At 73.5% G+C, this 91,977-nt stretch carries 89 protein-coding genes, 6 pseudogenes and 1 riboswitch (1 of these 96 only partly in view); of the genes and pseudogenes, 37 read left to right on the top strand and 58 right to left on the bottom strand.

All coding sequences use genetic code 11. The features are described 5' to 3' along the window. Window positions 1-1,426, top strand: a 1,426-nt coding sequence (locus IEZ04_RS25965; protein ID WP_189219368.1) for a tetratricopeptide repeat protein, incomplete at its 5' end; no start/stop codon positions are given. A gap of 233 nt (window positions 1,427-1,659) precedes the next feature. On the opposite strand, the gene IEZ04_RS25960 is transcribed toward IEZ04_RS25965, so the two are convergent. Beyond that, window positions 1,660-2,037: a hypothetical protein gene (locus IEZ04_RS25960; protein ID WP_189219367.1), complete on the bottom strand. Its 378-nt coding sequence runs from the start codon at window positions 2,035-2,037 to the stop codon at window positions 1,660-1,662. A 108-nt stretch (window positions 2,038-2,145) separates the two neighbouring features. Between IEZ04_RS25960 and IEZ04_RS25955 the strand changes: the two genes are divergently transcribed. Then, window positions 2,146-2,310, top strand: a complete 165-nt coding sequence (locus IEZ04_RS25955; protein WP_189219366.1) for a hypothetical protein — start codon at window positions 2,146-2,148, stop codon at window positions 2,308-2,310. Here the strand turns inward: IEZ04_RS25955 and IEZ04_RS25950 are convergent. From IEZ04_RS25950 to IEZ04_RS25935, 4 genes and pseudogenes are all read right to left on the bottom strand, one after another. Continuing rightward, on the bottom strand, window positions 2,307-3,152 hold the full coding sequence (locus IEZ04_RS25950) for a GNAT family N-acetyltransferase (protein ID WP_189219365.1): 846 nt from the start codon (window positions 3,150-3,152) through the stop codon (window positions 2,307-2,309). The two genes, IEZ04_RS25955 and IEZ04_RS25950, sit on opposite strands and share 4 nt — an antisense overlap. A gap of 122 nt (window positions 3,153-3,274) precedes the next feature. After that, window positions 3,275-3,508: a hypothetical protein gene (locus IEZ04_RS25945; protein ID WP_189219386.1), complete on the bottom strand. Its 234-nt coding sequence runs from the start codon at window positions 3,506-3,508 to the stop codon at window positions 3,275-3,277. A 33-nt stretch (window positions 3,509-3,541) separates the two neighbouring features. After that, the gene (locus tag IEZ04_RS25940; protein ID WP_189219385.1) at window positions 3,542-3,727 is read right to left on the bottom strand and encodes a hypothetical protein; all 186 of its coding nucleotides are present in this window, start codon (window positions 3,725-3,727) and stop codon (window positions 3,542-3,544) included. Window positions 3,728-3,824: 97 nt separating this feature from the next. Continuing rightward, window positions 3,825-4,220, bottom strand: a pseudogene (locus tag IEZ04_RS25935) (ABC transporter substrate-binding protein); the annotation flags it as partial. Between the two features lie 304 nt (window positions 4,221-4,524). Between IEZ04_RS25935 and IEZ04_RS25930 the strand changes: the two are divergent. The 4 genes from IEZ04_RS25930 (at window position 4,525) to IEZ04_RS25915 (ending at window position 8,932) form a co-directional block, all read left to right on the top strand. After that, window positions 4,525-5,511, top strand: coding sequence for a 2-hydroxyacid dehydrogenase (locus IEZ04_RS25930; protein WP_189219364.1), 987 nt, complete (start codon window positions 4,525-4,527; stop codon window positions 5,509-5,511). 92 nt (window positions 5,512-5,603) lie between these two features. Further along, on the top strand, window positions 5,604-6,887 hold the full coding sequence (locus tag IEZ04_RS25925) for a glucarate dehydratase family protein (RefSeq protein ID WP_373296360.1): 1,284 nt from the start codon (window positions 5,604-5,606) through the stop codon (window positions 6,885-6,887). A 16-nt stretch (window positions 6,888-6,903) separates the two neighbouring features. Next, entirely contained in the window at window positions 6,904-7,902 is a 999-nt protein-coding gene (locus tag IEZ04_RS25920; protein WP_229821282.1) for a 2-hydroxyacid dehydrogenase, read from the top strand. A 118-nt stretch (window positions 7,903-8,020) separates the two neighbouring features. Further along, the gene (locus IEZ04_RS25915; protein WP_189219361.1) at window positions 8,021-8,932 is read left to right on the top strand and encodes a 5-dehydro-4-deoxyglucarate dehydratase; all 912 of its coding nucleotides are present in this window, start codon (window positions 8,021-8,023) and stop codon (window positions 8,930-8,932) included. Between the two features lie 81 nt (window positions 8,933-9,013). Here the strand turns inward: IEZ04_RS25915 and IEZ04_RS25910 are convergent, their stop codons facing one another. The 5 genes from IEZ04_RS25910 to IEZ04_RS25890 all read right to left on the bottom strand — a co-directional run bounded on the left by IEZ04_RS25910 (window position 9,014) and on the right by IEZ04_RS25890 (window position 14,167). After that, window positions 9,014-9,463 carry a hypothetical protein gene (locus IEZ04_RS25910; protein WP_189219360.1) on the bottom strand — a complete coding sequence of 150 codons (450 nt, stop codon included), beginning with the start codon at window positions 9,461-9,463 and terminating at the stop codon, window positions 9,014-9,016. A 47-nt stretch (window positions 9,464-9,510) separates the two neighbouring features. Beyond that, window positions 9,511-10,152 carry a class F sortase gene (locus tag IEZ04_RS25905; RefSeq protein ID WP_189219359.1) on the bottom strand — a complete coding sequence of 214 codons (642 nt, stop codon included), beginning with the start codon at window positions 10,150-10,152 and terminating at the stop codon, window positions 9,511-9,513. Between the two features lie 4 nt (window positions 10,153-10,156). Continuing rightward, on the bottom strand, window positions 10,157-10,840 hold the full coding sequence (locus IEZ04_RS25900) for a DUF4142 domain-containing protein (RefSeq protein ID WP_189219358.1): 684 nt from the start codon (window positions 10,838-10,840) through the stop codon (window positions 10,157-10,159). Window positions 10,841-10,974: 134 nt separating this feature from the next. Next, window positions 10,975-12,144: a Cmx/CmrA family chloramphenicol efflux MFS transporter gene (locus IEZ04_RS25895; protein WP_189219357.1), complete on the bottom strand. Its 1,170-nt coding sequence runs from the start codon at window positions 12,142-12,144 to the stop codon at window positions 10,975-10,977. Between the two features lie 508 nt (window positions 12,145-12,652). Further along, the gene (locus IEZ04_RS25890) at window positions 12,653-14,167 is read right to left on the bottom strand and encodes an alpha/beta fold hydrolase (RefSeq protein ID WP_189219356.1); all 1,515 of its coding nucleotides are present in this window, start codon (window positions 14,165-14,167) and stop codon (window positions 12,653-12,655) included. 66 nt (window positions 14,168-14,233) lie between these two features. Between IEZ04_RS25890 and IEZ04_RS25885 the strand changes: the two genes are divergently transcribed. Next, window positions 14,234-15,151, top strand: a complete 918-nt coding sequence (locus IEZ04_RS25885) for a helix-turn-helix domain-containing protein (RefSeq protein ID WP_189219355.1) — start codon at window positions 14,234-14,236, stop codon at window positions 15,149-15,151. Between the two features lie 28 nt (window positions 15,152-15,179). Here the strand turns inward: IEZ04_RS25885 and IEZ04_RS25880 are convergent, their stop codons facing one another. From IEZ04_RS25880 to IEZ04_RS25815, 14 genes are all read right to left on the bottom strand, one after another. Then, window positions 15,180-16,643, bottom strand: coding sequence for a Gfo/Idh/MocA family protein (locus IEZ04_RS25880; RefSeq protein WP_229821280.1), 1,464 nt, complete (start codon window positions 16,641-16,643; stop codon window positions 15,180-15,182). A gap of 492 nt (window positions 16,644-17,135) precedes the next feature. Beyond that, window positions 17,136-17,858 carry a hypothetical protein gene (locus IEZ04_RS25875; RefSeq protein WP_189219354.1) on the bottom strand — a complete coding sequence of 241 codons (723 nt, stop codon included), beginning with the start codon at window positions 17,856-17,858 and terminating at the stop codon, window positions 17,136-17,138. A gap of 28 nt (window positions 17,859-17,886) precedes the next feature. Beyond that, complete coding sequence (locus IEZ04_RS25870; protein ID WP_189219353.1) at window positions 17,887-18,408, bottom strand: Rv1363c family protein; 522 nt, start codon at window positions 18,406-18,408, stop codon at window positions 17,887-17,889. 59 nt (window positions 18,409-18,467) lie between these two features. After that, window positions 18,468-19,061, bottom strand: a complete 594-nt coding sequence (locus IEZ04_RS25865; RefSeq protein ID WP_229821279.1) for a hypothetical protein — start codon at window positions 19,059-19,061, stop codon at window positions 18,468-18,470. Continuing rightward, on the bottom strand, window positions 19,058-19,591 hold the full coding sequence (locus tag IEZ04_RS25860) for a hypothetical protein (protein ID WP_189219351.1): 534 nt from the start codon (window positions 19,589-19,591) through the stop codon (window positions 19,058-19,060). Before IEZ04_RS25860 ends, IEZ04_RS25865 begins: the two co-directional genes overlap by 4 nt. Next, window positions 19,588-20,874 (bottom strand): MCE family protein, encoded by a 1,287-nt coding sequence (locus IEZ04_RS25855; RefSeq protein ID WP_189219350.1) that lies wholly within the window; start codon window positions 20,872-20,874, stop codon window positions 19,588-19,590. The genes IEZ04_RS25860 and IEZ04_RS25855 overlap by 4 nt, the downstream gene beginning before the upstream one ends. Beyond that, complete coding sequence (locus IEZ04_RS25850) at window positions 20,871-22,019, bottom strand: MCE family protein (RefSeq protein ID WP_189219349.1); 1,149 nt, start codon at window positions 22,017-22,019, stop codon at window positions 20,871-20,873. Before IEZ04_RS25850 ends, IEZ04_RS25855 begins: the two co-directional genes overlap by 4 nt. Then, entirely contained in the window at window positions 22,016-23,050 is a 1,035-nt protein-coding gene (locus tag IEZ04_RS25845) for an MCE family protein (protein ID WP_189219348.1), read from the bottom strand. The genes IEZ04_RS25850 and IEZ04_RS25845 overlap by 4 nt, the downstream gene beginning before the upstream one ends. Then, window positions 23,047-24,096: an MCE family protein gene (locus tag IEZ04_RS25840; protein WP_189219347.1), complete on the bottom strand. Its 1,050-nt coding sequence runs from the start codon at window positions 24,094-24,096 to the stop codon at window positions 23,047-23,049. Before IEZ04_RS25840 ends, IEZ04_RS25845 begins: the two co-directional genes overlap by 4 nt. Then, complete coding sequence (locus tag IEZ04_RS25835) at window positions 24,093-25,196, bottom strand: MCE family protein (RefSeq protein WP_189219346.1); 1,104 nt, start codon at window positions 25,194-25,196, stop codon at window positions 24,093-24,095. Before IEZ04_RS25835 ends, IEZ04_RS25840 begins: the two co-directional genes overlap by 4 nt. Continuing rightward, window positions 25,193-26,449 (bottom strand): MCE family protein, encoded by a 1,257-nt coding sequence (locus tag IEZ04_RS25830; protein WP_189219345.1) that lies wholly within the window; start codon window positions 26,447-26,449, stop codon window positions 25,193-25,195. The genes IEZ04_RS25835 and IEZ04_RS25830 overlap by 4 nt, the downstream gene beginning before the upstream one ends. A gap of 1 nt (window position 26,450) precedes the next feature. Beyond that, window positions 26,451-27,257, bottom strand: coding sequence for an MlaE family ABC transporter permease (locus IEZ04_RS25825; protein ID WP_189219344.1), 807 nt, complete (start codon window positions 27,255-27,257; stop codon window positions 26,451-26,453). Window positions 27,258-27,263: 6 nt separating this feature from the next. Next, window positions 27,264-28,028 carry an MlaE family ABC transporter permease gene (locus IEZ04_RS25820; RefSeq protein ID WP_189219343.1) on the bottom strand — a complete coding sequence of 255 codons (765 nt, stop codon included), beginning with the start codon at window positions 28,026-28,028 and terminating at the stop codon, window positions 27,264-27,266. Continuing rightward, a complete protein-coding gene (locus IEZ04_RS25815; protein ID WP_189219342.1) occupies window positions 28,022-29,041 on the bottom strand; it encodes an ABC transporter ATP-binding protein in 1,020 nt (339 codons plus the stop codon). Before IEZ04_RS25815 ends, IEZ04_RS25820 begins: the two co-directional genes overlap by 7 nt. A gap of 418 nt (window positions 29,042-29,459) precedes the next feature. Here IEZ04_RS25815 and IEZ04_RS25810 point away from each other — a divergent pair, with 418 nt between their 5' ends. The 4 genes from IEZ04_RS25810 (at window position 29,460) to IEZ04_RS25795 (ending at window position 34,196) form a co-directional block, all read left to right on the top strand. Beyond that, window positions 29,460-30,101, top strand: a complete 642-nt coding sequence (locus IEZ04_RS25810) for a hypothetical protein (protein ID WP_189219341.1) — start codon at window positions 29,460-29,462, stop codon at window positions 30,099-30,101. A gap of 108 nt (window positions 30,102-30,209) precedes the next feature. After that, a complete protein-coding gene (locus IEZ04_RS25805) occupies window positions 30,210-31,841 on the top strand; it encodes a DUF6801 domain-containing protein (protein ID WP_189219340.1) in 1,632 nt (543 codons plus the stop codon). A 74-nt stretch (window positions 31,842-31,915) separates the two neighbouring features. Then, window positions 31,916-32,857 carry a hypothetical protein gene (locus tag IEZ04_RS25800; protein ID WP_189219339.1) on the top strand — a complete coding sequence of 314 codons (942 nt, stop codon included), beginning with the start codon at window positions 31,916-31,918 and terminating at the stop codon, window positions 32,855-32,857. A gap of 124 nt (window positions 32,858-32,981) precedes the next feature. Beyond that, window positions 32,982-34,196 (top strand): PucR family transcriptional regulator, encoded by a 1,215-nt coding sequence (locus IEZ04_RS25795; RefSeq protein WP_189219338.1) that lies wholly within the window; start codon window positions 32,982-32,984, stop codon window positions 34,194-34,196. A 1-nt stretch (window position 34,197) separates the two neighbouring features. Here the strand turns inward: IEZ04_RS25795 and IEZ04_RS25790 are convergent, their stop codons facing one another. The 6 genes and pseudogenes from IEZ04_RS25790 to IEZ04_RS35160 form a co-directional block, all read right to left on the bottom strand. Beyond that, window positions 34,198-35,067, bottom strand: coding sequence for a GvpL/GvpF family gas vesicle protein (locus IEZ04_RS25790; protein WP_189219337.1), 870 nt, complete (start codon window positions 35,065-35,067; stop codon window positions 34,198-34,200). Then, on the bottom strand, window positions 35,064-35,378 hold the full coding sequence (locus IEZ04_RS25785; RefSeq protein WP_189219336.1) for a gas vesicle protein K: 315 nt from the start codon (window positions 35,376-35,378) through the stop codon (window positions 35,064-35,066). Before IEZ04_RS25785 ends, IEZ04_RS25790 begins: the two co-directional genes overlap by 4 nt. A 35-nt stretch (window positions 35,379-35,413) precedes the next feature. Next, window positions 35,414-36,343, bottom strand: a complete 930-nt coding sequence (locus IEZ04_RS25780) for a gas vesicle protein (protein ID WP_229821278.1) — start codon at window positions 36,341-36,343, stop codon at window positions 35,414-35,416. After that, window positions 36,340-36,840, bottom strand: coding sequence for a gas vesicle protein (locus IEZ04_RS35845; protein WP_308429834.1), 501 nt, complete (start codon window positions 36,838-36,840; stop codon window positions 36,340-36,342). Before IEZ04_RS35845 ends, IEZ04_RS25780 begins: the two co-directional genes overlap by 4 nt. A gap of 173 nt (window positions 36,841-37,013) precedes the next feature. Then, window positions 37,014-37,620, bottom strand: a pseudogene (locus IEZ04_RS25770) (glycosyltransferase); the annotation flags it as partial. Between the two features lie 16 nt (window positions 37,621-37,636). Then, window positions 37,637-37,741, bottom strand: a pseudogene (locus tag IEZ04_RS35160) (helix-turn-helix domain-containing protein); the annotation flags it as partial. On the opposite strand from IEZ04_RS35160, the pseudogene IEZ04_RS35155 reads away from it, so the two are divergent. After that, window positions 37,728-38,203 (top strand): annotated as a pseudogene (locus IEZ04_RS35155) (ABC transporter substrate-binding protein); the annotation flags it as partial. The pseudogenes IEZ04_RS35160 and IEZ04_RS35155 sit on opposite strands and share 14 nt — an antisense overlap. Then, window positions 38,189-38,371: pseudogene (locus tag IEZ04_RS36045) on the top strand (ABC transporter ATP-binding protein); the annotation flags it as partial. The pseudogenes IEZ04_RS35155 and IEZ04_RS36045, both read left to right, overlap by 15 nt. A gap of 54 nt (window positions 38,372-38,425) precedes the next feature. Here IEZ04_RS36045 and IEZ04_RS25765 read toward each other — a convergent pair. The 3 genes from IEZ04_RS25765 to IEZ04_RS36040 all read right to left on the bottom strand — a co-directional run bounded on the left by IEZ04_RS25765 (window position 38,426) and on the right by IEZ04_RS36040 (window position 41,344). Then, complete coding sequence (locus IEZ04_RS25765) at window positions 38,426-39,835, bottom strand: NtaA/DmoA family FMN-dependent monooxygenase (protein ID WP_229821277.1); 1,410 nt, start codon at window positions 39,833-39,835, stop codon at window positions 38,426-38,428. Between the two features lie 23 nt (window positions 39,836-39,858). Further along, window positions 39,859-41,097: an LLM class flavin-dependent oxidoreductase gene (locus IEZ04_RS25760; protein WP_189219334.1), complete on the bottom strand. Its 1,239-nt coding sequence runs from the start codon at window positions 41,095-41,097 to the stop codon at window positions 39,859-39,861. Window positions 41,098-41,227: 130 nt separating this feature from the next. After that, the gene (locus IEZ04_RS36040) at window positions 41,228-41,344 is read right to left on the bottom strand and encodes a putative leader peptide (RefSeq protein ID WP_373296359.1); all 117 of its coding nucleotides are present in this window, start codon (window positions 41,342-41,344) and stop codon (window positions 41,228-41,230) included. 273 nt (window positions 41,345-41,617) lie between these two features. Between IEZ04_RS36040 and IEZ04_RS25755 the strand changes: the two genes are divergently transcribed. Continuing rightward, window positions 41,618-43,471, top strand: coding sequence for a thiamine pyrophosphate-requiring protein (locus IEZ04_RS25755; RefSeq protein WP_189219333.1), 1,854 nt, complete (start codon window positions 41,618-41,620; stop codon window positions 43,469-43,471). Here the strand turns inward: IEZ04_RS25755 and IEZ04_RS25750 are convergent. Beyond that, on the bottom strand, window positions 43,377-44,786 hold the full coding sequence (locus IEZ04_RS25750) for an Lrp/AsnC family transcriptional regulator (protein ID WP_189219332.1): 1,410 nt from the start codon (window positions 44,784-44,786) through the stop codon (window positions 43,377-43,379). The two genes, IEZ04_RS25755 and IEZ04_RS25750, sit on opposite strands and share 95 nt — an antisense overlap. 63 nt (window positions 44,787-44,849) lie before the next feature. Between IEZ04_RS25750 and IEZ04_RS25745 the strand changes: the two genes are divergently transcribed. Further along, on the top strand, window positions 44,850-45,122 hold the full coding sequence (locus IEZ04_RS25745) for an AbgT family transporter (protein ID WP_229821276.1): 273 nt from the start codon (window positions 44,850-44,852) through the stop codon (window positions 45,120-45,122). Window positions 45,123-45,460: 338 nt separating this feature from the next. Next, on the top strand, window positions 45,461-47,395 hold the full coding sequence (locus IEZ04_RS25740) for a calcineurin-like phosphoesterase C-terminal domain-containing protein (protein WP_229821275.1): 1,935 nt from the start codon (window positions 45,461-45,463) through the stop codon (window positions 47,393-47,395). 217 nt (window positions 47,396-47,612) lie between these two features. Here IEZ04_RS25740 and IEZ04_RS25735 read toward each other — a convergent pair whose 3' ends face one another. Then, window positions 47,613-48,017, bottom strand: a complete 405-nt coding sequence (locus IEZ04_RS25735) for an AraC family ligand binding domain-containing protein (RefSeq protein ID WP_189219330.1) — start codon at window positions 48,015-48,017, stop codon at window positions 47,613-47,615. A 98-nt stretch (window positions 48,018-48,115) separates the two neighbouring features. Here IEZ04_RS25735 and IEZ04_RS25730 point away from each other — a divergent pair, with 98 nt between their 5' ends. Continuing rightward, window positions 48,116-48,631: a GNAT family N-acetyltransferase gene (locus IEZ04_RS25730; protein ID WP_189219329.1), complete on the top strand. Its 516-nt coding sequence runs from the start codon at window positions 48,116-48,118 to the stop codon at window positions 48,629-48,631. Here the strand turns inward: IEZ04_RS25730 and IEZ04_RS25725 are convergent. After that, window positions 48,601-49,449 carry an alpha/beta fold hydrolase gene (locus IEZ04_RS25725; RefSeq protein WP_189219328.1) on the bottom strand — a complete coding sequence of 283 codons (849 nt, stop codon included), beginning with the start codon at window positions 49,447-49,449 and terminating at the stop codon, window positions 48,601-48,603. The genes IEZ04_RS25730 and IEZ04_RS25725 overlap by 31 nt on opposite strands. Before the next feature lie 191 nt (window positions 49,450-49,640). Between IEZ04_RS25725 and IEZ04_RS25720 the strand changes: the two genes are divergently transcribed. The 4 genes from IEZ04_RS25720 (at window position 49,641) to IEZ04_RS25705 (ending at window position 54,574) form a co-directional block, all read left to right on the top strand. After that, window positions 49,641-50,210 (top strand): TetR/AcrR family transcriptional regulator, encoded by a 570-nt coding sequence (locus IEZ04_RS25720; protein WP_189219327.1) that lies wholly within the window; start codon window positions 49,641-49,643, stop codon window positions 50,208-50,210. Between the two features lie 96 nt (window positions 50,211-50,306). Continuing rightward, window positions 50,307-51,488, top strand: a complete 1,182-nt coding sequence (locus IEZ04_RS25715; RefSeq protein WP_189219326.1) for a GDSL-type esterase/lipase family protein — start codon at window positions 50,307-50,309, stop codon at window positions 51,486-51,488. 143 nt (window positions 51,489-51,631) lie between these two features. After that, window positions 51,632-53,404 carry a glycoside hydrolase family 35 protein gene (locus tag IEZ04_RS25710; protein ID WP_189219325.1) on the top strand — a complete coding sequence of 591 codons (1,773 nt, stop codon included), beginning with the start codon at window positions 51,632-51,634 and terminating at the stop codon, window positions 53,402-53,404. A gap of 30 nt (window positions 53,405-53,434) precedes the next feature. Continuing rightward, complete coding sequence (locus tag IEZ04_RS25705; protein ID WP_189219324.1) at window positions 53,435-54,574, top strand: LacI family DNA-binding transcriptional regulator; 1,140 nt, start codon at window positions 53,435-53,437, stop codon at window positions 54,572-54,574. 98 nt (window positions 54,575-54,672) lie between these two features. Here IEZ04_RS25705 and IEZ04_RS25700 read toward each other — a convergent pair whose 3' ends face one another. Further along, window positions 54,673-55,164, bottom strand: a complete 492-nt coding sequence (locus IEZ04_RS25700) for an ATP-binding protein (RefSeq protein ID WP_189219323.1) — start codon at window positions 55,162-55,164, stop codon at window positions 54,673-54,675. 157 nt (window positions 55,165-55,321) lie between these two features. After that, window positions 55,322-56,845, bottom strand: a complete 1,524-nt coding sequence (locus tag IEZ04_RS25695) for a SulP family inorganic anion transporter (protein ID WP_189219322.1) — start codon at window positions 56,843-56,845, stop codon at window positions 55,322-55,324. Between the two features lie 318 nt (window positions 56,846-57,163). On the opposite strand from IEZ04_RS25695, the gene IEZ04_RS25690 reads away from it, so the two are divergent. Then, complete coding sequence (locus IEZ04_RS25690) at window positions 57,164-57,574, top strand: MerR family transcriptional regulator (protein ID WP_189219321.1); 411 nt, start codon at window positions 57,164-57,166, stop codon at window positions 57,572-57,574. A 15-nt stretch (window positions 57,575-57,589) separates the two neighbouring features. Here IEZ04_RS25690 and IEZ04_RS25685 read toward each other — a convergent pair whose 3' ends face one another. After that, window positions 57,590-58,450 carry a DMT family transporter gene (locus tag IEZ04_RS25685; protein WP_229821274.1) on the bottom strand — a complete coding sequence of 287 codons (861 nt, stop codon included), beginning with the start codon at window positions 58,448-58,450 and terminating at the stop codon, window positions 57,590-57,592. 115 nt (window positions 58,451-58,565) lie between these two features. On the opposite strand from IEZ04_RS25685, the gene IEZ04_RS25680 reads away from it, so the two are divergent. Both IEZ04_RS25680 and IEZ04_RS25675 read left to right on the top strand, forming a co-directional pair. Next, window positions 58,566-59,462 carry an SCO4651 family lipoprotein gene (locus IEZ04_RS25680; RefSeq protein WP_189219320.1) on the top strand — a complete coding sequence of 299 codons (897 nt, stop codon included), beginning with the start codon at window positions 58,566-58,568 and terminating at the stop codon, window positions 59,460-59,462. Window positions 59,463-59,656: 194 nt separating this feature from the next. After that, entirely contained in the window at window positions 59,657-60,718 is a 1,062-nt protein-coding gene (locus IEZ04_RS25675) for an ABC transporter permease (RefSeq protein ID WP_189219319.1), read from the top strand. A gap of 146 nt (window positions 60,719-60,864) precedes the next feature. Here the strand turns inward: IEZ04_RS25675 and katG are convergent, their stop codons facing one another. Next, window positions 60,865-63,102: a catalase/peroxidase HPI gene (katG, locus tag IEZ04_RS25670; RefSeq protein WP_189219318.1), complete on the bottom strand. Its 2,238-nt coding sequence runs from the start codon at window positions 63,100-63,102 to the stop codon at window positions 60,865-60,867. 393 nt (window positions 63,103-63,495) lie between these two features. Here katG and IEZ04_RS25665 point away from each other — a divergent pair, with 393 nt between their 5' ends. Continuing rightward, window positions 63,496-63,933, top strand: a complete 438-nt coding sequence (locus IEZ04_RS25665; RefSeq protein WP_189219317.1) for a Fur family transcriptional regulator — start codon at window positions 63,496-63,498, stop codon at window positions 63,931-63,933. A gap of 60 nt (window positions 63,934-63,993) precedes the next feature. Here the strand turns inward: IEZ04_RS25665 and IEZ04_RS25660 are convergent, their stop codons facing one another. Then, entirely contained in the window at window positions 63,994-65,178 is a 1,185-nt protein-coding gene (locus IEZ04_RS25660) for an N-acetylmuramoyl-L-alanine amidase (RefSeq protein ID WP_229821273.1), read from the bottom strand. Between the two features lie 199 nt (window positions 65,179-65,377). Then, window positions 65,378-65,555: riboswitch (cobalamin riboswitch) on the top strand. 30 nt (window positions 65,556-65,585) lie between these two features. Here IEZ04_RS25660 and IEZ04_RS25655 point away from each other — a divergent pair. From IEZ04_RS25655 to IEZ04_RS25645, 3 genes are read left to right on the top strand one after another with little or no spacing between them, the layout of a single operon-like run. Further along, window positions 65,586-66,632, top strand: a complete 1,047-nt coding sequence (locus tag IEZ04_RS25655; RefSeq protein ID WP_189219315.1) for an ABC transporter substrate-binding protein — start codon at window positions 65,586-65,588, stop codon at window positions 66,630-66,632. Between the two features lie 8 nt (window positions 66,633-66,640). Then, complete coding sequence (locus IEZ04_RS25650) at window positions 66,641-67,705, top strand: FecCD family ABC transporter permease (RefSeq protein ID WP_229821272.1); 1,065 nt, start codon at window positions 66,641-66,643, stop codon at window positions 67,703-67,705. Next, complete coding sequence (locus IEZ04_RS25645) at window positions 67,702-68,481, top strand: ABC transporter ATP-binding protein (protein WP_189219313.1); 780 nt, start codon at window positions 67,702-67,704, stop codon at window positions 68,479-68,481. The genes IEZ04_RS25650 and IEZ04_RS25645 overlap by 4 nt, the downstream gene beginning before the upstream one ends. Before the next feature lie 24 nt (window positions 68,482-68,505). Here IEZ04_RS25645 and IEZ04_RS25640 read toward each other — a convergent pair whose 3' ends face one another. Continuing rightward, the gene (locus IEZ04_RS25640) at window positions 68,506-69,483 is read right to left on the bottom strand and encodes a ferric reductase-like transmembrane domain-containing protein (RefSeq protein ID WP_189219312.1); all 978 of its coding nucleotides are present in this window, start codon (window positions 69,481-69,483) and stop codon (window positions 68,506-68,508) included. A gap of 178 nt (window positions 69,484-69,661) precedes the next feature. On the opposite strand from IEZ04_RS25640, the gene IEZ04_RS25635 reads away from it, so the two are divergent. Further along, a complete protein-coding gene (locus IEZ04_RS25635; protein WP_189219311.1) occupies window positions 69,662-70,189 on the top strand; it encodes a DinB family protein in 528 nt (175 codons plus the stop codon). Window positions 70,190-70,273: 84 nt separating this feature from the next. Here the strand turns inward: IEZ04_RS25635 and IEZ04_RS25630 are convergent, their stop codons facing one another. The 6 genes and pseudogenes from IEZ04_RS25630 to IEZ04_RS25610 all read right to left on the bottom strand — a co-directional run bounded on the left by IEZ04_RS25630 (window position 70,274) and on the right by IEZ04_RS25610 (window position 75,320). Beyond that, a complete protein-coding gene (locus tag IEZ04_RS25630; protein ID WP_189219310.1) occupies window positions 70,274-71,602 on the bottom strand; it encodes a dicarboxylate/amino acid:cation symporter in 1,329 nt (442 codons plus the stop codon). A gap of 109 nt (window positions 71,603-71,711) precedes the next feature. Next, a pseudogene (locus tag IEZ04_RS36035) lies at window positions 71,712-71,774 on the bottom strand (putative leader peptide); the annotation flags it as partial. Window positions 71,775-71,904: 130 nt separating this feature from the next. Then, window positions 71,905-72,918, bottom strand: coding sequence for a DUF2891 domain-containing protein (locus IEZ04_RS25625; protein ID WP_189219309.1), 1,014 nt, complete (start codon window positions 72,916-72,918; stop codon window positions 71,905-71,907). Then, window positions 72,918-73,568 carry a pyroglutamyl-peptidase I gene (pcp, locus tag IEZ04_RS25620; protein WP_189219308.1) on the bottom strand — a complete coding sequence of 217 codons (651 nt, stop codon included), beginning with the start codon at window positions 73,566-73,568 and terminating at the stop codon, window positions 72,918-72,920. Before pcp ends, IEZ04_RS25625 begins: the two co-directional genes overlap by 1 nt. Before the next feature lie 61 nt (window positions 73,569-73,629). Next, window positions 73,630-74,604: a DUF979 domain-containing protein gene (locus IEZ04_RS25615; protein ID WP_189219307.1), complete on the bottom strand. Its 975-nt coding sequence runs from the start codon at window positions 74,602-74,604 to the stop codon at window positions 73,630-73,632. Continuing rightward, the gene (locus IEZ04_RS25610) at window positions 74,601-75,320 is read right to left on the bottom strand and encodes a DUF969 domain-containing protein (protein ID WP_189219306.1); all 720 of its coding nucleotides are present in this window, start codon (window positions 75,318-75,320) and stop codon (window positions 74,601-74,603) included. Before IEZ04_RS25610 ends, IEZ04_RS25615 begins: the two co-directional genes overlap by 4 nt. A gap of 249 nt (window positions 75,321-75,569) precedes the next feature. On the opposite strand from IEZ04_RS25610, the gene IEZ04_RS25605 reads away from it, so the two are divergent. The 4 genes from IEZ04_RS25605 to IEZ04_RS25590 all read left to right on the top strand — a co-directional run bounded on the left by IEZ04_RS25605 (window position 75,570) and on the right by IEZ04_RS25590 (window position 79,588). After that, complete coding sequence (locus IEZ04_RS25605; RefSeq protein ID WP_189219305.1) at window positions 75,570-76,322, top strand: LamB/YcsF family protein; 753 nt, start codon at window positions 75,570-75,572, stop codon at window positions 76,320-76,322. Continuing rightward, complete coding sequence (locus IEZ04_RS25600; protein ID WP_189219304.1) at window positions 76,319-77,038, top strand: 5-oxoprolinase subunit B family protein; 720 nt, start codon at window positions 76,319-76,321, stop codon at window positions 77,036-77,038. The genes IEZ04_RS25605 and IEZ04_RS25600 overlap by 4 nt, the downstream gene beginning before the upstream one ends. After that, window positions 77,035-77,907: a 5-oxoprolinase subunit C family protein gene (locus tag IEZ04_RS25595; protein WP_189219303.1), complete on the top strand. Its 873-nt coding sequence runs from the start codon at window positions 77,035-77,037 to the stop codon at window positions 77,905-77,907. The genes IEZ04_RS25600 and IEZ04_RS25595 overlap by 4 nt, the downstream gene beginning before the upstream one ends. Before the next feature lie 154 nt (window positions 77,908-78,061). Then, the gene (locus IEZ04_RS25590) at window positions 78,062-79,588 is read left to right on the top strand and encodes an AMP-binding protein (protein WP_189219302.1); all 1,527 of its coding nucleotides are present in this window, start codon (window positions 78,062-78,064) and stop codon (window positions 79,586-79,588) included. A 258-nt stretch (window positions 79,589-79,846) separates the two neighbouring features. Here IEZ04_RS25590 and IEZ04_RS25585 read toward each other — a convergent pair whose 3' ends face one another. The 3 genes from IEZ04_RS25585 to IEZ04_RS25575 all read right to left on the bottom strand — a co-directional run bounded on the left by IEZ04_RS25585 (window position 79,847) and on the right by IEZ04_RS25575 (window position 82,213). Further along, the gene (locus tag IEZ04_RS25585; RefSeq protein ID WP_189219301.1) at window positions 79,847-80,119 is read right to left on the bottom strand and encodes a non-oxidative hydroxyarylic acid decarboxylases subunit D; all 273 of its coding nucleotides are present in this window, start codon (window positions 80,117-80,119) and stop codon (window positions 79,847-79,849) included. An 11-nt stretch (window positions 80,120-80,130) separates the two neighbouring features. Then, window positions 80,131-81,555 carry a non-oxidative hydroxyarylic acid decarboxylases subunit C gene (locus IEZ04_RS25580; protein ID WP_189219300.1) on the bottom strand — a complete coding sequence of 475 codons (1,425 nt, stop codon included), beginning with the start codon at window positions 81,553-81,555 and terminating at the stop codon, window positions 80,131-80,133. 61 nt (window positions 81,556-81,616) lie between these two features. Next, entirely contained in the window at window positions 81,617-82,213 is a 597-nt protein-coding gene (locus IEZ04_RS25575) for a non-oxidative hydroxyarylic acid decarboxylases subunit B (protein WP_229821271.1), read from the bottom strand. Between the two features lie 135 nt (window positions 82,214-82,348). Between IEZ04_RS25575 and IEZ04_RS25570 the strand changes: the two genes are divergently transcribed. Further along, entirely contained in the window at window positions 82,349-83,317 is a 969-nt protein-coding gene (locus tag IEZ04_RS25570) for a helix-turn-helix domain-containing protein (protein ID WP_229821270.1), read from the top strand. Here IEZ04_RS25570 and IEZ04_RS25565 read toward each other — a convergent pair. From IEZ04_RS25565 to IEZ04_RS25555, 3 genes are all read right to left on the bottom strand, one after another. Next, entirely contained in the window at window positions 83,314-83,937 is a 624-nt protein-coding gene (locus IEZ04_RS25565) for a DinB family protein (RefSeq protein ID WP_189219299.1), read from the bottom strand. The genes IEZ04_RS25570 and IEZ04_RS25565 overlap by 4 nt on opposite strands. Before the next feature lie 96 nt (window positions 83,938-84,033). Continuing rightward, complete coding sequence (locus IEZ04_RS25560) at window positions 84,034-85,518, bottom strand: helix-turn-helix domain-containing protein (RefSeq protein WP_189219298.1); 1,485 nt, start codon at window positions 85,516-85,518, stop codon at window positions 84,034-84,036. 26 nt (window positions 85,519-85,544) lie between these two features. Next, window positions 85,545-85,784 carry a hypothetical protein gene (locus tag IEZ04_RS25555; protein WP_189219297.1) on the bottom strand — a complete coding sequence of 80 codons (240 nt, stop codon included), beginning with the start codon at window positions 85,782-85,784 and terminating at the stop codon, window positions 85,545-85,547. Window positions 85,785-86,326: 542 nt separating this feature from the next. Here IEZ04_RS25555 and IEZ04_RS25550 point away from each other — a divergent pair. Both IEZ04_RS25550 and IEZ04_RS25545 read left to right on the top strand, forming a co-directional pair. Then, window positions 86,327-86,611 carry a zinc-ribbon domain-containing protein gene (locus IEZ04_RS25550; RefSeq protein ID WP_189219296.1) on the top strand — a complete coding sequence of 95 codons (285 nt, stop codon included), beginning with the start codon at window positions 86,327-86,329 and terminating at the stop codon, window positions 86,609-86,611. Between the two features lie 49 nt (window positions 86,612-86,660). Beyond that, a complete protein-coding gene (locus IEZ04_RS25545; RefSeq protein ID WP_189219295.1) occupies window positions 86,661-87,002 on the top strand; it encodes an antibiotic biosynthesis monooxygenase family protein in 342 nt (113 codons plus the stop codon). A 66-nt stretch (window positions 87,003-87,068) separates the two neighbouring features. On the opposite strand, the gene IEZ04_RS25540 is transcribed toward IEZ04_RS25545, so the two are convergent. Both IEZ04_RS25540 and IEZ04_RS25535 read right to left on the bottom strand, forming a co-directional pair. After that, window positions 87,069-89,171, bottom strand: coding sequence for an MMPL family transporter (locus IEZ04_RS25540; RefSeq protein WP_189219294.1), 2,103 nt, complete (start codon window positions 89,169-89,171; stop codon window positions 87,069-87,071). A 147-nt stretch (window positions 89,172-89,318) separates the two neighbouring features. Further along, window positions 89,319-89,837 carry a MarR family winged helix-turn-helix transcriptional regulator gene (locus tag IEZ04_RS25535; protein WP_373296358.1) on the bottom strand — a complete coding sequence of 173 codons (519 nt, stop codon included), beginning with the start codon at window positions 89,835-89,837 and terminating at the stop codon, window positions 89,319-89,321. A gap of 207 nt (window positions 89,838-90,044) precedes the next feature. Here IEZ04_RS25535 and IEZ04_RS25530 point away from each other — a divergent pair, with 207 nt between their 5' ends. Further along, entirely contained in the window at window positions 90,045-91,238 is a 1,194-nt protein-coding gene (locus tag IEZ04_RS25530; protein WP_189219293.1) for a spore photoproduct lyase family protein, read from the top strand. Window positions 91,239-91,262: 24 nt separating this feature from the next. Here IEZ04_RS25530 and IEZ04_RS25525 read toward each other — a convergent pair whose 3' ends face one another. Then, window positions 91,263-91,571: a GNAT family N-acetyltransferase gene (locus IEZ04_RS25525; protein ID WP_189219292.1), complete on the bottom strand. Its 309-nt coding sequence runs from the start codon at window positions 91,569-91,571 to the stop codon at window positions 91,263-91,265. A 99-nt stretch (window positions 91,572-91,670) separates the two neighbouring features. Next, window positions 91,671-91,977, bottom strand: partial view of a dioxygenase family protein gene (locus IEZ04_RS25520; protein ID WP_189219291.1) — the final stretch only. Its footprint extends 563 nt past the window's final position; only the last 307 of its 870 coding nucleotides appear in the window; the start codon falls outside the window, past its right edge — the gene reads right to left on this strand; it ends in the stop codon at window positions 91,671-91,673.

Here is a 91,977-nt window from a genome sequence, read left to right as displayed (position 1 = left end):
CCTGCTGCGCGCCTACGCCGCCGAACTGACCGCCACCACCGACCCCGAACCCGACCGGCACGCCGCGCTGACCCGCCTGTTCGACCACTACCTGGCCGCCGCCACCGCCGCCACCACCACCCTCGGCCACCACCGGCTGGACCCGCGTCCCCGGTCGCTCCGTCCCGCACCGGTGACGCCCGCCCCGCCGGTCGACGACCCGAAGGCCGCGCGGACCTGGCTGGGCGACGAGCGCGCCAACCTGGTCGCCGTCTGCGCCCACGCCGCCGACCACGGCTGGCACGGCCACGCCTGTGAGCTGGCCGCCGCGCTCTTCCGCTACCTGGACATCGGCGGCCACTATGTCGTCGCGCTGACCATCCACACCCATGCCCTGCACGCCGCCCGCCGTGCGGACGACCCCGACGCCGAAGGCTACGCGCTGACCGGTCTGGGCTTCGTCCACTGGCGGCAGGGTCGCTACCCGCAGGCGGTCGGCCACCACCGCCAAGCCCTCGACATCTTCCGGCAGACCGGTCACCTGGACGGTCAGGCCGCCGCGCTGGCCCACCTGGGCATGGCCCACTGGCGGCAGGGGCGTTACCCGCAGGCCGTCGACGAGCACCTCCGCGCCGTGGAACTCTTCCGCCGGACGGACAACCGGAACGGCCAGGCGTCCGCCCTGTACTACCTCGGTCTGGTGCACTGGCGGCAGGGGTGCTACCCGCAGGCCGCCGACGACCACCGGCGCGCCCTGAACATCTTCCGGCAGACCGGCAACCGGGACGGCCAGGCCTACACGCTGACCTCCCTGGGCACCGTCTTCGGCCTGCAGGGGGACTTCGAGCAGGGGGTACGGCACCTGCACCTCGCCCTGGCCCTCTTCGAGCAGCAGGGCGACCGGGTCGGCCAGGGCTATGTGCTCACCAACCTGGGCGTGTCCTACTGCCGCCGGGGAGAGGTCGAGCGGGCCGTGGAGCACCACCACCGTGCCCTGGGCCTCTTCGAGCGCCTCGGCAGCCGGATCGGCCAGAGCTACGCGCTGACCCATCTGGGAGTGGCCCGCTGCCGGCAGGGCCGGGGCGAACAGGCCGTGGACCATCACCGCCGCGCCCTGGAGCTGTCCCGGGACACCGGCTACCGGCCCGTCGAGGTCCAGGCGCTCAACGGCCTGGGCGAGGCCCTGCGGACGAGCGGCCGGACGGCGGAGGCCCACGCCCGGCACGCCGAGGCGCTGGCCCTGGCGGTGGAGACGGGGGAACGGTACGAGCAGGCCCGCGCCCACGAGGGGATCGCCGCCGCCCACCAGGTCACCGGCGATCTGACCGCCGCCCGGCACCACTGGGCGGACGCCCTGGACCTGTACACCGATCTCGGGGTCCCCGAGGCCGGCGCCGTCCGCGCCCGTCTCGCCGCTCTCGCCGACCAGGACCGCGCGTACCGGTAGCGGCTCCGGTGGAGCCCGCCGCCGAGGGCACCGCGGTGCAGGCCGTCACGCGCTCCGGCCGCCGGGACGGTCTCGCGCGGAGGTTCCTCGGGCTGCCGCGGAGGGTGTTCGGCCGTCCCGCCCGGCGCCGCCGCAGGGAACCGCGTCGGCGGCTGTCTCCTCGTCGCCGTCGGCGCGGGAGCGGCCGCCTCCGGGTGCCTCCCGTCCCGGGGCGGCACACCGCACCGGGACGGTCAGCGCCCGCCGGTCCCGGCGTCGGCCCTGTGCAGCGTCCGGGTCAGCAGCAGAGCGGTTCCGGCCGCCGCCGCCACCGCTCCGGCGGACAGCAGGCCGCGGGAGGAACGCGCGGACAGCACCGACCACCGTGACTGCGCGGAGAACAGCGATCCCGTGCTCAGCCACGACCCGGCCGAGACCAGCGACAGGGCGGAGCCGATCGAACCGGCCGAGAGGGCGCTGCCGATCGAGCCGACCGACAGGGCGGAACCGACGGACCCGATGGACAGCACCGACCCCACGGAGCCGATGGACAGCACGGAGTCCTGTGACCACAGCGACAGCAGGGAACCCGAGAAGGCGTGACGGGCGGACGGTACGGAAGACTTCGTCATGGCACCAGTCTGCCCCGCGAAGCTCTGCACTACCTCAAGTGCCGTGTCCGCACAGTGCCGTCGGGGCATCGTGCCGTCACATCTGCACGACCGTCACGGGGGCACTCCATGGAAACCGTCTGGTACGCGGTGATCATCGTGGTCGTCGCTTTCGCGTTGCTCCGCGCGCTTTCGAGAGGCAGGCCGAGGGGCCGCTGGTCGTTCGACGGCGGAGACGACGGCGGAAGCTCCTGGGGCGACGGCTCCTCCGACGGAGGGGGCGGCGGCGACTAGCCCAGTTCGAGCGTCGTGGTGGCGAAGACGCCGGCGTGGTCGGTGTCCGGGGTCGGGCCGGTGTACATCCGGGCGCACTCGAACGTGGGCTTGAGGCCGAGGCGTTGCATCAGTGCGACGGAGGGTGCGTTGACGTCGGGCACGTCCACCGCGACCGGCTCTTCCGGGGCGTCGCCGACCAGGCCGTGGATCAGGGCGGAGGCGACGTCCTGGGAGGCGGCGTGCAGCGGGCCGATGCGGAAGCCGGTCGCGGCGGGGCGCATCACCACGAATCCTTCCAGGCGTCCGTCACGTACGGCGGCCAGTGACCTGTGCGACGGGAGACCGACCCACAGGGAGAGGAACGCCTCACGCTCCGCGGGGAAGAAGCGCCGGTCGTAGTCCGCCAGCTGACCGAAGGGTACGTCGCGGCCGTCGACGAGCCGGATGCCCGCCGACGCCTCCGCCCCCCTCGGCACACCGGCGTACCGCACGTGGTTCCACACCCGGCGAAAGCCCGACCTGCGGTAGTTCTCCTGCTGGTCCACCACGCCGTCGAGGGCGACGTTGCGGCCGGCGAGGTGCTCCGTCGCGGCCTGCCACAACCGGATGCCGTAGCCCTGCCCGCGGACCGCGGGACGGGAGATGTAGAACCCGATGAACCCGAAGTCCGTGCCGTAGCGCACGGCCGAGACCGAGGCCACCGGCTCACCGTCCAGCCGGCCGAGGAAGAAGCCGCGCGGGTCGGCCGCCTGGAAGGGGATCACGTCCGACCGGCCGGGGTTCCAGCCCTCCGCGTCGGCCCATTCCCTGAACCTGGGCATCTCCGCGGCGCTCGCGGCGGTCACCTCGTAGGACGGCATGCGTTCGCTCCCTCCGGAACGGGGCGTGACCGCGACCGCCCGGTGGTGCGGGCCGGCCGCCCTCGGGCACGCCTCGGAAGGCAGCACCCTAGTTCAAGCGGCGGGGTGCGTGGGAGAGCCGTTCAGACGAACTGCCGCGCCACCAGCACCGACGCACCGGCGACGACGAGCACCGTGGCCACCGCCCGGGTGCGCCGCGGGTTCAGCCGGCGGGTCAGCGGACGCGAGAGCAGCACTCCGGCCACGGCCGCGGGAGCGAGCAGCGCGGCGCGCTGCAGGGCGTGGGTCCCGACGGTGCCGGCCACCGTCAGCGCGGCGAGGCTCATCAGCGAGCCGACGAGGAAGAACGCGCTCATGGTGGCGCGCAGTTCCGGCCCGTTCAGCCGCTGTCACACCATCGCCATGGGCGGGCCGCCGATGGACGTCGCCGTGCCCATCAGGCCCGACGCCAGGCCGGCCAGGAGCACGGAGCGCCGCCGCTGCCGTGGCACGAAGCCCGCCGCGCTCGCCGCGCCACCGACGAGGACCACCCCGGCGATGAGGAGCGCGAGGTGGCGGGCGGGCAGTACCGCCACGAGCAGCGCGCCCGCCGCCACTCCCGGCGGCGCGCAGCGGCAGGATGGGGTCGGGTTCCTTCGTGGTGACGGTCAGCCGGGTGTCGCTCACCGCCTCCACCTCCAGGTCGTCGTCGCCGAGGACGTAACCCTCGACGTTGCAGGCGAGGTCGGAGTTGACCGCCCGGTCGATGGAGAAGGCGGCGTCCTCGGCGGTGAAGGGCGCGCCGTTCTGGAAGGTCACCCCGGAGCGCGTCTCGAAGGTCCAGGTGCGGGGGCGGGTCCGTTCCCAGCCGGTCGCCAGCAGGGGGTGCAACTCCCCCGTGGTGGGGTCGCGTTCGACCAGCGGCCCGGTGCTGTCGGACCGGACGACGCCGGTGCCGGTGCCGGTCAGGGAGGCTTCGCAGGGTTCCGGTGTCGTCGGTCCCTGGGTGAGCACCACCCGCAGGGTGCTGCCGTCGGCACGGCCGGTGTCGCCGCCCGCGCTGCCTGCCACGGCGCACCCGCCGGACATCAGCACGGAGCCCGCCAGCAGCATCGCGGTGGTCGTACGGGGCGCCGCCCGCGGGCGGGGCGGGGGGTGGTCGAGACGGAGGACTTCATCGTCGGCATGTCTCCGGGGGGAGTGCTGATGTGTCGCGTTCCGATCAGGGGGGTACGGTCCAGCCGCCACCAGCTGTCTACAACTGCGTACCCGGTCCGTATCTGTGAACGCCGAAGCCAAGACCGGCGTCACGGCAGCGTCAAGACGCGCGCAGCGACGGATCGATCCGACGCACACCGTCACCGGCAGCCCCCACGACGACGGGAGTGTTCCCATGTCCGATTCCGTCACCGCCGCGGCCGTCCCCGCCGCCACCCCGGGCGGCACGGGCACCGTGCTCCAGGTGTCCCCGCTGCTCCCCTCCCTGGAGAAGGCCCTGTCCGAGCGCTACCGGACGGTGCGCCTGCACGAACCGCCCGACCCGGACGCCCGGCTGGCCCAGCACGCGCAGGACGTGGTGGCCGCGGTGACGAGCGCGCGGTCCGGCGTCGACGACGCCCTGATGGACGCGCTGCCCCGGCTGCGGGCCATCGTCCACTTCGGCGTCGGGTACGAGACCACGGACGTGGCCCGCGCCCGGGCCCGCGGCATCGACGTCAGCAACACTCCCGACGTGCTCACCGACTGCGTGGCCGACCTCGCCGTCGGCGCGCTGATCGACGTGATGCGCCGGCTGTCCGCCGCCGACCGGTACGTACGCGCGGGGCACTGGGCGGACGCGCCCTTCCCGCTCGCCACCCGGGTGAGCGGGAAGCGGGTGGGCATCCTGGGCCTGGGCCGCATCGGCCGGGCCGTGGCGCGGCGGCTCGAGGGTTTCGGCATCCGGGTCGCCTACTGCTCGCGCCGCCCCGTGCGCGGGGTGACCTGGCGTCATGCGCCCACCGCCGAGGCGCTGGCGGCGGAGTGCGACGCGCTCGTCGTCACGGTCGCGGGCGGCGCGGGCACCCGGGGGCTGGTCTCGGCCGCGGTACTGGACGCGCTCGGCCCCGAGGGCTACCTGGTGAACGTCGCCCGGGGCAGCGTCGTCGACGAGGAAGCCCTGGTCGCGGCGGTCACGTCGGGCCGGATCGCGGGCGCGGCGCTCGACGTCTTCGCCGACGAGCCGCACGTCCCGCGGGCGTTGTCCGACTCGGACCGGGTGGTGCTGCTCCCCCACATCGCCAGCGCCACCCGGGAGACGCGCGAGGCCATGGGCGATCTGGCCCTGCGCAACCTCGAGCGCTTCATGACCGAGGGCGTGCTGCTGACGCCGGTGCCGTAGGGGCGCTGTCCCGCACTTTCCCGCGTCCGGTCACGACCATTGACAGCACCACAGGCCCTGTCTACAAATGAGAACGCCGACTACATATGAGGATGGCCTGCGTGGTAGACACCTCCGCAACGATCGCCGACGTCACCGTGACTCCCGTGGCTTTCCGGGACCCTCCCCTGCTCAACACCGTCGGGGTGCACGAGCCCTACGCGCTGCGCACCGTCGTGGAGGTCACCACGGACGGCGGCGTCAGCGGCATCGGTGAGACCTACGGCGGCACGCTGCACCTCGAACGGCTGCGCCGCGCCGCGGCCGAGCTGGTCGGGATGGACGTCTGGAGCCTGCACGACCTGATCGCCCGCACCACTCGCGCGCTGGGCACCGACACCCCGGGCGGCGACGGCATGTCCGGGATGGTCACCGGCAGCAGCACCGTGGACCGGGTCATGTCGCCGTTCGACGTCGCCTGCCTGGACATCCAGGGCAAACTCGTGGGCCGGCCGGTCAGCGACCTGCTGGGCGGGGCGGTGCGCCCCGCCGTGCCCTACAGCGCGTACCTCTTCTACAAGTGGGCCGCTCACCCCGGCCAGGAGGACGACGACTGGGGCGCGGCCCTCGACCCGGCGGGCCTGGTCGAGCAGGCCCGCCGCATGATCGACGAGTACGGCTTCTCCTCGGTCAAGCTCAAGGGCGGCGTCTTCCCGCCGGACGAGGAGATCGCGGCGATCAGGGCGCTGCGGGAGGCCTTCCCCGGCCTGCCCCTGCGCCTGGACCCCAACGCCGCGTGGAGCGTCGAGACCTCCCTGCGCGTCGCCCGCGAACTGGACGGCGTCCTGCAGTACCTGGAGGACCCGACCGAGGGCGTCGAGGGCATGGCGGCCGTGGCCGGTGGGACCCCGACCCCGCTCGCCACCAACATGTGCGTCGTCTCCTTCGACGACCTCGCCCCGGCCGTCGAGAGGAAGGCCGTCGGCATCGTCCTGTCCGACCACCACTTCTGGGGCGGTCTGCGGCGCTGCGGCCAGCTCTCCGCGATCGCCGACACCTTCGGTCTCGGCCTGTCGATGCACTCCAACTCGCACCTCGGCATCAGCCTCGCCGCGATGACCCACCTGGCGGCGGCGACCCCCCGGCTGACGTACGCCTGCGACACCCACTGGCCCTGGAAGCGGCCGGACGAGGACGTGGTGGACACGACCCCGCTGCGGTTCACCGAGGGCAGCGTCGCCGTGCCGACGGCCCCCGGTCTGGGTGTCGAACTGGACCGGGACGCGCTCGCCCGGCTGCACCGGCAGTACCTCGACTGCGGGCTGCGCGACCGCGACGACACCGGCTACATGCGCCGCTTCGAGCCCTCGTTCCCGACCGAGACCCCCCGGTGGTGACCCGCCCGTGCGCATCATGCTCGACCACCGCATCCTGAGCCGGTTCCACGAGCCGCTGATGGCGCGCACGGAGGGCCGGCACGGCTGGCTGGAGGCCTGCGACCGGGACGCGGAACGGAAGGCGGAAGCCCTCTCCGACGTCGAGGTCCACGTCGGCACGAAACTCGGCGCCGGGGACGCCCGGCGGGCCGCGCGGCTGCGGCTCGTGCACGTCGCCGGCGCCGGCCACGACGGCAACGCCCTGGACGCGCTGCACCCCGGGGTGACCGTCAGCACCACCCACCGCCACGGCCGCTCCATCGCCGAGCACGTGCTCATGTCGGTGATGATGCTCTCCCGCGACGTCCTCGGAGCCGGACGCGCGCTGCGCGCCGGACGGTGGCGCAACGTGGCCGTCGACCGCGGACTCCCCTTCGGCAGAACCCTCCAGGGCCGCCGGGTGGGCGTCATCGGGTTCGGCGAGACCGGCACCGAGGTCGCACGGCTGTGCCAGGCTGTCGGCCTCCGGGTGCGCGCCGTGCGGCGCGACCCCTCCGCGCCGGTCCCCGCCGACCTGCGGCCCGACTGGATCGGCGGGAACGACCGGCTGCACGACCTGCTCGCCGACTCCGACGTCGTCGTGGTCACGGTGCCCCTCGGCCCCGCCACCCGCGGACTGATCGGCCCGGCCGAACTGGCCGCCATGGGCCCTGAATCGCTGCTGGTCGACGTGGCCCGGGGACCGGTGGTGCAGGAGGAGGCGCTGTACGAGGCCCTGCGCGCCCGCACCATCGGCGGCGCCGCGCTGGACGTGTGGTGGTCCGCCCCGCCCGGGGCACCGAGCCGGCTGCCCTTCCACGAACTGCCCGACGTGGTGAGGACCCCGCACCACTCCGGCCACACGGCCGGCACCTTCGCCGCCCGCGCGGAGGAGATCGCCGACAACGTCAACCGCCTGGCGCGCGGAGAGCCGCTCACGGGCACGGTGCGGACCGGCGAGGCCCGGACGGCACCGCACCGCGTACCCACGCCATGACCGCTCCGGCGGCCGTACCCGCACCACCGCGCCACCGCGCCGGACGAACACCGGCGCAGTCGCACCCGCACAGTCGCACCAGCATGCCACCGCTGCCCCAAGAGGTAGGAAACCACTCATGCTCAGAGGCGTTCTGTTCTTCCCCGTCACCCCCTTCACCGCCGGTGGTGACGTCGACCTCGATGCCCTGCACCAACACGTCACGGCGGGGATGGAGGCCGGTCCGGGCGGCGTCTTCGTCGCCTGCGGCACGGGCGAGTTCCATGCCCTGGACCTGGAGGAGTTCGCCGCGGTCACCCGGACCGCCGTGGACGCGGTGGGAGGCCGCGTCCCGGTGTACGCCGGGGCCGGCGGTTCGCTCGGCCTGGCCCGGCGGTTCGCCCGGACCGCGGCCGGGTCCGGCGTGGACGGCCTGCTGCTCATGCCGCCCTACCTGGTCGCGTCACCGGCCGCCGGTCTCGTCGCCTACACCCGGGCGGTCGCCGGGGAGACCGATCTGCCGGTGATCGTCTACAACCGGGCGAACGCCCGGTTCGACGAGCACTCGGCGGTGGAGGTCGCCCGGCTGCCGACCGTGACCGGGCTGAAGGACGGCACCGGCGACCTGGACCTCGTCGCGCGCGTCGTCCCCGCCGTGCGCGAGGCGCTGAGCGCGTCCGGCAAGCCCTTCCAGTTCTTCAACGGCATGCCCACTGCCGAGGCGAGCCAGCTCGCGTACCGCGCCCTGGGCGTGGAGCTGTACTCCTCGGCCGCCTTCGCGTTCGCGCCGGACGTCTCGCTCGCCTTCCACCGCGCGGTCGAGGAGGGCGACCAGGACCGGGTGGACGCGCTCCTGCGCGTCTTCTTCCACCCCCTGGTCCGCCTGCGCCAACGGGTGCCGGGCTACGCGGTGTCGCTGGTGAAGGCGGGAGTGACCCTGTCGGGCATCAAGGCGGGGCCGGTCCGCCCGCCGCTGACCCCCCTCACCGAGCAGGAGACCGAGGAACTCGCGGCCGTCATCGCCGCGGGGCGGGCCGTACTGGCCTCCTGACCGTCCGGTGCGGACGGCCCCGCGCCCCTCGGAGGGGCGCGGGGAACCGCGCGACGCCGCACCGGACGCCCGGCGCGGCGCCTAGCGCGGGGTGTCCGGGCGCGCCGTGTGGTCGGGATGGCCCACGGTGCGGCGGGCCTCCTTCATCTCGGCCTCGTACAGGTGGTCGCGGCCGTCGACGAGGTCGGCGAGGGCCTGGCGCTCCAGGTCCCTGAACGGCTCGTAGTACGTGCGGTTGTAGGCCTCGACGATCTGGAACGTCCAGTGCCCGGGGATGATGTTGCGGCCCAGGATCTCCCGCTGGACGCGGTCGGCCCACTCCTCGTGGCCGGCCTTGCGCAGCAGGTCCACGGCCCGGTCCAGTTCCAGGTCGGCACTGCCGGTCAGCTGGTGGAACGCGTACAGGTGGCCGCGGGCCCGTTCGGTCGTCTCCAGTGCCTTGGACAGGGAGCCGAGCGCCTCCACCGTCTCGTCGCCGACACCCTTGGGGCGGCGGTGGGCCCGGTCGGGGCCGTCCTCGTGATGGTTCATGATCTGTGGGGTCCCCGGAAGGCCGCGCCGCACACCTGTCGCGGCGGTCAGTGGCCCGGTCGGGGCAACCGGCCCGGCCGGGGCGCGGCGTACAGGACGAGGTTGCGCGCGTACCGGCCCGACCCGCGGTCGTAGGGTCCGGCGCAGGTCAGGAGGGCCAGGCGGTGCGGCCCGGTGCGGGCGAAGAGGTCCGTGGGCAGCTTCTCGCGCCGGTAGGTGCGCCGGGCGGTGACCCGGTAGCGGCGCACCTCGGCGTCGGCGCCCGTCACCGTCACGTCGGCGCCCACGGGCGTCTCGTGCAGGGCGGCGAAGGGGCCGAGCCCGCCCCTGCGGCTGTCGACGTGTCCCGCGATCAGGACCGTACCGGCGGGAGCGCCCGCCTGCGCTCCCAGTGACCACCATCCGCCCGTGCGGGGGTCCGAGGGCAGGGCCAGGTCCCCGTCGGCCCGGGCGGCGACCGGTACGACGGCGGCGTCCAGGCCGGCGGGTCCGTGCACGCGGACGGGGGCCGACGCCTCACGGGCGTCGCCGGACACGGCGCGGTGCACGCCGGCGGGCAGGGAACCCGCGTCGTCGGGGCGCGCCCGCGTCATGCTCCAGGTCAGCCAGCCGGCGGCCACCGCGCCCAGCCCGCAGACGGTCAGTCCGCAGACCATGAGGAACACGGCGGCCCGCCGGCGGCGTGTCACGGCCTCAGTTCTCCCCGGCCGGGCGGCGCCGTGTGCGCAGCAGCCAGGCGGCTCCGCCGGCGGCGATCAGCCCGCCGCCGGTCACCGTGCCCACCATGCCGACGGTGGCGGGCGAGTCGTCGGCGGCGGCCAGGTGCCCGCCGGTTCCGGCGCCGACCGTGCCGGCGTCCTCGGCCTCGTGGCAGGTCCCGCCGCGCACCATCTCCAGGTGCATCGCCACCACCGGGCGTGCCGTCCGGGCGGCGGCGACGACCTCGGCGTTCTGCCCGTCCTCGAGCTCCTGGTCGATCAGCGCGAGCGTCTTGCGGTGCGCGGTCTCCTGCGCGGTGAGCCACGCCGTGTCGTACGCCGTGCTGCCGGCCTCGGCCCGCACGGCGGCCAGTTCCTTCTCCTGCTCCGCGGTCGGGGACGCCGGCAGCGTCACGTCCACCTTGCCGGCGAGTGTCTTCACGTCCGCGTCCAGCTTGGTGTGGTCGCGCACCAGTACGGCGCCGACCTTCTTCACACATGCGCTCGTCGCGTTCTTCGAGGCGTCCTCACCCGCCGCGATCTCCGCGAGGTTGCCCTGGTGGGCTCCCTTCAGGAACGTCTCGTCCTGGCCGCTCACCCCGGCGGCGAACGCGGCGGGCACGGATATCCCGGACAGCGCCACCGCCACCACGGCGGCGGACACCAGTCGTCTACGCATCGGTATGGCCTCCTTCTGACCGGCGGGGCCACGGGTCGGCACCGCACCGGTGATCGGAACGGGACGCGTCGCACAGCGCCCCGCATGCATGGGTGCCACCCGCGCGTCCCGCCGTACCGCCGCGGCGCCGTCTGTCACCCGGGCAGCCGATGCCGGCCGCGCACCACGGTGACGGGGAACGCGACGAGCAGTGCGACGAGGACGAGCAGTCCGCTCATCCACAGCGGCCCGCGGTGCCCGGCCGCGGTGCCGAGCGTGGGCGCGGCGACGAGCGGCCCGGTGGCGGCGCCGACGTTGAGCGCCACGGTGGCGTACGAGCCCGCCATGGCGGGGGCGCCCGCCGCCTCGTACAGGACCCGGGTGATCAGCGTGCTGCCCAGCGCGAACGACAGCGCGCCCTGCGCGAACACGAGGACGAGCAGGGCGGCCGGCTCGGCGGCCAGCACGGCGAGGGCGAGCCAGCCGGTGAGCAGCAGCGGACCGCCGACGGCGACGACCGCCCGGGGGCGCCGGTCGGACAGCCGTCCGGCGACGGTGACCCCGGCGAAGGAGCCGGCGCCGAAGAGCGCCAGGGCCACCGGCACCCACGGTCCGGCGAGGCCGGCGGCGCCGGTCACGACGGGGGCGAGGAAGGTGAAGCCCGCGAAGGTCGCCGCGTTCACCAGCGCGCCGAGCAGCATCACCGTGAGCAGCCGCGGGCGCGCGAGGAGCGCGAGCTCGGCGCGCAGGACGGGCGCGGCGGTCTCGTCCCTCCGCGCGGGACGTGCCGGGGTGCCCGTGAGGATGCCGACGGCCGCGGGCAGGCAGAGGGCGGCGACGGCCCAGAAGGCGGCCCGCCATCCGAACATCGTGCCGAGCGCCGCTCCCCCGGGCACTCCGGCGATCGTGGCCACCGTCGTGCCGGACAGCAGCACGGCCAGTGCGCGTCCCTTCCTGTCGGGCGCGACCAGTGCGGCGGCGGTCGTCAGGGCCACGGCGAGGAACCCCGCGTTCGCGAGCGCCGCGACGATCCGGGTGGCGAACAGGACCGGGAAGGCCGTCGTGGTGGCGCCGACGACGTGGGCCGCCGCGAACACGAGGACGGACGCGAGGAGGCTGCTCCGCGGCGGCCAGTCGCGGGCCAGAGCGGCCACGAGCGGCGCACCGACGATCATCCCGGCCGCGTAGGCCGAGGTGAGGGCGGATGCCGCCCCGACGGTGACGCCCAGGTCCGGGGCGATGTCCGGCAGCAGGCCGACGAGCATGAACTCCGACGTGCCCATGGCGAAGACCGCCACGGCGAGCAGGTACAGCGGAAGAGGCATCGAGTGACTCCGAGGTGATGAGAAACGTGCAGGAGGACGTCTCGTCACCGCGGTCGGCCCCGGTGGGCGCACGTGTCCGGCCCGCCGCGCACACGGTGCGGCAGGCCGGCAGGCTCACGGACTCAGGGGTGCAGGGGGCCGACGGCGTGACCGGCGGCCCCCACCTCGGACGACTCGGGGCTCGGCATGGCCCGCACGGTACCCGACGGCCGTCCGCCGGGGCATCCCGGTATTCAGGAGCGCGGCGCGGGGGCCCGGCCGCCGTACGGAACGGTGACGAGCTCCGGGAAGTGCCCCGCCGGGTCCGGGAAGTACACGCCGCGGCCGCCGTCGTGGTCGACCGTGCCGGGCCGTCGCCGCGACTTGACTTGACTCGACTCGACTCGACTCCCAGGGAATGCCACCGGGGGCGTCTCCCGACACCTCCACGCCTCACCCGGACGGTGACCGGCACGCGGTGTCGCCGTGGACCATGGCCGACGGAGCCGCCGACGAGGGTGACGGCCCGTCAGGACCCCAGGTGGGCGCGCACCGTGCGCACGGCCCGGATCACCGCGGCACGGGACTCGTCCGTCGGGGGGCGGGTCTCGAAGCCGTGGACACCGTGCGGCACGTCGATGATGTCGACCGGGGTCCTCGTCTCCTCCGCCGCGGTCGTGAACTCCCGTACCGTGGCGGCGATCTGCGGTGTCTCCTGGCCCGCCCGCGTGAGCACCAGGGGAGGCGGTGCCGCGCCGTCGGCGCGCAGTGCGGCGACCGGGCCGAAACGGTCGCCGACGGCGCCCCAGCCCGGGAGCGGGGACAGGATCGGGTAGGTGAGGGCCAGGCAGCGCAGCCACGCGGGCGGGGCCGCGAGCCAGTCCGCCGCGAGCAGTCCGCCGCCGGAGAAGAACCACAGGGCGATGCGGTCCGCGTCCACGCGGGGGTCGGACCGCAGCAGCCGGACGGCCTCGGTCACGTCGTCCGCGGCGCGCGCGTAGTCGGTGATGCCGTGCAGGCGGTGGTCGACGACGGCGCCCACCGCGCCCACAGCCGCCGCGCAGCGGGCGTAGCCGACGTACATCGGCGCGTCGCGCGGCGTGGGGACGAGGTCGCGCGGCACGGGGCCGCCGTGCACGAACAGCACGGCGGGCCACGGCCCCCGCGCCTCCGCGCGCTCCGGCGGCAGGTGCAGGTCCACCCGTCCGTGCCGTACGCGCGTGACCTTTGGGACGTCGGGGCCGTCGAGCAGGAAGGGACGGGCGAACGCCGTCCCGCCCTCGGGCGCGGTCAGCCGCCGGCCCTCGCCCGCGGCCGCGCGGAGCAGCAGGCCGGCCAGCGCGTCCGGGGACGAGAGCATCGGCCAGTGGCCGGTGGCCAGTTCGAGGAAGCCGACGTCCGGACGGGCGAGCTCACGGAACTGCGGCGGACCCGTGTGCACGAGAGCCTCGATCGTCTCGACGGTCACTCCTCCCGCCGTGCACAGGATGCCGCTGGTGGGCACGTCCGCCGCGGCGCCCGTCAGCCGCAGCGGCTGCGTCAGCGTCCGCGGGGGCTGCGGTGCGGCCAGCCGGGTCAGCAGTTCGAGCTGCTCCGTGGACAGCCCCTCCGTGCTGCCCCAGCGCTGCCACTCGTCCGGCCCCGGCGGCGGCACCGGCCCGGAACCGCCGTCCGCTCCCAGGAGTTCGTGGACTCTCGCGTCCGGCACCAGGGCCAGCGCCGGGTCACCGTGCTGCGGCAGTCCGGCGTCCAGGTACACGATCCGGGCGACCCGCTCCGCGCGGCGGTCGGCCGCTCCCAGCACCGGGTGGATGGCGTAGTCGTGGCCGACCAGCACCACCTGCGGCGCGTCCGGCGCGTCCGGCGCGTCCAGGGAGTCGACCAGCCGGACCACGTCCTCGATGTGCGTCTCCAGATCGGCGTCGGGCCGCCCGCTCAGCGTCACCGGGTGCGCAGCGGCGCCCGCCTCCCGCAGCCGGCCGGCCACGCCGCTCCAGATCCGGCCGTCCGTGAACGGGCCGGAGACCAGGACGAATACAGACATCAGCGCCTCCAAGGGGTGGGTCGGACACGGGTACGCTAGGAACTCCCCCAGAGGGAGGTTCAAGCCGTGACGGACGATCGCCCCCCGGCGGACGACGGCACCCTGAGCATCGGCGAACTCGCCGCGCGGACGGGGGCCACGGTCAAGACCGTGCGCTTCTACTCCGACCAGGGCCTGTTGCCCGAGGCGGGACGCAGCGGCGGCGGCCACCGCCGTTACGGGCCCGACGCGCCGGCCCGGCTGCGCATGATCCGTTCGCTGCGCTCCCTCGACGTGCCCGTGCCCGAGATCGGGCGTGTCCTCGACCGCGGCGACACACTGGAGGCCGTCGTGGCGCGGAGGCTGGCGGACACCGGGGCGCAACTCGCCGCCCTGCGCTGGCGGGAGGCCGCGCTGCGGGTGCTCGCGGAGAGCGCTCCGGAGGAGCGGGCGGAGCGGCTGGCGGCCATCGGGGCGGTCGGCGTCCCGCCCAGCACGGCCGCGCTCGCCCACTACTGGCGCCGTCTGCTGCCGGTCCGGCTCTCCGCCCGCCTCCGCTCGGCGGTCACCGAGGCTGCTCTCCCCTCCGTCCCGGACGACCCGACACCGGAGCAGGTCCTCGCCTTCGCCCGCCTGCACACCCTGGCGACGGCCGCCACCGACGGCTGTCTCGCGTCCCACCGGCCCGACCCCGCCGCACACCCGGACCTGCTCTACGACGGTCTGCACGAGGCCTACCGGCTCGTGGACGCCGCCCTGCGCACCGGCCTGGGCCCGGCCCTCGGCGAGGCCCTCGACTGCTACGTCGCCGCCCACGCCCGCGCCGACGGCACCCGTGACAGCCCCGCCTTCCGCCGTGCCCTCACCGCCCGCCTGGCCGCGGCGGACCACCCGGTGATGTCCCGCTACTGGCGGTTGGCCGGGGTGCTGACCTCCGGGCTGACCCTCGGTGCGGCCGAAACCCGCCTCCGCGAGGCACTGACCGCGGACACCGCAGCGGGTTGAGGGAACCGCTGCGGGGCGGATCGCGCGGTCAGGCGAGCGGCACTCCCAGCCGGAGGTCCTCGACGCGTACCGGCTGCCCGGTCAGCAGTGACTCGTTGGCGGCCACGCCCACGGCCACGGCGCGCACGCCGTCCAGGTAACCGGCCGCGCGGCCCAGCGGATCGGGGCCGAGGCGCAGGTCGCGGCGGAAGACGTCCATGAGCAGGATGGCGTCGCCGCCGCCGTGGCCGCCGATGCCGTCGGGGACGACGACCTCCTCGGCGCGGCCGAAGTGCCGCTGCACGACGAGCCGGTGCCCCTCGGGGCGGACGAGGTCGTCGAGGGAGGCGTCCGGGACCGCGGAGGGGTCCACGACGCGGTCGCCGTCGAGGTCGAGGTCGATGTGTCCGCGCTCGACCACGGTCAACTCGGCCCGCCCCGCGGTGCCGTTGACGGAGACCCGGTAGCCCTCCCACGGGCTGTGCGCGTTCAGGGAGTAGGTGAGGGCGGCGCCGCGGGAGTAGTCGACCAGGACGGACATGTTGTCCTCGATGGTGATGCCCGGTGCGAAGGGGTCCTGGTCCCGGCGGTACCCGTCGTGGTGCTCGGCCCGGAGGTAGAGCGCCTCCAGACGGGGGTCGTCCCGCAGGTCGAGGGAGAAGGGGTCGCCCTGGGTCCCGGTGCCGCGTTCGGGACGCGGGCCCATGCCACGGGCGGCGGCGTTGGCGTCGCCGTAGAAGCGCAGGGCGCCGGACGCGTACACGCGAGCCGGGACGTCGTCGATCCACCAGTTGACGAGGTCGAAGTGGTGGCTGGCCTTGTGCACGAGGAGACCGCCGGAGTTGGCCTTCTCACGGTGCCAGCGGCGGAAGTAGTCGGCGCCGTGCACGGTGTCCAGCACCCACTCGAAGTGGACCCCGGTGACCTCGCCGATCGCGCCGTCCGCGATGACCCGCCGCAGGGCCGAGTTGCGGGGTGCGTAGCGGTAGTTGAACGTCATGACGACGTCCCGGCCGGTCTCGGCGACGGCCCTGGTGATACGCCGGCAGCCGTCGGCGTCCGTGGTCAGCGGCTTCTCGACCACGACGTCGGCGCCCGCGCGCAGGCTGCGGTCGACGAGTTCCGCGTGGGTGCGGTCGATGCTGGTGACCACGACCGTGTCCACGGACTGCTCGGTGATCATGCGTTCGAGGTCGGCGGGGGTGTAACGGGGCAGTCCCGCGGGGGCGTCGCCGCCGAGGGCGTGGCCGACCTGGGCGTCGTAGTAGTCGATACGGGCGGGGTTGGGGTCCAGCCAGGCGACCAGTTCGCCGACGTCGGCGTGGTCGCCGGTGAGCGCACTGACGTACATGCCGGCGCGGTGGCCCGTGCCCGCGACCGCGTACCGGCGCCGGGGCCGGTCGGCTACGGGTGGCGCGAACGCGGGCACGACACCCGGTCCGGCCGCCGTGCTGGTGCTCGCCGCGGGCTGGGGAGCCGTCGGGTTCTGGTCGATGGGACTGTGTTCGGTCACGAGGCGTCCTTGGGTCTCACACGGAGGGCACGACGGGGGAAACCGCTTTCTACGCAACCTACGTCGCCCGTGATCGGCATGTCGAGAGCGCGGACGCCGACCGCTCCCCCGCTCGCGCGGCAGGACGCGCCCGCTCTCTCCGTCGGCGCGAGAGCGCGGTTCCCTCCTCGGCAACCCCTCGGTCAGCGGCTTCCGCCCGCAGCCGGACAACCCCGCCGGCGTCGCCGCCGAGCACGCCGTCAGCGGCCTCACCGGGTGCCGCCGACGAGAACGCCGTCCACGACATCCGGGGCGAACCCTGCCGGGTCCGGGCGCGCAGGCGTCGTGCGCGAGATGCGGGCATGGCCGACACTCCTGCCTGTCTCTGCGCGTCGTGGCGTGTCACGTCATGTCATGTCATGTCGTGCTCGTGTCGCGTCGTCGGGTACGGATGTGTCCTCACCGGACGCACCGGACTCACCGGCTTCAGCGGCCTCAGCGGCCTCAGCGGCCTCAGCGGCCGAAGGTGTCGATGCCCGAGACGAGCCACTGCCCGTCGCGGTGCACGACGTCGACGGCGAACATGGCCCCGGCGTACGTCCCTTCGCCCGCTTCCCGCTCCCCCGCCGTGCCGGCACTGCTCTGGTCGGCGTAGACCAGGACCCGGGCCCGGTCGCCGTCGATGCGCTCGACCGCGCTCTCGGTGACCGTCGTGGTGATCACCGCCTTGCGCTCCCCGGCCCGCTCGCGGACGTCGGCGAGCAGGGTGCGGTGCTGGTCGACCGCCTTCCCCGTGAGGAGGTCCTCCGCGGCGCGTTCCAGGGCCCCGGGATCGGTGTGGTCGTAGGAGAAGAGCGCGGCGACGGCCTCGTCCGTCCGGCCCTTGATCTCACTGGTGCGGGCGAGGTCGGTCAGGGCGGTGTTGTGCAGCGCGGGATCGTCGCGGAGGCCCTCCGCCCTCGCGTGCGCCCATCCCGCGAAACCGCCGAGGGCGAGGGTCAGCAGGCAGAGCGCCGGCGCCAGGACGCCGGCCCGGGGACGCCGGCCGGAGCCGCCGGCGCGCTCGTGCCTGCGCTCGTGCTCGTCGCCTGCGCTGCTGCCGGCCGCCCGCCGGTCCGTACCGTCCGCTGCGTCGTGTGCGGTCGGGGCGGCCGGGTCCGCCCCGGAGGCCCGGGGCCGGGAGTCGCGTTCCTGGCGGCGGCGTTCGCGGTTGATGTGGTGACGGGTCGTCGGCATCGTGCGTCGTCCTCTCGGTGCGGGCGGGTCAGCCGGCCGATGTGCCGCCCACGGGGGCCTGGCCGAGGGCGCTCAGCTTCCAGCGGCCCCCGGTGCGGGTGAGTTCGCCGAGCATGCGGCTGTCCTTGTCGGTGCGCGCGTCCCCGGGTGCCTCGACGGTGACGCGCAGGGCGACGAGCACCCGGGCGCGGCCCGCGCGGTCGTCGAGTTCGGTGACGGCGCCCGACAGCACCCGGGCCGTGGTGACCGTCCTCGCCTCCTTCACCTGCTCCGTGAACTCCGCCCGCCCGGAGACGAGTTGGTCGTGGAGTTCACCGGTGGTCGAGGACTCCCACAGGTCGAGACCGCGGTCGACGCTGCGGTGGTCGAGCGTGTTGAGGTTCTGGACGGCCTGCTCCGCCGCCGCGAGCGCCTCGTCCCGCTGCGTGGCGTACGCGGCCGAGTCGTCGTGGGCCGCGTCGTACCAGTCCCAGCCCGCCCACGCCGCGAAGCCGCCCGCGACGAGGGCGAGGGTGAGAGCGAGGGACACGGTGCTCACCAGGCGTTTCATCAGTGCTCCCGTCTTCCGCCCCGTCTTGCACCCCGTCTTCCACCCCGTCCTTCGGCCGCTCAACGGGCCGTGATGTCGACGATGCGCCATTCGTTCCCCTCCAGTCGCGCCGTCACCGTGAGCTGGGCCGCCGCGACGGTCGTCCCGCCCTTGTCGCGGTGGGAGGTCTGGTCGAGGAAGACGAGCAGGCGGGCGCTGTCGCCGTCGAGTTCGATCACTCCGGTGCGTACGGCCCGGGTGCTCAGGGTGACGCGCTGCCCGACGAGGTCGTCGCGGACCCGGTCGAAGAGCTCGTCGTACTGGCGGGCCGCCCGCCCCGCGAGCACGGTGTCCGCGGACCGTTCGGTGGCCTCCGTGCCGCCCGGCGTGTACGAGAAGGCCCGGGCGAGGGAGTCGCCGATGTCTCCGGCCACGCGGGTGGTGGCCCGGGGGTCGGTGAGCGCGCGGTTCTGCGCGGACGGGGTGGTCCGCAGCTGGTGGGCGGCGTGGAGGAACCAGCCGCCGGCCAGGAGCAGTGCCCCGGCGGTGGCGGCGGCGAGGACGGCCCGCCGCCGTCCGCCGGCCGGGCGGCCGGTGCCGGCGGGGTCCGGCGCTTCCCTCCCGGGAAGCGTGTCCTCCGTGGCCTCGGCAGGTCCGCGCAACGGCCGCGTCATCGGCGCGCCCCCTCCTCGTCCGCCTCCGCCGCCCCCGCGAGGGGCACCGCGCTCAGCGCCCTGACCTTCCACTCCCCCGCCCCCGTACGGGCCAGGACGGCTTCCAGGCGCTTGCGGTCCGTGGTCGGCCGCGTCGTTCCGCCGGGTGCGGGCGTGACCTGGACGCGGACGGTGGCGATGAGTTTCGCCGTGCCGGTGCGCGGGTCGAGCGCGGTGAGGGCGGCCTCGGTGACGGTGCCGCGCGCCGAGGCGCCCGCCCCGGGTCCGGTGCGGCCCAGTTCCTCGCGCAGGGGGCCGGTGGACGCGGCGCGCCAGGCCCGGACGCCCGCCGCCGCCCGCTGCCGGGTGGAGGCGTCGAGCGTGGTCAGTACGGCGATGCCCGCGCGTCCGTCGGCGAGCGCCTCGTCGCGCATCCGGCCGTGGGCGAGCGCGTCGTCGGTGCGGGCCTGGGCGTACGTCCACGCCCCGGTGCCGCAGAAGCCGAGCGCCAGCGCCAGCCCGGCCCCGGCGAGGACGCGGGCCCGCCTCACCGCGTGCTCCCGGCGGCCGGGGCGAGCAGGTCCGCGAGGTCCGCCGGTGCGTCGCCGCCCTGCCCCGGCAGCGCGAGGGCTCCGGGCAGTGCGGCGGCCTCGCTCCGCGGCGCCCCGCCACGGCCCGGGGAGTCCGGGGGCAGGGAGCCGGGCCGGGCCGGTTCGGGCACCGGGCCGCCCCTCGGGGCGTTGGCCGAGCCGCGTACGTTGGTCCCGCTCCCGGCCGGGGCGGTGCAGGAGGCGCCGGTGTTGAGCGGGGGTGCGGTCCCGAGGTCGAGGCCGTTGCGGTAGCGGGTCGCGCCGTATCCGTCGGTGCAGGGCAGGGGCTTGAAGAAGGTGACGGCCATGCCGAGGTTCAGCTTCCCTCCGTCGACGGCGGTGGCACCGGCGGCGACGGCCGCCGGGTACTTCACGAGCAGCTCCTCCACGCCCCGTTGCCGGGTGACGGCGATCTCGGAGGTGGTGAGCAGGTTGGCGAGGACGACGCCGAGACTCGGGTCGAGGTCCCGCAGGACGCCGCTGACCTGGGTGGCGGCCTCGGGGGTGACGGCGAGGAGGCGGCGCAGGTCGGCGTCGGAGCCCTTGAGCGCGCGGGCCAGTTCCGCCGCCCCGGCGGCGAAGCCGCGGAGGGCCCGCCCCTCCTCCGCCTGGGTGCGCAGCACGGTCTCGCCGTCGGTGATGAGCCGGGTGGTGGACGGCAGGGCGCGGTCCGCCGCCTCGACGAAGGAGCTGCCGCTGTCGAGCAGCACCTGGAGGTCGTCGCTGCGCCCCTCGAACGCCTCGCCCAGCTCGTCGACGACCGTGCGCAGGTCCTCCAGGGGTACGGAGCGGACGAGGTCGCGGGCGCTGGTGAGGACGTCGGTGACGGGCGCGGGCACCTGGGTGTCGTCCTGTTCGATCCGGGCGCCGTCCGTGAGGTAGGGGCCGCCGTCGCTCTCGGGCCGCAGGTCGATGTACTGCTCGCCCACCGCGGACAGCCCGGCGACCACGGCCTTCGTGTCGGCGGGGATGTGGGGGGCGGACTTCTCGATGCGCAGTTCGGCGACGACCCCGTCGGCGGTGAGGCCGATCGGGCCGACCCGTCCCACGGAGACGCCCCGGTAGGTGACGTCGGAGTGGGTGAACAGACCGCCGGTGCGCGGCAGCGTCACGTCGACGGTGTAGTGGCCGGCGACGCCGACGTACCGGCCGAGGTCGGCGTAGCGGACGGCGAGGTGGCCGAGGGCGAGGACGGCGACGAGGAGGAAGGCGAGGTTCTTGAGCCGTACGGCGGGGGTGATCATCCGTTCTCACCGCCGGTGCCGGGGGCGGTCGGCAGCGGCAGGGGCGCGGACGGGGAGGCCGCGTCCCGGGGCACCAGCGGCGGGATCACCTCGGTGCCGGGCACGGCGGCCATGTCCAGGTACACGTTGAGGTAGTCGCCCTCGACCCCGCGCAGCACCTCGTCGGTGAAGGGGTACGTCAGCAGCACCTGGAGCGAGTCGGGCAGGTCGGCGCCCGCGTCCGCGAGGGCCTTCAGGGGCGGTGCGAGGGCCCGGAGGTCGGCGATCATGTCGTCCTTGCTCGCGTCGATGGTGGAGACGGCGACGCCGGAGAGCGTGTCGAGGGAGCGCAGCATGGTCAGCAGTGCGCCGCGCTGCTCCTCCAGCGTCCTCAGGCCGGGCGAGAGGTCGGTGAGGACGGTGCCGACGTCGTCCTCGCGGGTGGCGAGGGTCGCGGAGAGCCGGTTGACGGCGTCGAGGGCGTCGGTGATGTCGCCGCGGTGGTCGTCGAGGTCGGTCACCAGGGTGTCGATCCGCTGCAGCGCGGAGCGGACCTCGGACTCGCGGCCGCCGAGCGCCGCGTCGAGTTCCCGGGTGATGGTCCTGAGCTGGTTGACACCACCGCCGTTGAGGAGCAGGGACAGCGCGCCGAACACCTCCTCGACCTCGGTGTTGCGGCCGGTGCGGGAGACCGGGATGACCTGGCCGTCGGCCAGCCGCCCCGCGCCGTCGCCGTCCTCCCCGGCGCCGTCCTCCCGGCCGGGGGCGACGAGCTGCACGTACTTCTCGCCGAGCAGGCCGGACTGTTCGATCCGGGCGGTGGCGTCGGCGGGCAGCCGCACCCCGCCGTTGATCTTCATGGTGACGCGGGCCGACCAGGCGTCGCGCCCGAGGTCGATGCCGGTGACCCGGCCGACGGCGACGTCGTCGACCCGCACCGCGGACTGCGGGACCAGGCTGAGCACGTCGTCGAACTCCGCGGTGACGGTGTAGGGGTGGGCGCCGAGGTCGGCACCGCCGGGCAGGGGCAGGTCCTCGATGCCGTCGAAACGCGGCGGCGTGCCGGAGACCGCGCCGAGGGCCAGGGTGAAGCCCAGTCCCAGGGCGAGGAGTCCGCCCAGTGCGAGGCCCGCCGCCGTCCCGGTGGTGCGCGTGCCGCGTCTCACCGCTCCTCCCCCGCTCCGGTGGCCGAACCGCCCGTCGCGGGCAGCGGCAGCAGCGGTCCGCCCATGCTGATCTCGTTGAGGTTCGCGCGCCCGTCGAGCGTGCGGGTGTCGGGGTCGTAGGCGTTCACGAGGTTGCCGGCGGCCAGCGGTGCCACGTCCAGTGCCTCGGCGAGCGAGGCACGCTGGTCGACGAGGGCCCGGGTGAGGGGGACCAGCCGGTCGACGTTCTTCGTCAGCTCGGCCCGGTTGTCCCGGACGAAGGTCCTGACCTGGCCGAGGGCCGTGCCGAGTTCTTCGAGTGCGCCGGCGAGGTCGTCCCGGTTGTCGGCGAGGAATCCGACCACCTCGTCCAGCCGTTCCATCGCGGTGCGCACGTCGGCGTCCCGCTCCTTCAGCATGGTGGTGAAGGTCTGGAGCCGGGCGAGGGTGGTGAACAGGTCGTCGCTGCCGCCGTCGAGCGTCCTGGCCGCCTTGCCGAACTGTTCGATGCTGTCGCCGATGGCGGCGCCGTTGCCGTCGAGGTTGGCGGCACCGGTGCGCAGCAGGTCCGACAGGGCGCCCGTCGCGTTGGCGCCGTCGGGGCCGAGGGCACGGCCGAGTTCGGTGATCGAGTCGTACAGCTGGTCGATCTCGACGGGGGTGCGGTTGCGCGCGGCGGGGAGCTCGGCGCCGTCGGCGAGGGCGGGCCCGGTGGTGTAGGCGGGGGTGAGCTGGACGTAGCGGTCGGCGACGACGCTGGGCGCGACGACGACGGCCCGGGCGCCCTCGGGGACGCGTACGCCGTCGTCCAGCCGGAGCTCCACGCGCACCGTGGTGCCCTGGGGCCGCACCGACTCCACCTCGCCGACCCGCACCCCGAGGACGCGCAGGTCGGATCCGGCGTGGACGCCGACGGCGCGGTCGAACCAGGCGGTGACGCGGGTGCCGCCGTGCGCGACGACCCGTACGGTGGCCAGGCCGCCGGCGACGAGCACCGCGAGCGCGAGCGCGCCGACGAGGATCTTCCGGCCTCTGCCTCTGCCTTCGCTCATCGTCGCGCACTCCCCTGGTCGGCGGTCGGCTGCTTCGGCGGCAGGCATCCGGTCTCGGGCCGGGACCGGGCGGGCAGGTAGTCACGGGGTACGACGCCGCACAGGTAGCTGTCGAACCAGCGGCCGTTGCCCAGGGTGTTGCCGACGAGGCGGTAGTAGGGGCCGACCAGCGCGAGCGTCTCCTCCAGCCGGGTGCTGTTGTCCTCCAGGACACCGGTGACGCGGCCGAGGGCCTCGAGGGTGGGGCCGAGCTGCCGCTCGTTGTCCTCGACGAGTCCGCCGAGTTCGGTGCCGAGCGCCCTGCTTCCCTGGAGCAGGGCGCGGATGGCGTCGCGGCGGTCCCGGAGTTCGCCGAGCAGGGAGCCGCCGTCCTCGATGAGGGTCTCGAAGCTGGACTTCCTGTCCGCCAGGGTCGTGGTGAACCGGGCGCTGTCCCGCAGCAGTTCGGTCAGCTCCGCGTCGCGCGAGGAGACCGACCTCGACAGCGCGGACAGGCCGGCCGCGGCGTCGCGCACATGGGGCGGCGCGTTCTCGAAGGTGTCGGAGACGGTCTCGAAGCTCTCCGCGAGCGCCTGCGTGTCGAGGGCGTCGACGGTGCCGCTGAGATCCTGGAAGGCCTGTGTCACGTCGTACGGGGAGGTGGTCCGCGCCAGCGGGATGCGGCTGCCGGGGTCCTGGCGGCCGGAGCCCAGCGGGTCCAGCGCCAGGTACTTGTCGCCGAGGAGTGTCCTGATGGCGATGGCGGCGGTCGTCCGGTCCCCGATCCAGGCGTCCCCGGCCTCGAAGGCGACCCTCACCTTGGCCCCGTCGAGCGTGACCGAGGTGACCTCGCCGACCTTGACGCCGGCGACACGCACCTCGTCGCCCTCGTCGAGGCCGGCCGCCTCGGAGAAGTCGGCGCTGTAGGACGTACCGCCGCCGACGAGAGGCATCCGCCCGGCGTTCAGGGCGAGGACGGTGAGCAGGGTCAGGGCGAGCAGTCCGACGAGCGCGACGCCGACCGGACCGCGCTCCCCGGCCGGCTTCACCGGCTTGAGCATTCTCATCCCCGGCACCTCGGTTCGGTGACCGCGATGCCGGTCGGCGGCTTCGAGCCGTCGGAGGTGGTCACTCCGCTCACGCGCGCCTCGCAGAGGTAGAGGTTGAACCACGACCCGTAGGAGGACAGACGGGCCAGGGCGGTCATCTTTGCGGGGGTCCGGTCGAGGAAGTCCTCGATCCGCGGGATGTGGGCGCCGAGGCCCTCCGAGAGCCGGCCCAGTTCGCGGATGTCCCGCTTCAGGGGTGCGCGCCCGTCCTCCAGGAGGCCGGCGGTGGCGGTGGTCAGGTCGCCCATGGCCTCGACGGCCTCGCCCAGGGGCTCGCGGTCGTCGTCGAAGCCCGTGACGAGTTCCTGGAGGGTGACGACCAGGTCGTCGAAGTGGTCCTCGCGGTCGTTGAGGGTGGTGAGGACGGTGGTGAGGTTGTCGACGACCTGGCCGATCACCTCGTCCTTGGCGGCGACCGTCTCGCTCAGCGAGCCGACGTGCCTCAGCAGGCTGTCGACGGTTGCGCCCTCGCCCTGGAGAACCTGCACGATCGACCCGGCGAGTTCGTTGACGTCCTTCGGGGACAGCCCTTCGAACAGCGGTTTGAAGCCGTTGAACAGCAGGGTCAGGTCGAGCGCGGGCGTGGTGCGGCTCAGCGGGATGGTGGCGCCGGCCGCGAGGGCGCCGTCGGGCTCGCCGCTGCCGCGGCCGAGGGCGACGTAGCGCCGCCCGACCATGTCGAGGTACTTCACGGCGGCGGTGGCCGACCGGGGCAGCCGGCGGTCCTCCCGGACGGTGAACGTGACCTGGGCGGTGCGCCGCTCCACGACGCGGATGTCGGTCACCTCGCCGACCTTCACCCCGGAGATCCGCACGCCGTCCCCGTCGGTGAGCCCGGTGACGTCGGTGAACAGGGCCTTGTACGTGCGGGTCGCGGAGCCCACGCCGGTGTCGGCGACGCTGAGCCCGAGCACGGCCGTGGCGAGGGCGGTGACCAGGACGAAGACCAGGGACTTGAGCAGCGGTCCGGTCAGCGGGCGGCGCCTGGTGTGAGCGGTGCCGGGTCCGTCGGGGACGCCGGCGGTGTCAGGGGTGTGGGCGGGGCCCGGAGCGGTCATCCGAGGGTCACCTCCGTGCCGCGGTACACGGGGCCGGCCAGCAGGCTGCTCCAGTCGGGCAGGTCGCCGGGCCGCTTCCCCGCGGCGGGCGCGAGCAGTTCGTTGACGAGGGCGTTCTCCTGCGGCGAGTTGGCGGGCCCGAGGTCCTGGCCGGCCGCGGCGGACGCCCGTACGGCGGGGGCGGCGGACGTGCCGAGGTAGGGCACGGGGTAGCAGCGCGGGCCGCCGCCGGAGTCGTACGCCGGGGTGTCGCGGCCGGGGACGTAGGCGCCGCGCGAGGGGACGGTGGTGACGTCGACGTGGATGCCGGGCCGGCCGGTGCCCTTGCCGAGCGCCTCGTCCATGGCGGGCACGAACGCGGCGAGGGTGCGCAGGGTGCAGGGGAAGGACGAGGAGTACTCGGCGAGCAGTTCCAGAGTGGGGCGGCCGCTCGCGCTCAGCCGGATGATGTTGTCCTTGTGCTGCCGGAGGAAGGCGGTCAGGTCCTCGGCCGTCCCGGTGGTGGACCCCAGGGTCGCGGCGAGTTCGGCCTCCTGCTCGGCGAGGGTGCCGCTGGTGGTGGTGAGGTCGGTGAGCGCCGTGATGATGTCGGGGGCGGTGTCCGCGTAGAGGTGGCCGACCTTCACCAGCTCCTTCAGGTCGCGGTTGAGGGCGGGCAGGTGGGGGTTGAACTCCCGCAGGTGCGCGTCGAGCCGGGCCAGGGTGTCGCCGAGCCGGTCGCCGCGCCCCTCCAGCGCCCGCGACACGGCGGACAGGGTCGCGGAGAGCTTCTGCGGCTGGACGGCGGTGAGCATCGGCAGGAGGTCGTCGAGGACCTGCTGCAACTCGACGGCGTTCGCGGAGCGGTCCTGGGGGATGACCGCGCCGGCGGCCAGCGGCCGGGGGGAGGCGTCCTCGGGAGGTACGAGGGCGACGTACCGTTCACCGAAGAGCGTGGTGGGCAGCATCTGCGCGCGGACGTCGGCGGGTACGCCGGCCAGGGCGCCGGGCTTCATGGCGAGGGTGAGCCGGGCGCCGTCGCCGGTGGCGTCGACGGCACGGACCTCGCCGACGACGACGCCGCGCAGTTTGACCTCGGCGCCCAGGTGCATCTCGTTGCCGACGCTGCCGGTCTCCACGACGACCGGGTCGGAGTCGGTGAACCGCTTGTCGTAGACGGCGACGGACAGCCACACCAGGAGGGCGGGCACCAGCAGGAACGCCACTCCGGCGGACCGGCGGCGCAGCGTCTCGGCCGCTCGTGAGCGTCTCATCTCACCCCGCCACCTTCACGGTCGTGGTCGCGCCCCACAGGGCGAGCGACAGGAAGAAGTCGGTGACGGTGATCAGCACGATGGCGTTGCGCACGGACCGGCCGACGGCGACGCCGACCCCGGCGGGGCCGCCCGTGGCGCGGTAGCCGTGGTAGCAGTGGGCCAGGATCACCATCACGCTGAAGACCAGCACCTTCAGCACGGAGAGCAGGACGTCCGTGGGCGAGAGGAAGAGGTTGAAGTAGTGGTCGTAGGTGCCCCGGGACTGGCCGTTGAACAGGACGGTGACGTAACGGGAGGCCAGGTAGGAGGAGAGCAGCCCGATCGCGTACAGCGGGACGATCGCGACGACCCCGGCGATGATGCGCGTGGTGACCAGGTACGGCATGGAGCGGATGCCCATGCCCTCCAGCGCGTCGACCTCCTCGTTGATGCGCATGGCGCCGAGCTGGGCGGTGAAGCCGGCGCCGACGGTCGCGGAGAGGGCGAGCCCGGCGACGAGCGGGGCTATCTCACGAGTGTTGAAGTACGCGGAGACGAACCCGGTGAACGCGGCGGTGCCGATCTGGTCGAGGGCCGCGTAGCCCTGGAGACCGACGACGGTCCCGGTGAAGAGCGTCATCGCGATCATCACGCCGACGGTGCCGCCGATGACGCCGAGTCCGCCGGAGCCGAAGGCGACCTCGGCGAGCAGCCGCTGCACCTCCTTGAGGTAGCGGCGCAGGGTGCGCGGGATCCACAGCAGGGCCCGGACGTAGAAGAGGAGTTGGTCGCCGGAGCGGTCGAGCCAGGCGAGCGGGGAGGCCATCGGGCGTCAGCCTCCCTTCGGCGGGACGATCTGGAGGTAGCCGGCCGTCATCACCATGTTGACGAAGAAGAGCAGGAGGAAGGTGATGACGACGGACTGGTTGACGGCGTCGCCGACTCCCTTGGGGCCGCCGCGCGGGTCGAGGCCGCGGTGGGCGGCGACGATGCCGGCGATGAACCCGAAGACCAGTGCCTTGAGTTCGCCGACGTAGAGGTCGGGGAGCTGGGCGAGGGCGGAGAAGCTGGACAGGTAGGCGCCGGGGGTGCCGTTCTGCAGCACGACGTTGAAGAAGTAGCCGCCGAGGGTGCCGACCACGGAGACCAGGCCGTTGAGCAGGACGGCCACGCCCATGGTGGCCAGGACCCGGGGGACGACGAGGCGCTGCACGGGCGAGACGCCCATGACCTCCATCGCGTCGAGCTCCTCGCGGATCTTGCGGGAGCCGAGGTCGGCGCAGATGGCGGAGCCGCCGGCGCCGGCGATCAGCAGGGCGACGATGAGCGGGCTCGCCTGTTGCACGACGGCGAGGACGCTGGCGCCTCCGGTGAACGACTGGGCGCCGAGCTGCCGGGTCAGCGAGCCGACCTGGAGGGCGATGACGGCGCCGAAGGGGATCGATACGAGGGCGGCGGGCAGGATCGTGACACTGGCGACGAACCAGAACTGCTCGACGAACTCGCGGAACTGGAAGGGTCTCCGGAAGGCCGCGCGGCCGACCTCGGCGGCGAGTGCGAAGAGCCGGCCGGTCCGGCGGAGCACGCCGGTCACCATGTGCCGCTTCCCGCTGTTCCCGGCAGCGGCAGGGTGGGCGCCGAGTCGCTCGTCGCGTACGTCCGGAGGATGGCGGAGCGCGCGGCGGGCGGCACCTGGTCGATCATGTTCATGACACGCTGACGGCGCCGGGTGACGGCGCGGCGCTCCGGGAGACCGGGCGAGGGCTCCAGTTGCGGGACGATCTCCCGGGGCCCCCGCTCCGTGGCCGACCGGGGAGCGGCGGCCTCGGCGGCCAGGGTCGCCGCGTCCTTCTCCTCCGACATCCCGATCGGACCCTCGCGCCGGCCGCCGAGGAACTGGGCCACGACCGGTTCCTCACTGGTGAGCAGCACCTCGCGCGGGCCGAAGGTGACGAGTTCGCGGCGGAACAGCATCCCCATGTTGTCGGGCACGGTGGCGGCGATGTCGAGGTTGTGGGTGACGATCAGCATCGTCGCGTCGATTCGCGCGTTGAGGTCGATCAGCAACTGGGAGAGGTAGGCGGTGCGGACGGGGTCGAGCCCGGAGTCCGGTTCGTCGCAGAGGATGATCTGCGGGTCGAGCACCAGGGCCCGGGCCAGGCCGGCCCGCTTGCGCATACCGCCGCTGATCTCCCCCGGCAGCTTGCCCTCGGCGCCCAGGAGGCCGACGACCTCGATCCGCTCCATGACGATGCGGCGGATCTCGGACTCCTTCTTGCGGGTGTGCTCGCGCAGGGGGAAGGCGATGTTGTCGTAGAGGGACATGGACCCGAAGAGGGCGCCGTCCTGGAACATGAGCCCGAAGAGCTTCCGGGTCTCGTAGATGTCCCGTTCGGGGCTGTTCACCATGTCCACCCCGTCGATGAGGACACGGCCCTCCTCGGGTTTCAGCAGCCCTATGAGCGACTTCAGGAACACGGTCTTCCCGGTGCCGGACGGGCCGAGCATGACGCTCACCTCTCCGGCGGGAAGGGTGAGTGTCACGTCCTGCCAGATGCGCTGCTCACCGAAGGACTTGGTCAGGCCCTCGACCACCACTTCGATTCCCATATCACCTCCAGCGGACGCGGATCGCCTTGCCTTTCCGGCACGTGGCCGCCTTTTCCGCCGCGCCACTCCGGCACGTTACGACTGAGTAACCTGGGCGGGCAATACCGTAATCCCGAGTTTCCCGGGAGGCCGCCCCGGGCCATCGGCACCTTGTCACCGCGCAGACAATGCGCGTCCCCGGATCTGTCATCCGGTGAGCATGCCGCCGCACCGGCCGGAAAGGTCGACATTAGCAGCGGGTGACTAAGGGAATGCGCGGACCGCTCACCCCGGAAACAGTTGCCGTCGCTTTTCAAAGAATCATGGACGGCGGCGTTGTTCGCCTAAGTTTCCCGCAAGTAACGTCATGGCCCGGCTCGGCATTTCCTGGCCGCCGCGAAGTCTTCGCCGGCCCACCCTGAAGGAAGGTCCCGGAGTCATGCAGAGAACCACGAGAAGGATCGGTGTCGTCGCGGGTGCGGCCGCGGCCGCGTTCGGGCTCACCGTCGGCCCCGCCTCCGCGGTGCCCTCCACGGTGTGGACCGTCACCCCGTCACCGGCCTCCTTCACCGCCACGAACGCCAGCAACATCGTGCTCACCGCCACCATCCCGATGACCTGCACCACCTCGGGCGCGTCGGGCACCATGCAGAGCGCCACCGGCAACCCCGCGACGGTCGCCCACATCAACACCATGACCTTCGGCACGAGTGCCTCGCCGTGTACCAGTGTGCTCGGCAACGTCACCACCGTGTCGGTCACCCCGTGGACGGTCGTCGCGCAGGACTACACCGCCTCGACCGGCGTCACCAGGGGATACGTCGGCAATGTCAAGGCCGACGTGACCGCCGGCGCCTGCCGGTTCACGGTGACGGGCAAGGCATCGGCCACCTACACCAACGCGACCGGCGTACTGGCGGTCAACAGTGTCGCCGGTGACCTGGCCGTCAGCTCCAGTCCCGCCCCGGTCAACTGCGGCACGGTGGTCACGACCGCCACCAGGCCCACCTTCCGGGGCAACTACGCCGTCAAGGTGGCGGGCACGAGCACCGTCCCCACGATCGTCGGCTCCAACCCGTAAGGCGCCGCCCGCCCGCGTCCGCCCGGCCACCGGCACCGGCCGGGCGGACGCCGCCACCGGCGCCGCGCCCCGTCGGCGCCGGTCCCCCGACGTCCGGAGCGGAGCCGTATGAGAGACCGACGAGCCGCGCCGCGGCCGCCCCGTGTCCGCGCCAGAGGCGCGGCGATCGCCGCGTTCGTCGTGCTCGCCGCCATGGCGCCGGCCGCGGCCTCCGCCGCCGGCACCCAGGAGGTGGCCGCCGAACTCCCCTACACCTGCACGTTCCCGTCGGGGCAGCGGCCCGCGGCGGTACGGGTCTCGGCGACGTTCCCCGACCGGGCGGCGGCGGGCGAGGCCTTCACGCCCACCGACGTCACCACCACCGTGGTGCTGCCGGCCGAGGCGGTCGCCGACCTCACCGCGGCCGGTGCCACCACCGCGCGGGCCGCCACCCGGCTCACGGTCGGCGTCACCCGGAACGAGGCCGCCGCGGAGGCGACCTGGCGCGGCACGGCGGAGCCGGTCGCCCTGCCGGAGTCCGGTCCGCTGACGCTGACGACCATGGGGGACGTCCCCTCGGTGACCGGCCGGGGCGACGGCGACCTGACGTTCTCGGCCGGGGCGCTCGCCGTCGACCTGGCGCTCGGCACCGCGGACGGCACTCCCGCCGGCCCCGGCCCGCTCACCGTGGACTGTGCCCCCGACGGAGACCCCCCGGCCCTCCAGCCGCTGGTCACCGTGCCGGTCGGGCCGGGAACGCCGGCGCCGGGCGGCGCACCGTCCTCGCCGGACGCCTCGCCCGGTTCCCCCGCCCCGTCCGCCGGGCCGCCGGACGGTCCGCGGGACGGGTCGCAGGACGGGCCGCAGGAGCCGGAGGGCCCGGCGGAGCACCAGGGCGACCGGGCGCCGCGGGGGGAAGGGGACCCGCCCGGCGGCACGGCCGCCGCGGACCGCGACGCACCACCGTGCCGCTACGACGACGAGCACCCGTCCACTCCGTCGTCGCTGAACGCCTACGTCACCGGTCACACCAACGTGAACAAGCTGAAGGGCGCCTCGCTCCAGCCTGCGTTCTGCATGCTGATCGAGCAGGGGAACCCCGTGGACGGCCCGCCCGACCCGGACCACCTCGTCTTCGACACCGCGTCCCGGGCCGACCTCCACCACGAGGGACGCAGGAGGACGCCCCCCTTCGAGAGCACCTTTTTGACCTTCGACTTCGTCCCCGTGAAGGCCACCATGGTGCTGGAGCAGACGGGTCCTGTCACGATCGACGCCCGCATCAGGATGCGCCTGACCGACCTCCGGACGACGACGGACACCTATGTCCGCGCCCCGCTGCTCCTCCGGGTGACCGCCCTGGAGGTCAACGGCACTCCCCTGGCCGTGGCACCCGGATGCAGGACCACGTCGCCCCTCACCTCTCCCGAGCCCGATCCCGCGGCCCACCCCGGTGACCACCTGGTGCTGTACGGCCGGGGCGAGCAGGAACTCGGCCTGCCGGCCACCGGTTACCTGCTCCTGTCCGGCGGCACGCTGACCGGCGAGGTGACCGTCCCGGCCTTCACCGGCTGCGGCACCGCCGACGGCGAGAACCTCGACCGTCTCCTCACCGCCTCCGTCTCCGGGCCCGGCAACCACGTCAAGCAGATCCAGGGCCAGACGTGCTCGATCGCCAACCCGGTGTTCGGGGACGAGTTCAACGCGCCGCAGTGCACCGAGGACCTCCAGCCCGCCGTGGTCCCCCGGCCCGAACGCTGAACCGTTCCGCCTTCTCTCCCCGCGCCACTCCGCCACTCCTCCCCTGCGCCCCTCCGCCACGAAAGGCCACCGACATGCGACTGTTCGCCCCCCGGACCGGACTCGCCACGGTCTCCGCCCTGACCGCGCTCGGCGCCTTCGCCTCCATGGGCACGGCGACCGCCGCCGGCCCCGCCCTGAACGGCGAGTGGGCCCCCTTCACCCGCTGTCCCGTGGACTCCGCGGCGATGCGGGCCGCCGACGGTCTCGCCAGGACCCCGCAGTGCGTGGTCTCCACCTCCGCCGGCGGCTCCGTCAAGCTGGGCGACACCACCGTGGCCACGGGACGGACCGACCTGCAGATCGGCGTCGTGCAGAACGCGGACGGCACCAGCAGCGTCGTCGCCCCGCCCGGCGGCGCGCTCGTCGCCGACCCCGCCACCGTGCCCGGCGGCCTGCTCGGCCTGATGTGCCCGAGCGACATACCGGTGATCACGTCCCTCTGCCGGACCCTCGAAGGCTCCGCCCTCAACAAGATCACCGCCACCATGGAGTCCGTCGGCGCGCCCTACGCCTTCGACCAGACCGCGGGCGTCCTCACGGACCTGCCGATCGTCGCCCTCCCGGTCCGCATCCACCTGGAGAACCCGCTCCTGGGCGACCACTGCTACATCGGGTCCAAGGCCTCCCCCATCGTGCTGCGCCCGGAGAACCTGAACCTCCCCGAGTTCGGGATGAGCTTCTTCCGGGGCGACGGCACCCCCGACGAGGCCGGTGAGATGAGCCGGATCGACCTCACCGGCGCCACCCAGAGCGACAGCACCTTCGCGGTCCCAGGGGCCACGGGCTGCGGCCTGAACGTCGGCCTGATCAACGCGGCGGTCAACCTGAAGACCGGGCTGCCCTCCGCCGCCGGGAACAACAGCCTCACGCTCGACGACACCCGGACCCACCTCACCGGCCTGACGGCGCCCGGCACCGTCGCCCCCGACGCCGGCCGGATCGTCGCGGAGAACTGGCACTCGGCCGTCAGGTGAGGCGACCGCTCCCGCCGACACCAATAGCCGCTCAGGTGGTGTACGCGGGGCGGAAGTTGACTTACCTTCAGGTTCTCGGACAGGCGAGCACGTGACGGGCCGGCCGGAGAGCGAGGGACCACTCATGCCTTCCACCGCACGGACGACGCCGGAGGCCGGTGAACCCCTCGACCCCCTCCCCAGGGAGTTCGCGGCCCTCATCCGGCCGGAACTCCCCGACCTGGTCAGGGAGATCGGGACGGAGGTCACCCGGGCCTACCCCGTGTACGGCCGCCTGCTCGACGGTCCCGACGCGGACGCCATCCACCAGGGCGTCGAGCGGGCCCTGGCCGCCTTCGTGGACCGCGTCGCCGACCCCGGCACGAGTTCGGCGCTGCGCGACGAGGCGCTGCGCAGGTTCGGCCGGGTCGAGGCGTACGAGGGCCGCGACCTGGACACGCTCCAGGGTGCCTACCGGCTCGGCGCCCGGGTCGCGCTGCGCCGTGCCAGGATCGTGGGACGGCGGTACCGCCTCTCCCCCACCCTCGTCCTCGCCTTCGCCGACGCCCTCTTCGCCTACGTCGAGGAGCTGGAGGCGCTCTCCCGCGAGGGTTACGCGGAGGTGCGGGCCCGCGCCTCGTCCGAGGTCCCGGCGCTGCGAAGACAGTTGCTCCACCTGCTCCTGGCCACGCCGCGGCCGTCCCGGGCGGCCGTCTCCCGGCTGTGCGAGGCGGCCGCCTGGCAGCCGCCGGAGGAGTGCGTCCCCGTCGTCCTCCGTCCGCCGGCGCCCGCCCGGATCGAGGCGGGCCTGGCCCCGGACGTCCTCGCCGACCTCGTGGGCCCGCAGCCGCTGCTGCTCGTGCCGGGAGGCCTCACCCCGGGGCGCCTGGCGATGCTGGGCACGGCCCTGGCCGGCACCCCCGCCGTGCTGGGCCTGACCGTGCCGCCGACCCAGGCGGCCGACTCCTTCCGGTGGGCGCGCCGTCTGCTCCAACTCGTCGACGAGGGGGTGGTGGCCGAGACGCCGCTGACCGCCTGCGAGGACCATCTGGCGACGCTGTGGCTGCTCTCCGATCCGCCCCTCGTGTCCCATCTGGCGGCCCGGGAGCTGGCTCCGCTCGACGGGCTGCCCCCGAGCCGGCGCGACCGGCTCGTCGAGACGCTGCGCGTCCACGTGTCGACCCGGGCGCCCGCCGAGCAGGTCGGCGAGATGCTCGGCGTGCACGCGCAGACGGTCCGCTACCGCCTGCGCAGTCTGGACGCCCGCCTCGGCGACCGTCTCGCCGACCCCGACCGCCGTTTCGCCCTGGAGGCGGCCCTGCGGTCGCTGCACCTCCAGGGACGCGGCGGCACGAAGTGACTCAGACGCCGGGCGGGTGCGGCCGCGTCCCCCCGCCGACGGCCTCGGCCGTCCCGTCCCGCTCCCGCATCCCGAGGCCGTCCTCGGTGAAGGAGTACGGGGGCCAGGGGCCGAGGAAGCGGATGCGGACGGCGGGGTGGCGGGCCCGGAGCTCGCTCAGCACGGTGCCGACGGTGTCGATGTCCTCCTTCCGGACGAGGAGGGCGGCGGACAGGACGTCCGTCTCGTCCGGGGCACGGTGCGCGCGGCCCCGGTCGCGGAAGTCCTCCGCGACGGACAGCAGCCGGTGCCGGGCCTCGGCGTGCAGGGTGTCGGCGAGCTGCCCGGCCGCGTTCCGCACGTCCTGCTCCTGCTGCCGGGCCAGCAGCCGGCGCATTCCGGCGGACCGGCCGGCGAGTTGCGCCGCCCGCGGGTCCGTCCGCGTCTCCCGCGCGGTGACCGCCGTGCGGTCCACGGTGATCTCCACCCTGAGTTCACACCGGCCGGTCAGTGCGTCCAGCCGCTCGGTGATCTCCGCCGCCCGCCCGGTGAGCCAGTCCGTCAGGCGCTGTTCGGCCCGCCGTCCGCCGCCGGCCGGGTCCTGCGCCGGCTCCTCGTCGGCGACCAGGACGTTGAACGTCATCGGCAGGACGCCGCCGGTGCGTTCCCACACGGTGGTCACCGCCCGGCTCTGCTGTTCCACCCAGCGGCGCACCTGGTCGTCGGCGCCCTCGAAGGGCTTCGGCGACGCGTCGTGGACCAGCGCGGCGACGTCGGTGCCGGGCACCGGCACCAGCCGGAGGGGACGGTCGTCGAGGCCGGTGACGCCGTCGGCGGCCCCCGGCCGGTGGCGGACCAGCGCGTACACGTACAGCGCGGTCTGCTCGGTCATCCGCGTGCCTCCTCCGCCCAGCGCCTCGGATTGATCAGCTTGTCCACGACGTCGTCGACCACCTCGTCGAGACCGCGGTGCAGATCGGCCACGGAGGACGTGATGCCGTGGTCGTCCTTGATCTGTTCCATCGCCTCGTCCAGTTCCAGCAGGGCGTCCGCCAGGCGTTCCATCTCCTCCAGGGTCAGGTCGCCGCCGTTCATGCGGCGCACGGCCTGGCGTTCGAGTGCTTCCTGGATCACTTCGACCAGGGTGACCACCAGAGAGAGCACTCCGTGCTTGAGGCTCTTCTCGTCGACGGTCAAAGACATGGGTCCTCACCCCTCCTGCTGCTGTACTCGGTCACTCATCCGGTCACCGCCACGGGACGGCCGGGGGTCAGCCACGCCGCCCACGCCTCCGGGTCGTCGGCGGCCAGCCGCACCTCGCCGCGGGCCGTCGTCTCCAGGGCGAGGACCCCGCCGGTCCCGGCGGGACCGCGCTCGTCCAGCCGCCGCAGGCCGGTGATGTCCGCCCGGGACAGGACCAGGGCGGGCCGGGCGTCCACGGGAGACTTCCACGTCAGGGTGTCGGCGGTCAGCCGTCCCTGTCCGCCGCGCCACAGCGGACCGCCGCGGCGCGGCTCGTGGTACCACAGGTGCCCCTCGGCCAGGGTCTCCTCCTCGGGCGTGGGCGCGAACAGGAAGGCCCCGTCGAGACGGCCGGCGCACGCGTCGGTGAGCAGGTCGCGCAGTTTCCCGGGCTCCCGGGCCGAGAGGCGCTCCTCCCGGCCGTCGGTCAGCGCCAGCCGCAGCCGCAGCCGCTCCTCGCCGCCCACCGTGCGCTCGGGCTCGAGCCGTACGGCGCGGACGGCGCCCAGCTCGGTCTGCCACAGGATCTCCCGTGGCTCGTCGCGCAGGACGACCAGGCGCTGGTCGGTCAGGTAGACGGTGCCGGGCCGCCACCCGGTGTAGATGCCCTCGGTCAGCAGGTGGCCGCCGCTCATGCGGCAGACGACGCCCTCGCCGTCCCGCAGGTCGATGGCGCGGCGGACGGCGGACCGCTCGGCCCAGGCGCGGGTGGCCTCGTCCCAGTCGCGCATCATGCCGTACTCCAGCATCGTCTCCATCCCGGCGATGGCCGCGCGGATGCTGACACCGATCAGCGGGATGTCGGCCACGGCGACGATGAGGTCCAGGTGCAGGACGGCGCCCTTGTTCAGGAGGACCTCCACCAGGTCGTCCAGGGTCACCCGGGGGTCCCGGGTGGGCCGCATCGGTGGCCGGCCGTCCGTCATGCCGAACCGCCTCCGTCCCCGGTCCGCACCCCGGCCTCCGCCTCGGTCCGCTCCGCCGCGCTCTCCTCCGCGCTCTCCTCCGCTTCCGCGTCCGCGCGCTCCCCGGCGGCGGAGTCGTCCCGGCTTGTGGTGACGGCGGCGGGGGTCTGCTCGGTGACGCCCCGCTCCAGCCGGGACTGTGCGCTGCGCCAGCCGCACCAGGGGCACCACTGGTTCAGCAGTTGGTCGACGGGAGCGCGCTTGCCGCACTCCGGGCAGGTCTCCTTCTCCTCGCGCGCCTCCCGCCAGGCGGCGGTCTCGGTGTCCGTGCCCGACGGGAACTCCAGGCCGTAGCGCGCAGCCGTCTCGAAGGAGGCCAGTGCCGCACGCAGGCGGATGCCCAGCAGTTCCACCCCGGCCACGGAGACCATGATGTCGGCGTTGAGGACGAGTCCCTTGTCCAGCAGGGTCTCCACCACCGCGGCCAGGCTGCCCTCGCCGTCCCGCCTGGGCTGCATCGGTGTCATACCCGTGGCCGACGCCGCGGGCGCCGGCGCACTGCGCCGCACGGCCGGGGGCGGGAACCCGCTCTCCCCCGGCATGCTCCTCTCCGGAAAGCTGCTCATTCCCCGCGTTTATCCGCTCTCCGGGCCCTCACACACCGGTGAGCAGGGTGGACTGCCCCGATCGCTCATCCCTCGGCGAGCCGCTCGACGGCTTCGAGCACGCGGCCCGCCCCGTCCTCGGCCGCCATGCGGCGCGCCGCTCCTGCGGCGGCTTGGGTGTACGTCCGCTGCCTCACCACGCGGCCGAGCGCGTCGGCGAGCCGTCCGGCGGTGAGGGACCGGAAGGGGAGCGGTCCGGCCGCGGCACCGAGGGCGGCGAGCCGTCCCGCCCAGAACGGCTGGTCGGCGGTGACCGGCACGGTGACCGCGGGCACCCCGGCGCGCAGCGCGGCGGCCGACGTACCGGCGCCCGCGTGGTGCACCACCGCGGCCAGCCGCGGGAACAGCAGGGCGTGCGGGACGTCCCCGACGGTGAGCACGTCGTCGCCCTCGGCGGCCAGTCCCGCGCTGCCCGTCTGGAGGATGCCGCGCAGCCCGGCGCGGCGCAGCGCCCGTACGGCGATCTCGCTCAGCCGTTCCCCGTCGCCGCCCGCCATGCTCCCGAAGCCGACGAGGACGGGCCGGGGTCCGGCGTCCAGGAAGTCCTCCAGGCGCGCGGGGAGCCGGCCGGCCGGGTCGTGGTGGGGCCACCAGTTGCCCACGACCTCCAGGGCCGGGACGCCAGTCGGCGGGGCCCTTCGTCCGTGTCCTCGTCGGGCACCCAGCGCAGCACGTCGGGCTGGCAGCCGGGCGTGCGGCAGATCGCGTCGAGCGTCGTGAAGCGGACCGCCTTCGCGCGGCCGGACGACAAGACCATCGTCTTCAGGCTGAAGAAGCCCGTCGGCGGCTTCCCCTGTCTGGCGACTGTCTGGCGACGCAGACCCGGTTCGCACCCGTGCCCAAGGACGAGGACACCGGCACCGGGTACGAGGAGCACCCGGTCTCCTCCGGGCCGGACAAGGCCGTCGAGAACACCAACGACGGTGAGCGGCTGCAACTGGAGCGCAACGAGCACTGGTCGGAGGAGACCGACGACCAGCGCAAGGCCTGCCCCGACACCATCGACGTGCGCTCCGGACTCGGCCCGGCGGTTATCAACCAGCGTCTGTCGACCAGTTCGGGGGACGACGCGGCGGCCATCACGACCGACACGAACCTCGGTCCCGCCGGGCTCGCGCAGATCGGCTCGGACGACAGCCTCAGGTCCCGTGTCGGCGTCGGGCACTTCGGCTACACCAGCCACCTGGCGTTCAGCCCGAAGGTGAAGCCCGACGACGGCGGCGACAGCGCTGATCGAGGTCGACGGGCTGACCGTCGACCTCCCCACGCCGTCGTGGAGGAGGGCCCGGCCGACACGGTGTACGACGCGCCGCGGGACCCGTACACCAGGGCCCTGCCGGCGGCCGTTCCCGTGCTCGACCCGGCGGAGGCCGCCGCGCGGCCCGGACGGCCGCCGGCTGAGTGGCCGGCGGCCGTCCGGGCCGGTGTGCGACGAGCCCTACGACGCCGTCCGCTCACCCCCTGCGTCGTCCATGGAGGTTTCCCCGCTCGAGCGAAGCCGGGAGTGGGGGAGGGCGAGACCCAGGTGGTCGCGGAGGGTCGGGCCCTCGTACTCCGTGCGGAAGACGCCCCGTTCCTGGAGCAGCGGGACGACCCGGTCGGCGAAGGCGTCGAGCCCGCCCGGGGTGATGTGCGGGACGAGGATGAACCCGTCGGCGGCGTCGGCCTGGACGAGGTCGTCGATGGTCCTCGCGATCGTCGCCGCCGAGCCGACGAAGTTCTGCCGGTTGCCGGTCTCGATGACGAGGTCGCGGATGGACCAGCCGTTGGCCGCGGCGAGCTCCCGCCACTCGCGGGCGGTGGCCAGCGGGTCCCGGTACATGCGCACCTGGGCGCGGCCACGGGCGATGTGGTGCTCGCCGAGGTCGGGGTCGATGTCGGGCAGCGGGCCGTCCGGGTCGTACGAGGAGAGGTCGCGGTTCCAGACGAACTCCAGGTGCTTGATGGCCGTGGCGCCGCTGACCTGCTGCCGGCGCACCTCCTTGGCCAGCTCCTCCGCCTCGGCGTCGGTGTCGCCGAGGACGAAGGTCGCGGCGGGCAGGATGAGGAGCTGGTCGGGGCGTCGGCCGTAGGCGGCCAGCCGGCGCTTGACGTCCGTGTAGAAGGCCCGGCCCGCCTCCAGGGTGGCGTGCCGGCTGAAGATCGCGTCGGCACCGGAGGCGGCGAACTCGCGGCCCTCGTCGGAGTCGCCCGCCTGGAAGATCACGGGGCGGCCCTGCGGGGAGCGCGGGACGTTGAACCGTCCCTCGATGTCGAAGTGCCGTCCGTGGTGCACGAAGGCGCCCGCCTTCGCGTCGCGCAGGAAGGTGCCGGTGACCCGGTCGGCCACGATCTCGTCGCCGTGCCAGGAGTCGAAGAGCTCGTGGGCGGTGGCGAGGAACTCCTTGGCGCGGGAGTAGCGCTCCTCCTGCGGGAGGAAGCCGCCGCGCCGGAAGTTCTCGCCGGTGAACGCGTCCCAGGAGGTGACGACGTTCCAGGCGGCGCGTCCACCGGAGAGGTGGTCGAGGCTGGCGAACTGGCGGGCGACCTCGTAGGGCTCGTTGAAGGTGGAGTTGATGGTGCCGGTCAGGCCGAGGTGCTCGGTGACGGCGGCGAGCGCGGACAGGACGGTGAAGGTGTCGGGGCGGCCGACCACGTCCAGGTCGTAGATCCGCCCGCCCTGCTCGCGCAGCCTGAGCCCCTCGGCGAGGAACAGGAAGTCGAACCTGGCGCGTTCGGCGGTGCGCGCGAAGTGGGCGAAGGAGCCGAACTCGATGTGGCTGCCGGCCTCGGGGTCGCTCCACACGGTGGTGTTGTTGACGCCGGGGAAGTGGGCGGCCAGGTGGATCCGCTTCAGCGGCTTGCTCATGGTGGTTTACCGTCCCTCCGGCTTCAGGCGGTCGCGGCGGCGTAGCGGTTGGCGGGGCGGGGCAGGCCCAGCAGGCCGCGCAGGGTGCCGGCCTCGTAGGCGTGACGGAAGGCGCCCCGGCGCTGCAGCTCGGGGACCAGGCGCCGGGTGATCGCCGGGAGGTCGTGGCCGAGAACGGCGGGCCGGAGCCGGAACCCGCTCAGCCCGGCGCCCTGCAACTCCTGCAGCTCGTCGGCCAGTCGGTCGGGGGTCCCGGCGAAGACACGGGCGTCGCTGGTGTACGGCTCTCCCGCGAGGGCGTCCAGACGCTCCCGGCGGGCCACGGCCTCGGCGGGGTCGTCGTCCAGGAAGACCACCAGGTCACCGAAGACGTGCAGGATGTCCCCGGCCCGGCCGGCCGCCTCCTGCTCGGCGCGGATCTCCGCGACGATCGCGCGGGCCTGGCCGGTGTCGTGCGGGGTCACGTAACCGACGTCGGCCTGGCGGGCCACCAGCCGGTACGGGACGGTCCGGTGGGCGAGTGCGGTGACGACGGGCTGGCCCTGCGGCGGACGCGGGGTGATGGAGGGGCCCTTGACGCTGAAGTGCCGGCCCTGGAAGTCGATGTAGTGCAGCTTGTCACGGTCGACGAAGCGGCCGGTGGCAGTGGACCGGATCTCCGCGTCGTCCTCCCAGCTGTCCCAGAGCCGGCGGACGACCTCCACGTAGTCGGCGGCCTCGTCGAAGAGCCCGGTCACCACCTCCTGCGCGGCCGGGCTGTCGTAGGCGTCGATGCGCGGGATCGTGCGGCGGCCGAAGTGCGCGGCCTCGTTCGGGCGCGCGGTGATCTGCGCCCGCAGGCCCGCCCGGCCGGTGCTGACGTAGTCGAGGGTGGCGATGGCCTTGGAGAGGTGGAAGGGCTCCGTGTGGGTGACCACCGCGGTCGGGACCAGGCCGATGTGCCGGGTCAGCGGCGCGACACGGGCGGCGACGAGGACGGCGTCCAGGCGGCCGCGGACCTGGTCGGTGCGGTCGTCCGGGTCGAAGGGGTGGGAGGACTGGGGGCCGAGGCCGTCCTCGATGGTGACGAAGTCGAGCAGGCCGCGCTCGGCCTCGGCGACCAGGCCGGCCCAGTACCCGGCGGTGAACAGCTCCCCGGGCCGGGACACCGGTTCACGCCAGGAGGCGGGGTGCCAGCCGGTGCCGTCCAGGGCGACGGCCAGGTGCAGCGGCGAACGAGAAGAGAACGAGGAGGACGAGGAGGACGAGGAAGAAGGGGACACGAGTGAGGTGCCTTCCTGGAGATCCGTACGGGATCGCCGGTCCGGCGCGTGCACGAGGAACACGTGCGGAGGAGGCGGCGGCCGGCGAGCACAGCGACACGAGGTCCCCGGCCGGAGGGCCGGGGAGGACTCAGGGGCGACAGAGCGCGCCGGCCACACGCTGCAGATCGATGTGCGGCCGGGAGTGGAGGCGGACACGGCGGCGGGGGTTCAGGGCGCGGGCAGGGGTGCGGGGCCTGCGTCGCATGGCCACACCTCCGTCCGCCGTCCGCGCGAGTGCCGTGTCGTACCTCTCGTCGTACGTCGTGAGGGACAACGGCCGGACCCCGCCGTCTGTTCCTGGCACGCGTGTCGGCGCGGGGCCGTGGGCCGCGGAGGTGATGGCGTGTCCGGGGCGTTTCCCCCCGACTCGCACGGTTACCCATGGATTGTCATGCCGGGCGGCCGGACGGCCGCCGCCGGCCCGGCAGTCCTGCCCCGAGCACGTCGCAGGACACGCGGATACGGGAACGGAGTGCCCATGGCCAGCACGAAGGTGTCCGACCACATCCTCCAGCGGCTGCGGGACTGGGGGGTGGACCACGTCTTCGCCTACGCGGGCGACGGCATCAACGGTCTGCTGGCCGCCTGGGGCCGCGCCGGCAACCAGCCGAAGTTCGTCCAGGCGCGGCACGAGGAGATGGCGGCCTTCGAGGCGGTGGGGTACGCCAAGTTCTCCGGCAAGGTGGGCGTGTGCGCGGCCACCTCGGGGCCGGGCGCGATCCACCTGCTGAACGGGCTGTACGACGCCAAGCTGGACCACGTCCCCGTCGTCGCGCTGGTCGGGCAGACCAACCGCAGCGCCATGGGCGGCTCGTACCAGCAGGAGGTGGACCTGCAGAACCTGTTCAAGGACGTGGCCTCGGAGTTCTGCGAGACGGCCATGGTGCCCGAGCAGCTCCCCAACCTCCTCGACCGGGCGATCCGCACCGCGTACGCCAAGCGCACCGTCACCGCGGTCATCCTCCCCGCCGACGTGCAGGAGCTGGACTACAGCCCGCCGACGCACGCGTTCAAGATGGTGCCGTCCAGCCTGGGCCTCGGGCAGTACGCGCCGGTCCCGGCCGACCAGGACATCCAGCGGGCCGCCGATGTGCTGAACGCCGGCGAGAAGGTCGCCGTCCTCGTCGGGCAGGGGGCGCGCGGTGCGCGGGCCGAGGTGGAGCAGCTCGCGGACCGCCTCGGGGCCGGGGTGGCCAAGGCCCTGCTGGGCAAGGACGTGCTGCCGGACGACCTGCCGTACGTCACGGGCTCCATCGGCCTGCTGGGCACCCGCCCGTCCTACGAGCTGATGCGGGACTGCGACACCTTGCTCATGATCGGCTCCAGCTTCCCGTACACGCAGTTCATGCCGGAGCTGGACCAGGCGCGGGGCGTCCAGATCGACGTCGACCCGCACATGATCGGGCTGCGCTACCCGTTCGAGGTGAACCTGGTCGGTGACGCCCACGAGACGCTGAAGCGGCTGCTGCCGCTGTTGCGGCAGAAGCGCGGGAAGACCACCCGCGCCTGGCGGAAGAAGATCGAGAAGAACGTCTCCCGCTGGTGGGAGGTGATGCAGCGGCGGGCCGCCGTGGACGCCGACCCGATCAACCCCGAGTACGTGGTGCACGCCTTGGACGGCAAGCTGCCCGAGGACGCGATCCTCGCCGCGGACTCCGGCTCGGCCGCCAACTGGTACGCCCGTCACCTGCGTTTCCGCGGCCGGATGCGCGGTTCCCTGTCCGGCACGCTGGCGACGATGGGGCCCGGGGTGCCGTACGCCATCGGGGCGAAGTTCGCCCACCCGGAGCGGCCCGCGATCGCCCTGGTCGGGGACGGGGCGATGCAGATGAACGGCATGATGGAGATGGTCACGGCCGCCAAGTACTGGCGCGAGTGGGCCGATCCGCGGCTGGTCGTGGCGGTGCTGAACAACTGCGACCTCAACCAGGTGACGTGGGAGATGCGCGCCATGGAAGGCGCCCCCCGGTTCGAGGAGTCGCAAGCCATCCCCGATCTGCCGTACGCGGAGATCGCACAGCGCATCGGCCTGGACGGCGTACGGGTGGAGAAGCCCGAGCAGGTCGAGGCCGCGTGGGACCGGGCGCTCGCCGCCGACCGGCCGTTCGTCATCGACTTCCGCACCGACCCGGCCGTCCCGCCGGTCCCGCCGCACGCCGAACTGGACCAGATCGAGGCTGCGGCCTCCGCCGTCCTGCACGGCGACAGCGACAGCGCGTCCGTGCTGAAACAGGGGTTCAAGTCGAAGGTGCAGGAGTTCCTGCCCGGCGGCCGGCACCGGTCCGACCGTCCGGGCGCCGGGGCGCACGACAGCGCCGAGGAGAACAAGTGAGGTGACCGGGACCGGCCGTCTCCACGCACCGGGTCCCCACGGATCCGCACGGCGGCGCCGCCGCCCCGACCTGGCCGGTCCCGGCCTGTTCCACCTGTGAACGGCAGCCGGAGCCGGCCGCCGGGACCGGCGTCGCCGCGTCCGCCGCCCGTAGGGCGGCCGTCCCGCCTCCGCGCAGGCCGCGCAGCGCTCCCCCGCGGGACTGGTCGCCGCCCCGGGACAGCGGCTGCGCCCGCACGCCGGGACGGGACCCGGCCCACGACAGGTCGCCCGGCCACTGAGGGGAGGGGTTCTCCACGGGCGTGTGACCGCTCGTCGGGAGCGGTTCCTCCATGGGCACCCTGAGGACGCTGTGCCCGCGGCGGTCCAGCACCCGGCCCACGTTCTTCTCCGTGCGCAGCACCACGGCACGGTCACCGACCCGGAAGCCGCACCGCGCCGGCTTCTGTTCCAGGTGCGCCTCCAGCCGGTGCACGTCGTGGACCCCGCGCAGCCACACGTCGAGGATCATGTTGTACGGGCCCGCCGTGACGGCGCACGGCCGCGGCTCCGGAAGGGTACGCAGCGCGGTGGAGGCGGCCTCCAGGTGCTCGGCCGGCACGGAGGCGGAGCAGACGGCGGAGGCGGAGCAGACGGCGGAGACGGGCCGGCCGGTGAGCGGCCGGGCCAGGCTGCACCGCGGCACCAGCTGCCCGCCGTCCAGCAGCTGGGCGAGGCGCCGGCGGGCGGTGCTCACGCCGGTGCCGGCGCGGGACGCGAGCTGGTTGAGCGGCATCCGCCCGTCCTCGCCGAGGGCCACGACGATGCGCCGGTCGACCGGGCGCAGCGGTTCCGCGGGCACCGTGGGCTGCCGGGCTACGGCCAGCAGGGCGCGCTGCTCGGCGGAGAGGCTGCGCAGGCGCCGGCGGCTGCCCTCGAAGGGCGCGGCGGTGATGACGTGCGAGCGGGCCGCCCGTACGCCCGGGCAGCGCGCGATCCGCTCGCCGATGCAGTCCGCGAGGCCGTCGAGGTCGTGCGCCCGGACGACGGCCAGGATGTCCCGGGCGCCGGAGGTCTGCTCGACGCTCATCGCCTGCCCGTCCCGGGCGAGGAGCCGGGCGACCCGTCCGGCCTCCGCGGCCTCGGTGACGATCTCGGCCTGGGCGAGGACCCGTCCGCCGGCCTCGGGCGCGAGGTAGCCGTCGACCCAGGCGGCGCCGAGCCCGGTGAGCCGGTTCCAGCGGCGGGCGGCGGTGACCGCGCCGACGCCGAGCGCCTTGCCCACCAGGGACCAGGGGGCCCGGGGCTGGATCCGGAGGGCGTTGACGACGGCCATGTCCAGCTCGCTGAGGACGGTGTCGAATCCCCGATGGTCGAATCCCCGACAGTCGAATCCCCGGTGGCCGATTCCCCGGTGGCCGATTCCCCGGTGGTCGAGATCTGCATCGTGATCTGCTTCCTGGACGCGCAGATGATCACACCGCTCAGTCCGTACCTGTTCCTGTCCCTGGCCCTGCTGCGCCGTTACGAGCCGGAGGCGGAACTGGGCACCCCGATGTCGCGCCTGGCGGTCGACCTGGTGCCGTTCCTGGTCACCTGGCCGGCGGTGCTCGGCGTCTCCTACGCGCTGGACCTGCCGCTGGGTCCGGGGGCGGAGGTGCTCCTGCCGTGATCCCGCGGTGAGGCCCCCGTTTCGGTGCCGGGTCCGCTCCCGCGTCGAGCCGTCAGGGCGCGAGCCCGCCGCGCGGGCAGGGTCCCCGAGGGCGCGCGCCGCCGGGCGCACCCTCGCCCAGCCCTGCGACTTCCGCACTCCACGCACTCCACGCGCCCCATGCACCCCGCGATGCCCGGTTCCTTGCCGTACGTCCCGCGGGGCGCACTGAGCGGTGCCTGTCCCTCCACGTTTCGCCTGTTCCTCGCCCGCCATTCAACTCCGGCGGACAGTCTCACTGCCGCCGGCCGTCCCGGGGCCGGTGCTCCACCTGCCGGAACTACGGAGGTGCCACAGCAATGCCACTGTCCCGCCCCCACGTCGGACGCGCCCGCGCCACGGCCGTCACGCTCGGCGCGATGGCTCTCGCCGGTTCGACCGCCCTCGCCCTCACCGTGCAGGGGCCCGCGTCCGCGGCTCCCGAGTCCGCTCCCGCCCCCGCAACCGCCGACCGCGGTCCCGGCTGGGACGAGACCGCGTACCGCGGCCACATCGAGGTCGTGCCGGCCGACGCCCCGGCGGAGGAGACCGCGGCGGACCGGCCGGTGCTCAGGGGCCGGGTCTTCCTCGACCGCGACCGCGACAGCAGCAGCGACGGCGGACGCGACCGCGGCGTGGCGGGCGTGTCGGTGACCAACGGCCGCGACGTCGTGACCACCGACCGCCAGGGCCGCTACGAGCTGCCCGCGTTCGACAACATGACCGTCTCCGTCACCCAGCCCGCCGGCTACCAGGTCCCGGTCGACGACAGCAACGTCGCCCAGTTCCACTACAACCACCTGCCCGCCGGCTCCCCGGAGCTGCGCTACGGCGGCATCGAGCCGACCGGCCCCCTGCCGAAGGCCGTCAACTTCCCGCTGGTCAGGAGCGGTGCGACCGCCTCCGCCAAGCAGAACTGTGTCATCGCGGGCGACCTGCAGACCTACAACAGGACCGAGGTCGGCTACGCGCGCGCCGGTGCCATCGCGGACCTGTCGAAGCGCGACGACCACCAGGGCTGCGGCTCGCTGTTCATCGGTGACGTGGTCGGCGACGACCTGTCGCTCTACCCGGACGTCAAGGGCCTGACCAAGGAGCTCAACGGCCCGGTGCGCTTCCTGCCCGGCAACCACGACCTCGACTACGACGCCGAGACCGCCGAGCACTCCTTCGACACCTTCCGGCAGCAACTGGCCCCGGCGTACTACTCGTACGACGCCGGCCGCACCCACGTCGTCGCGCTCAACACCGTGCGCTACCCGTGCACCCCGGACGTCGACAACGCCGACGGCGACCACCCCCACTGCAACGACCCCGAGAACAAGCCCGCCTACAACGGGCGCCTCGGCGAGCGGCAGCTCGCCTGGCTGAAGGCGGACCTGGCCCGGGTGCCGAAGGACAAGCTGGTCGTGGTGGCGAGCCACATCCCGCTGCTGACCTTCGCCGACGAGGGCAGTCACCAGCACCAGACGGACGAGCTGCTGGAGGTGTACGAGCTGCTTGAGGGCCGCAAGGCGGTCGCCGTGGCGGGCCACACCCACAGCGTCGAGAACATGAAGACCGGTGACCTGTTCAAGGGCTGGAAGGACATCTTCGGCATCGACGGGCTGCCCTTCCCGCACATCGTGGCCGGTGCCATCTCCGGCGACTGGTACTCCGGCGAGCTGACCGAGCACGGCTATCCGATCGCCGTCGGCCGCGACGGCGCCCTGCCGGGTGTGCTCACGCTGAACGTGAACGGCAACCGGTTCAAGGAGCGCTTCACCGTCACCGGACGGGACGACGGCTTCCAGATGCAGCTCGGCGTCAACTCGCCGACGTACCGCGAGTGGTACGCCGCGCGCCGGCAATGGAACGAGGACAAGGAGGGCGAGGCGCCCGAGCTGGCCGACACCACCGTCGTCACCAGGGACGACCTGGCCGGCACCACCTGGCTGACCACCAACTTCTTCATGGGCTCCACCGGTTCCTCGGTGCGGGTCAGCATCGACGGCGGCAAGGCGCGCCAGGCCGTGCGCACCCAGCGGGCGCGGGGCGAGGACCAGCTGATCGGTCCGGAGTGGTCCGACCCGCGCGGCGTCGCGCACCAGCTCGTCGACGGTGGCAGCGTCGCCGACCGCTCGATGCACCTGTGGCGGCTGGAACTGCCCGCCGGGCTCGGGAACGGCACCCACCGGGCCAAGGTGACGGCGACCGACTCCTACGGCCGCACGTTCACCGAGACCCTGACGTTCAAGGTCGCCGACGACCGCTGAGCCCACCCCCGGATCGTCCGGACGACCTGGGCATCCGCCCCGGGCGCCGCTCCCGCGCGGCGTCCGGGGCGCTCCCGCGATCCGGACCCGCCCCGCCCCGCCAGCGGCTGCCCCCGTCGGAGGCCCCGGCGTCCTTCCGCCGGGCCACCGTCCCCCGCTCGGCCGCCCCGCCGGACTCCGGGCTCTTCGGTGAGCCGCTGCCCGAGGGGCGGGGCGCCTATCCGGACGCGGGCCGGTCCGTACGACGGATCTGGAGGCCGGGGCGCCTTCGGTGCACCGTCAGGTAGAACAGGCCGTCGTCCCCCGCGGCGAGGCTGCGGCTGCTGCCCCGGGGAAGCCAGAGCAGCGACCCCTCGGAGAGGTGCTCGGCCCGGCCGGTCCCGGTGACGGTGCCCCCGCCCGCGACGACGAACAGCAGCACGTCCAGCTCCGGCTCCACATGCGTGTCCACGGTCGCGTTCGGCGGGAGGTGGACGACGTTCGCGTCCAGCTGCCGCCCGGCCTCGGTGAGCTTCCACGCGACCCCGGCGGGCGCCGGTGCGGTGACGAGGCCGGTCACGTCGCACAGGGTGCGCGGGACGGGCTCGGGAACCGGCCCGGCGGCTCCGTCGGTCTCACGCACGCGTTGTTCCTCCCGGCCGGACGAGACATCCCCCCGATCATAGGCGGGTGGTGGGCACACCCCTCGTCCGGGCGCCTCCCGGCGGCTACCGTGCCTGCATGCCGGCCGATCGCACCGTCATCGTCCGCCCCGGAACCGCGACGGACGTGGACGGGGCGCTGTCCGTCCTGGACGCCGCCGAGACCCGGAGGACGGGACGGCCGTCACGGGCGGGCGGGTTCCGGGACCGCACCCGCCGACGGCTCGGCGACTCCGGCACGTTCTTCTTCGTCGCGGAGAGCCCGGCGGACGGCCCGGTCGGCCTCGCGGCCGCCACGAGCGGCCGCGAGCACGGCGGCACCGGCCCGGTCCTCCCCGGGCTGTGCCACATCAGCGTGGTCGCCGTCCATCCCGCGCACTGGGGCGAGGGACTGGGCGGGCGGCTCGTCCGGGCACTGCTCGCCCACGGACACGCCCGCGGCTACGACCGCTTCCAGCTGTTCACACAGGCCGGCAACGCCCGCGCCCAGCGGCTGTACGAGAGCCTGGGTTTCGTCCTCACGGGCCGGACCGACGTGTCCGACGGGGGCGAGGACATCGTCCACTACGTGCGGGAGCGGCCACGCGGCCGCTGAAGGAACGCGACGAGGGCGGTGGTGAGTTCGGCGGGGGCGTCCTCCTGCACGAGATGGCCCGCGCCGGCGATCGGCTCCCACTGCGCGTGGGGGATCAGAGCGGCGAGTTCCCGTCCCCTGGCGACGGGCAGCCAGGTGTCCTCCTGGCCCCAGCAGAGCAGCACCGGGATGTCGATGTCCGCGTACCGGTCCTGGATCTCGTCGGTGTACCGCTGGTCGGCCTGGGCGATCTGCCGGTAGAAGGCGGCCTGGCCGGGGTCGCCCTCCCAGGGCTGCACGAGTCGGTCGAGGACCGCCGGCCGCAGGCCGAGGTGGCTCGCCGAGCTGACGTACTCACGTACCAGAGCGCGGTGCAGAGCGGGCGGGAGCCGTTCGAAGACCGCAGAGTGCTCACCGACGAGCCGGAAGAACGGAGTGCCCCACGGCGCCAGGGCCACTGGGTCGACCAGGGCGAGCGCCCGGTAACGGGCACCGTGCAGCAGATGCGCCCGCAGGGAGACCGCACCGCCGAAGTCGTGGGCGACCACCGCCGGCGCGTCCAGCCCCCAGTGGTCCAGCAGCTCCGCGAAGACCCGGCCCTGCGCGGCCAGGGACACGTCCTGCCCCTCCGCCTTCTCCGAGGCTCCGTAGCCCGGCATGTCCCAGACGAACACCTGGTGGCCGCGCGCGAGCGACCGGGCGACGGCACGCCAGACGAACGACGAGAAGGGGGTGCCGTGCAGCAGGACGACCGGTTCACCACCGGGGTCCCCCAGACGCTCCCAGCTCACCTCACCGGACGTACTGGTGAACGTCTCGGTCAACTGCCAGTTCCGCATCGGTGCCGTACCTCCCGGTCCGCCGGAGCATCCGCGTCCCCGATCGTCGCATGTCCCCCTGTCCGAGCACACCTGCTGCAGGACGGTCGTCCGTCACCGCACGCGTTCATCGACGGCTTCGGCATTTGCCTAATACTCTTAGGCGGGTGCACAATGCATTAGGCAATCAGCATCCACCTGAAGGGAGAGCCATGGCCCGCGCCGGACTGACCCCGGAGCGCCTCGCGCAGGAAGGCGCGGAACTGGCCGACGAGCTCGGCTTCGACGAGGTGACCGTCTCGGCCCTGGCCCGGCGGTGCGGCGTCAAGGTGCCGAGCCTGTACTCCCATGTACGGAACTCCCAGGACCTCAGAACCAGGATCGCCCTGTTCGCCCTGGAGGAGCTGGCCGACCTGGCCGCAGCCGCACTGGCCGGCCGGGCGGGCAAGGACGCCCTCGTCGCGCTGGCGGACGTCTACCGCGACTACGCCCGCGAGCACCCCGGCCGGTACGCCGCCAGCCGGTTCCCGCTCAGCCCCGAGGCGGCCGCCGCCAGTGCGGGCCCCCGGCACTCGCAGATGACACGGGCGGTCCTGCGCGGCTACGACCTGACCGAGCCCGACCAGACGCACGCGGTGCGGCTGCTGGGCAGCGTCTTCCACGGTTTCGTCAGCCTGGAGCTGGCGGGGGGCTTCAGCCACAGCGCCCCCGACTCCCGGGAGAGCTGGTCGAGGGCCCTGGACGCGCTCGACGCCCTGCTGCGCAACTGGCCCGCGAACTGACCGCCCGTACGGCCGTCCCACCGCTTCACCCCACTCCACTTCTTCGATCACCAGGCCGAGAACGAGCCGAGAACGAGCCGGAACGAGCTGAGACCGATGCACACCGGACCCCACTGGATCACCACACCCGTCACCGCGGAGCTCCTGCGCGGCGCCGTCGAGACGGAGCGCACCGCCCACGGTGTGCTGCCGCACCGGCTGCCGTCCTGGGCGCGCGCCCAGTGCGCCGACGGGCAGCTCGCCATGGCCGAGTCGCAGCCCTCCGGCGTACGGCTGGTCTTCCGCACCCGCGCCACCGCCGTCGAGCTGGACGCGCTGCCCACCAAGCGCGTCTACGCGGGCGCCCCGCCCCGCCCGGACGGCCTGTACGACCTGTTCGTGGACGGTCGCCCGACCGCTCAGGGCAGCGTCACGGGCGGCAGCACCCTGACCGTCGACATGGCCACCGGTTCGGCCGAGCACCGGCCCGGACCCGTCGGCACGCTCCGCTTCGACGGTCTGCCCGACGGTGACAAGGACGTCGAGATCTGGCTGCCGCACAACGAGACCACCGAGCTCGTCGCCCTGCGCACGGACGCTCCCGTCGAGCCCGCACCGGACCGGGGACGGCGGGTGTGGCTGCACCACGGCAGCTCGATCAGCCACGGCTCCGACGCCGCGAGTCCCAGCACCACCTGGCCCGCGCTGGCCGCGGCCCTCGGCGGTGTGGAGCTGGTCAACCTCGGCCTCGGCGGCAGCGCCCTGCTCGACCCGTTCACCGCCCGCACCATGCGGGACCTCCCGGCCGACCTGATCAGCGTCAAGATCGGCATCAACGTCGTCGGCCTCGACCTGATGCGCCTGCGTGCGTTCGGACCGGCCGTCCACGGGTTCCTCGACACCATCCGCGAGGGTCACCCCGAGACCCCGCTGCTGGTCGTCTCGCCGATCCTGTGCCCCATACAGGAGGACACCCCCGGCCCGGGCGCCTTCGACTACGGCGCGCTGAGCGAGGGGAAGCTGCGGTTCAGGGCCACCGGCGACCCGGCGGACATCGCGGCCGGCAAGCTGACCCTGAACGTGGTCCGCGACGAACTGGCCCGGATCGTGGCGCAGCGCTCGGCCGGGGACCCGAACATCCACCACCTCGACGGCCGCGAGCTCTACGGCGAGGCGGACCACGCCGAACTGCCCCTCCCCGACGGGATCCACCCGGACGCCGCCACCCACCGCCGCATCGGCGAGCGCTTCGCCCGGCTCGCCTTCACCACCGGCCCGTTCGCGGAGCGCGCCCTCTGACGACGGCCGGCCACCGGCGCGGCGCGCGTGCGCACACGACAGGAGCCGGCCCGGAGCACGGTCCCGGGCCGGCTCTGTCGCACCCGGCCGAGTTACCGGTAACATCCCAGCTCCGGCCGCCGCCCTCCGAGGAGGACCCCGCCATGCCCGCCCTGACCACGACGTCCGACGGCTTCCTGCTGCACGGCGAGCCCCTGCGGATCGTCTCCGGAGCGATGCACTACTTCCGCGTCCACCCCGACCAGTGGGCCGACCGGCTGCGCAAGGCCCGCCTGATGGGGCTCAACACGGTGGAGACGTACATCCCCTGGAACCTGCACCAGCCCGACCCCGACGGCCCCCTCGTCCTCGACGGCCTGCTGGACCTGCCCCGCTACCTGGACCTGGCCCGGGCCGAGGGACTGCACGTGCTGCTGCGCCCCGGACCGTTCATCTGCGCCGAGTGGGACGGCGGCGGACTGCCCACCTGGCTCACGGAGTCCGGGGACGTCCGGCTGCGCACCTCCGACCCCCGCTACACCGGGGCCGTCGACCGCTACCTGGACCTCCTGCTGCCGCCGCTGCTGCCGTACATGGCGGCGTCCGGCGGTCCCGTCATCGCCGTACAGGTGGAGAACGAGTACGGGGCCTACGGCACCGACACCGCCCACCTCGCGCACCTGGCCGGGGCGCTGCGCTCGCGCGGCGTCGACGAGCTGCTGTTCACGTGCGACCAGGCCGACCCCGCGCACCTGAGCGCGGGCAGCCTGCCCGGCACCCTCGCCACCGCCACCTTCGGCAGCAGGGTCGAGGAGAACCTCGCCCGGCTCCGCGCCCACCAGCCCGAAGGGCCCCTCATGTGCGCGGAGTTCTGGATCGGCTGGTTCGACCACTGGGGCGGGCCGCACCACGTACGGGACGCGGCCGACGCGGCGGCCGACCTGGACCGGCTGCTGGCCGCGGGCGCGTCCGTGAACATCTACATGTTCCACGGCGGCACCAACTTCGGCTTCACCAACGGCGCCAACCACTACCACGCCTACACGCCGACCGTGACGTCGTACGACTACGACGCCCCGCTCACCGAGTCGGGCGACCCGGGCCCCAAGTACCACGCCTTCCGCGAGGTCATCGCCCGGCACACCGGCGTGCCCGACGAGCCGGTCCCGGCCCCGGCTCCCAAGCTTCCGGTGACCGAGGTGGTACTGGACCGGCGCGCGCCGTTCCTGCCGCACGCCGACCTGCTGGCGAAGCCCGTGCGCACCGAGGACCCGGCGACGGCGGAGGGCCTCGGCCTGCGCGCGGGGTACGTCCTCTACCGCACCGCCCTCCCCGCCGCCGGTGACGGCGTGCTGCACTTCGCCGGCGGCGTCGGCGACCGCGCGCAGGTCTTCGTCGACGGCTCCCCCGCCGGCGTCCTGGAACGCGAACGCCACGACGAGACACTGCCCGTACGCGCGCCCCGCGCCGGTGCCACGCTCGACGTCCTCGTGGAGAACATGGGCGGAGTCAACTACGGACCGCACATCGGTGATCCGAAGGGACTGCTCGGCCGCGTCACTCTCGACGGCGCCGCCGTGCGGGAGTGGGAGTGCCGCCCGCTGTCCCTGGCGGACCTGAGCGCCCTGCCCTTCGAACCCGTCCCCGACTCCGTCTCCGGTGCGAGTACCGGCCCCGTCTTCCTCCGCGGCGGCTTCGACGTGCGCGAGCCCGCCGACACCTTTCTCGCGCTGCCCGGCTGGACCAAGGGCCAGGCCTGGGTCAACGGCTTCCACCTGGGCCGCTACTGGAACCGCGGCCCGCAGCGGACCCTGTACGTCCCCGCGCCCGTGCTGCGTCCCGGCGCCAACGAACTCACCCTGCTCGAACTGCACGCCACCACCGCCGCGCGGGCCGTGCTCACCGACACCCCCGATCTCGGGCCCGAGCCGTCCTGAGGCCGTGCGCCCGGCCTATAGTCCGGTGGCATGACACGAAGCGCTGCCGAGGGCCCGTCCCGCAAGGGACGCAACCGGCGCGGTTTCGCGGGCGCGCGCCCCGTGATGGACGACGTGGCGCGGCTGGCCGGTGTCTCCAAGCAGACCGTCTCGCGCGTCCTCAACGACCATCCGTCCGTCCGCCCGCACACGCGCGAAGCCGTCCTGGAGGCCATGCGCGCGCTCGGCTACCGGCCCAGCCGCAGCGCGCGCTCCCTGGCCAGCGGCCGGACGCGGATGCTCGGGGTGATCTCCTTCGACGCCGCCCGGTACGGTCCCGCCTCCATCCTCACCGCCGTCAACACCGCGGCGCAGGAGAGCGGTTACCTCGTCGGCTCCGTCGCGATCACCACAGGGGACCCGGACCCGGTGCTGCGCGCCGTCGACCGGCTGACCGCCGAGGGCGTCGACGGCGTGATCGCCATCGCCCCGCAGCGCGGCGTCGGCCAGGCCCTGGCGGCCGCGCGCCCCGGCATGCCGCTGGTGATGCTGGAGAGCGACCTCGCGGACGGCACTCCCCTGGTCACCGCGGACTCCCGCACGGGCGCCCGCGAGGCCACCGAACACCTCCTCGGCCTCGGGCACGGCACGGTATGGCACATCGCGGGCCCCAAGGGCTGGATCTCGGCCGAGGAGCGGCTCGACAGCTGGCGCGCCACGCTGACGGCGGCCGGGGCCCCGGTCCACGAGCCCCTCTTCGGCGACTGGAGCGCCGATTCGGGTCACGCACTCGGACGTGTCCTCGCCGGACGCCCCGGCGTCACCGCCGTGTTCGTGTCCAACGACCAGATGGCCCTGGGCGTGCTGCGCGCCTTCCACGAGGCCGGGCGCCGCGTACCGGAGGACGTGAGCGTGGTCGGGTACGACGACATCCCGGAGGCCGCGCACTTCCTGCCCCCGCTGACGACCGTACGCACCGACTTCGGGGAGATCGGCACCCGTGCGGTGCGTCTGCTGCTGGACCGCATCGACGGCCGGAGCGCGGCGGCCGGCGTGCCGGTCACCCCGGTCCGGCTCGTCGTGCGGCGCAGCAGCGGGCCGGCGCCGGGACGCCGGGCCGGCGCCCGGGCGGGGGAGGCTCCTCCCGCCCGGCACCACGGCAGAGCACGACGTCCGGCCTCTTACGACTGAACTCTCGGGGCTGGTCTCTTGGAACCGAGCTCTTGGAACTGAGCTCTTACGACTGCTCTCTTGCGGCCGCGACGTCCCGGTGCGTACGACGCCCGCCGTCACTGCCGGTGGTCGTGGTCCTGCCCGGCCGCGGCCCCGGTGCCCGCCAGCCCCGCACAGCAGCCGCCGGCCCCGCCCTCGCCGGAGGCGGACGGCGGGCGGAAGCAGGCGATCACCGTCTTGCCGTGGGGGCAGCGCTGGGCCTCCCAGCCGTCCGCCAGCGCGTCCACCAGGAACATGCCGCGCCCGCCGGGACGCTCGCCGCTCGGCGGCTGCGGTGCCGGCAGGTCGGCGGAGCCGTCGTGCACGGCGATGTGCAGGCAACGGTTGTCCCAGGTCATCATCAGCTGGGCCGCGCTGTGGGCGTGCACATGGGCGTTGGTGACCAGTTCCGAGACCGCCAGCAGCACCGCGTCCGCCGTGTCCGGCGCGCTCGTGGGCCACCCCAGCGTCTCCAGGTGCCCCCACGCCCAGTCCCGCGCCGCCTTCGCTCCGCTGCTCAGCGGCAGGCACCGGGCCCAGCCCACCGCCCGCACCGATGACTCACCCATCGTGACCCCTTCCCCGGTCTTCTCCGGCCCGATACGCCACTGCCGCGACACGAGTACCCGTCGTTCCCGCCTTGACGCCGCCCGCCCGGGGGAAACACCACGCGCTCCTGACACACCGTCAGGCCCGCTCGCCGGGCCGGACGCCGGTGACCGGCCGTCAGTGACCGGCCGTGAGCTCCCCGCTGAGCCTGCCGTGGAGGTGGGCGCTGGACTCGTTCAGTCCGGTGATCTCGACGGTCTTGCCACGCTGGGCGTACCTGGTCTCGATGGCGTCGAGGGCGGCGACGGACGAGGCGTCCCAGACGTGGGTGCCGGACAGGTCGATGACGACGCGGTCCGGGTCGTTCCGGTAGTCGAACTGGTGGACGAGGTCGTTGGAGGAGGCGAAGAACAGGTTGCCGGTGACCGAGTAGACGACCTGGGTGCCGTCGGGATCGGTGACCGAGGTGACGTTCGCCATGTGGGCGACGCGCTTGGCGAAGATCACCATGGCGATGACGGAGCCGACGACGACACCGATGGCGAGGTTGTCGGTGGCGACCACGACGACGACGGTGGCGACCATGACGACCGTCTCGCCCAGCGGCATGCGCCTGAGGGTCTTCGGCTGGACCGAGTGCCAGTCGAACGTGCCCACCGACACCATGACCATGACGGCGACGAGGGCGGCCATGGGGATGTCGGAGACGACCGGGCCGAAGACGATGCACAGCACCATCAGGAACGAGCCGGCCAGGAAGGTCGAGAGCCGGGTGCGGGCACCGGAGACCTTCACGTTGATCATCGTCTGACCGATCATGGCACAGCCGCCCATGCCGCCGAAGAAGCCCGTGACGATGTTGGCGATGCCCTGGCCGATGGATTCGCGGGTCTTGTTGGAGCGCGTGTCGGTGATGTCGTCGACCAGCTTGGCCGTCATCAGCGACTCCATCAGGCCCACCAGCGCCATGGCGAGCGCGTAGGGGGCGACGGTGGTCAGGGTGTCCAGGGTGAAGGGCACGTCCGGCAGGCCGGGGACGGGGAGGGAGGACGGCAGTTCGCCCTTGTCGCCGACCGTGGGGACGGCGATGCCGGCCGCGACGGTGATCACGGTCAGCACGACGATGGAGACCAGCGGGGCCGGGACCACCCTGGTGACCCTGGGGAAGAACACCATCAGCGCCAGACCGGCGACGATCAGCGGGTAGACCGCCCAGGGGACGTCGGTCATCTCCGGCACCTGGGCCATGAAGATCATCACGGCGAGCGCGTTGACGAAGCCGACCATGACGCTGCGCGGCACGAACCGCATGAGCCCGGCCACTCCGAGCGCGCCCAGGACCACCTGGAAGACACCGGCCAGGATGACGGCGGCGACCAGGTACCCCAGCCCGTGCTCACGGTTGAGGGGCGCGACGACGAGGGCGACGGCGCCGGTGGCGGCGGAGATCATCGCGCGGCGACCGCCGACGACGGAGATGACCACGGCCATGGTGAAGGAGGCGAACAGGCCGACGCCGGGATCGACACCGGCGATGATCGAGAACGAGATCGCCTCGGGGATCAGCGCGAGCGCGACGACGAGGCCGGCGAGCACCTCGGTCCGCCAGACCTTGGGATCGTTCAGCCAGTCGGGACGCAGACCGCGCAGGCGCGCGGCGAGATCAGGTGCTGAGGGGGACGCGGAAGCGGACGAGGACAAGGGGACGGTCACCTGTCGTGTTCGGGCGCACCCCGCCGACGGGCCGGGGCGCACGGGAAGGACGCGCGGGACCGGGCCGGTCCCGCCGCGAGATGTCGGTTGCTGTCGGTGGACGCGGGCCGGGCGCCGGTACACGGGGCGGAGCGGGGCGCGTCGGGGCCGAGCGTCAGGGCGGGCAGGCGGCGGACACCTGGGACATGCGTACGCTCTTCTCCTGCGGTGGTTCGTCGGGTCGAGCGGTCACGAGCCGTCGACACCAGGAACTCTACCCTAACGTTAGGGTAGGTATGGAACAGCAGGAAGGCCGAGGCCAAGGGCGTGGACAGCAAGCACATGCAGATCGGTGAGGTCGCCGCGCGGACGGAGCTGTCCCTGCGCACCATCCGGCACTACGAGGAGACCGGCCTGGTCATCCCCTCGGCCCGCTCACAGGGCGGTTTCCGCCTCTACACCGAGTCCGACGTCGCCCGCCTCATGGTCATCCGCCGTATGAAGCCGCTGGGCTTCTCCCTGGACGAGATGCGCGACCTGCTGGAGGCCACGGACCGGCTCGACGCCCCGGGCGGGCCGGGCGGGGACGAGCGCGACGCCCTGCTGGAGCGCGTACGGCGGTACGAGGCCGTGGCCGCCCGGAAGATCGAGGAACTGCAGGTACAACTGGCACGCGCCGAGGACTTCGCCGCGACGCTGCGGGCCCGCCTGGAGGAGGGTGAAGCCGCCCGCGGCTGACCGGACGACCTCGCGTCACCCCGGACCCAGCAGGACGACGGCGACGGCAGCGCTCACCAGGCCGGCCGTCCGCGCCCTCGTGACCCTCTCGTGCAGCGCCGCGAGGCCGAGCACCGTCGGGACGGCCGGGTACAGCGAGGCGACGACGACCGCGACGGCCAGCATCTGCGTCCGGGTGGACCAGAGGCAGAGGATCAGGGCGAGGGCCGCACCCGCCCCGATCAGCACCGCCCGCCCCGGTGTCCTGACGGGCTGCCGGAACTCCGCGGCGTGCCGTCCCGCGCTCGGCAGGAGCACCAGGACCGCGACGACCCGTCCGGCGGCCACGGGCCACAGACCGCTCGCCGGGTCGGCCTGGGCGAGCCCGGTGTACTGCACGGCCACTCCCAGGCCGGCGATCAGCCCGTCCGGTACGGCCGCCGGACACCAGCCACAGCGCGGGCACGGTGACGCAGATGCCCGGCCAGGCCGGCAGGGAGGGCCGGTCCCCGGGAAGAACGCACCGCGGACCACCGACAGCGCCACTCCGGTGACGGCACTCACGGGGACCACGACGCTCATGGCGCCACGGCTCAGGCCGCGGTTGAGGAACAGCATCGCCACGGCACTGCCGGCGCCGGACAGCGCTCCCCAGGTCACGTCCGCGGACCGGACCGCCTCCGCGGGCACCAGGGATGCGGCCGGCAGCGCGAGCAGCAGACTGCCGGCCTGCCCCGGGAAGGCGGCCACGGCGAAGTGGACCCGGCGGGACAGCAGTCCGCCGGCGAAGTCGACGACGCCGTAGCAGGCGGCCGAGGCCGGCGCGAGCGAGACACCCATCCGCTCCAGGTGCCCGGTACCGCCGCTTCGCCCCCTCCCGTCGCGCACATCACGCACGCCGAACTCCGGTACGAATCAGAGGCGTTCAGGTGTGTTCATGTGCATCAGGGGCACTTGGAGCAGCGGACCGGTGCCGAGGGGGGCCGGTGACAGTCCGGAAGGAGATGGTGCAATGGCCAGGACGGGCAGCGGCAAGAGGGTCGGTACGTTGACCGTCGCCGGCGTCCTCGCGGGCACGGTGCTGGTGGCGTGCGGCGACGGCGACTCCGCGGACGACGCCGGGAACGCCGGGAGCGCTTCCGCGAGCGAGAGCGCGGGCGCCCGGGAGCAGGGCACCCAGGCGGTGCGCTCCGCCTACGACAAGACGGCCGAGGAGGACACCGCGCGGATGACGATGCGCGTGGTGACCTCCGCTCAGGGCCAGTCGGTCACCGTCGACGGGGAGGGCACCATCGACCTGTCCGAGGGGGACAGCGTCATGACCGTCACCGCGCAGGGCCAGGAGATCGAGCAGCGGGTGGTCGACCAGGTCCTGTACCAGAAGATGCCCGAGCAGCAGGGATCGGGCGGCAAGCCCTGGATCAAGATCGACCTGGAGAAGGCCGCCGCGCAGCAGGGCGGAGGCGGCCAGACCGTCAGCAACCCGGCCGACTCCGCGGCGTTCGCCAAGGCGATCTCCGACAAGGACGTGGCCGAGAAGGGGACGGAGAAGGTCGGCGGGGTCGACACCACGCGCTACCGCGTGAACGTCGACGTCAACGAGCTGCCCAACGGCGCGGAGCTGAGCCGGCAGGTCGGCGGGACCCTGCCCATGGACGTGTGGCTGGACGACGAGGGCCGCATCCGCCGCCAGCAGATGGACATGACCGTCAAGGTCCCGGCCGCCTCGTCGGAGCAGTCGGCCGCCGGCTCCTCGGCCTCGCCGCAGGAGGCCAAGGTGCGCACCGTCGTGGAGTTCACCGACTTCGGCACGGAGGTCGAGGCGGAGGCGCCCCCGGCGGGCGAGGTGACCGACATGACCGGCAAGGCCCTCGAACAGGGTCAGGGGCGGACCCAGCAGCGGAGCTGACCCGGCTTCTCCTCACCGCGACGCACCGCGGACATCCGTCGGCCGGCGCCCCCCGGGGCGCCGGCCGGTGGCACGTTCCAACCCCTGACGGCCACTCACCGACCCGGCCGCGCCCGGGTCCCCGAACGGCACGCCGCCGGGTGCGAGGGCGACCCTGTGTCCGATACTCGACCACGAAAGCTAACGTATGACCCATGTCCGACATGTCACATGGTGTTCACGGGAAGCCTCCGACGCGTGAGCAGCGGTGGGCGAGGTTCAAGGAGTCGCCCTTCCTGCCCGCCACCGTGCTCATGCTCATCCTGGCGGCGGCCGCCGGCCTCTTCGCCGGCTCCTACACCTACTCCATGGCCAACCCCACCCCGCACTCGATCCCCGCCGCGGTCGTGGGCGACCACCGGGGGGATCCCGGCGACACGTTCCTCGACGGCATGGAGAAGGCGCTCAACGCCTCGGTGAAGGTGCATCCGTACGACACCGCGGAGCAGGCCCTGAAGGCGATCGACAGCCAGAAGGTCTTCGCCGTCTTCGACGTGGGGAAGGACGGCCGTTCCGTCGACGTGCGGCTCTCCGGCGCCTCGGGCGCCACGGTGGCCCAGGTACTGGGCGACGCGGCGGCCGCCGTGGGCAGGGAGACCGGGATCTCGGTCACCGTCGAGGACGTCAAGCCCCTGCAGGAGGGGGACCCGCGCGGCCTGGCCATCTTCTACATCTCGCTGGCCGCCGTGATCATCGGCTTCGTCGGCGCGATCCAGCTCAGCGTGCACGCGAGGGCGCTCACCCCGCTCGAACGGGTCGCCTACACGGCCGCCTACAGCATGCTCGGCGCGTTCGCCATCGCCGCGGTGGTGGACTGGCTGCTGGGGGCGCTCGACCTGCCCTTCGCCGAGTCGTGGGCGATCCTCGCCTTCACCATGTTCACCAGCGGCATGGTCTTCACCATGTTCAACACCCTCTTCGGCCGCTGGGCGATGCTGCCGACGTGGGGGCTGATGGTGCTGCTCGGCAACCCCTCCTCGGGCGGGGCGGTGTCCTGGCCGCTGCTGCCCTCGCCGCTCGGCGAGATCGGCAAGTGGCTGCCGCCGGGCGCCTCCGTCAACGCCCAGCACACGGCGGTGTACTTCCCCGGGCACCAGCACGCCTTCCCGTTCCTCGTGCTGACGGGCTGGGCGCTGGTGTCGTGCGTGGTGTTCTGGACGTGGCGGCACCGGCACCCCGGCGGCCGCGACGCCCGGCCGGCGCACGCCGCGGAGTGAGCGCCGGGCCGGCCGGGGTGACGAGCGGACGCCCGGGCCGGCCGGCGCGCGGCCGGCCCGGGCGTCACCGCCGGACGTCGGGCGTCGGAGCCCGATGCCTCAGGATCCGACGCACCAGAGGTCCGACAGATCAGATATCCGACGCATCAGACCAGGTCGAACCGGTCCAGGTCCATGACCTTGCTCCACGCCGCGACGAAGTCCCTGGCGAACTTCTCCTCGGCGTCGTCGCTCGCGTACACCTCGGCGACGGCGCGCAGCTCGGAGTTGGAACCGAACACCAGGTCGGCCCGGGTGCCGGTCCACTTGACCTCGCCGGTGGCACGGTCGCGGCCCTCGAACGCGGACTGGTCCTCGGACGTCGAGCTCCAGGCGGTGCCCATGTCGAGCAGGTTGACGAAGAAGTCGTTCGTCAGCGTGCCCGGGTTCTCGGTGAGGACACCGGTCTTCGAACCGTCGTAGTTCGCACCCAGCACGCGCAGGCCGCCGACCAGGACGGTCATCTCCGGGGCGCTCAGCGTGAGCAGGTTGGCCCGGTCGACCAGCAGGTACTCGGCCGGCAGGCGGTTGCCCTTGCCGTAGAAGTTGCGGAAGCCGTCGGCCCTGGGCTCCAGCGCGGCGAAGGACTCCGCGTCGGTGTGCTCGTCGGCCGCGTCGACCCGGCCCGGGGTGAAGGGCACCTCGATGTCGTACCCGGCGTCCTTGGCGGCCTTCTCCACGGCCGCGGAGCCGCCGAGCACGATCAGGTCGGCCAGGGAGACCTTCTTCTCGCCGGCGCCCGCGTTGAACTCCTGCTGGACGCTCTCCAGGGTGCGCAGGACGAGCGCGAGCTGGTCGGGGTTGTTGACCTCCCAGTTCCGCTGCGGCTCCAGGCGGATGCGGGCGCCGTTGGCACCGCCGCGCTTGTCGCTGCCGCGGAACGTGGAGGCCGACGCCCACGCGGTGCTCACCAGCTGGGAGACGGTCAGCCCCGAGTCGAGGAGCTTGGCCTTCAGCGCCGCGATGTCGTCCGCGTCGATCAGCTCGCCCTCGCGCTCCGGCAGCGGGTCCTGCCAGAGCAGGGTCTCCTCGGGCACCTCCGGGCCGAGGTACAGCGACTTCGGGCCCATGTCACGGTGGGTCAGCTTGAACCAGGCGCGCGCGAAGGCGTCCGCGAACTGGTCCGGGTTCTGCCAGAAGCGGCGGGAGATCTCCTCGTAGACGGGGTCGAAGCGGAGCGCCAGGTCGGCGGTGAGCATCGCCGGGGCGATCTTCTTCGTGGCGTCGTGGGCGTGCGGGACGGTGCCCTCGCCCGCGCCGTCCTTCGGCTTCCACTGCTTGGCGCCGGCCGGGCTCTCGGTGAGCTCCCACTCGTAGCCGAACAGGTTCTCGAAGAAGCCCATGCTCCACTGGGTGGGCGTGCTGGTCCAGGTGACCTCGAGACCGGAGGTGATGGCGTCCGCGCCCTTGCCGGTGCCGAAGGTGTTCCGCCAGCCCAGGCCCTGCTCCTCGAGGCCGGCGGCCTCCGGGTCGGCGCCGACGTGGTCGGCCGGGCCGGCGCCGTGCGTCTTGCCGAAGGTGTGGCCGCCGGCGATCAGGGCGACGGTCTCCTCGTCGTTCATCGCCATGCGGCGGAACGTCTCGCGGATGTCGCGGGCGGAGGCCAGCGGGTCCGGATTGCCGTTCGGGCCCTCGGGGTTGACGTAGATCAGACCCATCTGGACCGCACCGAGGGGCTCCTCCAGCTCGCGGTCACCGGTGTAGCGCTCGTCGCCGAGCCAGGTGGTCTCGGGGCCCCAGTAGACGTCGTCCTCGGGCTCCCACACGTCCACACGGCCGCCGGCGAAGCCGAAGGTCTTCGCGCCCATCGACTCCAGGGCGACGTTGCCCGTGAGGATCATGAGGTCGGCCCAGGAGATGGACTTGCCGTACTTCTTCTTCACCGGCCACAGCAGACGGCGGGCCTTGTCCAGGTTGCCGTTGTCCGGCCAGCTGTTGAGCGGGGCGAAGCGCTGCTGGCCGGCGCCGGCGCCGCCGCGGCCGTCGCTGATCCGGTAGGTGCCGGCGCTGTGCCAGGCCATACGGATCATCAGCGGGCCGTAGTGCCCGAAGTCGGCCGGCCACCAGTCCTGCGAGGTGGTCAGCACCTCCGCGATGTCCCGCTTCACGGCCGCGAGGTCGAGGGCCTGGAACGCCTCGGCGTAGTCGAAGTCCTCGTCCATCGGGTCGGCCACGGCCGGGTTCTTGGCCAGGATCTTCAGGTTCAGCCGCTCCGGCCACCACTGGCGGTTGCCGCCGCCCTGCGTCGGGTGCGGGGCGCGCGCCGTGTGCGCGACGGGGCAGCCACCCGCGCTCTCCGTGCCCGTTTTGGGATCGGTGACGATGGCGTCGTGGTTCTCAGACATGGGAATCCTTCCGGACCAGGCGGGTCACGGTGCTGGGTGGGTGCCGGTGGCGGCGGTGGTGCGGGAGCGGGACGCCGGAGCGGTGGCCTCGGCCTCGGCGCGCGGACACATGCCCGTCGGGGACCGGCGGGGTGGTGCGGCGTACGAGCCCTGCCGTGACGAGCGCCTGAGGGGGCTGCGGCACGGCCGGCGGAGGGAGAGGAGAGATACGACTAAGGCGATCGCTTCGTCTCCTGCCGTCCTGAAGTCCCGTGTCCCTTGGCGGGTGCCGGAACAGATCCTACGATTGACAGAGTCCAAGTCAAGAAGTGGGCCAATCCCGCAGTCCGTTGACATGGCCGCCCTCGTCCGTAGACTTCGTGCGCCATCGAACCCCCGAATAGGTGAACCGACATGAGTGACCTGCTGGAGCGGCTGCGAGGACGTGGATGGCGGATGACGTCCCAGCGGCGGGTCGTTGCGGAGGTCCTCGGCGGCGACCACGTCCACCTCACGGCCGACGAGGTGCACGCGCGCGCCGTTCTGCGGTTGCCCGAGATATCCCGCGCCACCGTCTACAACACCCTGGGCGAGATGGTCTCCCTGGGCGAGGTCGTCGAGGTCTCGACCGAGGGCCGCGCGAAGCTCTACGACCCCAACGCGCACCATCCGCACCAGCACTTGGTGTGCTCCGGCTGTGGCACGATCCGCGACGTCCACCCCACCGGCGACCCCCTGGCCGACCTGCCGGCCGAGCAGCGCTTCGGCTTCACGGTCTCCGAGGCCGAGGTCACCTACCGCGGGCTCTGCCCGTCCTGCACCGAGCCGGGCGACGCGGCGGAGCGCCCCTAGGGGGCCACCGGTCCGCACTCCGGTGACCCCCGGCGCACCCGCCGCCGGCGGACCGCGGTACTAGGGCCGCGGACGGATCGGCAGCGGCAGCTCCCGCACGCGGCGGTAGGCCTGCCGCCGGACCACGTCCTCGCGCAGCCGCGGCAGGTCCGCGTGGAGGACACCGCCGGGGCACTCGGTGGAGAGCCAGTCCCGGTGACCGCTGAGCATGGGGTTGTCCTTCGTCACGCCGCTGACCGGGTTGACGAAGGTGACGTTCGCCCGGGCGTCGAACCCGTGGTACTTCGCGTACGCGGCCAGCACCGACGTGAGGGAAGCGCGCGCCTCCGGGGTCGGCGTCGCGCTGTCGTACGTGCCGAGCAGCGCGACGCCCAGGCTGCCGGAGTTGTATCCGGCGGTGTGGAACCCGGTCACGAGGTTGCCCTCGGCGTCGTGGGCGGCGATCCCGTCGGTCCCGGACCAGCGGCCCTCGTAGATCACACCGGCCTCGTCGACCAGGAAGTGGTACCCGATGTCCCCCCAGTCGTTGACGACCGCGTGCTGGGCGTAGACGGCGCGGACGGTGGCCGCCGGGTCGGGGTCGCCGTTGAGGCCGGCGGTGTGGTGCACCGTCATCACCTGCGCCGGGTAGTAGGCGGGCGGGCTGTTCTCCGTGCCGTCCGGCAGGAAGCGCAGCGACTCGTCCGCACCCCATTGGGCGCGGGTGAGGTACGGGACGTCCAGCAACCACTGGGGCTCGGCGGGCACGTGGACCGTACGGGCCGGTCCGCCGGCCGTGTCCAGGACGGCGGCCCGTACGTCGGTGGCACCGTCGGGTACGCGCAGTTCGTAGCCGCGTGCTCCGGCGGGGGCCGCGGCCAGCACCTGGACCGGGCGCGTGCCGTCGGCCCGGCGGACCGCCGGCGTCGCGCCGTCGGGGCCGGCGGCGCACCCGGCGCTCAGCGCCTGCCAGGCGCCCAGCCGGCCGTCCGCGCCCCGGAAGCGGACCTGCCCCCCGCGCGGAACCCCCGTCCACCCGACGCTCAGGTAGTTGAAGGAGAAGTCGACCGACGCCCCGAGGGCGTCGGCACCGGCGGCACGCCGCACCCGGGTGGTGGGGAACCGCGCCTGTCTGCCGCTGTCGCCGGAGGGGGCGTCGGCGGCGGTGGACCGTCCGTCCCCGCCGAGTGCGGCGGCCTGGGTGGACCCCAGCGCCAGTCCGGCCACCGCGGCGGCGGCCGTGTTCAGAGTGGTGCGTCGCGTCAAACCGGAAGTGCTGCGGTGCAAGGAATGCATGTCGTGCTCTTCCTTCTCGGCTGTGCACAGAGAGACGGGCACTGACCTTAGAGCGGGTCGGTGCATGTGTCACGGGATTAGCCGTCCGGTGCGGGGGCCACCCGCCCGCCGGACCCCGGAAGGCCCAAGTCCGTTTCCTCGCACGGGTTTTCGCCCGTGCGCCACGGGGCGTAACATCACCAGGTCGTCGCCGCGACGGGAGACAGGAAGCCGGTGCGATTCCGGCACGGTCCCGCCACTGTGACCGGGGAGTGCAACCCTTCGGCAGGCCACTGCGCACACGCGCGGGAAGGCGGGGGGAACGTCGATCCGGGAGTCAGGACACTGGCCTGTCGCGGGCCCGTTCCGAGGAGCGCGGACTCCCCAGGAGGCATCACGTGTACAGCTCCACCCGCACGCCCGCACCATCCCTCTCCCCCGCCCGCCGGCGCCGCTCCCGGCGCCTCACCGCCGCGGCCGTCGTCCTGTCCGCCGCGCTGCTGACCGCCGGCTGCGGCGCGGCGGACGACTCCGGGGGCGGCGCGCAGGCCGCCGCCTCCCCGGCGCGGGGCTTCCCCGTCACGGTCGACAACTGCGGCGTACGCACGACGTACGACCGGCCGCCGTCCCGGGTCGTCACCATCCACCAGCACCCGGCGGAACTGCTGCTCTCCCTCGGCCTCGCGGACCGCATGGTGGGCACCGCCTTCCCGGACTCGGCCGTCCTGCCGCAGTGGCGGGAGGAGTTCGAGTCGGTCCCCGAACTGGCCGCGAAGGAACCGTCGTTCGAGACCGTCTTGGACGCCGAACCCGACCTCGTCTACGGCGGCTACGGCAGCGCCTTCGCCGAGAAGGAGGGCCGGTCCCGCGAGGCGTTCGCCGACGCCGGCATCGACACCCACCTCAACCGCGAGTACTGCGGCGAGGACCGGGTCACGATGGAGGACACGTACGACGAGATCCGCACCGTCGGCGACATCTTCGGTGTGCCGGACCGGGCCGACGAGCTGGTGACCGGCCTCCGGGAACGTGTCGACGGGACCGCGGCGGCCGTCGGGGGTGAACCGGCGGTACCCGTCTTCGTGTACGACAGCGGTGAGAGGTCGGCCTTCACCGCGGGCGGCAAGGGCCTGGGCACCGAGATCATCCGCCTCGCCGGCGGCCGCAACGTCTTCGCGGACGTCGACGACGTCTTCGGCGACGTCTCCTGGGAGCAGGTCGTGGACCGTCGGCCGGAGGTCATCGTCATCTACGACTACGCGGGCGCCGGCAGCGTCGAGCGGAAGAAGGAGTTCCTGCTCTCCCGGCCCGCCCTCGCCGACGTACCCGCCGTGAAGAACGAGCGGTTCGTCGTGCTGCCGCTGACCGCCACCCTGGTCGGCGTCCGGTCCGCGTACGCCGTCGAGGACCTGGCCCGCGGCCTGCACCCCGAGAGCTTCCGGTGACCGCGGCGGTGAGCGCCTCCCCCACCGCGGAGCGCCGGCCTCCCGCCCTCGCCCTGCCCCTCCTCGCCCTGCTGCTCCTGGTCTCCGTCACGGCCGGCCTGGCGATCGGCTCGGTGCAGGTACCGCCCGGCCAGGTGTGGGGCATCGTGACCCATGCACTGGGCGCCGGCTGGGCGGAGCCCACCTGGTCCGGGGCGCGGGAGACCATCGTCCTGGACGTGCGGGCGCCCCGGGTGCTGCTCGGCGCGGTGACGGGCGCCGGGCTCGCCGTGGTGGGCACCGCCCTGCAGGCCCTGGTGCGCAACCCGCTCGCCGAGCCGTACCTGCTGGGGGTCTCCTCCGGCGCGTCCCTCGGCGCCGTCGCGGTGATCGTCCTCGGGGTCACCGTGTTCGGGCCGGTGTCGCTGTCGGCCGCCGCGTTCGCCGGGGCGCTCGGCTCGCTGCTGCTCGTGTACGCGACCGCCCGCACCGGCGGCCGCATCACCTCCGTACGGCTCGTGCTGTCCGGCGTGGCGGTCGCGGCGGTGCTCACCGCGGTGACGAACCTGCTGCTGCTCACCACCGGCCGGGGCAACGAGGCCCGCGAGGTCCTCGCCTGGACCCTCGGCGGCCTGGGCGGCGCCGGCTGGGGCACCCTGTGGCTGCCGGGCGCGGCCCTGCTGCTCGGCATCGCCGTCCTCCTCGTACAGGCACGGAACCTGAACCTGCTGCTCGCGGGCGAAGAGGCCGCCGCGACCATGGGACTCGACGTGGCCCGGTTCCGGGCCCGGATGTTCGTCGTCCTGTCCCTCGTCACCGGCGTGCTGGTCGCCGCGGCCGGGCCGATCGGCTTCGTCGGCCTGATGCTGCCGCACATCGTGCGGCTGTTCACCGGCGGCGACCACCGCCGTGTGCTGCCGGCCGCGGCGCTCGGCGGAGCGGTCTTCCTCGTCTGGGCCGACATCGCCGCGCGCACCGTCGCCGCGCCGACCGAGATCCCGGTGGGGGTGCTGACGGCCCTGTGCGGCGGTCCGTTCTTCCTGTGGCTGATGCGCAGGGACGCCCGCCGCGCCACCGGCCCGGGAGAGTCATGAGCGCCTCCGGGCTCGACGTCGACGGCGTCACACTGACCGCCGGGACCCGGCACCTGGTACGGGACGTCTCGCTGACCGCCCGCCCGGGCGAGGTGATCGGGCTCGTCGGCCCCAACGGCAGCGGCAAGTCCAGCCTGCTCCGCGCCGTCTACCGCGTGCTGCGCCCCGCGGCCGGTTCCGTACGGGTGGACGGCGCCGACGCCTGGTCGCTGCCCCCGCGCACGCTGGCCCGGACACTGGCCGCGGTCGTGCAGGAGCAGGCGGCCGACCTCGACCTGACGGTGCGCGAGGTCGTCGCGATGGGCCGCACCCCGCACAAGCGGCTGCTCGCCGGAGACACCGCCGAGGACGCGGAACTGGTCGACGCCGCGCTGACCGCGGTGGACGCCGCCGCGCTGGCCGGCCGCCCCTTCGACCGGCTCTCGGGAGGCGAGCGCCGGCGTGTGCTCATCGCCCGCGCGCTGGCCCAGCGGCCGTCCCTGCTCGTCCTCGACGAACCCACCAACCACCTGGACGTCCGGCACCAGTTGGGGGTCCTCGGCGTGCTGCGGCGGCTGCCCGTCACGGTCCTGGTGGCCCTGCACGACCTCAACCTGGCCGCGTACTACTGCGACCGGCTCTACGTCCTGCGGGACGGCGGGGTCGTCGCGTCGGGCCCGCCCGGGGAGGTCCTCACCGCCGGGCTGCTGCGGGAGGTGTACGGCGTGAGTGCCGAGGTGGCGGTCCATCCGCGCACCGGGGCCCCGCAGGTGACCTTCCTCCCCGGCGCGGACTGATCCGTACCCGCGGCCGGACGCGGCTCAGTCCGTCGTCTGGTCGTGCGGGGCCGTCGCGGGCGTGTCGGTGACCCGGTCCCGTCCCCCGTCGTGTCCGGACACGACCACGGCGACGATGCCGACGAGCACGGCGACGACGGCGGCCCGGCCCGCGGCCCGCACGGCCCACGCCGGCAGGGAGACCGTTCCCCGGCGGCCGGGCGCACCGAGCCGCTCGCCGGACCGGGCCGGCCTCAGCAACCGCGCCAGCAGCAGCGCGGCGACGGGAAGTTGCAGCAGCCACAGCACGGTGCGGGGCCATTCGCCGTACCAGACGTTGGTGCCGTACAGCAGGGTGTGCCAGACGCTCAGCACGTACACGACGATGACGAACCGGTGCAGCCGGCGCCAGGTGTTCGCGCCGATGCGGTGCCGCACGTAGAACAGCAGCCCGAGCGGGATCGCCAGGTAGAGGGCGCCCTGGCCGATCGGGATGGCGATCCGCCCGGTCCCGGAGTCGTACCAGCCCGGCACGAAACTGTCCGCGAAGGCCACCCACAGCCGCTGCAGCCACGCCACCTCGGTCTCGTAACGGACCAGTTCCGCCGCGAACATGAGGGCGTGGGCGAACATCAGGGCCGTCGTGGTCAGGCTCGTGGTGCGGTGCCAGCGTTCCAGGGTCTGCCGGGAGACGGGCAGGCGCCCGGGACGCGGCCCCGACAGCAGCAGACCGAGCATCACCGTCCCCCACGCCCACAGCAGGGCCGACCAGCCGAACGCCTGGCTGAGCAGGTACATCCAGTACGTGCCGGGGTCGTCCATGAACGGCATGACGGCGACCGTCGCCGAGGCGCCCGAGTCCATGCGGACGTACAGGAACCAGAACACGGCGGCCGTGACCCCCACGGCCGCGGCGGCGTCGGGCACGGCGGCCCGCAGATCGGTGCGCAGGGTGACCCGGTCCCTGGGGCGCCGGTCACGCGCGGGCGTACCGTCTCCGTGCGGTGTCGCGTCAGGCAGCATCGCGCTGGACCTCCCGGGCGGGCAACGGCCACCGGGAAGTGGCGCGTGTGTCGGACGGGGCACAAGTGTGACCGCGCGCACCGCAGTTCACACAGGCGCGAACCGGCCAGAACCGGCCAGGAGCCGCCGTGCCGAAATACCTTTGCGACCGCTTCCGGCGGTGTGCGAGTGTCGCCCGGTGCACACCTCCCGTCGTGATCTGCTCGCCTGGCAGTTCGACTTCACGTGGTCGCTCTTCGAATACCACCTGGAGCGTCTGCGACCGGACGACTTCCTGTGGGAGCCGGCCGCCCTCTGCTGGACCGTACGGCGGGACGCCGAAGGACGGTGGACGCCGGACTGGGCGGAGACCGAGCCCGACCCCGTCCCCGTGCCCACGATCGGCTGGGTGAGCTGGCACCTGGGATGGTGGCTGAGCGTGGCCACCGATCACGCCTCGGGACGGCCGCCGCGCGACCGGTCGGACATCGCCTGGCCGGGCGAGGGCGAAGCGACCGTCACCTGGCTGCGCGGCCTCCGCCAGGACTGGTCGCAGGCGCTGGACCGGCTCACCGACGAGGATCTCGACCGGGCCGCGTCGTTCCCCTGGCAGGACGACGGCGAGCACACCGTCGCGCACATGGCCGCCTGGGTGAACGCCGAGCTGATGAAGAACGTCGCGGAGATCGGCGAGCTGCGGCTGCTGCGGGCCGCGTCCCGCGCCTGAGGACGACATGACGGAAAACCGCACGCGGCATCCGCCGGGCTCGTGAGCCCCCGCGGATGCCGCGTGCGGTTCCGTGCGTGCGTGTCAGGCCGTGACCGGCACCCGGTCCGACTCCTGCTTCGGCTCCGGCTCGTCCAGCGGAGAGCTGTGCGCCTCGTCGTACGCCTTGCGGTCGAGCAGGCCCTCGCGGGCGGAGACCAGGACCGGTACGAGGGCCTGGCCCGCGACGTTGGTCGCCGTCCTCATCATGTCCAGGATCGGGTCGATCGCGAGGAGCAGGCCCACGCCCTCCATGGGCAGACCGAGGGTGGAGAGGGTGAGGGTCAGCATGACCGTCGCGCCGGTGAGGCCGGCCGTGGCGGCGGAGCCGACCACCGACACGAACGCGATCAGCAGGTAGTCGCCGACGCCGAGCTGGATGTCGAAGATCTGGGCGACGAAGATCGCGGCGATGGCGGGGTAGATGGCCGCGCAGCCGTCCATCTTGGTCGTCGCGCCGAACGGCACGGCGAAGGACGCGTACTCCCGGGGGACGCCGAGGCGCTCGGTGACCTTCTGGGTCAGCGGCATGGTGCCCACCGAGGAGCGGGAGACGAACGCCAGCTGGATCGCGGGCCAGGCGCCCTTGAAGAACTGGACCGGGCTGAGCTTGGCCACGCCGGCGAGCAGCGCCGGGTAGACCACGAACAGCACGAGCGCGCAGCCGACGTAGATGTCGGCGGTGAAGGTGGCGTACTTGCCGATCAGGTCCCAGCCGTAGGTGGCGATGGCGCGGCCGATGAGGCCGACGGTGCCGAGCGGCGCGAGGCGGATGACCCACCACAGGGCCTTCTGGAGCAGTTCGAGGACGGACTCGCTCAGGGTGAGGATCGGCTGGGCCTTGTCGCCGAGCTGGAGGGCGGCGATACCGGCGACGGCGGCCATGAAGACGATCTGCAGCACGTTCAGCTCGGTGAACGGGGTGATCACGTCGGTCGGCACGATGCCGGTCAGGAAGTCGAGCCAGGAACCGGTCTTCTCGGGCAGCTCACCGTCCTTGGGGGTGAGACCGGTGCCGGCGCCGGGGTTGGTGACCAGGCCGATGACGATGCCGATGGCCACCGCGATCAGCGAGGTGATCATGAACCAGAGGAGGGTGCGCGTGGCCAGGCGGGCCGCGTTGGTGACCTTCCGCAGGTTGGTGATCGAGACGAGGATCGCGAAGAAGACGAGCGGGGCGACGGCGAGCTTCAGCAGCCCGACGAACGTACCGCCGATCTTGTCGAGGGTCGTCACCAGCCAGGACAGGTCCTGGCTGCGGGCGAGCCAGCCGAGCAGGACGCCCAGGACGAGACCGGCGATGATCTGGGCCCAGAAGGGCACCTTGAAGCCTCTGGAGGCCTCGGGGGACTTCGTGTTCGCAGACACGGACATGCTCCGTTGGGGACGCGCGGGTAAGCGGGTGAGTGGTGCTCGAGAGCGGCGGCCCCCGGCAGAGCGGGTCAGCAGCACCGCCGCGGCGTGACGTCGGGCGTGACCGACGTCAGGGACTACAGGTCGCGGAGGTGGAGCGACACAGGTCCACATGCAGGCGCGCCACGAGGAGCGGAACACTCCTGGGCATGGCGGGCGCGGCTGCTGACATCACCCGTTGACCTTAACACTTCAACTTTGGCCATCCCAAAGCCTTGCTTTGAGAGGCGGTCGGTCGTCACCACCCGCACATGCGCAGCTCCTCAGTGTTGCGTGTACGGGTCGAGGGCCAGCGTGGCGAAGGTGGCCAGCCAGTGGTCGGTGGTGAAGTCGCCGCGTTCCACCGCGGGCAGGCCCGCCGCGAGATGGGCCTCCGCCGCCCCCGTCAGACGGGTGCGCACCGGACCGTCCGGCAGCGCCCCGGCGAGGGAGCGCAGCGCGGCCGCCCTGCTGAGGGCCAGGCCGAGGAGGTGGCCGATCTGCGGGTCGGCCGGGTCGGAGACGACCGGCACCTCCAGCAGGGGGCAGGGCGCGCCGGTGCGCAGCGCGGGCAGGAACCGGTCCAGCCACTCCGCGAACTCCTCCCCCGCGAGCACCCTGCGCATCGCGTCGGCCTCGCTCAGCGCCGGGGACAGGAAGTCGTGTCCCGAGGGCTCCCAGTGCGCGGGCGCGTCGTGGTCGTCGGCGAACCAGGTCCGCAGGCGTTCCCGTACGGCAGCGGTGGTCGCCGGGGAGAGCTGCCCCGAGTCGAGGGCGAGCCCGAGGGCGAAGGCGCTGTTGGGGTGGTTGCCGTGGCGTACGGGATAGGTGGCCTTCGGCAGCCAGTCGGCGAGGAGCCGGTCGACGGCGGTGACGGCCGGGGCGAGGGCCTCGGTCCAGCGGGCGCCCGCCGCCCCGCCGTGGGCCCGGCACTCGGCGGCGAGCACGAGCAGCCAGGCCCAGCCGTAGGGCCGCTCGAAGGAGGGGTGGTCGAGGAGATAGGCGGTCTCGGTGGCGAGGTTGCCCGGGGTGAGGTGCCGGTCCAGCGCGTCGGTGTAGGGCGCGGTGTCCGGGAGCGCGGGCGTCCCGCCGTACCGGCGCAGCAGCCGGACGAGCAGCCAGTGCATGTGGACCGCGGAGTGCCAGTCGTACGCGCCGTGGAAGGCCGGGTGCAGGGTGCTGGGCCGCAGGGGCTCGTCGGGCGAGGTGATCAGGTGGGCGGGGAGGTTGGGGTACTCGCGTGTGATGTTGGCGAGGGCGAGCCGGGCGAAGGATGCCGCATAAGCCGTGAGCGGCATCAGTGGGTGGCCCCCTCGGTGACCTTGAGGTCCTGGTCGGTGGGGGTGCGTGCGGCGGCGGTGAGCAGGGCGCGCAGTCCGTGGGCCACGGTGGCGGGCGGCAGGGCCGGGGCGGTGCCGTCGGTGACCTGCCCGGGCGCCCAGGGGACGTGCACGAAGCCGCCCCTGAGGTGCGGGAACTCGGTGGCGATGAGGTGGCCGAGGGCGTAGGCGATGTGGTTGCAGACGAAGGTGCCGGCGGTGTTGGACACGGCGGCCGGGACGCCGGCCTCGCGCATCGCGGCGACGCAGGCCTTGACGGGGAGGGTGGAGAAGTAGGCGGCGGGGCCGCCGGGGACGACCGGCTCGTCGATGGGCTGGTTGCCCGCGTTGTCGGGGATGCGGGCGTCGTCGACGTTGATGCCGACGCGCTCGACCGTGACACCCGGGCGGCCGCCCGCCTGGCCCAGGCTGAGGACCAGGTCGGGCTCGGAGGCCCGGATGGCGTCGCGCAGCGCCTCGACGGACTCGCCGAAGACGCAGGGAAGCTCGGCGGCGGTCACCGTCAGCCCGGCGGGCGGCTCGGCGGCGACGAGGGACGCCGCCTGCCAGGACGGGTTCACGCTCTCGCCGCCGAAGGGGGCGAAGCCGGTGATGAGGACGCGGGTCATGGCACTTCCTTACGGGTCCGTACGGGGGTGGTGGCGGGCCGGGGTCCGGGAGGGCGGGGGCTCAGAAGGCGAAGACCGCCATGATCACGGTGCAGCAGACGAGGAGCGCGAGCGCCGTCGGGATCTGGGCCTTGATCGGTCCGTACTGGTCCTTCAGCTCCAGCAGCGTGGCCGGGACGATGTTGAAGTTGGCGGCCATGGGCGTGCAGAGGGTGCCGCAGAAGCCGGCCAGCATGCCGATGGCGAGGATGGCCGGGGCGTTGCCGTTCATCTGCTCGACGAGGATGGGCCAGCCGATCGCCGCGGTCATCACGGGGAACGCGGCGAAGGCGTTGCCCATGATCACGGTGAAGAGGTACATGCCGACGCAGTAGGCGATCACGGCGAGGTACTTCGAGTTCTCCGGCAGGACGCTGTTCATGATGTCGCCGACCTGGGTGCCGACCCCGGCCAGGGCGAAGATCGAGCCGAGCACGGCCAGGAGCTGGGGCAGCAGCAGGGCGGAGCCCATGGCCTCCAGCATGGAGCGGCCGGAGTGGAGCGGGACGGAGATCTTCTTCTCGCCGGTGACCAGCATGCCGACGACGAGGGCGGCGACGCATCCGACGCCGAGCCCGAGCAGTGTCGCCTGGCCCTCCTGGAACAGGCCGGAGTCGTCGAGCACCGCGGCGCAGACGATGGCGACGACGGGGATGGTGAGGGCGGGGATGAAGATCTTGCTGCCGAGCCGGGTGGCGGAGGCCTCGCGCTGCTCACCGGTGGTGGTGACGGGGACGCCCTTGCCGAGGAAGTTGAACCCGGCGAGCACGATGAGGGCGAGGACCGCGACGCCGAGCGGTTCGGCGGGCAGGGTCCAGCCGCCGGTGCCCTTCGAGGCGTTCACGACGCCGGTGCCGTAGGGGAAGGTCACCCCGAGCAGGCCCCAGAACGCGGCGGACGTCCACCGCTTGGGGTTGGTGCGGTCGGCCGCCATCTGCACGGCCATCACGACGAAGACGAGGCCCACCAGCCAGTAGAGCCATTCGACCTTGATCACTTGTCGGCCCCCTTCGGCAGCGGCAGGTCGTTCTCGGCGGCGGCCGCCGCCATCTCGCGCTCCAGCTGCTTGTCCAGGAGCAGCAGGCGGGCGCCGTGGATGAAGAAGGCGCAGACGGCGAGCGGGATCGCCCACAGGGCCAGCTCGATGGGTTCGATGTGCTGCTGGTAGGTCGAGTTCACGAAGCCGGTGATCAGGAGGATCGAGCCGATCGCGAGGAAGCAGTCCTCGCCGAAGAAGAGGCCGACGGTGTCGGACGACGCGGAGTAGGACCGCACCTTCTCGCGCAGCCGGTCGGGCAGCCTGGCCCCCGCGGTGCGCTCGGCGGCGGCCTCGGCCATGGGCGCGACGAGGGGCCGTACGGTCTGCGCGGGGCCGCCGATGCTGTTGAGGCCGAAGGCCGCGGTGACCTGCCGGACGAGCAGGTAGACGGTGAGGAAGCGGCCGGCGCTGAGCTTGCCGAGGCGGCCGATGAGGTTGCGGGCCTGCTCACGGAGGCCGTAGCGCTCCAGGAGGCCGATCACCGGGAGCACGATGGCGAAGACGGTGACCGAGCGGCTGTCGGCGAAGGACTGGCCGAAGGCGGCGAGGACCTCCCGCGGGGACATCTTGCCGAGCAGTCCGGTGACGATGCCGGCGACGCCCACCACGAGGACGGGGTTGCGGCGCGTGACGAATCCGAGGATCACCACGACCACGCCGAGGAGAACGATCATGCGGTGGCCTTCTTCAGGCGTTGGGCGGTGGCCTTCTTCTGGGGCGGCCCGCGTGGGGCGTGGGCCGTCCTTCGGACGGGAGGAGGCAGAGCGCCGGGGATGGGTACGGAATCCAGGGTTCCGGATCCGTGTGGATTACACGGACCTTAGGGGATCGTTCAACGATCTAACAAGAGGTGAATTCCATCCGGAGTACGGCGACACAATCCACCCTTGTCGGATCGTTCAACAATCGTCTACGTTCAAAGCGTGATCGATCTCAACGCAGACCTGGGTGAAGGCTTCGGCCGCTGGACCCTCACCGACGACGACGCCCTGCTGTCCGTCGTCACCAGCGCCAACGTCGCCTGCGGCTTCCACGCGGGCGACCCGGTCGTGATGCGGCGCGTCTGCGACCTCGCCGCCGAGCGCGGGGTGCGGATCGGGGCGCAGGTGTCCTACCGCGACCTGGCCGGCTTCGGACGGCGCGCCATGGACGTGCCCGCCGACGAACTCGCCGCCGAGGTGGCGTACCAGATCGGGGCGCTGCGGGTGTTCGCCGAGGCGGCCGGGGCCGAGGTGGCCTACGTCAAGCCGCACGGCGCGCTCTACAACCGCACCGTCCACGACACCGACCAGGCCCGCGCCGTGGTGGCCGGCGTCCGGCTCGCGGGCGGCACGCTGCCCGTGCTGGGCCTGCCCGGCTCCCGGCTGCTCGCCGCCGCCGCGGACGCGGGACTCACCGGCGTTCCGGAGGCCTTCGCGGACCGCGCGTACACCCCCGAGGGCACGCTCGTGCCGCGCCGTGAGCCCGGCGCCGTGGTGCACGACGAGGACGCGGTGGTACGGCGCGCGCTGGCGTTCGCGGTGGACGGTACGGTCGAAGCCGTGGACGGTACGTCCGTCGCGGTCGCCCCCCGCTCCCTGTGCGTGCACGGCGACACCCCGGGCGCGGCCCGGATCGCGGTACGGGTGCGTGAGGCGCTCGCGGCGGCCGGGGTCGAGGTCGGGGCCTTCGCATGACACGCACGACGGAGAACAGACCGGGGAGCGCCACGGACGTCACTCCCGGGGCGACGCCCGGAGGCACATCCGGGAGCGCGCCCCTGGACGTGCGCCCCGCCGGACGGCACGCGTTGCTCGTCGAACTCCCGGACGCCGAGCGCACCGGCGCCTTCCACGCCGAACTGCTGCGGCGGCGCGCGGCGGGAACGCTGCCGCCCGTGGCGGAGATCGTGCCCGGGGCGCGCACGGTGCTTCTGGACGGCGTACCGGATCCCGAGGCGCTGGCCCGCCGGCTCGCCGGCTGGGAGGTGCCGGCGAGCGCCGCCGACGACGCGGGCGTCGTCACGATCCCCGTGCGCTACGACGGGCCCGACCTGACCGACGTGGCGGACCTGTGGGGAGTGGCACCGGACGAGGTCGCCGCCCGGCACGCCTCGTCCGCGTACCGCGTCGCGTTCTGCGGCTTCGCCCCCGGGTTCGGCTACCTCACCGGCCTGCCCGACGAGCTGCACGTGCCGCGCCGCGCCACGCCGCGCACCCGGGTCCCGGCCGGCGCGGTGGCGCTCGCGGGCCCCTACAGCGCGGTGTACCCGCGCGCCACGCCCGGCGGCTGGCAGCTGATCGGCACCATGCCGGACCCGGCGCCGCTGTGGGACCTCTCGCGGGAGGAGCCGGCGCTCCTGACGCCGGGGACGCGGGTACGGTTCGTCCCGGTGGAGGGTGGTGCCGCATGACCGCCGTCGAGCTCACCGTCGTCCGGGCCGGCGCCCTCACCACGGTGCAGGACGCGGGCCGGCGCGGCCACGCCCACCTGGGGGTGCCGCGCTCGGGCGCGCTCGACGCCCCCGCGATGGGCCTCGCCAACCGGCTCCTCGGCAACGCACCCGACGCCGCCGTCCTGGAGACCACCCTCACCGGCTGCGCCCTGCGGCCCGACCACCACGTCACCGTCGTGGTCGGCGGCGCGCCCTGCCCGGTGACGGTGGACGGACGCCCCGCGGCCTGGGGCGCGCCCGTACGGGTGCCCGCGGGCGCCGTCCTGGACGTGGGCGCGGTGACCGCCGGCGTGCGCTCCTACGTGGCCCTCGCCGGGGGCGTCGCCGTCCGGCCGGTACTCGGCAGCCGCTCGACGGACCTGCTCTCCGGCCTCGGCCCGGCCCCCCTGCGCGACGGCGACGTGCTCCCGGTGGGCGCGGCGGGCTCCCCCGCACCGCACCCGGCACTGCCCTTCGCCGCGCCCTGGCCCGCGCCGCCCGCCGAACTGGTGCTGCCGGTACGGCTCGGCCCCCGCACCGACTGGTTCACCCCGGCGGCACTGCGCACCCTCACCTCGGCGACGTACCGCGTCTCCCCGCACAGCAACCGCATCGGCCTGCGCACCGAGGGCCCGGTGCTGGAGCGGGCGTCGACGGGCGAGCTGCCCAGCGAGGGCATGGTCCTCGGCGCGGTCCAGGTCCCCCCGGACGGCCGCCCGGTGGTGTTCCTGCACGACCACCCGACGACGGGCGGCTACCCGGTGATCGCGGTCGTCACGGAGACCGGCCTCGCGGCGGCGGCCCAGGGGGCGGTCGGCGTCCCGGTGCGCTTCACGCCCGTGGGCTGAGGCAGCCGGCGGCGAGGTGTGCCGTCGGCTGGTGGAGCGGGTGCGCCGGCCGGTACGTTCCTCGCACGGCACCGTGTGCGTCCTGCCCGTCGGTGCCGCGCGTCGCGACGGTCCCGGGTACGTGGCCGGGGATCATCCACCCGGAGGTGCTGTCATGTACTACCCGCTGACCGTCCGGGACTTCCTCGACCGTGCGGCCCACGTCTTCCCGGACCGGGCCGCCGTGATCGACGAGCCGGACCAGCCGGGGCCGGGCCTCGGCACGCTGACGTACCGGGAGCTCGCGGCGCTCGCCCGCGCGCAGGCCGCCCGGCTCGACCAGCTCGGCGTTCCCGTGGGCGGCCGGGTCGCCGTGATCTCGCAGAACTCGGCGCGGCTGCTGACCTCGTTCTTCGGTGTCTCGGGCTGGGGCCGCGCGCTGGTGCCGGTCAACTTCCGGCTCACCGCGGAGGAGATCGGCTACATCGTCCGGCACTCGGGCGCCTCGGTCGTCTACGCGGACCCGTCCCGCGCCGACGTGCTCGACGCGCTCGACGTGCCGCACCGGTTCGTGCTCGGCGAGGACGAGGACGAGGGCCTCTTCCGCCACGGCGTCGCGCCGCGGGACTGGGACCGGCCGGACGAGGGCGCGACCGCGACGGTCAACTACACGTCGGGCACGACCGCCCGTCCCAAGGGCGTCCGGCTCACGCACCGCGCTCTGTGGCTGAACGCGACCGTGTTCGGGCTGCACGCCACGATCGGCGACCGCGACGTCTACCTGCACACGCTGCCGATGTTCCACGCCAACGGCTGGGGCATGCCGTACGTGGTCACGGGCGTCGGCGGCCGGCACGTCGTGCTGCGCCAGGTCGACGGCGCGGAGATCCTGCGCCGGGTCGAGGAGCACGGCGTCACGCTGATGTGCGCGGCGCCCGCCGTGCTGAACTCCGTGCTCGACGCGGCGGCCCGCTGGGACGGCGAGATCCCCGGCCGTGACCGCGTCCGCGTCGTCTGCGCGGGCGCGCCGCCGCCGACCCGCATGATCGAGCGCGTACTGGAGGAACTGGGCTGGGAGTTCGTCCAGATCTACGGGCTCACCGAGACGTCGCCGCTCGTCACGGTCAACCGCGCCCCCGCCGAGTGGGACGGCCTGGAGGTCGCCGAGCGCGCCCGGCGGCTCGGGCGGGCGGGGGTGCCCGCGCTCGGCGTACGGGTCCGCGTGGACGCCGACGGGGAGGTGCTCACCGCGTCGAACCACAACCTGGAGGACTACTGGGACCAGCCGGAGGAGACCGCGAAGGCGCAGGCGGGCGGCTGGTTCCACACCGGGGACGGCGGGCACCTCGACGACGAGGGCCACCTGGTGATCTCCGACCGGAAGAAGGACGTCATCATCTCGGGCGGCGAGAACGTCTCGTCGATCGAGGTGGAGGACGTGCTGATGGCGCATCCGGCGGTGCGGGAGGCGGCGGTCATCGGAATCCCGGACGACAAGTGGGGCGAGATGGTCATGGCGCTGGTCGTCACCGACGGTTCGGGCGTCGGCGCCGCGGAGCTGATCGCGCACTGCCGGACCCGGCTCGCCGGCTTCAAGACGCCGAAGCGCGTCGACCTCGTCGAGTCGCTGCCGCGCACCGCGACCGGGAAACTCCAGAAGTTCAGGCTGCGCGAGCCGTTCCGGACGGACGGGGCCGGATGAGGTGAGCCGGGCGCGGTGGGCGCGATGCGGGTGAACGCGGACGGGCCCCGCCTCATCGAGGCGGGGCCCGTCGGTCCGAGCGCCGGGCAGGCCTTGCACCTGCATCTCCCCGCAGGAAGCGGGACGTCTTTCCTTGGACCACCAACGCGTGTCCTGCCCACCGGAGTTCCGGCGGCGCGAACAAGATGATCGTACCGCATGCGAACGGCCGCCACGGGCCGGCTCCGTGCCGTGCGGCCGGCCCGTGGACCGCGTTCCTCAGCGGGCCGCGAGCGGCGGCACCGTCGGCACCTCGATGGCCGCGTCGATGTCCTCGGCCGTCAACCGGAATCCGGCGGGGTACGCCTCGCGCCGGGTGCGGCGGGCGGGTTCGGTGGAGCGCCACATGTACAGGCACCGGGCGCACTGGAACACCTGCCAGACCCCGGGCACGGGCGAGTCCGCCACCGTGGTGAGGGCGTCGTGCTCGCAGCGCGGGCACACCGCGGGAAGGGTCCGGTCGTTCGGCTGGTCGTTCGTCTGGTCGGGCATGGGGCTTCCTTTCAGCGGTTCGCCAGGAGCGTGCGGAGCCGCTCGGTCCATTCGGCGGTCTCGGGCAGGTCCTTGACGGGGGTGCCGTAGTTGCCGCGGACGTCGGGGGCGACGGGCGTCGTGGCGTCGATGATCATCTTGCTGGTGACACCGGCCGGCTGGGACGCGGGTGAGAGTTCGACGACCGACAGGTTCGGGAGGATCAGGACGTCCTCCCTGGGGTTGACCTTGGCGGACTGGGCCCACATCACCTGCGGCAGGTCGAAGGGGTCGACGTCCTCGTCCACGAGGATGACCTGGCTGACGTACCCGAGGCCGTGCGGGGTGGTCATGGCGCGCATGCCGACCGCCTTGGCGAAACCGCCGTACCGCTTGGCCGTGGAGATGATGACCAGCAGTCCGTGCGTGTACATGGCGTTGACGGCCCGGACCTCGGGGAACTCGGCGCGCAGCTGCTTGAGCAGCGGTACGGAGGTGTTGGGGCCGACCAGGTAGTCGCACTCGGTCCAGGGCATGCCCAGGTAGAGGGACTCGAAGACGGGGTTCGTGCGGTAGGAGACACGCTCGATGCGGATGACGGGCATACGGCGGCCGCCCGAGTAGTGGCCGGTGAACTCGCCGAACGGGCCCTCGATCTGACGCACCCGCGACTCGATGACACCCTCGATCACCACCTCGGCGCCCCACGGCACGTCGAAGCCGGTGTGCGGGGCGGTGGCGATCGGGTACGGGGCGCCGCGCAGGGCGCCGGCCATCTCGTACTCCGACTGGTCGTAGGCCAGGGGCATCCCGGCGACGACCGGGATGACCGGGTCGTTGCCGAGGGTGATCGCGACCGGCAGGTCCTCGCCCCGCTCCTCCGCGATGCGCAGGTGCTTGGCGATGTCGTGCACGGGGACGGGCTGGATGGCCAGCCGGTCGCGCCCGATGACCTCCATCCGGTACGTGCCCAGGTTCTGCTTGCCGAAGTGGTCCGGGTCCTCGGGGTCCCGCGAGACCACGGCGGCCTTGTCGAGGTAGAAGCCGCCGTCGCCGTCGTTGAGGCGGAACAGCGGCAGGATGTCGAAGAGGTTCACGTCCTCGCCGGTGACGCTGTTCTCCTGCCACGGCGCGTCCGCGCGGCGCTCCGGCGCGACGGGGAAGGCGTCCCAGCGGCGGGCGAACTCCTCCACCTGCTGCCGCGGCGAGGTCCCCTTGGGCAGCCCGAGCGCGAGGGCGTGGTTGGCCCAGGAGCCGTGGACGTTCATGGCGACACGGGCGTCGGTGAAGCCCTTGACGCGGTCGAACCAGAGGGCCGGCGCCCCCTCGCCGATACGTCCCGCCGCGTTGGCGGCGGCCGCGATGTCGGGCTCCGGCAGCACCTCGTCGGTGATGCGGAGCAACTGCCCTTCCTTCTCCAGGGTGTCGAGGAAGGAGCGGAGGTCGTCGTACGGCATGGGTGGTCGAGTCTCCTTGCGTGCAGGCGTGCGGCGTGGACGTGACGGCGCGGCGGCCCGGTCAGGAGGCGCGCCGTGCGTCGTCGAGGCGGGCGGTGCGCAGACCGGCCCACCGCTCCGCACCGGGTGCGGGCAGGTCCAGCTGGTCGAGGACGCGGGAGACGATGTGCTCCACGACGTCGTCGACCGTGGCGGGGTGGTTGTAGAAGGCGGGCATGGGCGGCACGATGCGGACGCCCATGCGGGCCAGGGCGAGCATGTTCTCGAGGTGGATCTCGCTGAGCGGTGTCTCGCGGGGGACGAGGACCAGCGGCCGGCGCTCCTTGAGCGTGACGTCCGCGGCCCGGCCGACGAGCCCGTCCGCGTAGCCCGAGCGGATGCCGGCCAGCGTCTTCATGGAGCACGGGACGACCACCATGCCGTCCGTGCGGAAGGAGCCGGAGGAGATGGTGGCGCCCTGGTCCTCGGGCGGGTGCGCCACGTCGGCCAGGGCTGCGACCTCACGCGCGGTGCGGCCGGTCTCCAGCTCGACGGTGGACCGCGCCCAGCGGCTCATCACGAGGTGGGTCTCCACCTCGGGCAGCTCGGCGAGGCGCTCCAGCAGCCGCACCCCGAACGGAGCCCCGGTGGCCCCCGTCATCCCCACGATCAAACGCACGGCGCACCTGCTCCTTTTCGGTCAGCTCCTGGCCCGTTCCCTCTTCACGCTAGAAGGCGTCGCTGGCCCGGGGCGGTACGCTGGGGACAGCTGATGGGAAGAAACGGACAAGCACGGGCGGACGACCGGAGAGGCATGGCACACCGCGGCAGCGCCGGGCGACCGGGCCGGAACGGCGCACCGCACGGCGTCGCGATCACCGAGGTCGCCTTCCGGCCCTCGCTCAGCGCGCCGATCGGGATGGACGTGGTGGACTTCGCGGAGCTGCGGGCGCGTGGCCGGCGCCGGGGCATCGACCTGACCGGTCCGCAGCGCCCGGCCTTCCACCACCTCATCCACCCGCACCCGGACTCCGGCACGCTGCCGCACACCGTGGACTTCACCCGGCACCTGGTCCCGCCGGGGGGCTGGCTGTGGGTGCGGCCGGGTCAGGTGCACCAGTTCGCGGCGGAGCTCGCGCGGGCGGAGGGCGGCGCCGACGGGGTCGTCGTCATCTGGCGCCCGGGCTTCGTGCCGGACGACCCGCCGGACACGGAAGGCCCGGTACTGCCCGCCGGCCCGCACGCGCGGATGGTCGGCCTGGCCCTGGACCACCTGGTCACCGAGTACGACGACCTGGGCTCACTGCCGCTGGAGGCGCACAACAGGACGCTGCGGATGCTGCTCTCCGTCCTGCTGCTGCGGCTGGCGCACGCCCTCCCGTCGGCAGCGCGCGCCGCCGCGCCCAAGGACGGCCCCTACGAGCGCTTCCGCGCCGCCGTGGAACGGGACTTCGCCCGCACCCACCGGGTCGGCGACTACGCCGCGGAACTCGGCTACAGCACCCGCACCCTGACCCGCGCCGTCCACGCGGCCACCGGTACCACCGCGAAGGCGTACCTCGACGCGCGCATCGTGCTGGAGGCCAAACGCCTCCTGCTGCACACCGGCCTCACCTCGGCCGACGTGGCCCGCCACCTCGGCTTCACGGACCCCAGCGACTTCAGCAAGTTCTTCCGCAGGCACGACGGCCGCACACCGCTGGCCTTCCGCTCGGCTGCCCGTGGGACGGCGGACGACGCGGCCGGCGGGGACGGCGGGGACGACGGGGACGGCAGGTCCTAGGGCCGGTCCCGTGTCGCGCCGTACAGGTCGCGGAGCAGGGCGATCTCGGCCCCGTGGTGCAGCACCTCCTGGTTGACCCACCACACGATGTCGACGAACGGCTCCTCGGCGTCGCTGCCGTGGGGGTAGGTGCAGTAGCCCACGGTGTCGAGCGCGGTGTCGTCGACGCCCAGCAGCGCCCCGCGCCAGGCGGCGGCGCCCGCGTCGAAGGCCGCGACCGCCTCCGCGGCGCTCCCGGCGACGGTGTGGTCGTCCCGGGTCAGCGCGTGGCCGCCGGCCGTGTGGTCGGCGCGCAGGGTGAGCATCTCGGTGAGGTGGCTCAGGCGCCACGCGATCGTGGTGAAGGGTGGCGGCCAGGGGTGCGGGTACGGCGCGGCGTCGCGCCCCCAGCCGCCGGTACCGGCCAGGAAGGCCGCCCCCGGTCCGGGGCCGTCCGCGCGCCGCCGCACCGACCAGCAGCCGGGCACCGGCTCCCAGAACAGTTCCTCGTCGGTCATGGGGCCGACCCGGGTGTCCGTCCCGTCCCCGCTGTCCACGACGGGCCCCGTCATGCGGTCGGCGAGGCGCTTGGACGCGAAGTCGAACTGCTGCAGCAACGGGACCAGGCGTGGCGGTGTCACGGGACGCTCCTGTGGGGCTGGCGGTCGGCCGGTCCGCCAGCGTGCCAGAGCCCTCCCCCGCACCGCCTCCGCTTTTTCCGTGCGCCCGCAGGCGGCTCAGGACGCCCGTTCGTGCCATGCGTCGGGCAGCCTCAGACCGGCCGGGGGCGACGCGCCGGGCGGGAGCCCGGCCGGTACGGCGCCTCGCGCGCGGGAGAGGTCGACCGTGCCGCCCGCGAACTCCGCCCTGTCGAACCCGACGGTGCCGCCGCCGAACACCGCCCCGTCGAAACTCACCGTGCCCCCCGTGAACCGCGCACCCTCGAAGCTCACCGTGCCGCCGCTGAACACGGCACCGTCGAAACGGAACGTGCCGCCGGAGAAGCACACGTTGTCGAAGCGCACCGCACCTCCGCCGAACACCGCGCCCCGGAAGTCCCCGGTGTCGAAGGTGGCGGAGGTGAAGTCGAGGTCGTAGCGCTGCCAGGAGTGCGGGTGTTCGGCGGGGAGGCGGAGGTGGTCCCGGATGAGACGCATGATGGTGTGCCGGACCTCCCGGGCCGCCAGGTGCGTGTGCCGGGCCGCCGTGTCGCCCGGCGGCAGGTCGGTCACGGGGACCGCGGGCAGCCGGAGGTAGGCGCACAGGACGTCGATGCAGGTCTGGCGCAGCGCGCGGTTGGGGGCGCCGTCGGCGAGGCCGGCCAGGGCGTAGACGCCGCCCAGGCGTATCGCCGCGGGTTCCTCGCCGAGCTGGGAGACGGCGGCGGTGAAGCGGTGCGTGTGCAGGCGCAGCCAGGTGGCCTCGTGCAGGGCGTCGCCCTTGGCCTCGGCGCGCAGCGCCAGCAGTGCCTGGGCGATGTCCGCCATGGCGTCCGACGAGTGGGTGCGGGCCGCGTCGCGGAGCACCTGCCGTGCCTTCGCCGGGTCGCCCTCCCGCTCGTACCGGGCGGCCAGGGCGGCGACGTCCGCGGGTGAACGTCCCTGGGAGCCCTCGGTGCGCTGTCCCGGCACCGCGCTCTCCCGCACGGGGCGCGACGGCCGGCCGGTCCGCGCGGCCCGGTGGCGGACCTTGTCGACGGCGCGGATCCAGGGCTCGGGGTTCAGGCCGGCCGCGCGGGCGAGTGCCGTCACCGTGTGCACCGACGGTATCCGGCGGCCGTTGACCGCCTCGTGCACGGTGGTGCGGGCCAGGCCGGTGTCCGCCGCGAGCTGCCGGACGCTGCGTCCCTCCAGCTCGTTCCGCAGCGCACCGGCGAGGTCCTCGGGCGTCTCGATGGTGTCGGGCGAGGTGCGGCCGCGGCCGGTGCTCCCGGGCCCGCGCCCACGGCTTCGCGCGGCGCGTGACCGGGTCCGCTGTCCGGCGGCCTCGTGCCACAGCCCCTCGAGGTGGTCCAGGGAACGGTCGTCGGCCTCGAGCGCCCCGGCGAGCCGGCGGGTCACCTCCAGGGAGGGGAACTGCCGCCCGGAGAAGTAACGGGACAGTGTGGAGGGCGAGTAGTGCGTCGTCTGTGCCAGGCGGCGCAGGGAGGGCCCGCCCGCCCGGATCTGGAGGCGGCGCAGCTCGCCGGCGAGCTGCGCCACCGCGGATGCTTCCGTGTTCATCTGTCGGTCGGATGCCCGTCGAGCGGCTATCGGCCGAGGGCGGGCAGCCACGCCGGGCCGCCCTTGGGCAGGGCGAGGGCCAGCTTGCGGGCCGCCGCCACGGCGCCGAGCAGCGCCGCCGCGCCCTGCAGGCCGACGACGGCCGGTACGCCCGTACGTGTCGCGGCGTACACCCCGGCGCCCACGACGACGATGATGATCACGGTCCTCGACGGCCGGAACCGCCACTTCCGGGAGGTTTTCTCGCAGTCCACGATGTTCTTCACGAGCGTCTCCTTTGGCTAGGTGACCTGTGGTCAGGCGCCGTCCGTCGCCGGGCTGTTGCAGCAGCCGGGCGTAGCACCTTGTTGCATCGTGACTTACGGACACATGTCATGACAAGTTCCCACACAATGCGACCCAGCCCCCTGTGCATTCACAGGGGGCCCGAGTCCGTTGTGGGCCGGGTCGCCGCTGCAACGGCTTCCCGACCTTTGGTGAGCCATTCCTAGCCAAAGGATCACGAACGAGTCACAGGGATCGTTGAACAATCCACCCACTCATTCACTCAGCTCGGGGTCGACTATCGACGTTGCGACCACCGTCCGGCAACACGGCACGCGCCGCCCCCGTCACCGCCGGACGCCCGCAACACCGTACGGGCGAGTGTGTTGCGTCCTGCGTCCGGCAACGCCGCGCGTCCCCGCATCCTCGCGTCCGGCAACACCGGGCACACCGGCGCAACGGCCGTACGACACTGTTCTCATGACCACGTTGTCCGCTCATGGGCACCGTGTCGGCAGGAACCGGCCCGGGAAGGACCGACCGTATGATCATCTTCGGCACCAAGGGATACCTGTACCAGCTCGCCGTACTGACCCTGCTGTGCGGCAACTGCGGCAACCCCGCCGCGCACACGCTGCGCAAGCGCGTCACCAAGTTCACCCTGTTCTTCGTACCCCTCTTCCCCGTCTCGACGAAGTACCTGACGCAGTGCACCTTCTGCGGCACGGAGCGGAAGGTGACCGAGGAGGAGGCCGGGCAGTTGCAGGCGCAGGGCGCGGGCGGCGGTCAGCCGTACGGACATCCGCAGCAGCAGCCGTACCGGTCCTGAGCCCGTCCCCCGGCCCCGCCCGCCGGCCGCCGTGCGCCAAGATGGACCCATGAGCGTAGTCAAGATCAACGTACTGACCGTTCCCGCCGAGCAGCGGGAGACGCTGGAGAAGCGCTTCGCCTCCCGTGCCCACGCGGTGGAGAACTCCGACGGGTTTGAGTGGTTCGAGCTCCTCCGGCCGGTCGAGGGCACCGACAACTACCTCGTCTACACCCGGTGGCGTGACGAGGAGTCCTTCCAGGCCTGGATGGAGGGCCCGATGAAGCAGGCCCACCAGGGCGGTGGCGCGGAGGGCGGCGAGCGCCCCAGGCCGGCGGCCAGCGGGTCCACGCTGTGGTCCTTCGACGTCGTGCAGCAGGCGGCCCCCAAGGAGGGGTCCGGCCAGGCCTGACACACCTGTGGCCCGGCGCACGGCCCCGCTTCCCGCGGGGCCGTGCGCCGGGCCACTGCCGTCCCGTCACCTGCGTGCGGCTTCGGCGTCCATCCGCTCCCGGCTGAGCCGTCCCGGCCACCAGGCGGCCGGGCCGATGTCCCGTACCAGCGCGGGCACGAGCAGGGACCGCACCACGAGCGTGTCGAGCAGCACCCCGAACGCGACGATGAAGGCGATCTGCACGAGGAACGCCAGGGGGATCACACCGAGCGCGGCGAAGGTCGCGGCGAGCACCACGCCGGCCGAGGTGATGACTCCCCCGGTGGCGACGAGGCCGCGCAGGACGCCCTGGCGCACCCCGTGCCGCAGCGACTCCTCCCGCACCCGGGACATCAGGAAGATGTTGTAGTCCACGCCCAGGGCCACCAGGAACACGAAGCCGTACAGCGGCACGGAGGCGTCGGTGCCCGTCAACCCGAAGAGCGGGAAGAGCAGCGCCGCGACGCCCAGCGTGGCGAGGAAGTTAAGCGCCACGGTCGCCACCAGCAGGACGGGCATCAGCAGGGAGCGGAGCAGTCCGACCAGGATGACGAGGATGATGCCGAGCACCACGGGGACGATCAGCGTGCGGTCGGCCGCGGCGGTCGCCTGGGTGTCGTACTGCTGGGCCGTGTAGCCGCCGACCAGCGCGTCGGCGTCCGGCACGTCGTGGACGGCGGCGCGCAGGCGGGCCACGGTGTCCTTGGCCGCCTCGCTGTCGGCGGCGGAGTCGAGGGTGACGTCGACGCGCACCCGGCCGTCGGCGACCATGGGCTCGCCGCCCGGGCGGCCGTTCTCGCCCACCGGGGCCGCCGAGGCGACGCCCTCGGTGTCCCGGGCCGCGGCGACGACCCCGTCCAGACTGCCGGCGTTCGCGATGACCACGGCGGGGTTGCCCTGCCCTGCGGGGAAGTGCTCGCCGAGGGCCTGCTGGGCGGCGACGGAGGGGGCGTCGTTCACGAAGATCTCGTCGAGCGGGACGCCTCTCGCGGTGAGGGTGGGCGCGAAGGCGGCGCAGGCGAGGAGCCCGGCGAGGCACAGGGCCCAGATGCGGCGCGGCGCCCGGTCCACCAGGTCCGCGATCCGCCGCCACAGGCCGTGTCCGGTGCCCCCGTCCCTGTCGGGGCGGGGCTCGGCCGGCCAGTAGGCGGCGCGGCCGAGGAGCACGAGGACGGCGGGCAGGAAGGTGAGCGTGCTCAGGACGGCGCAGACGATGCCGATGGCGCCGACCGGACCGAGGGCCCGGTTGTTGGTGAGGTCGCTGAGCAGCAGGGCGAGCAGGCCGAGGGCGACGGTCGCGGCGCTGGCGACGACGGCCTTCCACGACTCGCGCGACGCGGCCCGGACGGCGGTGAAGCGGTCGGCGCCCCGGGCCAGTTCCTCGCGGTAGCGGGCGGTCAGCAGCAGGGCGTAGTCGGTGGCGGCGCCGATGACGAGGATGAAGAGGATGCCCTGCACCTGCCCGTCGACGCGGAGCACGTCGTGGTCGGCGAGTACGTAGACGACCGCGCAGGCCAGGGCGAGCGCGAGGACCGCGCCGGTGATGATCACGAAGGGCAGCAGGACGCTGCGGTAGACCAGCAGCAGGATGACGAGGACGGTGGCCAGGGCGACGCCGAGCAGCAGCCCGTCGATGCCCGCGAAGGCGTCGGACAGGTCGGCCTGGCTCGCGGCGGGTCCGGCCAGGTGGACGGTCGTGCCGGGCACCTCCCCGGCGGCGGAGCGGACCGAGTCCAGGGTCTCCTGCAGCTTGTCCCCGAGGCCGGGGCTCAGCTGGACGACGCCCTGCAGCGCCCGGCCGTCCTCGGAGGGCAGGGCCGGCGACACCTCCCCGACGACCCCCGGTGTGCCGGTGAGCGAGGCCAGGGCGCCGGTGGCGGCCTGCCGTTGGTCGTCCGAGATGCCGTCGCCGTCGGCTCCCGCGGTCCAGACGACGACGGCCGGCAGGGTCTCGTCCTGCCGGAAGGCCTTCTGCTCGTCGATGACCTCGGTGGACTCGGCGCTCCGCGGCAGGAACGACGCCTGGTCGTTGGTGGCGACCTCGCCGAGCCTGCCCGCGAAGGGGCCGAGGGCTCCGCCCAGGACGAGCCAGGCGATCAGCAGGGCGAGGGGGACGAGCAGACGGGCTCGTCGGGGCGAGCGGGGCATGGTTCTCCAGACGGCTGAGGAGGCGGGGGTGCCGGGTACCCGGGTACCTCAATGAAAAACTATCTCAATGATTGAGGTAACTGGCGGCCATCGTAGACACCGCCCGCGACTTCGCCGCGCAGGGGGCGGGCACCGCGGGGACAGCGGTCAGTGGCCGGACGGCCGCAGGGTAGAGAGTTCCTCGTTCACGGCCGCGAGGAAGCGCAGCACCACCGTGAGCTCGTCCTCGGTGAACCGGGACCGGGCCGCGCCCACGGCCTCGGCGAGCGGACGGAAGTACGAGCGGGCCGCCACCCTGGCCTCCGCCGCGTAGTGGAGGTGGACCACCCTGCGGTCGGCGCTCTCGCGGACCCGGCGGATGTGACCGGCCCGCTCCAGCCGGTCCACGCACGCGGTCACGGCGCCGGAGGTGAGTCCCAGGTGCACGCGCAGCCGGCCCGGCGTCATGGGTTCGTCGGCGTCCAGAACGGCCGCCAGCGCCTGGACGTCCGTCGCGTGCAGCCCCTGGATTCCGGCGAAACCGTGCACCAGGCGGTTGATCTCGCCGTTCAGCCGCCGCAGGTGAACGGCGAGGGCCTGCAGATCGGCCATCGCGTCCGGGGCAGGCTCCCCCTCCCGGGTCTCCCGCTCTCCCGCCGGGCTCTCCCGGCCCTCCGCACTGGCCACGCGATCAGTCTAGTGTTCCGGCCCCCGAGGTCCGCCCGGACGAACGTGTTCGGGATGCGGGCGCACCGCGGCACCCGGACATCCGACTCACGTTCGATTAATGTCCGTTATGCGTACAATGGAAGCACCGCCTCCGCTACTGCGGCAGTCCGTGTCGCCCACGGCCGGATGCGCCGCCACCGCACCACCGTTCCCGGAGCAGTACTTATGCCTCACCCGTCCGTCACCCCGGACCACGCCTCCGACACCCTGTTCGACCTCGACACCCTCGCTCCCACGGCTCCCACCGGTCCCTCGGACCTCGCGCCCGGCGCCGGTCCGCTCTTCCGCGACTCCGCCGCGGCCCGGCGGCTGCTGCCCGTGCGGGACATCTACGCGGAGCCCGCAGCCGCCGCCTCCCCGCGCGGCCGGCAGGTCATCGAGCGTTTCCCCGGCGCCCGCCTGATCGAGGTGGACTCCCACTGGCGCATCCCCGGGCTGTACGGCAACGAGGGGAACGTCGAGCGGTGGGTGCGCGTCAAGGGCGAGACGCTCGTCCTGGGCGAACGCAAGACCCTCACCACCCGCCCCAACGGCCGGTCCGCGGACTGGATCGCCCCGGGCTTCTCCAACGGCTGCGCCATGGCCTGCGCCTACTGCTACGTACCGCGCCGCAAGGGCTACGCCAACCCCATCACCGTCTTCACCAACATCGACAAGATCATCGCCCACCTCGGCCGGCACGTCGCACGCCAGGGCCCCAAGCCCGAGCCCAACCAGTGCGACCCCGAGGCGTGGGTGTACGACATCGGGGAGAACGGCGACTGCTCGGTGGACGCCCTGGTCAGCGACAACACCGCGGACCTCGTACGCGCCTTCCGGGAGTGGCCCACCGCGAAGGCGGCCTTCGCCACCAAGTTCGTCAACCCCGACCTGCTCGCACTGGACCCGCGGGGGCGGACCCGTATCCGCTTCTCGCTGATGCCCGCGGACGACTCGAAGCTGCTGGACCTGCGCACCTCACCGATCGCCGACCGCATCGCCGCCGCCCCCGACTTCCTGGACGCCGGGTACGAGGTGCACTTCAACCTCTCCCCCGTGGTCGTGCGTCCCGGCTGGGAAGCCGCCTGGGCCGAGCTGCTCCGGCACCTCGACGACGTACTGCCCGACCGGGTCAAGCGCCAGGCGGCCGCGGAGGTGATCATGCTCACCCACAACCGCGGCCTCCACGACGTCAACCTCGCCTGGCACCCCCGCGCCGAGGAGGTCCTGTGGCAGCCCGGCCTCCAGCAGGCCAAGCGCTCCCAGAACGGCGCCTGGAACGTCCGTTACCGCAACGACGTCAAGGCCGCTGCGGTGCGCACGCTGCGCGAGCTGATCGAGGCCCACGCGCCGTGGCTGCGGGTCCGGTACGCCTTCTGAACCTGCTCACGTCCTGAGCCGCCGTCAGTCGGCGACGCTGCTGCGCGCCTGGTACAGCAGGCCCTGGTACTCGGGGTGGCGGTTGATCCAGGCGGCGTAGAAGGGGCAGGTGGCCAGCACCCTCAGCCCCGCCTCACGGGCCTCGTCGAGCGACTGCCGCACCAGCGCCGAGCCGACGCCCCTGCCCTCGTGCCGCCGGTCGACCTCGGTGTGGACGAAGGCGACGAGCTCCGGGGTGCGGATGTACTGGGCGAAGCCCGCGACGTCCGTCCCCCCGTCGAGCCGGGCCTCGTAACGGTTCTGCGCCGGGGCGTCGACGACCTCGATTGCCATGTCTTCTCCTTGCGGGATCCCGCGGGGAGTGCGCGGGAGCGGGGACGAATGCGGATCAGTGTACGAGCGGGGTCCTCGCCGACGGACCGTCGGCCCCGGTCAGCACGCCCTGCTCAGCACGAGGTCGAACCGGGCGTGCCGGAACGGGTTCCCGACCCCGCACTGCTCCGCCAGGGCCGGGTCGTCGGTCTCCGTGAAGTCGCGCACCAGGCTGCTCCGCACCGCGAGGACGGCGTCCGAGTCGAGGTAGTCGCTGCCCGCCACGAAGAGGTGCGTGGTGACCGGGGTGTGGCCGTCCGCGGTGGCGATGAAGTGGATGTGGGCGGGCCGGCAGGGGTGGCGGCCGGTCGCGCGGAGCAGTTCGCCGACCGGGCCGTCGACCGGGACCGGGTAGGGGCTCGGCACA

The organism is Streptomyces ruber (assembly GCF_014648075.1).
Lineage (GTDB): Bacteria > Actinomycetota > Actinomycetes > Streptomycetales > Streptomycetaceae > Streptomyces > Streptomyces ruber.
This window is presented reverse-complemented; position numbering and strand designations above follow the sequence as displayed.

What these genes read in the sequence shown, in the direction of transcription:
- IEZ04_RS25960 (WP_189219367.1), bottom strand. Translation starts at nt 2,037, where the DNA reads ATGACGAAGTCTTCCGTACCGTCCGCCCGTCACGCCTTCTCGGGTTCC.
- IEZ04_RS25955 (WP_189219366.1), top strand. Translation starts at nt 2,146, where the DNA reads ATGGAAACCGTCTGGTACGCGGTGATCATCGTGGTCGTCGCTTTCGCG.
- IEZ04_RS25950 (WP_189219365.1), bottom strand. Translation starts at nt 3,152, where the DNA reads ATGCCGTCCTACGAGGTGACCGCCGCGAGCGCCGCGGAGATGCCCAGG.
- IEZ04_RS25945 (WP_189219386.1), bottom strand. Translation starts at nt 3,508, where the DNA reads ATGAGCGCGTTCTTCCTCGTCGGCTCGCTGATGAGCCTCGCCGCGCTG.
- IEZ04_RS25930 (WP_189219364.1), top strand. Translation starts at nt 4,525, where the DNA reads ATGTCCGATTCCGTCACCGCCGCGGCCGTCCCCGCCGCCACCCCGGGC.
- IEZ04_RS25925 (WP_373296360.1), top strand. Translation starts at nt 5,604, where the DNA reads ATGGCCTGCGTGGTAGACACCTCCGCAACGATCGCCGACGTCACCGTG.
- IEZ04_RS25920 (WP_229821282.1), top strand. Translation starts at nt 6,904, where the DNA reads ATGCTCGACCACCGCATCCTGAGCCGGTTCCACGAGCCGCTGATGGCG.
- IEZ04_RS25915 (WP_189219361.1), top strand. Translation starts at nt 8,021, where the DNA reads ATGCTCAGAGGCGTTCTGTTCTTCCCCGTCACCCCCTTCACCGCCGGT.
- IEZ04_RS25910 (WP_189219360.1), bottom strand. Translation starts at nt 9,463, where the DNA reads ATGAACCATCACGAGGACGGCCCCGACCGGGCCCACCGCCGCCCCAAG.
- IEZ04_RS25900 (WP_189219358.1), bottom strand. Translation starts at nt 10,840, where the DNA reads ATGCGTAGACGACTGGTGTCCGCCGCCGTGGTGGCGGTGGCGCTGTCC.
- IEZ04_RS25895 (WP_189219357.1), bottom strand. Translation starts at nt 12,144, where the DNA reads ATGCCTCTTCCGCTGTACCTGCTCGCCGTGGCGGTCTTCGCCATGGGC.
- IEZ04_RS25890 (WP_189219356.1), bottom strand. Translation starts at nt 14,167, where the DNA reads ATGTCTGTATTCGTCCTGGTCTCCGGCCCGTTCACGGACGGCCGGATC.
- IEZ04_RS25875 (WP_189219354.1), bottom strand. Translation starts at nt 17,858, where the DNA reads ATGCCGACGACCCGTCACCACATCAACCGCGAACGCCGCCGCCAGGAA.
- IEZ04_RS25870 (WP_189219353.1), bottom strand. Translation starts at nt 18,408, where the DNA reads ATGAAACGCCTGGTGAGCACCGTGTCCCTCGCTCTCACCCTCGCCCTC.
- IEZ04_RS25865 (WP_229821279.1), bottom strand. Translation starts at nt 19,061, where the DNA reads ATGACGCGGCCGTTGCGCGGACCTGCCGAGGCCACGGAGGACACGCTT.
- IEZ04_RS25855 (WP_189219350.1), bottom strand. Translation starts at nt 20,874, where the DNA reads ATGATCACCCCCGCCGTACGGCTCAAGAACCTCGCCTTCCTCCTCGTC.
- IEZ04_RS25845 (WP_189219348.1), bottom strand. Translation starts at nt 23,050, where the DNA reads ATGAGCGAAGGCAGAGGCAGAGGCCGGAAGATCCTCGTCGGCGCGCTC.
- IEZ04_RS25840 (WP_189219347.1), bottom strand. Translation starts at nt 24,096, where the DNA reads ATGAGAATGCTCAAGCCGGTGAAGCCGGCCGGGGAGCGCGGTCCGGTC.
- IEZ04_RS25835 (WP_189219346.1), bottom strand. Translation starts at nt 25,196, where the DNA reads ATGACCGCTCCGGGCCCCGCCCACACCCCTGACACCGCCGGCGTCCCC.
- IEZ04_RS25830 (WP_189219345.1), bottom strand. Translation starts at nt 26,449, where the DNA reads ATGAGACGCTCACGAGCGGCCGAGACGCTGCGCCGCCGGTCCGCCGGA.
- IEZ04_RS25825 (WP_189219344.1), bottom strand. Translation starts at nt 27,257, where the DNA reads ATGGCCTCCCCGCTCGCCTGGCTCGACCGCTCCGGCGACCAACTCCTC.
- IEZ04_RS25820 (WP_189219343.1), bottom strand. Translation starts at nt 28,028, where the DNA reads ATGGTGACCGGCGTGCTCCGCCGGACCGGCCGGCTCTTCGCACTCGCC.
- IEZ04_RS25815 (WP_189219342.1), bottom strand. Translation starts at nt 29,041, where the DNA reads ATGGGAATCGAAGTGGTGGTCGAGGGCCTGACCAAGTCCTTCGGTGAG.
- IEZ04_RS25810 (WP_189219341.1), top strand. Translation starts at nt 29,460, where the DNA reads ATGCAGAGAACCACGAGAAGGATCGGTGTCGTCGCGGGTGCGGCCGCG.
- IEZ04_RS25805 (WP_189219340.1), top strand. Translation starts at nt 30,210, where the DNA reads ATGAGAGACCGACGAGCCGCGCCGCGGCCGCCCCGTGTCCGCGCCAGA.
- IEZ04_RS25800 (WP_189219339.1), top strand. Translation starts at nt 31,916, where the DNA reads ATGCGACTGTTCGCCCCCCGGACCGGACTCGCCACGGTCTCCGCCCTG.
- IEZ04_RS25795 (WP_189219338.1), top strand. Translation starts at nt 32,982, where the DNA reads ATGCCTTCCACCGCACGGACGACGCCGGAGGCCGGTGAACCCCTCGAC.
- IEZ04_RS25790 (WP_189219337.1), bottom strand. Translation starts at nt 35,067, where the DNA reads ATGACCGAGCAGACCGCGCTGTACGTGTACGCGCTGGTCCGCCACCGG.
- IEZ04_RS25785 (WP_189219336.1), bottom strand. Translation starts at nt 35,378, where the DNA reads ATGTCTTTGACCGTCGACGAGAAGAGCCTCAAGCACGGAGTGCTCTCT.
- IEZ04_RS25780 (WP_229821278.1), bottom strand. Translation starts at nt 36,343, where the DNA reads ATGACGGACGGCCGGCCACCGATGCGGCCCACCCGGGACCCCCGGGTG.
- IEZ04_RS35845 (WP_308429834.1), bottom strand. Translation starts at nt 36,840, where the DNA reads ATGCAGCCCAGGCGGGACGGCGAGGGCAGCCTGGCCGCGGTGGTGGAG.
- IEZ04_RS25765 (WP_229821277.1), bottom strand. Translation starts at nt 39,835, where the DNA reads ATGAGCAAGCCGCTGAAGCGGATCCACCTGGCCGCCCACTTCCCCGGC.
- IEZ04_RS36040 (WP_373296359.1), bottom strand. Translation starts at nt 41,344, where the DNA reads ATGCGACGCAGGCCCCGCACCCCTGCCCGCGCCCTGAACCCCCGCCGC.
- IEZ04_RS25755 (WP_189219333.1), top strand. Translation starts at nt 41,618, where the DNA reads ATGGCCAGCACGAAGGTGTCCGACCACATCCTCCAGCGGCTGCGGGAC.
- IEZ04_RS25750 (WP_189219332.1), bottom strand. Translation starts at nt 44,786, where the DNA reads ATGGCCGTCGTCAACGCCCTCCGGATCCAGCCCCGGGCCCCCTGGTCC.
- IEZ04_RS25740 (WP_229821275.1), top strand. Translation starts at nt 45,461, where the DNA reads ATGCCACTGTCCCGCCCCCACGTCGGACGCGCCCGCGCCACGGCCGTC.
- IEZ04_RS25730 (WP_189219329.1), top strand. Translation starts at nt 48,116, where the DNA reads ATGCCGGCCGATCGCACCGTCATCGTCCGCCCCGGAACCGCGACGGAC.
- IEZ04_RS25725 (WP_189219328.1), bottom strand. Translation starts at nt 49,449, where the DNA reads ATGCGGAACTGGCAGTTGACCGAGACGTTCACCAGTACGTCCGGTGAG.
- IEZ04_RS25720 (WP_189219327.1), top strand. Translation starts at nt 49,641, where the DNA reads ATGGCCCGCGCCGGACTGACCCCGGAGCGCCTCGCGCAGGAAGGCGCG.
- IEZ04_RS25715 (WP_189219326.1), top strand. Translation starts at nt 50,307, where the DNA reads ATGCACACCGGACCCCACTGGATCACCACACCCGTCACCGCGGAGCTC.
- IEZ04_RS25710 (WP_189219325.1), top strand. Translation starts at nt 51,632, where the DNA reads ATGCCCGCCCTGACCACGACGTCCGACGGCTTCCTGCTGCACGGCGAG.
- IEZ04_RS25705 (WP_189219324.1), top strand. Translation starts at nt 53,435, where the DNA reads ATGACACGAAGCGCTGCCGAGGGCCCGTCCCGCAAGGGACGCAACCGG.
- IEZ04_RS25700 (WP_189219323.1), bottom strand. Translation starts at nt 55,164, where the DNA reads ATGGGTGAGTCATCGGTGCGGGCGGTGGGCTGGGCCCGGTGCCTGCCG.
- IEZ04_RS25680 (WP_189219320.1), top strand. Translation starts at nt 58,566, where the DNA reads ATGGCCAGGACGGGCAGCGGCAAGAGGGTCGGTACGTTGACCGTCGCC.
- IEZ04_RS25675 (WP_189219319.1), top strand. Translation starts at nt 59,657, where the DNA reads ATGTCCGACATGTCACATGGTGTTCACGGGAAGCCTCCGACGCGTGAG.
- katG (WP_189219318.1), bottom strand. Translation starts at nt 63,102, where the DNA reads ATGTCTGAGAACCACGACGCCATCGTCACCGATCCCAAAACGGGCACG.
- IEZ04_RS25665 (WP_189219317.1), top strand. Translation starts at nt 63,496, where the DNA reads ATGAGTGACCTGCTGGAGCGGCTGCGAGGACGTGGATGGCGGATGACG.
- IEZ04_RS25645 (WP_189219313.1), top strand. Translation starts at nt 67,702, where the DNA reads ATGAGCGCCTCCGGGCTCGACGTCGACGGCGTCACACTGACCGCCGGG.
- IEZ04_RS25640 (WP_189219312.1), bottom strand. Translation starts at nt 69,483, where the DNA reads ATGCTGCCTGACGCGACACCGCACGGAGACGGTACGCCCGCGCGTGAC.
- IEZ04_RS25630 (WP_189219310.1), bottom strand. Translation starts at nt 71,602, where the DNA reads ATGTCCGTGTCTGCGAACACGAAGTCCCCCGAGGCCTCCAGAGGCTTC.
- IEZ04_RS25625 (WP_189219309.1), bottom strand. Translation starts at nt 72,918, where the DNA reads ATGCCGCTCACGGCTTATGCGGCATCCTTCGCCCGGCTCGCCCTCGCC.
- pcp (WP_189219308.1), bottom strand. Translation starts at nt 73,568, where the DNA reads ATGACCCGCGTCCTCATCACCGGCTTCGCCCCCTTCGGCGGCGAGAGC.
- IEZ04_RS25610 (WP_189219306.1), bottom strand. Translation starts at nt 75,320, where the DNA reads ATGATCGTTCTCCTCGGCGTGGTCGTGGTGATCCTCGGATTCGTCACG.
- IEZ04_RS25600 (WP_189219304.1), top strand. Translation starts at nt 76,319, where the DNA reads ATGACACGCACGACGGAGAACAGACCGGGGAGCGCCACGGACGTCACT.
- IEZ04_RS25595 (WP_189219303.1), top strand. Translation starts at nt 77,035, where the DNA reads ATGACCGCCGTCGAGCTCACCGTCGTCCGGGCCGGCGCCCTCACCACG.
- IEZ04_RS25590 (WP_189219302.1), top strand. Translation starts at nt 78,062, where the DNA reads ATGTACTACCCGCTGACCGTCCGGGACTTCCTCGACCGTGCGGCCCAC.
- IEZ04_RS25585 (WP_189219301.1), bottom strand. Translation starts at nt 80,119, where the DNA reads ATGCCCGACCAGACGAACGACCAGCCGAACGACCGGACCCTTCCCGCG.
- IEZ04_RS25580 (WP_189219300.1), bottom strand. Translation starts at nt 81,555, where the DNA reads ATGCCGTACGACGACCTCCGCTCCTTCCTCGACACCCTGGAGAAGGAA.
- IEZ04_RS25570 (WP_229821270.1), top strand. Translation starts at nt 82,349, where the DNA reads ATGGCACACCGCGGCAGCGCCGGGCGACCGGGCCGGAACGGCGCACCG.
- IEZ04_RS25560 (WP_189219298.1), bottom strand. Translation starts at nt 85,518, where the DNA reads ATGAACACGGAAGCATCCGCGGTGGCGCAGCTCGCCGGCGAGCTGCGC.
- IEZ04_RS25550 (WP_189219296.1), top strand. Translation starts at nt 86,327, where the DNA reads ATGATCATCTTCGGCACCAAGGGATACCTGTACCAGCTCGCCGTACTG.
- IEZ04_RS25545 (WP_189219295.1), top strand. Translation starts at nt 86,661, where the DNA reads ATGAGCGTAGTCAAGATCAACGTACTGACCGTTCCCGCCGAGCAGCGG.
- IEZ04_RS25540 (WP_189219294.1), bottom strand. Translation starts at nt 89,171, where the DNA reads ATGCCCCGCTCGCCCCGACGAGCCCGTCTGCTCGTCCCCCTCGCCCTG.
- IEZ04_RS25530 (WP_189219293.1), top strand. Translation starts at nt 90,045, where the DNA reads ATGCCTCACCCGTCCGTCACCCCGGACCACGCCTCCGACACCCTGTTC.
- IEZ04_RS25525 (WP_189219292.1), bottom strand. Translation starts at nt 91,571, where the DNA reads ATGGCAATCGAGGTCGTCGACGCCCCGGCGCAGAACCGTTACGAGGCC.